99 protein-coding genes and 3 tRNA genes (2 of these 102 running past the window's edge) are annotated in these 115,343 nt (G+C 74.8%); 56 read left to right on the top strand and 46 right to left on the bottom strand.

The genetic code is table 11. From position 1 onward, the window contains the following. Window positions 1-2,035: the 5' portion of an acyl-CoA dehydrogenase family protein gene (locus tag BD833_RS12845; protein WP_166533519.1), read on the bottom strand. It extends 5 nt beyond the left edge of the window; 2,035 of the gene's 2,040 nt are visible here — the first part of the coding sequence; its start codon is at window positions 2,033-2,035; the stop codon falls past the left edge of the window. Further along, window positions 2,032-2,724, bottom strand: coding sequence for a TetR family transcriptional regulator (locus BD833_RS12840; protein ID WP_243737634.1), 693 nt, complete (start codon window positions 2,722-2,724; stop codon window positions 2,032-2,034). Before BD833_RS12840 ends, BD833_RS12845 begins: the two co-directional genes overlap by 4 nt. Window positions 2,725-2,784: 60 nt before the next feature. Here BD833_RS12840 and BD833_RS12835 point away from each other — a divergent pair, with 60 nt between their 5' ends. The 7 genes from BD833_RS12835 to BD833_RS12805 all read left to right on the top strand — a co-directional run bounded on the left by BD833_RS12835 (window position 2,785) and on the right by BD833_RS12805 (window position 11,644). Beyond that, entirely contained in the window at window positions 2,785-4,080 is a 1,296-nt protein-coding gene (locus BD833_RS12835) for an acetyl-CoA C-acetyltransferase (protein WP_166533518.1), read from the top strand. Between the two features lie 74 nt (window positions 4,081-4,154). Beyond that, on the top strand, window positions 4,155-5,510 hold the full coding sequence (locus BD833_RS12830) for a 3-oxoacyl-ACP reductase (RefSeq protein WP_166533517.1): 1,356 nt from the start codon (window positions 4,155-4,157) through the stop codon (window positions 5,508-5,510). Further along, window positions 5,510-6,364, top strand: coding sequence for a MaoC family dehydratase (locus BD833_RS12825; RefSeq protein WP_166533516.1), 855 nt, complete (start codon window positions 5,510-5,512; stop codon window positions 6,362-6,364). The genes BD833_RS12830 and BD833_RS12825 overlap by 1 nt, the downstream gene beginning before the upstream one ends. Window positions 6,365-6,645: 281 nt before the next feature. After that, entirely contained in the window at window positions 6,646-8,307 is a 1,662-nt protein-coding gene (locus tag BD833_RS12820) for a fibronectin type III domain-containing protein (protein WP_166533515.1), read from the top strand. Window positions 8,308-8,628: 321 nt separating this feature from the next. Beyond that, entirely contained in the window at window positions 8,629-9,594 is a 966-nt protein-coding gene (locus BD833_RS12815) for a class E sortase (protein WP_243737633.1), read from the top strand. Between the two features lie 21 nt (window positions 9,595-9,615). After that, window positions 9,616-9,774, top strand: a complete 159-nt coding sequence (locus BD833_RS12810; RefSeq protein ID WP_166533514.1) for a hypothetical protein — start codon at window positions 9,616-9,618, stop codon at window positions 9,772-9,774. 259 nt (window positions 9,775-10,033) lie between these two features. After that, on the top strand, window positions 10,034-11,644 hold the full coding sequence (locus BD833_RS12805) for a hypothetical protein (RefSeq protein ID WP_166533513.1): 1,611 nt from the start codon (window positions 10,034-10,036) through the stop codon (window positions 11,642-11,644). A 141-nt stretch (window positions 11,645-11,785) separates the two neighbouring features. Here the strand turns inward: BD833_RS12805 and BD833_RS12800 are convergent, their stop codons facing one another. Continuing rightward, window positions 11,786-12,973: a hydroxymethylglutaryl-CoA reductase gene (locus BD833_RS12800; RefSeq protein WP_166533512.1), complete on the bottom strand. Its 1,188-nt coding sequence runs from the start codon at window positions 12,971-12,973 to the stop codon at window positions 11,786-11,788. 244 nt (window positions 12,974-13,217) lie between these two features. Here BD833_RS12800 and BD833_RS12795 point away from each other — a divergent pair, with 244 nt between their 5' ends. Genes BD833_RS12795 through BD833_RS12775 form a run of 5 tightly spaced genes read left to right on the top strand, consistent with a single transcriptional unit; the run spans window position 13,218 to window position 18,879 of the window. Continuing rightward, entirely contained in the window at window positions 13,218-14,750 is a 1,533-nt protein-coding gene (locus tag BD833_RS12795; protein WP_166533511.1) for an ABC transporter substrate-binding protein, read from the top strand. Continuing rightward, on the top strand, window positions 14,747-15,688 hold the full coding sequence (locus BD833_RS12790) for an ABC transporter permease (protein WP_166533549.1): 942 nt from the start codon (window positions 14,747-14,749) through the stop codon (window positions 15,686-15,688). The genes BD833_RS12795 and BD833_RS12790 overlap by 4 nt, the downstream gene beginning before the upstream one ends. A gap of 52 nt (window positions 15,689-15,740) precedes the next feature. Next, the gene (locus BD833_RS12785) at window positions 15,741-16,784 is read left to right on the top strand and encodes an ABC transporter permease (RefSeq protein ID WP_243737631.1); all 1,044 of its coding nucleotides are present in this window, start codon (window positions 15,741-15,743) and stop codon (window positions 16,782-16,784) included. Then, the gene (locus BD833_RS12780; protein WP_166533510.1) at window positions 16,781-17,833 is read left to right on the top strand and encodes an ABC transporter ATP-binding protein; all 1,053 of its coding nucleotides are present in this window, start codon (window positions 16,781-16,783) and stop codon (window positions 17,831-17,833) included. Before BD833_RS12785 ends, BD833_RS12780 begins: the two co-directional genes overlap by 4 nt. Beyond that, window positions 17,830-18,879 carry an ABC transporter ATP-binding protein gene (locus BD833_RS12775; RefSeq protein ID WP_166533509.1) on the top strand — a complete coding sequence of 350 codons (1,050 nt, stop codon included), beginning with the start codon at window positions 17,830-17,832 and terminating at the stop codon, window positions 18,877-18,879. Before BD833_RS12780 ends, BD833_RS12775 begins: the two co-directional genes overlap by 4 nt. Before the next feature lie 96 nt (window positions 18,880-18,975). Here the strand turns inward: BD833_RS12775 and BD833_RS12770 are convergent, their stop codons facing one another. Further along, a complete protein-coding gene (locus BD833_RS12770; protein WP_243737630.1) occupies window positions 18,976-20,178 on the bottom strand; it encodes an MFS transporter in 1,203 nt (400 codons plus the stop codon). A 153-nt stretch (window positions 20,179-20,331) separates the two neighbouring features. Here BD833_RS12770 and BD833_RS12765 point away from each other — a divergent pair, with 153 nt between their 5' ends. The 4 genes from BD833_RS12765 (at window position 20,332) to BD833_RS12750 (ending at window position 25,981) form a co-directional block, all read left to right on the top strand. Further along, window positions 20,332-22,047: a bifunctional metallophosphatase/5'-nucleotidase gene (locus tag BD833_RS12765; protein WP_166533507.1), complete on the top strand. Its 1,716-nt coding sequence runs from the start codon at window positions 20,332-20,334 to the stop codon at window positions 22,045-22,047. Between the two features lie 150 nt (window positions 22,048-22,197). Then, window positions 22,198-22,285: transfer RNA gene (locus BD833_RS12760), tRNA-Ser, on the top strand. A 255-nt stretch (window positions 22,286-22,540) separates the two neighbouring features. After that, window positions 22,541-24,811 carry an immune inhibitor A domain-containing protein gene (locus tag BD833_RS12755; RefSeq protein WP_166533506.1) on the top strand — a complete coding sequence of 757 codons (2,271 nt, stop codon included), beginning with the start codon at window positions 22,541-22,543 and terminating at the stop codon, window positions 24,809-24,811. Between the two features lie 333 nt (window positions 24,812-25,144). Further along, window positions 25,145-25,981: a hypothetical protein gene (locus tag BD833_RS12750; RefSeq protein ID WP_243737629.1), complete on the top strand. Its 837-nt coding sequence runs from the start codon at window positions 25,145-25,147 to the stop codon at window positions 25,979-25,981. Window positions 25,982-25,985: 4 nt separating this feature from the next. Here the strand turns inward: BD833_RS12750 and BD833_RS12745 are convergent, their stop codons facing one another. Genes BD833_RS12745 through BD833_RS12730 form a run of 4 tightly spaced genes read right to left on the bottom strand, consistent with a single transcriptional unit; the run spans window position 25,986 to window position 29,169 of the window. Beyond that, window positions 25,986-27,113, bottom strand: coding sequence for a geranylgeranyl reductase family protein (locus BD833_RS12745; RefSeq protein ID WP_166533505.1), 1,128 nt, complete (start codon window positions 27,111-27,113; stop codon window positions 25,986-25,988). A 27-nt stretch (window positions 27,114-27,140) separates the two neighbouring features. Beyond that, window positions 27,141-28,076, bottom strand: a complete 936-nt coding sequence (locus tag BD833_RS12740) for an alpha/beta fold hydrolase (protein WP_166533504.1) — start codon at window positions 28,074-28,076, stop codon at window positions 27,141-27,143. 54 nt (window positions 28,077-28,130) lie between these two features. Then, window positions 28,131-28,703, bottom strand: a complete 573-nt coding sequence (locus BD833_RS12735) for an LOG family protein (RefSeq protein ID WP_166533503.1) — start codon at window positions 28,701-28,703, stop codon at window positions 28,131-28,133. 7 nt (window positions 28,704-28,710) lie between these two features. After that, window positions 28,711-29,169 carry a MaoC family dehydratase gene (locus BD833_RS12730; protein ID WP_243737628.1) on the bottom strand — a complete coding sequence of 153 codons (459 nt, stop codon included), beginning with the start codon at window positions 29,167-29,169 and terminating at the stop codon, window positions 28,711-28,713. A 142-nt stretch (window positions 29,170-29,311) separates the two neighbouring features. On the opposite strand from BD833_RS12730, the gene BD833_RS12725 reads away from it, so the two are divergent. The 4 genes from BD833_RS12725 (at window position 29,312) to BD833_RS12710 (ending at window position 31,814) form a co-directional block, all read left to right on the top strand. Beyond that, window positions 29,312-29,785 (top strand): NUDIX domain-containing protein, encoded by a 474-nt coding sequence (locus tag BD833_RS12725; protein WP_166533502.1) that lies wholly within the window; start codon window positions 29,312-29,314, stop codon window positions 29,783-29,785. A gap of 10 nt (window positions 29,786-29,795) precedes the next feature. Beyond that, entirely contained in the window at window positions 29,796-30,713 is a 918-nt protein-coding gene (locus tag BD833_RS12720; protein ID WP_166533501.1) for a 1,4-dihydroxy-2-naphthoyl-CoA synthase, read from the top strand. Between the two features lie 43 nt (window positions 30,714-30,756). Next, window positions 30,757-31,089 (top strand): hypothetical protein, encoded by a 333-nt coding sequence (locus BD833_RS12715; protein ID WP_166533500.1) that lies wholly within the window; start codon window positions 30,757-30,759, stop codon window positions 31,087-31,089. 131 nt (window positions 31,090-31,220) lie between these two features. Next, window positions 31,221-31,814 (top strand): TetR-like C-terminal domain-containing protein, encoded by a 594-nt coding sequence (locus BD833_RS12710; protein WP_166533499.1) that lies wholly within the window; start codon window positions 31,221-31,223, stop codon window positions 31,812-31,814. 9 nt (window positions 31,815-31,823) lie between these two features. On the opposite strand, the gene BD833_RS12705 is transcribed toward BD833_RS12710, so the two are convergent. After that, window positions 31,824-32,525, bottom strand: a complete 702-nt coding sequence (locus tag BD833_RS12705; protein WP_166533498.1) for a TetR/AcrR family transcriptional regulator — start codon at window positions 32,523-32,525, stop codon at window positions 31,824-31,826. A gap of 176 nt (window positions 32,526-32,701) precedes the next feature. On the opposite strand from BD833_RS12705, the gene BD833_RS12700 reads away from it, so the two are divergent. Both BD833_RS12700 and BD833_RS12695 read left to right on the top strand, forming a co-directional pair. After that, window positions 32,702-33,817: an NDMA-dependent alcohol dehydrogenase gene (locus tag BD833_RS12700; protein WP_166533497.1), complete on the top strand. Its 1,116-nt coding sequence runs from the start codon at window positions 32,702-32,704 to the stop codon at window positions 33,815-33,817. 55 nt (window positions 33,818-33,872) lie between these two features. Next, window positions 33,873-34,538: an HAD family hydrolase gene (locus tag BD833_RS12695; protein WP_166533496.1), complete on the top strand. Its 666-nt coding sequence runs from the start codon at window positions 33,873-33,875 to the stop codon at window positions 34,536-34,538. A 187-nt stretch (window positions 34,539-34,725) separates the two neighbouring features. Here the strand turns inward: BD833_RS12695 and BD833_RS12690 are convergent, their stop codons facing one another. The 4 genes from BD833_RS12690 to BD833_RS12675 all read right to left on the bottom strand — a co-directional run bounded on the left by BD833_RS12690 (window position 34,726) and on the right by BD833_RS12675 (window position 41,056). After that, on the bottom strand, window positions 34,726-35,565 hold the full coding sequence (locus tag BD833_RS12690) for a glycerophosphodiester phosphodiesterase (RefSeq protein ID WP_166533495.1): 840 nt from the start codon (window positions 35,563-35,565) through the stop codon (window positions 34,726-34,728). A gap of 100 nt (window positions 35,566-35,665) precedes the next feature. Further along, a complete protein-coding gene (locus BD833_RS12685) occupies window positions 35,666-36,631 on the bottom strand; it encodes a glucosyl-3-phosphoglycerate synthase (RefSeq protein ID WP_166533494.1) in 966 nt (321 codons plus the stop codon). 94 nt (window positions 36,632-36,725) lie between these two features. Next, window positions 36,726-39,311, bottom strand: a complete 2,586-nt coding sequence (locus BD833_RS12680) for a diguanylate cyclase domain-containing protein (RefSeq protein WP_166533493.1) — start codon at window positions 39,309-39,311, stop codon at window positions 36,726-36,728. Then, window positions 39,308-41,056 carry a putative bifunctional diguanylate cyclase/phosphodiesterase gene (locus BD833_RS12675; RefSeq protein ID WP_166533492.1) on the bottom strand — a complete coding sequence of 583 codons (1,749 nt, stop codon included), beginning with the start codon at window positions 41,054-41,056 and terminating at the stop codon, window positions 39,308-39,310. The genes BD833_RS12680 and BD833_RS12675 overlap by 4 nt, the downstream gene beginning before the upstream one ends. Before the next feature lie 125 nt (window positions 41,057-41,181). On the opposite strand from BD833_RS12675, the gene BD833_RS12670 reads away from it, so the two are divergent. From BD833_RS12670 to nrfD, 8 genes are all read left to right on the top strand, one after another. Further along, complete coding sequence (locus BD833_RS12670) at window positions 41,182-41,445, top strand: hypothetical protein (RefSeq protein WP_166533491.1); 264 nt, start codon at window positions 41,182-41,184, stop codon at window positions 41,443-41,445. Window positions 41,446-41,496: 51 nt separating this feature from the next. Further along, the gene (locus BD833_RS12665) at window positions 41,497-42,240 is read left to right on the top strand and encodes an SGNH/GDSL hydrolase family protein (protein ID WP_166533490.1); all 744 of its coding nucleotides are present in this window, start codon (window positions 41,497-41,499) and stop codon (window positions 42,238-42,240) included. Window positions 42,241-42,305: 65 nt separating this feature from the next. Next, window positions 42,306-42,569, top strand: coding sequence for a hypothetical protein (locus BD833_RS12660; RefSeq protein ID WP_166533489.1), 264 nt, complete (start codon window positions 42,306-42,308; stop codon window positions 42,567-42,569). 116 nt (window positions 42,570-42,685) lie between these two features. Further along, window positions 42,686-43,303 (top strand): hypothetical protein, encoded by a 618-nt coding sequence (locus BD833_RS12655; RefSeq protein WP_166533488.1) that lies wholly within the window; start codon window positions 42,686-42,688, stop codon window positions 43,301-43,303. Between the two features lie 147 nt (window positions 43,304-43,450). Continuing rightward, window positions 43,451-44,014 carry a dehydrogenase gene (locus BD833_RS23530; RefSeq protein WP_166533487.1) on the top strand — a complete coding sequence of 188 codons (564 nt, stop codon included), beginning with the start codon at window positions 43,451-43,453 and terminating at the stop codon, window positions 44,012-44,014. A 12-nt stretch (window positions 44,015-44,026) separates the two neighbouring features. After that, complete coding sequence (gene fdh, locus BD833_RS12645; protein ID WP_166533486.1) at window positions 44,027-46,744, top strand: formate dehydrogenase; 2,718 nt, start codon at window positions 44,027-44,029, stop codon at window positions 46,742-46,744. A 127-nt stretch (window positions 46,745-46,871) separates the two neighbouring features. Beyond that, window positions 46,872-47,933, top strand: coding sequence for a 4Fe-4S dicluster domain-containing protein (locus BD833_RS12640; protein WP_166533485.1), 1,062 nt, complete (start codon window positions 46,872-46,874; stop codon window positions 47,931-47,933). A gap of 19 nt (window positions 47,934-47,952) precedes the next feature. Beyond that, window positions 47,953-49,002 (top strand): NrfD/PsrC family molybdoenzyme membrane anchor subunit, encoded by a 1,050-nt coding sequence (gene nrfD / locus BD833_RS12635; RefSeq protein WP_166533484.1) that lies wholly within the window; start codon window positions 47,953-47,955, stop codon window positions 49,000-49,002. 265 nt (window positions 49,003-49,267) lie between these two features. Here the strand turns inward: nrfD and BD833_RS12630 are convergent, their stop codons facing one another. From BD833_RS12630 to BD833_RS12610, 5 genes are all read right to left on the bottom strand, one after another. Next, window positions 49,268-50,056: a hypothetical protein gene (locus BD833_RS12630; RefSeq protein WP_166533483.1), complete on the bottom strand. Its 789-nt coding sequence runs from the start codon at window positions 50,054-50,056 to the stop codon at window positions 49,268-49,270. After that, on the bottom strand, window positions 50,053-50,676 hold the full coding sequence (locus BD833_RS12625) for a hypothetical protein (protein ID WP_166533482.1): 624 nt from the start codon (window positions 50,674-50,676) through the stop codon (window positions 50,053-50,055). The genes BD833_RS12630 and BD833_RS12625 overlap by 4 nt, the downstream gene beginning before the upstream one ends. 395 nt (window positions 50,677-51,071) lie before the next feature. Continuing rightward, complete coding sequence (locus tag BD833_RS12620; protein WP_166533481.1) at window positions 51,072-51,866, bottom strand: hypothetical protein; 795 nt, start codon at window positions 51,864-51,866, stop codon at window positions 51,072-51,074. A gap of 1 nt (window position 51,867) precedes the next feature. After that, window positions 51,868-52,257: an S-adenosylmethionine decarboxylase gene (locus BD833_RS12615; RefSeq protein WP_166533480.1), complete on the bottom strand. Its 390-nt coding sequence runs from the start codon at window positions 52,255-52,257 to the stop codon at window positions 51,868-51,870. A 99-nt stretch (window positions 52,258-52,356) separates the two neighbouring features. Then, on the bottom strand, window positions 52,357-54,675 hold the full coding sequence (locus BD833_RS12610; protein WP_166533479.1) for a putative bifunctional diguanylate cyclase/phosphodiesterase: 2,319 nt from the start codon (window positions 54,673-54,675) through the stop codon (window positions 52,357-52,359). A gap of 138 nt (window positions 54,676-54,813) precedes the next feature. On the opposite strand from BD833_RS12610, the gene BD833_RS12605 reads away from it, so the two are divergent. Beyond that, window positions 54,814-55,122: a hypothetical protein gene (locus tag BD833_RS12605; RefSeq protein WP_166533478.1), complete on the top strand. Its 309-nt coding sequence runs from the start codon at window positions 54,814-54,816 to the stop codon at window positions 55,120-55,122. A 19-nt stretch (window positions 55,123-55,141) separates the two neighbouring features. On the opposite strand, the gene BD833_RS12600 is transcribed toward BD833_RS12605, so the two are convergent. The 3 genes from BD833_RS12600 to BD833_RS12590 form a co-directional block, all read right to left on the bottom strand. Beyond that, window positions 55,142-55,426 carry a hypothetical protein gene (locus tag BD833_RS12600; protein WP_166533477.1) on the bottom strand — a complete coding sequence of 95 codons (285 nt, stop codon included), beginning with the start codon at window positions 55,424-55,426 and terminating at the stop codon, window positions 55,142-55,144. Next, window positions 55,423-57,663, bottom strand: a complete 2,241-nt coding sequence (locus tag BD833_RS12595; protein ID WP_166533476.1) for a serine/threonine protein kinase — start codon at window positions 57,661-57,663, stop codon at window positions 55,423-55,425. The genes BD833_RS12600 and BD833_RS12595 overlap by 4 nt, the downstream gene beginning before the upstream one ends. A 225-nt stretch (window positions 57,664-57,888) precedes the next feature. Next, window positions 57,889-59,124 carry a glycoside hydrolase family protein gene (locus BD833_RS12590; RefSeq protein ID WP_166533475.1) on the bottom strand — a complete coding sequence of 412 codons (1,236 nt, stop codon included), beginning with the start codon at window positions 59,122-59,124 and terminating at the stop codon, window positions 57,889-57,891. Window positions 59,125-59,475: 351 nt separating this feature from the next. Here BD833_RS12590 and BD833_RS12585 point away from each other — a divergent pair, with 351 nt between their 5' ends. The 3 genes from BD833_RS12585 to BD833_RS12575 are packed head-to-tail and all read left to right on the top strand — an operon-like array spanning window position 59,476 to window position 62,473. Beyond that, window positions 59,476-60,336, top strand: a complete 861-nt coding sequence (locus BD833_RS12585; protein ID WP_166533474.1) for a nucleoside/nucleotide kinase family protein — start codon at window positions 59,476-59,478, stop codon at window positions 60,334-60,336. Further along, a complete protein-coding gene (locus BD833_RS12580) occupies window positions 60,333-61,397 on the top strand; it encodes a phosphotransferase (protein WP_166533473.1) in 1,065 nt (354 codons plus the stop codon). The genes BD833_RS12585 and BD833_RS12580 overlap by 4 nt, the downstream gene beginning before the upstream one ends. Beyond that, window positions 61,388-62,473, top strand: a complete 1,086-nt coding sequence (locus BD833_RS12575) for a GNAT family N-acetyltransferase (protein WP_166533472.1) — start codon at window positions 61,388-61,390, stop codon at window positions 62,471-62,473. The genes BD833_RS12580 and BD833_RS12575 overlap by 10 nt, the downstream gene beginning before the upstream one ends. On the opposite strand, the gene BD833_RS12570 is transcribed toward BD833_RS12575, so the two are convergent. Further along, window positions 62,424-63,770 (bottom strand): lipopolysaccharide biosynthesis protein, encoded by a 1,347-nt coding sequence (locus tag BD833_RS12570; protein WP_166533471.1) that lies wholly within the window; start codon window positions 63,768-63,770, stop codon window positions 62,424-62,426. The two genes, BD833_RS12575 and BD833_RS12570, sit on opposite strands and share 50 nt — an antisense overlap. Then, window positions 63,767-65,059 carry a glycosyltransferase family 2 protein gene (locus tag BD833_RS12565; RefSeq protein ID WP_166533470.1) on the bottom strand — a complete coding sequence of 431 codons (1,293 nt, stop codon included), beginning with the start codon at window positions 65,057-65,059 and terminating at the stop codon, window positions 63,767-63,769. Before BD833_RS12565 ends, BD833_RS12570 begins: the two co-directional genes overlap by 4 nt. 141 nt (window positions 65,060-65,200) lie before the next feature. On the opposite strand from BD833_RS12565, the gene BD833_RS12560 reads away from it, so the two are divergent. Then, on the top strand, window positions 65,201-66,016 hold the full coding sequence (locus BD833_RS12560) for a polysaccharide deacetylase family protein (protein ID WP_166533469.1): 816 nt from the start codon (window positions 65,201-65,203) through the stop codon (window positions 66,014-66,016). On the opposite strand, the gene BD833_RS12555 is transcribed toward BD833_RS12560, so the two are convergent. Beyond that, window positions 66,007-67,002 (bottom strand): nucleotidyltransferase family protein, encoded by a 996-nt coding sequence (locus tag BD833_RS12555; RefSeq protein ID WP_166533468.1) that lies wholly within the window; start codon window positions 67,000-67,002, stop codon window positions 66,007-66,009. The genes BD833_RS12560 and BD833_RS12555 overlap by 10 nt on opposite strands. Before the next feature lie 248 nt (window positions 67,003-67,250). Between BD833_RS12555 and BD833_RS22735 the strand changes: the two genes are divergently transcribed. After that, on the top strand, window positions 67,251-71,291 hold the full coding sequence (locus BD833_RS22735) for a PKD domain-containing protein (RefSeq protein WP_208092627.1): 4,041 nt from the start codon (window positions 67,251-67,253) through the stop codon (window positions 71,289-71,291). Between the two features lie 27 nt (window positions 71,292-71,318). Here the strand turns inward: BD833_RS22735 and BD833_RS12535 are convergent, their stop codons facing one another. The 3 genes from BD833_RS12535 to BD833_RS12525 all read right to left on the bottom strand — a co-directional run bounded on the left by BD833_RS12535 (window position 71,319) and on the right by BD833_RS12525 (window position 74,440). After that, window positions 71,319-72,308, bottom strand: a complete 990-nt coding sequence (locus tag BD833_RS12535; protein WP_166533467.1) for a glycosyltransferase family 2 protein — start codon at window positions 72,306-72,308, stop codon at window positions 71,319-71,321. A 431-nt stretch (window positions 72,309-72,739) separates the two neighbouring features. Then, on the bottom strand, window positions 72,740-73,318 hold the full coding sequence (locus BD833_RS12530) for a metal-dependent hydrolase (RefSeq protein WP_166533466.1): 579 nt from the start codon (window positions 73,316-73,318) through the stop codon (window positions 72,740-72,742). Continuing rightward, the gene (locus BD833_RS12525; protein ID WP_243737627.1) at window positions 73,319-74,440 is read right to left on the bottom strand and encodes a glycosyltransferase family 2 protein; all 1,122 of its coding nucleotides are present in this window, start codon (window positions 74,438-74,440) and stop codon (window positions 73,319-73,321) included. A 443-nt stretch (window positions 74,441-74,883) separates the two neighbouring features. Between BD833_RS12525 and BD833_RS12520 the strand changes: the two genes are divergently transcribed. After that, window positions 74,884-75,903, top strand: a complete 1,020-nt coding sequence (locus BD833_RS12520) for a discoidin domain-containing protein (protein WP_166533465.1) — start codon at window positions 74,884-74,886, stop codon at window positions 75,901-75,903. 130 nt (window positions 75,904-76,033) lie between these two features. Then, window positions 76,034-78,166 carry an acyltransferase family protein gene (locus BD833_RS12515; protein WP_166533464.1) on the top strand — a complete coding sequence of 711 codons (2,133 nt, stop codon included), beginning with the start codon at window positions 76,034-76,036 and terminating at the stop codon, window positions 78,164-78,166. A gap of 48 nt (window positions 78,167-78,214) precedes the next feature. On the opposite strand, the gene BD833_RS12510 is transcribed toward BD833_RS12515, so the two are convergent. Then, on the bottom strand, window positions 78,215-79,072 hold the full coding sequence (locus BD833_RS12510) for an N-acetylmuramoyl-L-alanine amidase (RefSeq protein ID WP_166533463.1): 858 nt from the start codon (window positions 79,070-79,072) through the stop codon (window positions 78,215-78,217). Window positions 79,073-79,305: 233 nt separating this feature from the next. Here BD833_RS12510 and BD833_RS22730 point away from each other — a divergent pair, with 233 nt between their 5' ends. Then, window positions 79,306-80,664: a hypothetical protein gene (locus BD833_RS22730; protein ID WP_208092626.1), complete on the top strand. Its 1,359-nt coding sequence runs from the start codon at window positions 79,306-79,308 to the stop codon at window positions 80,662-80,664. A gap of 311 nt (window positions 80,665-80,975) precedes the next feature. Here the strand turns inward: BD833_RS22730 and BD833_RS12500 are convergent, their stop codons facing one another. Further along, window positions 80,976-81,791: a hypothetical protein gene (locus tag BD833_RS12500; RefSeq protein ID WP_166533462.1), complete on the bottom strand. Its 816-nt coding sequence runs from the start codon at window positions 81,789-81,791 to the stop codon at window positions 80,976-80,978. 92 nt (window positions 81,792-81,883) lie between these two features. On the opposite strand from BD833_RS12500, the gene BD833_RS12495 reads away from it, so the two are divergent. Then, entirely contained in the window at window positions 81,884-82,456 is a 573-nt protein-coding gene (locus tag BD833_RS12495; protein ID WP_341770597.1) for a sugar transferase, read from the top strand. A gap of 22 nt (window positions 82,457-82,478) precedes the next feature. Here the strand turns inward: BD833_RS12495 and BD833_RS12490 are convergent, their stop codons facing one another. The 4 genes from BD833_RS12490 to BD833_RS12475 all read right to left on the bottom strand — a co-directional run bounded on the left by BD833_RS12490 (window position 82,479) and on the right by BD833_RS12475 (window position 85,764). Further along, window positions 82,479-82,661, bottom strand: coding sequence for a hypothetical protein (locus BD833_RS12490; protein ID WP_166533461.1), 183 nt, complete (start codon window positions 82,659-82,661; stop codon window positions 82,479-82,481). A gap of 145 nt (window positions 82,662-82,806) precedes the next feature. After that, window positions 82,807-83,943 (bottom strand): LCP family protein, encoded by a 1,137-nt coding sequence (locus BD833_RS12485; RefSeq protein WP_243737626.1) that lies wholly within the window; start codon window positions 83,941-83,943, stop codon window positions 82,807-82,809. Between the two features lie 87 nt (window positions 83,944-84,030). Continuing rightward, window positions 84,031-84,366 carry a hypothetical protein gene (locus BD833_RS12480; RefSeq protein WP_166533460.1) on the bottom strand — a complete coding sequence of 112 codons (336 nt, stop codon included), beginning with the start codon at window positions 84,364-84,366 and terminating at the stop codon, window positions 84,031-84,033. A 168-nt stretch (window positions 84,367-84,534) separates the two neighbouring features. Further along, complete coding sequence (locus BD833_RS12475) at window positions 84,535-85,764, bottom strand: acyltransferase family protein (RefSeq protein ID WP_166533459.1); 1,230 nt, start codon at window positions 85,762-85,764, stop codon at window positions 84,535-84,537. A 313-nt stretch (window positions 85,765-86,077) separates the two neighbouring features. Here BD833_RS12475 and BD833_RS12470 point away from each other — a divergent pair, with 313 nt between their 5' ends. Both BD833_RS12470 and BD833_RS12465 read left to right on the top strand, forming a co-directional pair. Then, window positions 86,078-87,049: a polysaccharide lyase family 20 protein gene (locus BD833_RS12470; protein WP_166533458.1), complete on the top strand. Its 972-nt coding sequence runs from the start codon at window positions 86,078-86,080 to the stop codon at window positions 87,047-87,049. A 639-nt stretch (window positions 87,050-87,688) separates the two neighbouring features. After that, window positions 87,689-88,915 (top strand): HNH endonuclease, encoded by a 1,227-nt coding sequence (locus BD833_RS12465; protein WP_166533457.1) that lies wholly within the window; start codon window positions 87,689-87,691, stop codon window positions 88,913-88,915. Window positions 88,916-88,934: 19 nt separating this feature from the next. Here BD833_RS12465 and BD833_RS12460 read toward each other — a convergent pair whose 3' ends face one another. Next, window positions 88,935-90,263 (bottom strand): MATE family efflux transporter, encoded by a 1,329-nt coding sequence (locus BD833_RS12460; RefSeq protein ID WP_166533456.1) that lies wholly within the window; start codon window positions 90,261-90,263, stop codon window positions 88,935-88,937. Window positions 90,264-90,307: 44 nt separating this feature from the next. Then, window positions 90,308-91,627: a UDP-glucose dehydrogenase family protein gene (locus tag BD833_RS12455; protein WP_166533455.1), complete on the bottom strand. Its 1,320-nt coding sequence runs from the start codon at window positions 91,625-91,627 to the stop codon at window positions 90,308-90,310. 282 nt (window positions 91,628-91,909) lie between these two features. On the opposite strand from BD833_RS12455, the gene BD833_RS12450 reads away from it, so the two are divergent. The 5 genes from BD833_RS12450 to BD833_RS12430 all read left to right on the top strand — a co-directional run bounded on the left by BD833_RS12450 (window position 91,910) and on the right by BD833_RS12430 (window position 99,012). Then, window positions 91,910-93,448, top strand: coding sequence for an O-antigen ligase family protein (locus BD833_RS12450; RefSeq protein WP_166533454.1), 1,539 nt, complete (start codon window positions 91,910-91,912; stop codon window positions 93,446-93,448). Between the two features lie 73 nt (window positions 93,449-93,521). Then, the gene (locus BD833_RS12445; RefSeq protein ID WP_166533453.1) at window positions 93,522-94,529 is read left to right on the top strand and encodes a glycosyltransferase; all 1,008 of its coding nucleotides are present in this window, start codon (window positions 93,522-93,524) and stop codon (window positions 94,527-94,529) included. Further along, complete coding sequence (locus tag BD833_RS12440) at window positions 94,526-95,596, top strand: glycosyltransferase family 4 protein (protein WP_166533452.1); 1,071 nt, start codon at window positions 94,526-94,528, stop codon at window positions 95,594-95,596. The genes BD833_RS12445 and BD833_RS12440 overlap by 4 nt, the downstream gene beginning before the upstream one ends. Window positions 95,597-95,707: 111 nt before the next feature. After that, window positions 95,708-97,279, top strand: a complete 1,572-nt coding sequence (locus BD833_RS12435) for a tyrosine-protein kinase domain-containing protein (protein ID WP_166533451.1) — start codon at window positions 95,708-95,710, stop codon at window positions 97,277-97,279. A 149-nt stretch (window positions 97,280-97,428) separates the two neighbouring features. After that, window positions 97,429-99,012, top strand: coding sequence for a sugar transferase (locus BD833_RS12430; protein WP_243737625.1), 1,584 nt, complete (start codon window positions 97,429-97,431; stop codon window positions 99,010-99,012). A gap of 31 nt (window positions 99,013-99,043) precedes the next feature. On the opposite strand, the gene BD833_RS12425 is transcribed toward BD833_RS12430, so the two are convergent. Next, window positions 99,044-100,105, bottom strand: a complete 1,062-nt coding sequence (locus tag BD833_RS12425) for a glycosyltransferase family 4 protein (RefSeq protein ID WP_166533450.1) — start codon at window positions 100,103-100,105, stop codon at window positions 99,044-99,046. Window positions 100,106-100,151: 46 nt separating this feature from the next. After that, the gene (locus BD833_RS22725) at window positions 100,152-101,060 is read right to left on the bottom strand and encodes an ATP-grasp fold amidoligase family protein (protein WP_208092625.1); all 909 of its coding nucleotides are present in this window, start codon (window positions 101,058-101,060) and stop codon (window positions 100,152-100,154) included. 178 nt (window positions 101,061-101,238) lie between these two features. On the opposite strand from BD833_RS22725, the gene BD833_RS12420 reads away from it, so the two are divergent. Both BD833_RS12420 and BD833_RS12415 read left to right on the top strand, forming a co-directional pair. Continuing rightward, window positions 101,239-102,030 (top strand): arsenate reductase/protein-tyrosine-phosphatase family protein, encoded by a 792-nt coding sequence (locus BD833_RS12420; protein WP_208092624.1) that lies wholly within the window; start codon window positions 101,239-101,241, stop codon window positions 102,028-102,030. Window positions 102,031-102,282: 252 nt separating this feature from the next. After that, complete coding sequence (locus BD833_RS12415) at window positions 102,283-103,587, top strand: hypothetical protein (protein ID WP_166533448.1); 1,305 nt, start codon at window positions 102,283-102,285, stop codon at window positions 103,585-103,587. 55 nt (window positions 103,588-103,642) lie between these two features. Here BD833_RS12415 and BD833_RS12410 read toward each other — a convergent pair whose 3' ends face one another. Beyond that, window positions 103,643-105,145, bottom strand: coding sequence for a sugar transferase (locus tag BD833_RS12410; RefSeq protein WP_166533447.1), 1,503 nt, complete (start codon window positions 105,143-105,145; stop codon window positions 103,643-103,645). Window positions 105,146-105,276: 131 nt separating this feature from the next. Further along, window positions 105,277-106,611, bottom strand: coding sequence for a hypothetical protein (locus tag BD833_RS22720; protein WP_208092623.1), 1,335 nt, complete (start codon window positions 106,609-106,611; stop codon window positions 105,277-105,279). A 343-nt stretch (window positions 106,612-106,954) separates the two neighbouring features. On the opposite strand from BD833_RS22720, the gene rfbB reads away from it, so the two are divergent. From rfbB to BD833_RS12390, 3 genes are all read left to right on the top strand, one after another. Further along, window positions 106,955-107,950 (top strand): dTDP-glucose 4,6-dehydratase, encoded by a 996-nt coding sequence (gene rfbB / locus BD833_RS12400; protein ID WP_166533446.1) that lies wholly within the window; start codon window positions 106,955-106,957, stop codon window positions 107,948-107,950. Continuing rightward, the gene (locus BD833_RS12395) at window positions 107,947-108,792 is read left to right on the top strand and encodes an SDR family oxidoreductase (protein ID WP_166533445.1); all 846 of its coding nucleotides are present in this window, start codon (window positions 107,947-107,949) and stop codon (window positions 108,790-108,792) included. The genes rfbB and BD833_RS12395 overlap by 4 nt, the downstream gene beginning before the upstream one ends. A 75-nt stretch (window positions 108,793-108,867) precedes the next feature. Next, window positions 108,868-109,761, top strand: a complete 894-nt coding sequence (locus BD833_RS12390; protein ID WP_166533444.1) for a hypothetical protein — start codon at window positions 108,868-108,870, stop codon at window positions 109,759-109,761. A gap of 9 nt (window positions 109,762-109,770) precedes the next feature. Here BD833_RS12390 and BD833_RS12385 read toward each other — a convergent pair whose 3' ends face one another. The 5 genes from BD833_RS12385 to BD833_RS12370 all read right to left on the bottom strand — a co-directional run bounded on the left by BD833_RS12385 (window position 109,771) and on the right by BD833_RS12370 (window position 112,276). Beyond that, window positions 109,771-109,950 (bottom strand): hypothetical protein, encoded by a 180-nt coding sequence (locus tag BD833_RS12385; RefSeq protein ID WP_166533354.1) that lies wholly within the window; start codon window positions 109,948-109,950, stop codon window positions 109,771-109,773. Window positions 109,951-110,137: 187 nt separating this feature from the next. Continuing rightward, window positions 110,138-111,193 (bottom strand): PHP domain-containing protein, encoded by a 1,056-nt coding sequence (locus tag BD833_RS12380; protein WP_166533541.1) that lies wholly within the window; start codon window positions 111,191-111,193, stop codon window positions 110,138-110,140. Further along, window positions 111,190-111,762, bottom strand: coding sequence for a DoxX family protein (locus BD833_RS12375; RefSeq protein ID WP_208092622.1), 573 nt, complete (start codon window positions 111,760-111,762; stop codon window positions 111,190-111,192). The genes BD833_RS12380 and BD833_RS12375 overlap by 4 nt, the downstream gene beginning before the upstream one ends. Before the next feature lie 123 nt (window positions 111,763-111,885). After that, on the bottom strand, window positions 111,886-112,014 hold the full coding sequence (locus BD833_RS23255) for a hypothetical protein (RefSeq protein ID WP_279536017.1): 129 nt from the start codon (window positions 112,012-112,014) through the stop codon (window positions 111,886-111,888). A 79-nt stretch (window positions 112,015-112,093) separates the two neighbouring features. Beyond that, a complete protein-coding gene (locus BD833_RS12370) occupies window positions 112,094-112,276 on the bottom strand; it encodes a glycine zipper domain-containing protein (protein ID WP_166533443.1) in 183 nt (60 codons plus the stop codon). A gap of 97 nt (window positions 112,277-112,373) precedes the next feature. On the opposite strand from BD833_RS12370, the gene BD833_RS12365 reads away from it, so the two are divergent. Continuing rightward, a complete protein-coding gene (locus BD833_RS12365) occupies window positions 112,374-113,069 on the top strand; it encodes an SGNH/GDSL hydrolase family protein (RefSeq protein ID WP_166533442.1) in 696 nt (231 codons plus the stop codon). Window positions 113,070-113,088: 19 nt separating this feature from the next. Here the strand turns inward: BD833_RS12365 and BD833_RS12360 are convergent, their stop codons facing one another. Continuing rightward, window positions 113,089-113,256 (bottom strand): hypothetical protein, encoded by a 168-nt coding sequence (locus BD833_RS12360; RefSeq protein WP_166533441.1) that lies wholly within the window; start codon window positions 113,254-113,256, stop codon window positions 113,089-113,091. 32 nt (window positions 113,257-113,288) lie between these two features. Further along, window positions 113,289-113,819 (bottom strand): CGNR zinc finger domain-containing protein, encoded by a 531-nt coding sequence (locus BD833_RS12355; protein WP_166533440.1) that lies wholly within the window; start codon window positions 113,817-113,819, stop codon window positions 113,289-113,291. Between the two features lie 103 nt (window positions 113,820-113,922). Here BD833_RS12355 and BD833_RS12350 point away from each other — a divergent pair, with 103 nt between their 5' ends. The 3 genes from BD833_RS12350 to BD833_RS12340 form a co-directional block, all read left to right on the top strand. Then, window positions 113,923-115,122, top strand: coding sequence for an MFS transporter (locus BD833_RS12350; protein ID WP_166533439.1), 1,200 nt, complete (start codon window positions 113,923-113,925; stop codon window positions 115,120-115,122). An 82-nt stretch (window positions 115,123-115,204) separates the two neighbouring features. Then, window positions 115,205-115,293: transfer RNA gene (locus BD833_RS12345), tRNA-Ser, on the top strand. Between the two features lie 20 nt (window positions 115,294-115,313). Beyond that, a tRNA-Arg gene (locus BD833_RS12340) sits at window positions 115,314-115,343 on the top strand; it runs 43 nt beyond the window's last position.

Raw genomic sequence — 115,343 nt, 5'->3', positions numbered from 1 at the left:
GGCCCGGGGGGACCTCCAGGTTGGTGGCGGTGCCCTGCGGGGTGGCGGTGCGCAGCTCGGCGTCGCGGGCGGCCATGGCCGCCTGCCGGGCCGGCTCCTCCTCGAGGATCGCCGCGGCCTTCCAGTCGGCGGGGATGGCGAAGCCGTCCACCAGCGTGGTGATGTGCGGCCGCAGCTCCTTGAGCAGGGCGTTCACCGTCGCGGTCAGGGTCTTGGCCCGGGCCGGGGTGAGCTGGCCGTGCTCCAGGAACCAGGCCTTGTCCTCCTCGATCGTCGAGAGCGCGTAGAGGTCGCACAGGGTGTCCAGCAGCGCTGTCGCGGCGGGGTCGGTGGCGCGGTCGACGCCCTCGACGAAGGCCTCGAGCACGATCCGGTCGATGTGCGTCCGCGCCGTCTTCAGCACGTGGTCCTGGACGTCGTTGAACATGTCGAACGGGGCCATGCCGGGGGTCGTGGAGTTCTTCCGCAGCCGGCGGATCGCCCCCTCCAGCGCGTGCTTCTCGCGGAACTCGAACATCTTCAGCTGCCAGCCGCGGTCGAGCATCGGCACCTCGTCGTCCCGCCCGGGGACGGCGTCGACCAGCCGCTGGATGAGCGCGCGGGCGGCGGTCCGCTCCAGCACGGTCTCGCGGACCATGTCGGCGACGAAGCCGACCCGGCCCCAGCCGTCGAGGGAGCCGAAGTTGTCGCGGTAGCCGGTGAGCAGCCCCTTGGCCACCAGCTGCAGCAGGACGGTGTTGTCGCCCTCGAACGTGGTGAAGACGTCGGTGTCGGCCTTGAGGTGCGGCAGCCGGTTCTCCTGCAGGTAGCCGGCCCCGCCGCAGGCCTCGCGGCACATCTGGATGGTCTGCGTGGCGTGCCAGGTCTGGGCCACCTTGAGCCCGGCGGCGCGGGACTCGAGCTCGCGCTGGGCGTGCTCGTCGATCTCCTCGCCGTGCTCGTGCACCGCCGTCTGGAGGTCGTGCATGGTGCTGACCAGCTCGCTCTGCGCGAAGTGCAGCGCGTAGGTCTTCGCCAGCGCCGGCAGCAGCTTGCGCTGGTGCACGAGGTAGTCGTTGATGACGATCTCGCGCTCCTCGCCGGGGGCGCTGAACTGGCGGCGGGCGTTGCCGTACCGGACGGCGATGTCCAGGGCCAGCTTCGTCGCCGAGGAGGCCGAGCCGCCCACACTGACCCGGCCGCGCACCAGCGTGCCCAGCATGGTGAAGAAGCGGCGGGTCTCGTTCTCGATGCTCGAGGTGTAGGTGCCGTCGGCGGCGACCTGGCCGTAGCGGTCGAGCAGCATGTCGCGCGGCACGGTCACGTGGTCGAAGGTCAGGCGCCCGTTGTCGACGCCCAGCAGCCCGGCCTTGGGGCCGTCGTCGCCGATGGTGACCCTGGGCATCGGGGCGCCGTCCTCGTCGCGGATGGGCACCAGCCAGGCGTGCACGCCGTGGTTCTTCCCCTGGGTGACCAGCTGGGCGAAGACGACCGCCATGCGCCCGTCCTTCGCCGCGTTGCCGATGTAGTCCTTGCGCGCGGCCTGGTGCGGGGTGTGCAGGTCGAAGGTCTGCGTCGCGGGGTCGTAGGTGCAGGTGGTGCGCAGCTGCTGGACGTCGGAGCCGTGCCCGGTCTCGGTCATGGCGAAGCAGCCGGGCAGGTCGAAGCTCATGATGTCGCGCAGGTAGGCCTCGTGGTGCCGGCGCGTGCCGAGCAGCTGGACGGCGCCGCCGAACAGCCCCCACTGGACGCCGGCCTTGACCATGAGCGAGAGGTCGGTGAACGCCAGCATCTCGATCGAGGTCACCGATCCGCCCGCGTCGGCCTCGCCGCCGAACTCCTTGGGGAAGCCGAGGGTGACCCGGCCGGACTCGGCGAGCGTGCGGGCCGTGCGGGTCACCCGCTCGCGGGCGTCGGCCATCGACTCGCCGTAGACCGGGAGCATCCCGGGGTCGTGCAGGTTCTCCCGGGCGTCGCGGCGCACGTGCGCCCACCGGCCGTCGAGCGTCTCCTGGAGGTGGGCGGGGTCGACCGTGGGGGGCAGGGTGCTGGTCACAGGTCCTCCGTGGCTTCGGTAGCGGGGCGGGGTTCGGTGGTCACGACGCCGGAGAGTCCGGCCCAGGCCAGTTCGGTGAGGTGTGCGGCCAGCTCGGCGCGGGGCATCGGCCGCTCGGCCCGCAGCCACCAGTCGGCGGCGGCGCGCACGAGACCGATCAACCCGTGGCCCCAGGGGCCCGCGGGCGCCGGATCGCGGCCGGCCTGCGTCAGCGCGCTGCGCAGCAGGGCGGCCGCCTGGTCGCCCACCAGGTCGGAGAGGCTGTCGATGGGATCGGCGTCCACGGGGCGGTCGGTCGGGTGCAGGTGGACGACGAACCGGTACAGCTCCGGGTCGGCCTCGCAGAAGGCGAGGTAGGCCTCGACCGCCGCGGTGGTCATCGCCCGGGGGGTGCCGCCGAGCTCCATCGCGGCCCGCAGCCGGGGCAGCAGCTGGTCGGCGACCCGGGCGCAGACGGCGACGTAGAGGTCCGTGCGGTCGGTGAAGTGCCGGTAGACGACGGTCTTGCTGGTGCCTGCGGCGGCGGCGATCTCGTCCATGCCGACGCCGGCGCCGTGCCGGCCGATCGCGGCCAGCGTGGCGTCGACCAGCTGCTCGCGGCGTGCGCGGCGGTGCTCGTCCCACCGGGAGTCGCGCCGGTCGCGGGACCTCGCCGGCGCTGCTGCGCCGTCCCTCACCTCGGCCTTCACGATACGGACAGTACCTGATACCGTGGGTACCTACCAGCCCACCCGACCACGGAGGTCACCATGGCGCAGAGCCAGCAGCCCGCGACCCGCAAGGCGGCGATCGTCGGCGGGAACCGGATCCCGTTCGCGCGGTCCAACTCGGCGTACGCCCAGGCGTCCAACCAGGACATGCTCACCGCGACCCTCGACGGGCTGGTCGCGCGCTTCGGCCTCCAGGGCGAGTCGGTGGGCGAGGTCGTCGCCGGCGCCGTCCTCAAGCACGCCCGCGACTTCAACCTGACCCGCGAGTCGGTGCTCGGGTCGAAGCTGGCCGCCACGACGCCGGCCTACGACGTCCAGCAGGCGTGCGGGACCGGGCTGGAGGCGGCCATCCTGGTCGCCAACAAGATCGCCCTGGGCCAGATCGAGTCCGGCATCGCCGGGGGTGTGGACACCACCTCCGACGCCCCGCTCGCCGTGAGCGAGGACCTGCGCCGCGTGCTCATCTCGCTGAACGGCGCGAAGACGGTGCAGGAGCGGCTCAAGGCCCTCGCCCGCATCCGGCCCGGCATGATCGCCCCGGAGATGCCGCGCAACGCCGAGCCGCGCACCGGCCTGGCGATGGGCGACCACGCGGCGATCACCGCCGCGGAGTGGGAGATCGGCCGCGAGGAGCAGGACGAGCTCGCCGCCCGGTCGCACCGGTCCATGGCCGCCGCCTACGACCGCGGCTTCTTCGACGACCTGGTGACGCCGTTCCTCGGCCTGACCCGCGACAACAACCTGCGCCCCGACTCGAGCGTGGAGAAGCTGGCGACGCTGAAGCCGGTGTTCGGCACGGGCGAGGGCGCCACGATGACGGCGGGCAACTCCACGCCGCTGACCGACGGCGCCTCGGCGGTGCTGCTGGCCTCCGACGAGTGGGCCGAGGCCAAGGGGCTGCCGGTGCTGGCCCACCTGGTCGACGCGCAGACCGCCGCCGTCGACTACGTGCACGGCGGCGAGGGCCTGCTCATGGCGCCGGTCTACGCCGTGCCGGTGCTGCTCGCCCGCAACGGCCTGACGCTGCAGGACTTCGACTTCTACGAGATCCACGAGGCGTTCGCCTCCACGGTGCTCGCCACGATGAAGGCCTGGGAGGACCCGGCGTTCTGCAAGGAGAAGCTGGGCCTGGACGCCCCGCTGGGCTCGATCGACCGGTCGAAGCTCAACGTGCACGGCTCGTCGCTGGCGGCCGGGCACCCGTTCGCCGCCACCGGTGGCCGGATCGTCGCGTCGCTGGCGAAGATGCTGCACGAGGCCGGCCCGGGCAAGCGCGGCCTGATCTCCATCTGCGCCGCCGGCGGCCAGGGCGTCGTCGCCATCCTCGAGTCCTGATCCACACACCTCCGGTGGGGAACCGGACGGCTCCGCCGCATTCCCCGCCACCCCGCACGGAAGAGAGATCCCTCGTGGCTGACTGGTACACGACCTTCGCCAACTCCGGCGTCGGCACCACGATCACCAAGCAGCTGGGCCTCCCGCGCCCGGTGGAGCTGCGCCGCTACGAGCCCGGGCAGCCGCTGCTGCCGGGGCCGGTGGTGGTCGGCTCGGCCGGCCAGGGCCGGCTGCGCGACACGGTCACCGCCGTCCTCCGGGACGCCGGGGTGACCGTGCAGTCCCCGGTGACGGCCGACGGCGGGACCGACGGCGAGAAGCTCGGCGCGGTCGTCCTGGACGCGACGGGGCTGACCGGCCCGGCCGACCTCGCCGGCGCGCACGACTTCCTGGCGCCGGCGCTCGAGCGGCTGCGCTCCTCGGGCCGCGTGCTGGTCCTCGCCGACCCGCCGGCGGCCGCCGGCTCCCCGGCCCGGGCGGCCGCGCGCCAGGCGGTGGACGGGCTGGTCCGCTCCATCGCCAAGGAGCTGCGCGGTGGCTCGACGGCGAACGCCGTCTTCGTGCCCGAGGGTGCGGAGGAGTCGCTGGCCGCCCCGCTGCGGTTCTTCCTGTCCGGCCGGTCGGCCTACGTCGACGGGCAGCTGCTGACGCTCTCGGCGGCCGACGTCCCGGCCAACCCCGACGAGGAGAAGCCGCTGGCCGGCAAGGTCGCCGTCGTCACCGGCGCCGCCCGCGGCATCGGCGCGGCGATCGCGGAGGTGCTCTCCCGGGACGGCGCGCACGTGGTCGCCGTCGACGTCCCGGCGGCGGGGGAGCAGCTGGCGCGGGTGGCGAACGCGATCGGCGGCACCGCCGTGGCGCTGGACATCACCGCCGAGGACGCCGGCCCGCGGCTGGTGCAGCAGCTCGTCGCCCGGCACGGCGGGGTGGACGTCGTCGTCCACAACGCCGGGATCACCCGCGACAAGCTGCTGGTCAACATGGACGCCGCCCGCTGGAACTCGGTCATGGCGGTGAACCTGCAGGCCCAGCTGGACATCACGCAGGCCCTGCTGGACGCCGAGGGCGCGCTGAAGCCCGGCGCCCGGATCGTCTGCGTCTCCTCGCAGTCGGGCATCGCGGGCAACCGCGGCCAGACCAACTACGCGGCGAGCAAGGCCGGCGTCATCGGCATGGTGCGCGCCTGGGCGCCGGAGTTCGCCGAGCGCGACGCCACGATCAACGCCGTCGCGCCGGGGTTCATCGTCACCGAGATGACGGCGAAGATGCCCTTCGGCACCCGGGAGATCGGGTCGCGGATCAACTCGCTGCAGCAGGGCGGGCTGCCGGTCGACGTCGCCGAGACGATCGCCTGGCTGTCGCAGCCGGCCAGCGCAGGTGTCAACGGCCAGACCGTCCGGGTCTGCGGCCAGTCGCTGCTGGGCGCCTGATGGCCACCACCGTGCTCGATGCGCCCCCGAACATGGCGGCGCTCTTCGCGCGGGCGGCGTTCACCGCGCGCGGCCGCGGCGGGGCGCTGCCCGACACCCGGGTGGCGCGGCACGGCGTGCGGGTGGACCCGGCGAACCTGGCCGACTACGCCCGGGTCTGCCGGTTCCCGCTGTCGGACGCGCTCCCGGCGACCTACCCGCATCTGCTCACCTTCCCGCTGCAGCTGGCGCTGATGAGCGACCGCGCCTTCCCGCTCGCGCTGCCGGGCCTGGTGCACCTGCGCAACCGCATCGACGTGCTGCGGCCGATCGCGGCGTCGGAGGAGCTCGACCTGGAGGTGTGGGCCGAGCGGTTCGCTGCCCACCGCAGCGGGGCGACCGTGGACCTCTGCGCGTCGGTGTCCGCCGGTGGCGCGGAGGTGTGGCGGGGGCGCTCGACGTACCTGGCCCGCGGCGCGACCGCGCCCCACGGCGCGCCGGATTCCGATGTGACGGTGTCGGTCGGGGGCCTCGACCGTGCGGCCGCCACCTGGCGGATCCCGGACGACGCCGGCCGCCGCTACGCGAAGGTCTCCGGCGACGTGAACCCGATCCACCTCTCCGGGCTCAGTGCCAAGGCGTTCGGCTTCAAGCGGGCGATCGCGCACGGCATGTGGGTGAAGGCCCGCGTGCTGGCGTCGGTGGCCAACCGGCTGCCCGACGCGTTCGGCGTCGACGTCGCGTTCCGCAAGCCGCTGTTCCTCCCCTCGACGGTCACCCTCTCGACCGCGCCGGCCGACGGCGGCTGGGACGCCGCCGTCCGGAACGCGCGCAGCGGCACCGAGCACCTGGTCGGCACGGTCCGCCCGCTCTGAGGAAGCACCGCCGGCCAGGACCTTCTCGAAGCGGATCGGTTCCGGACTGAACGGATGTCGACGAGACCGACCAGGCCGTCTCGTCGACATCCGGCACCTTTCCGCGTGTTCCTGACCTGCGCTTTCACGTGTCAGGTCACGGTCGGGTAACGGAACGCCTCAGCCGTTCCGCCGCGGGTGGCGCGCCGGGCCACGACCTCGCGGCGTGGTCCGGTCTCCCTCGTCCGGCACCCCCGGACCAAGCGACCCGGCGCGCATCCGGGCCAGTCCAGGGAGTCGACGTGCACCTCGCAGCACCGACCCGGCGAGCCCTCGGCCTCACGGCCGTCGGGGCGATCGCCATGTCCAGCACCATCCTGAGCCTCGGCGGCGTCGCCCTCGCCGCGCCGTCCTACACGGTCTCGGGCACCGGTCCCTCGGCTCCGGTGCCGGCCGGCATCTGCTCCGTCGAGTGGACGCTCTCCGGCGGCTCCGGCGGAGCGGCCAGCGACGGCGCCGCGGGAGCGCTGGCCGGGCACGTGAAGGTGACGCTCCCCGCCGCGGAGAACGACGTCTTCACGCTGAACCCCGGAAGCGTCGGGGAGGACGGCGTCGCCGACGCGAGTGGCGCAGCCGGCGGCACCAACGGCAGCGGTGCCGGGTCGACGCAGGGGGGCGCGGGTGGCCTCGACGCGACCGTCGGCGGCGGCGGTGGCGGCGCGGCGAGCGTCGTCCTGAAGAGCGGTTCGGTCTACCTGCTGGCCTTCGGTGGTGACGGGGCCGGCGCGAACGGCTCCGGCGGTGCCGGCGGTGGCAACGAGAACAACTACGGCGGGAACTGGTTGGTGGGCTCTCCGGAGGCCGCTGCCACGGCGTCCGTCCCCGGCCCGGGCTCCATCAGCGGTGTCGGGGTCGAGTGCCCGCCGCCGGCCCCCCTCGACGCCCCCGCCGCTCCGGAGGACCTGTGGGTCGTCGGACGCGACGGCGGGCTCGAGCTCTCCTTCGCTCCCGGCTGGTTCGACGAGGACGCGCAGTCACCCGTCACCGGGTGGCAGGTCAGCACCGACGACGGTGCGACCTACAAGCCGCTGACCGTCACCCAGGACGGCGACGAGCTCGTCGGCACGGTGTCGGGCCTGACCAACGGCACGACCTACAAGGTCCGGGTCCGCGCGACCAGCGCCGTCGGCCCCGGTGCGGCCACCGCCTCGATCGCCGCCATGGCGTACAAGCCGATCGGCGCCCCGACCAACGTCGTCGCCAAGGCGGGCCCGTCCTCGATCGTCTTCACCTGGGACGCACCCTCGACCGAGGGCACCTTCGACCTGGCCGGGTACATCGTCGGCGGTGAGGCCATGTCCGCGGACGGCACCGACGGGGCGAGCGGCATCGCCTGCGAGACGGCGGCCGACGTGCGCCGGTGCGTCATGGTGGCCACGCCGGGGTGGACCCACACGTTCGGTGTCACCCCCGTCGACAGCGCGGGCAACCCGGGCCTCCACTCAGAGGTCGTCACCATCTCCGACGTCCCTGCCTCGTCGGTCGCCAAGACCCTGCCCAAGGCCGACGGCACGCTGACCAGTGACGCCAAGGACGGCAAGGTCGTCGCCGGCCAGAAGGTGACCATCTCCGGCAAGGACTTCCTGCCCGGCTCCACCGTCGAGCTGGTCGTCTACTCCACCCCGGTCAAGCTCGGTGAGGTCACCGTCCTGTCCGACGGCACGTTCAGCGCCGAGGTCACCCTGCCCAAGGACATGGAGAACGGCGTCCACCACCTGGTGGCCACGGGTGTCGACGTGAACGGCAACGTCCGCAACCTGGTGGTCGAGGTGACCGTGTCCGGCGGCACGGCCGTGCTGGCCCTCACCGGCTTCTCGGCCCTGCCGTACCTCGGCGCCGGCGCCCTGGCCCTCCTGGCGGGTGGCGGCCTCCTCGTCGCCTCGCGCCGCCGCCAGGCCGCCTGACCCCCCAGCACCTCGGCACCACCCGCACACCGGCTCCGGCCCCGTCCCGCATCTGCGGGGCGGGGCCGGAGCGCTGAGCAGGGTCTGCGTCCGGCCGCCGCCGGGCATCCGGCGCCCCTCGCGCGTCGGATCACGCTGTGCGCATGGTCGGTCACCTAGCATCTGCCGGTGGTGCGCCGCGAGCGCGCACCGCAGGCCGACACCCGGGGGAACGGTATGGCGGACCCTCACCGGGGACGGCACGACGACGACACCCGTCCGACGCAGCGGTGGGACCGGGTCTCCGAGCCCGGCGCGCTGCCGGTGCGGGGTCTCCCGCCGGTGCCCGTGGGATCCGGCCGCGCGACCGCCGTGCGGCACGACGAGGCCCGGGCCGGGAAGGGCGCTGACCCGGCCGGGCGGCCGTGGGACGACGGGCCCTGGGACGAGCACTCCACGGATGCCGGTTCCCACGACGACGACATCTACGACGACACCTACGACGACATCTACGACGACACCCACGGCGCCGACGTCCCGTGGGACGACGAGGGCGACGAGCCCCCCGGTCCGCCGCCGTACCGGCCGGCGCGCTGGCAGACGGTCGCCCGCGGGGTCGGCGAGCTGCTGGTCACCGCCGGCCTGGTGCTGCTGCTGTTCGTCGTCTACGAGGTCTACGTGACCGACCTGCTCACCGAGCGCCGCCAGGACCAGCTCAGCGCCGAGCTGCAGGAGCAGTGGGCGGACGCCCCCGCCGGGGCGGGCCTGGTCCAGGTGGAGATCGGCGACGCCTTCGGGGTCCTGCGGATCCCGCGGCTGGGCGGTGACTACGCCCGCGTGGTCCTGGAGGGCACCACCGAGGGGGAGCTCTCGCAGGGACCCGGCCACTACGTCGGCACCGCGATGCCGGGGGAGCCGGGCAACGTCGCCCTGGCCGGCCACCGCGTCGGCAAGGGATCGCCCTTCCTCGAGCTCGACGCGCTGCGCCCCGGCGACCCGATCGTCGTGGAGACCGTCGACACCTGGTTCGTCTACCGCGTGCTCGGGGACCCGGCGACCGGGAACCTCGAGGCCGACCCCAGCGGCATCCCGGGCCAGCGGATCGTTCCCCCCTCCGACGTGTCGGTGATCGCCCCGACGCCGGGCGCCGACCCCTCGGGCGGGCCGACCGGCTCCTACCTGACGCTCACGACCTGCCACCCGCGGTTCTCCGCGCGGCAGCGGCTCATCGTCCACGCGCGGCTCGACGGCGCGGGCATCCCCAAGTCGGAGATGCCCGACGGCCCGCCGGCGCTGCGCGAGGGCTGATCCGGACACCGGAGGACGGCGATGTACGGCTGGATCTGGCGGCACCTGCCCGGCGGCAGGGGCCTGAAGGCGGCGCAGTCGCTCGTGCTGGCGCTCACCGTCTGCGCGCTGCTGCTCTTCGTCGTCTTCCCGTGGGTGGAGCCGCAGCTCCCGTGGAACGACGTCACCGTCGACGGCTGACCCGAGCCCGACGGGAGCGGCCGGACGAGGGAGCCTGACAGCCGCGGGGGGCCGCGTTGGTCACTGTTTCGGCTTCACCGGGGCTGTTCGCGCACCCGTGTCGACCGGCGTATATCACGGTCCGGTCACGTTCCGGCACTGAGAGTTTCCGGCGGCGTTGCGGGCCCGGAGTGGGGACCGCCGCGTGGTCAGGTGCCCCGTCGTCCGGGTGCCGGGCGTCCGCGCCCGGCGTCCCGGGCCGATCACCACGGGGGTCGGCGTGCGTTCCACGTCTCCGTCCCGTCGCGCCCTGGGCCTCGTGGCCGCCGGCGCGATGGGCCTCTCCACGGCCGTTCTCGGTGTCGGCGGCGTCGCGCACGCCGACATCGCCACCGACATCTACTGGGCCGACCCGGCCCACTCCGGCCCGGTCACCATCCCGGCCGGCGTCTGCGCGGTCGACTGGGTGCTGCACGGCGGCACCGGCGGGACCGGCGCCGGGAGCAGCGGCGGTGCCGGTGGCCACGTGGCCGCGCGGACCGCGGTGACGGCGGGTCAGCAGTTCACCCTCCTCGCCGGTGCCGGCGGAGCTGCTGCCGGCTCCACCGGGGCGGGCGGCCTCAGCGGGGGCGTGCACAGCGGCGGCGCCGCGACGGGCGGCACGCCCGGTGGTGGCGGTGGCGGTCGCACCGCGGTCGTGACCGGGGGCGCGCCGCTGCTGATCGCCGGAGGCGGTGGCGGTGGCGGCTACGGGGTCGCCGGGGGCGACGCCGGGCCGGGAGGTGCCGCGGGCGCGGGCAACGGCGAGAACTCCGGGGGTGGTGGCGGTACCGCCTCCGCGGCCGGTGCCGGTGGCGGCTCCGGCTACCTCGACGGTGACGGCCTCGGCGGGGCCGGTCCCGTGGGCGGCGACGCGCCGTCGGACGGCGCGGGTGGCGGCGGTGGCGGCGCCTTCGGCGGTGGCGGCGGTGGTGGCAACCCCACGTATGCCCCGGAGGGTGCCGGCGGCGGCGGTGGCTCCAACCTCGCGCCCGCGGGCGCCACGGCGAACAGCGCGCTGAACACGAGCGGCAACGGCTACGTCACCGGCAACCACGTGCCCTGCCCGCCGCCGGCAGCGCCGGACCTGACCGCGCTGACGGCAGGGAACGGCTCGGCCGGCGTCACCTTCACCCCCGGCGCCGACACGGGAGCGGTCATCAGCGGCTGGGAGTACAGCACCGACAGCGGGAGCCACTGGACGGCGCTCGCCACGACGTCCTCCGGCGGCGCGCGCACCGGCACGATCACCGGCCTGCCCAACGGCACGGCCGTGACCGTCGTCGTCCGCGCGGTCAGCAGCCCCGCGAACGGCGCCGCGAGCAACGCCCGGACGGTCACGCCGGCCGCCCCGGTGACCACCAGCCCGCCGGTCGCCCAGCCGGAGGTGGTGGAGGAGCAGCCCGCCCCGCGGGTGCCCGCCACGGTGCCCACGACGCCGCTGACCCTGACCACCGACAAGGGCGACATCACCCGCGCCGAGGCCGGCGAGCAGCTGGTCGTCATCGGCACGGGCTTCCAGCCGAACTCCCAGGTGGCGATCGTCGTCTACTCCGAGCCGCGGCTGCTCGGGACCGCGACGACCGACGCGAACGGCGACTTCCGCGCCACGGTGACCGTGCCGGCGGACCTCGCGGCCGGCCGGCACAGCCTGGTGGCCTCCGGCTTCGCGCCGGACGGCACCGAGCGCTTCCTGCGGCTGGACGTCACGGTGGCCGCCGCCTCGGCCCCGGGCGGCCCGACGCTGGCCTACACCGGCGCGGACATCGCCGTCCCCGTGGGCGCCGGCCTCGCCACCCTCACCGCCGGTGGTGCGCTGCTGCTGGTCGCCCGGCGGCGGTCCGCCGGCTGACCCCTCCCGGCCCGCCGACGTCGAGCCCCGCCCCCGAGGGGGCGGGGCTCGACCCGTCTTCGCCCGGGCCTGGGCGACTTCGGGGAACATGCGCCCCGGGCGGCGACGCAGGCGGCACGTTCCCCGAAGTCGCCGGGCGCGCTACCGGTTGCGCCCCAGGGAGTCGTGGCTGGTCACCCAGTCGCCGGCCAGGATCGCCGAGGTCAGCGAGATGTCGCCGGCCAGCACCACGCCGGCGCAGATCTCGGCGAACTTCTGCACCTTGTCCGCCCCGTAGCAGCCGAGCATCTCCAGGCACTCCCGCTGGGTGGGCAGCCCGGTGCCGCCGCCGTAGGTGGCGACGATCAGCGAGGTCAGCGTCGTCGACCAGTAGTAGTCACCGTTCTCCAGCAGCTGGGTGTAGGTGACGCCGGCGTGCGACTCGGCGACGTTCGCGGCGTCCTGCCCGGTGGCGATGAACATCGCGGTGAGCCCGTTGGCGGCGTGCGCGCCGTTGTAGGCCGCACCCGACATGAACGCCCCGGCCATGCCGACCTGCCGGTACTCGAACAGCGCCCGCGTGCTGACGCCGGTCAGCCGGCGCAGCACCTCGTCGGGGATGGTCACCTCGGCCACCACCCGCTTGCCGCGGGTCATGAGCATGTTGATCTGCGAGTGCTTCTTGTCGGTGTCGATGGCGCCGGAGAGCACGTAGCGCGGGTGGTCGGGGTGGTTCTCCCTGATCCACTCGCAGGCGGCGAGCGTGGCCTTGCCGGTCATGTTCTGGCCGGCGGCGTCGCCGGTCGTGTAGTTGACCCGCAGGTACCGCAGCGGGCCGATCTGGTGTTGCCCGATGTAGGTGAGCCGGCCCGAGCGGGTGGTCTCCTCGGCCGCCGCCCGGATGCCGTCGAGGTGCTCGTCCACCCAGCGGCCGAACTCCCGCGCCTCGAGGGCGTTGTCGAACATGAAGGCCGGCGCCCGCTGCATGTGGTCGTCGACGACGGTGGTCCGGACGCCGCCGCACTCGCCGATCACCCGCATGCCCCGGTTGTAGCTGGCGACCAGCGTGCCCTCCGTCGTCGCCATGGGCACGAAGAAGTCGCCGTGGGCGTGCTCGCCGCGCATGGTGAGCGGCCCGGCCACGCCGATCGGCACCTGGGCGACGCCGGTGAAGTTCTCGACGTTGCCCGGCAGGACGGCGGGGTCGATGGAGTAGCGGCCGACGTGGTCCAGCCCGGCACCGGTCTGCTCGGCCACGAACGCCTGCCGCTTGTGCGCCATCTCGTCGGTGTAGTCGTGCTCGCGGTCGCGGGGGATGCGCGCGCGGTGCGTGGGCTGGGTGTCGGTCATGGGCCACCTCGGCGGTGCGACGGTGCAGAGACGGCTCCAGTGTGATCTGGGCCACGCCGTCCGGCACCTCGTCGCCGAGCCCGCCGGTGCTCCCCGGCGACGGCGCCCCACCGCCCGGCCGGGTGCCGCGGCGAGGTCTCGACCAGGCAACGATCCTGCTCCAGGCCGTATTCGGGTGGCCCGAGCCCGGGGACGGGAGCAAGGTCGGAGGTGGACACCCTGCCCCGACCACGGAGGTTCTCCCGTGCGCAGCACCCGACTCGTGTCCCTGGTCGCCGCCGGAGCGCTGATTCTCACCGCCTGCGGCGGCGGTGGGGAGAGCGTCGACACCGGCGCGGGCGGCGGCGGCAGCGGTGGGGGCAGCACCCTCGTCGCCGCGGTCGGCGCGCAGCCCGACCAGTTCGACCCGCACGTCACCAGCGCCTACCCGAGCTTCCAGGTGCTGGAGAACGTCTACGACACCCTCGTCGTCCCGAACCCCGAGGACCTGACGATGGAGCCGAGCCTGGCCACCGACTGGGAGACCAGCGAGGACGGGCTCACCTGGACGTTCACCCTGCGCGAGGGCGTCACCTTCCACGACGGCTCGGAGTTCGACGCCGCCGACGTCGTCTACTCCTACAACCGGATCATCGACGAGCAGCTGCAGAACGCCTACCGGTTCGAGAACGTCACCGGCGTCGAGGCGGTGGACCCGCAGACGGTGGAGATCACCCTCTCCCAGCCCACCCCGAACCTGCCGGCCCTGATCGGCGGCTTCAAGGGAACGGCGATCATCCCCGAGGGCGCCGCCGAGGAGTACGACCTCACCACCGAGGCGGTGGGCACCGGGCCGTTCACGCTGGAGAGCTCCGACGCCAGCAGCACCGAGCTGGCCGCCTACGAGGAGTACTGGGGCGGCCCGCCGAGCATCGACGGCGTCGAGTTCCGCTACATCGCCGAGCCGGCCGCGGCGCTCACCGCGCTGGAGAACGGCGAGGTCGACTGGACCGACAACGTGCCGCCGCAGCAGATCGAGTCGCTGGAGGGCAACGACGAGGTCGAGCTGCAGAGCATCCCCAGCGTCGACTACTGGTACATGTCCATGAACTTCGCCCGGGAGCCGTTCGGCAACCCGCTGGTGCGCCAGGCGATCGCCACCGCGATCGACCGCGAGGCGGTCACCGAGGCCGCCCGCTTCGGCGCGGCGCAGGCCAACCAGACCGCGATCCCCGAGGGCAACTTCTTCGCCTCGGACTACGCGCCGTTCGAGGCCGACGCCGAGGCGGCCCGGCAGCTGCTGGAGGAGTCCGGCGTCCAGCTGCCCCTCGAGATGGGGCTGATGGTCACCGACGAGTTCCCCGAGACGGTCACCGCCGCCCAGGTGATCGCCAGCCAGCTGGAGCCGATCGGGATCAACGTCGACGTCCAGACGGTGGACTTCGCCACCTGGCTGGACCGGCAGGGTCAGGGCGACTTCGACGCCTTCATGCTGGGCTGGCTGGGCAACCTCGACCCGTTCGACTACTACCACTCCCAGCACATCACCGACGGGGTGAACAACTACCAGGGCTACAGCAACCCGGAGGTCGACCAGCTCCTGCAGCAGGCCTCCAGCGAGACCGACCGCGAGGCCCGCAAGGATCTCTACGACCAGGCGGTGCAGCTGATCGTCGACGACGTCTCGTACCTGTACCTCTACAACCCCAACGTGGTGCAGGCCTGGGCGCCCGGGCTGTCCGGCTACACCATCCGGCCGGACAAGGCGATCAACTTCGAGGACGTGGAGCTGCCCTGACCGGCTACCTGATCCGGCGGGTCGGCCAGTCCGCGGTCGTCCTCGCCGGGGTGAGCGTCATCGTGTTCGCCCTGGTGCACCTCGTACCGGGCGACCCGGTGCGGCTCGCCCTGGGCACGCGGTTCTCCCAGGAGACCTACGACGCCCTGCGCGAGCGGTCGGGGCTCGACCAGCCGCTGCTCGAGCAGTTCGTCACCTGGCTCGGCCGGGCCGTGACCGGCGACCTGGGGGTGAGCTTCCGCAGCGGGGAGACCGTCACCTCGCAGATCGCCGAGCGGCTGCCCGCCACGCTCACGCTGGCGTTCGCCTCGATCCTGGTCGCGCTGGTCATCGCGGTCCCGCTCGGCACGATCTCGGCGCTGCGGCCCCGGTCGGTCGTCGACCGCGTCGCCACCGTCATCAGCCAGTTCGGCATCTCGGTGCCCGACTTCTGGATGGGCATCGTGCTCATCCTCGTCTTCGCCGGGACGCTGGGCTGGCTGCCGTCGGGCGGGTACGTGCCGCTCACCGAGGACCCGGGCGGCTGGCTGCAGCGGCTGCTCATGCCCGCGCTCGTGACCGGCGTGGTCTCCGGCTCGGTCATCACCCGGTTCGTGCGGTCCAGCGTGCTCGAGGCGCTGGGCTCGGACCACGTGCGGACGGCGCAGGCCAAGGGTCTGGGCAGCCGCCAGGTGTTCACCTGGCACGTGCTGCGCAACGCGCTGCTCCCGCTCGTCACGGTCACCGGCGTGCAGCTGGCCTACCTGCTGTCCGGCGTCGTCGTCGTCGAGATCGTGTTCTCCTGGCCCGGCCTCGGGCAGCTGGCGCTGCAGGCCGTCGAGGCGCGCGACTACCCGGTGCTGCAGGGCGCGATCCTGCTCTTCGCGCTGGTGTTCCTGGTGATCAACCTGGTCGTCGACCTGCTGTACTCCGCCATCGACCCGCGGATCCGGCGATGATCCCCAGCCGGGTCCTGCTGGTGAAGATGACATACAGCCGAGGCCTGCTGCCATGACCGGCGCGCCCGTCCCCGAACCCGGCAACTCGCCGGACACCCCGGCCGGTGCCCCCGGGACGTCGCCGGCGGCCACGCTGCGGCCGGCCCGCCCGCAGTGGCGGGAGACGCTGAGCCTGCTGCTGCACAACCCCACGGCCGCCGTCGCCGGGGTGCTGCTGCTGCTCATCGTCGTCGTGGCGGTCCTCGACGACACGTTCGCGCCCGAGGGGGCCAACGACATCTCGGTCGCCGACCGGCTGCAGTCGCCCAGCTGGTCGCACCCCTTCGGCACCGACGACCTCGGCCGCGACATCCTCAGCCGGGTGATCCTCGGCGCCTCGGTGTCGCTGCGGGTCGGCTTCCTCGCCGTCGGTTTCGCGCTGGTCGCGGGCACGCTCATCGGCCTGCTCGCCGGCTACTACGGCAAGTGGGTCGACGACGTCCTCATGCGGTTCATGGACATGCTGTTCGCCTTCCCGGCGGTGCTGCTGGCGATCGCCGTCCTGGCCGTGCGGGGGCCGGGCTCGGGCAACACCGCGCTGGCCATCGGCATCGTCTACACGCCGATCTTCGCCCGGGTCACCCGCGCCAGCGTGCTCGGCGTGCGCGAGGAGGTCTACGTGCGGGCCTCCCGCTCGGTGGGCGCCTCGGACTGGCGGCTCCTCACCCGGCACATCCTCCCGAACGCCGCGCCGCCGATCATCGTGCAGACCTCGATCAGCCTGGCCTTCGCGGTGCTGGCGGAGGCGGCGCTGTCCTTCCTCGGGCTGGGGACCCAGCCGCCGAACCCGTCGTGGGGGCTGATGCTGGCCGAGGGGCGCGGCTACATCGAGCTGGCCTGGTGGCTGGCCTTCTTCCCGGGGATGGCGATCTTCCTGACGGTGCTCTGCTTCAACCTGCTCGGCGACGGGCTGCGCGACGCGCTCGACCCGCGGCAGCGCACGCTGATGGCCGGCAGCGGCAAGGCCGCCAGTGGCAGTGCCGCGGTCGGCGGCGCCGCGGTGGCCGGCGACGCCGCGGTGGCCGGCGACGCCGCGGGCAGCGGGGGCGACCGGTGAGCGGTGACCCGGTGCTGGAGGTCGAGGACCTGCGGGTGCGGCTGCGCACCCCGCGCGGCCCGGCCGAGGTGGTCAACGGGCTGAGCTACACCGTGGGGGCGGGGGAGACCGTCGCCGTCGTGGGGGAGTCCGGCAGCGGCAAGAGCGTCTCGGTGCTGGCGCTGCTGGGGCTGCTGCCGGCGCGGGTGGCGACGGTGACCGGCCGGGCGCTGCTCCAGGGCGAGGACCTGCTGACGATGCCACCCGAGCGGCTGCGCCAGGTGCGCGGCCCGGGGGCCGGCATGGTGTTCCAGGACCCGATGACCTCGCTGAACCCGGTGCTCACCATCGGCCGCCAGCTGGTCGAGGGCATCCGGGCGCACGGCGACGTCTCGAAGTCCGCCGCACGGACGCGGGCGGCGGAGCTGCTGCGCGAGGTCGGCCTGCCCGATCCCGAGAAGGCGCTGGACCGCTATCCGCACGAGCTGTCGGGCGGCATGCGGCAGCGGGTGGTCATCGCCATCGCGCTGAGCAACTCGCCGTCGCTGCTGATCGCCGACGAGGCGACGACGGCGCTGGACGTCACGGTGCAGGCGCAGATCATCGACCTGGTCGAGAAGCTGCAGGCCGAGCACGGCACCGGCGTCATCTGGATCACCCACGACCTCGGGGTGGTCGCCGGGATCGCCGACCGCGTGCTGGTCATGTACGGCGGGCGCTGCGTCGAGGACGGGACGGTCGACGACGTCCTCGAGCGGCCGGCGCACCCCTACACGCGCGGGCTGCTGGGCTCCCTGCCGGACCTCGCCGCGCCGGCGGGGCCCGACGGCGAGGTGCCCGAGCTGACCACCGTCCCCGGGCTGCCGCCGCCGCCCACCGACCTGCCGCCGGGCTGCGTGTTCTGGCCGCGCTGCCCGGTGCGGGCCGATCCGCGCTGCGAGACCGAGCAGCCCCCGCTGGCCGTGGTGTCCCGCGCGGCGGCGGGCGCGACCGCGTCCGGGGCGCTCGAGGAGGGGTCGCGGCTGCCGCACCGCGCGGCCACCTGGTGCACCGAGGGAGGGCAGGGATGAACGACCGGTCGGCGAGCGACGTCCTGGTCTCCGCCCGCGGGCTGGAGGTGCACTTCCCGGTCGGCGGCAGGGGTCTGCGCGGCAGGGGCGGCGGCGTGCTCCGGGCCGTGGACGGCGTGGACCTCGACATCCTGCGCGGCGAGACCCTGGGCCTGGTCGGGGAGTCCGGCTGCGGGAAGTCCACGCTGGGCAACGCGTTGCTGCGGCTCGTTCCGCCCACCGGCGGCACGGTCACCTTCGACGGCGCCGACGTCACCTCGCTGGACCGCCGGGGGCTCAAGGAGATGCGCCGCCGGGCCGGCATGGTGTTCCAGGACCCGTTCGCCTCGCTCGACCCCCGCCGCACTGTCGCGCAGACGGTGAGCGAGCCGCTGGAGGTGCACGGCCTGCGGTCGGGCAAGCGGGAACGCGCCGCCCGCGTGGGCGAGCTGCTGGAGCTGGTCGGCCTCGACCCTGCGGTGGCCGGCCGCTACCCGCACGAGTTCTCCGGCGGCCAGCGGCAGCGCGTCGGCATCGCGCGAGCGCTGGCGGGGGAGCCGGACTTCCTGGTGTGCGACGAGGCGATCGCGTCCCTCGACGTGAGCGTGCAGGCCCAGGTGCTGAACCTGCTGCGCCGGCTGCAGCGGCAGCTCGGGCTCACGCTGCTGTTCATCTCGCACGACCTGTCCGCCGTCCGGCACATCTCCGACCGGATCGCGGTCATGTACCTGGGCCGGGTGGTCGAGATCGGGCCGGCCGCCGCGGTGGGCAGAGATCCGCAGATGCCGTACACGCAGGCGCTGCTGTCCGCCGTGCCGGTGCCGCACCCGGCGCAGGAGCGGGCCCGGAAGCGGATCGTGCTCACCGGCGACGTGCCCTCACCCTCGGCCGTGCCGAGCGGCTGCCGCTTCCGCACCCGCTGCCCGTACGTGTTCGAGCCGTGCGACGACGTCGACCCCGCGCTGCACGCGGCCGGGGCGCCCGGTCAGCTGGCCGCCTGCCACCTGCACGGCGTCGTCGGCACCCCGGTCACCCGCACGCCGGAGGGCGTCACCGCCGACCCCTGACCGCTCGTCCCGCGCCGAGTGGGCAGTTGCCGTCGGCCGACACGCCGCGGCACGGCGTGTCCGTCGACATCAAGTGCGCACTCGGCACAAGCACGGTCAGACGCCCTCGCCGACGAGCCGGGGTCGCGCGGCCGCCAGCCCGACGGCGAGCTGGGCGGCGACGACCCCCAGCAGGAAGACCAGCCCGGGCTCCCAGCCGCCGGTCGCCTCGTGCAGCAGGCCGACGGCGAGCGGGCCGGTCGCGGCCACCAGGTACCCCAGGCTCTGCGCGGACGCCGAGAGCCGGCCGGTCTGGCCGACGTCGCGGGTGCGCTGCAGGACCAGCGTCATGGCCAGCGGGAACGAGATGCCGGTCCCGGCCCCGTACAGCAGCGCCCACAGCAGCGGAGCCGCGCCGGGGGCGATCAGCAGGCCGACGATGCCCACGAGGACGGGGACGGTGCCCAGCACCACCCAGCCGCCCTGGCCGGGCCGGCGCGCGGCGAGCGGCGGGACGAGGAGCGCGGCGGGCACGCCCAGAGCGGCGGCGAGCGCCACCAGGCCGCCGGCGGTGACGGGGGAGACCCCGGCGTCGTCCTCGAGGATCTCGGCCAGCCAGGTGAGCATGGCGTAGAAGGCCAGCGACTGGAGCCCGAAGAAGAGGGTGACGAGGAGCGCGACCCGGTCGCGCAGCAGGGCGGCGCGGGCGCCCCGGGGCGCCGCCGCCGGTCGCGGCGCGCGCCACCGCTCGCGGGCCAGGGCCGCGATGGCGGCCAGCGCCACGAGCACCGGGACGGCCCACAGCGCCAGGCCGAGCACCGCACTCCCGGCGACGTCGGCCAGGGGCTGCGCGAGACCGGCCCCGATGCTGGCCGAGGCCGCCATCGAGGCCACGATCATGCCGAGGACGAGGGCGCTGCGGGCCCCGTACTCCGCCCGCGCGGCGGCCGGCAGGAGCACGTTGGCCACGGCGATGCCGGCGGTGAGCAGCACCGTGCCCGCGTAGAGGCCCGGTGCGCCGGCCAGCCGGAGCAGGACGCCGGCCACGAGGGCGACGACGCCCAGGAGCACGGCGCGGTGCACGCCGAGGCGCGCCGCGAGCGAGGGCGCGAACGGGGAGACCAGGCCGAAGCACAGCAGCGGCAGCGCGGTGACGACGGCGAGCGCGCCGGTGGAGAGCGACAGCTCCCCGCCCAGCTCGCCCAGCAGCGGGCCCACGGCGGTGAACGGCGCCCGCAGGCACAGGGCCACGAGCACGAGGGCGGCGGCCGGCAGCACCAGCCGCCAGGCGGTGCGCCGCCCCGTGGCGGTGGTGGTCATCGCGGTCATTCTGCGCCCGCGGCGGGAGCTCCCCCGCAGCCGGTCGCGGCGGCCCGGCGCAGCCCCTGCGGCTTCCTCCACTGTTCACTTCCCGATCGCGCGGCGAGCGACCTACGGTGACCGGGAACCGCCCCCCTCCCGGAGGAGTACCGCATGAGGCCCCGTCCCCTGGCCACGCTCGCCGCGACCGCGTCCCTCGCCGTCCTGGCCGTCACCGCCGCCGCGCCCGCGGTGGCCGGTGACCGTCCGCAGGATCCCCCGGCCGGCAACAAGGCCGTCGAGGTCCAGCTGCTCGCCTTCAACGACTTCCACGGCGCCCTGGAGCCGCCCTCGGGCTCCGGCGGGCGGGTCACGCTGGCCGACGGCAGCGTCGTCGACGCCGGTGGCCTGACCTACTTCGCCACCCACCTCCGGCAGCTGGAGGCGCAGAACCGCCAGACGCTCACGATCAGCAACGGCGACCTGATCGGCGGCAGCCCGTTCCTGTCGGCCCTCTTCCGCGACGAGCCGACCATCGACGCGATGGACCGGCTCGGCCTGGACGTCGCCGCGGTCGGCAACCACGAGTTCGACGAGGGGGTCGACGAGCTCCAGCGCATCATCGACGGCCGCGCGTGCCACCCCGTGGACGGCTGCCTGGACGGCACCGGCTACAACGGCTCCGACGCCGACTGGCTGGCCGCCAACGTCGTGGACCGGGAGACCGACGCGCCGATCCTGCCGCCGTACGAGGTCTACCGCTTCAAGGGTGTGCCGCTGGGCGTCATCGGCCTCACCCTGGACGAGACCCCCTCCATCGTCTCGGCCGAGGGCATCGCCGACGTCCGCTTCGAGGACGAGGTGGAGACGATCAACCGCTACGTCGCCGAGCTGCGCGCCGACGGCGTCGAGGCGATCGTCGTCTCGCTGCACGAGGGCGGCGTGGCGGGCGGCGGCATCAACGCCTGCGAGGACCCGACCGGCCCGGCCTTCGACATCGCCAACGCGGTCGACGACGCCGTCGACGTCATCCTCACCGGGCACTACCACAACGGGTTCGTCTGCCAGGGCGAGGACGAGATCGACGGCAAGCTGGTCACCCAGGCGCTGTCCAACGGGCGGCTGATCACCGACATCGACCTGAGCCTCGACAAGCGCACCGGCGACGTCGTGGCCGCGAGCGCCGAGAACGTCGTGGTCACCCGGGACGTCCGGCCCGACCGCAAGGCGCAGGAGCTCGTCGAGCGCTACTCCCGGCTCGCCGAGCCGATCGCGAACGTGCCGGTCGGTGAGATCACCGAGGACGTCGTGCGCGCGCAGGAGCCCCTCGTCGGGTCGCTGCTGGGCGAGTCGCCGCTGGGCAACCTGATCGCCGACGCGCAGCTGGCGGCCACCGACGACGAGGCCGGTGCGGTCGCGGCGTTCATGAACCCCGGCGGGGTGCGCGCCGACCTGCTCTACGCCTCCTCCGAGGCCGGCGAGGGCGACGGGGTCGTGACCTACGGCGAGGCCTTCGAGGTGCAGCCGTTCAACAACCTGCTCACCACGCTCGACCTGACCGGTGAGCAGCTGTACGCGCTGCTGAACCAGCAGTTCGAGGTGGGCCGGGTGCTCGCCCCCTCGGACTCGGTGCGCTACGCGGTGGCGGCGGACGGCAGCAGCGTGGTCCCCGGGTCGCTCTCCATCGGCGGCGAGGCCGTCGCGCCGGGGGAGACCTACCGCATCACGGTGAACAACTTCCTGGCCGGCGGCGGGGACGGGTTCACCGTGCTCACCGAGGGGACGGACGTGGTGAACCAGCCCGGGTTCGACGTCGACGCGCTCCAGGCCTACCTGTCCGAGGACCCGGTGTCCGCACCGGAGACCGACCGGATCACCGTGACCGGCTGATCCCCGGCTGAGCACAGGCGGGCGCCACCGGCTCTCCGGAGCCGGTGGCGCCCGCTCGTTCGTTCGCACCGCCGGCCGGTCGGTCGGCCGGGACGGCACTCCGTAGCATGGCCGGCGCGGCGAGGTGGCGCCGCGGCGCACCACCTGCCAGGAGGGCTCGCATAGCGGCCTAGTGCGGCGGTCTTGAAAACCGCTAAGAGGTGACCCCTCTTCGTGGGTTCGAATCCCACGCCCTCCGCAGTGCTCCATCTCACACAGTGGGACGACAGGAACTCTTCGACATACCGACCGGCATCGTTTCGCACGGGTAAACATCCAGGTAACCGCAGGAGTTCCCGACCCGGAGCCGGGTTCGTTCCGTGACCGGCTGGTGTCGACTTGTAGACAACGATGCGGGGCTCACCTAACGTCCCCGGCGACCGCCCGTGAGGGCCTCCGGTGGCTCCCCACCGGTCGGCCGGTCGGTCTCCCTCCGAACGCAGGAGAACCACCCTTGAAGAGAGCTCTGGCTGTCGTCGCCGGTGCTGCCGTGGTCCTGGCCATCCCGGCGACCGCGTCCGCCGCGCCTCCGGTGCAGGACACCCCCAGCACCCCCAGCCCCGAACGATCCCACGACCTGTCCAGCCCGCTGGTCGACAAGCAGCGCGAGCTGCGCGCCGAGGCCCTCCAGCAGGTGCTCAGCGGTGAGGCCACGCCGCAGGGCAACAACAAGGTCGTCGAGGTGTCCCCGGGCCGCTACGTCGAGCTGGCCCAGGAGGACAGCGACGCGATCTGGACCGTCCTCGGCGAGTTCAGCGACCTGCCGCACAACTCCATCCCGCAGCCGGACCGTTCGGTGGACAACACCACCATCTGGACGTCGGACTTCTCGCAGAGCTACTTCGACACCCTGCTGTACAGCTCCGCTCCCGGGGTGAACTCGGTGGCGAACTTCTACGAGCAGCTCTCCTCGGGCCGGTACACCGTCACCGGTGAGGTCGAGGACTGGGTGCAGGTCCCCGGCACCGGCGCCTCGTACGGCGACAACGACCTCGGTGACGCCGTCACCTGGAAGTTCGTTAACGACTCGGTGAACGCCTGGTACGAGGGTCAGCTCGCGGCCGGGAAGACCGCGGAGCAGATCGACGAGTACCTCTCGCAGTTCGACGTCTGGGACCGCTACGACTCCGACGCCGACGGCAACTTCGACGAGGCCGACGGCTACATCGACCACTTCCAGGCCGTGCACTCGGGCATGGGCGAGGAGGTCGGCGGCGGGGTCCTCGGCGACGACGCCATCTGGTCGCACCGCTGGTACAACCAGACGACCCGCATCGGCACCGGCGGCCCCACGGTCGACGGCCGGGTGAACCCGCTCGGCGGCACGCAGGTCGGTGGCTCGAAGTACTGGATCGGTGACTACACCGTCGAGCCGGAGAACGGCGGCGTCGGTGTCTTCGCCCACGAGTTCGGCCACGACCTGGGCCTGCCGGACCTGTACGACACCTCCGGCAACAGCGGCGGCGCCGAGAACAGCACCGCCTTCTGGACGCTGATGAGCTCCGGCTCGTACGGCAACTCGGGTCGCCCCGAGGACGGCATCGGCACCCAGCCGATCCACATGGGCGCCTGGGAGAAGCTGCAGCTGGGCTGGCTGAACTACGAGACGGTCCAGGCCGGCGACAGCGCCAGCCTGCGTCTCGGCCCGTCGGCGTACAACACCAAGGAGAAGCAGGCCGCCGTCGTCGTCCTCCCGGAGAAGGAGGTCACCACCACGATCGGCACGCCGTTCGAGGGTGAGGACTTCTGGTACTCCGGCTCCGGTGACGACCTCGACCACACCATGCTGGCGCCCAAGCCGGCCGGTGCCGGTGAACTGACCGCCAAGGTCAACTACCAGATCGAGGAGGACTGGGACTACGCCTACGTGGCGTACACCACGGACGGCGGTGCCACCTTCACCTCGGTGCCGACGAACCTCTCCACCTCCGACGACCCCAACGGCCAGAACTTCGGCAACGGCATCACCGGCAGCACCGGTGGCGAGTGGGTCGACCTGACGGCGGACATCAGCTCCGTGCCCGACGGCGCGCTCGTCGGCTTCCGGTACTGGACCGACGGTGCGGCCACCGAGCCGGGCCTGCAGGTCGACGCCGTGAGCATCGGCGGCACCCCGGTCACCGACTGGACGCTGGACGGGTTCGAGGTGACCACCGGTACGACCACCGAGTCGTTCTTCAACGCCTACATCCTCGAGAACCGGGCCTACACGGGCTACGACACGGGGCTGAAGACGGGGCCGTACAACTTCGGTGACCCGAACCGGCCGGACTGGGTCGAGCACTTCCCGTACCAGGACGGTCTGCTGATCAGCTACTGGAACACCCAGTACAGCGACAACAACGTCGGCGCCCACCCCGGCGCGGGCCTGGTCCTGCCGGTCGACGCCCACCCGGGCCTGCTCTACGAGCCGACCGACGACGAGGGCGAGGACCGGACCAACGGCGAGAGCTGGCGGCCGCGGGTCCAGTCCTACGACTCGACCTTCGGGCTCCAGCCGACGGACAAGCTGACGCTGCACGACCCGGACACCGGCGTGGCCGGCCGGGTGGGTGGCCTCCCGGCCGTCCGGACCTTCGACGACACGAAGGACTGGTGGGTGGCTCCGGGCGAGCAGCCCGACGCCAACGGCTGGACCGGCGTCGACGTCCCGAAGACCGGCACGACCATCACCGTCACGGGGATGAGCGCCGCCGGTCAGCTCATGCGGGTGCAGGTCAACTGACCCGGTAACGCAGCACGCGAACGGCCCGTCGGCACCAGCCGGCGGGCCGTTCCGCGTCCCGGGGAAAGGGGGCGCGACATGCCGGGCCGCCGAGCGCCGACGGCCTGATCGCACGCCTCCCGAGTGCGTTTGCGCAGGTCGGCGCGCTGGATGTCGACAAGACGGTGCCGTGGAGGACCGGTCACCGGGCGCTGTCCGGGGTCGGCGCAACGGTTCGGTGACGGGCGGTCAGAACGGCGTCCGCGGCTGCCGAGGAAGACCGTGGAGGGCCCTAGCGTCTGACCTGTCCGCGGCACTTCCCCCGCCGCGGCGTAGCCGCTGAGGAGTGGTCCCGTGACCCTGGGTTCGATGCTGGTCTGGCCGGCCGCCACGCTGCTGGGCTTCCTCGTCTGCACCGCCGTCGTGGTCGTCCTCGGCGCCAGCTCGACGGCGCGGTACGAGTTCGCCCGCAACGCCGCCCGCGAGCCCCAGCAGGCGCCCGCGCCGCGCACCGACAACCACCCCGCGGGGCGCCGCACCGCCGGGCAGGCCGGGGCGGCGGCCGCGGCCGGGGGCCGGACCCAGCCGCAGCAGCAGGCCGTCGCCCTCGCCGTCCGCCCGGCGCCCGCGCCCGCCGCCGCTCCCACCTGGTGGCTGGTGGACGACGGGGCGCAGGCGGTGGCCGGCCCGTTCGACGACCGGGTCGACGCCGACTGGGCGGCGCTGTCGGGGGAGCTCGCCGCCATCGCCGTGCACGGCGTCCGCCGCCCCGACGGCACGGTCGCGCCGCGCCCCTCGCCGGTCGACCGCGCCTGGCTGGCCGAGCTCGGTGACCAGCTGGACCGCCTGCCGGAGGACTGGGACGAGCTGCTGAGCGACACCGACCCGCTGACCACGCTGGTCGTCGAGGTCGCCGCCGCGCTGGTCGAGGCGGGCCTGCCGCTCTACGACGGCGCCGGGGAGCGCGCGGCCGGCGGGGTCTGCCTGATGCCCGACACCGCCGCCGGTGGGGTCCTGGTCAGCTGGCGCACCCACGACCGGATGAGCGTGCAGGGCGTGCGCGGCCCCGCCGCCGACGGCGCCGTGCAGCAGCTCATGGGCGAGGCGGTCGCCGTCACGCTGGCCGAGCTCGGGTTCGTCGTGCTGACCTCGGAGGAGTCGTCGGCGGCGCTGGTGACGGCGCTGCGCTGACCGGCTACGGAGCCGGCCGCCGGAGGGAGCCGGCCGCGCCGACGAGCGTGGGCACGGTGAGCCGGCCGTCCGCCAGGCCGAGGTGGACCACGTCGTCGAACACCCGCTGCGAGACCGCCGCGGCCCGCAGGGCGGCATCCATCAGCACCGGCCACCGGCTCAGCCGGGACGCCGCCGAGGAGTGCCGCAGGTGCCGGCCGAGCCGGCGGGCCAGCGCCCGCCGGTAGGCCGCGCCGGCGCCCGCCCCCGCGCCGGCCGCCGCGCCGGCCAGGGCTCCGGAGAGGACGGCGTAGAAGATGCCCTCCCCGGTCAGCGGGTTGATCAGGGAGGCCGCGTCGCCGGCCAGCAGCACCCGCCCGTCGGGCTGGCGCGGCCGCCCGGTGCTCAGCGGCAGCCGGTGGGCCTTCAGCTCCTCGGCCCGCACGCCGGGCAGCAGCCGGTCGAGCCCCTCCAGCAGGCCGGCCCGGGTGGCCCCGCCGGAGGTCAGCTCGCCGTAGCCCACGTTGGCCCGGCCGTCGCCGATCGGGAACGACCAGGCGTAGGCCGGCCACCGCTGCTCGGTGGTGAGGATGACCTGGACGTCGCGCTGCCCGGCCGGGACCGGCGCATAGCCGCGGAGGGCGACGGCGAGCTGGTCGGGGCGGTTCCGCGGCACGCCCACGGCCCGGCGGACCACCGACTCCGCCCCGTCGGCGCCGATCAGCACGCCGGCCGTGACGGCCCCGTCCACCTCGACCCCGTCCGGGCCGACGGTGATCCGCCGGACCAGGTGCCGCCGCAGCTCCGCCCCGGCCTCCCGGGCCGCCGCGACCAGCCGGGCGTCGAGCACCGCGCGGGGGATGACGTGCGAGGGGCGGCGGGTGGCGCGCTCGACGGTCGTGCCATCGGGGGAGCGCAGCCGCAGCCGGGGCACCGCCGGGTACCCGGCCGTCACCGCGGCCGGATCCAGCCCGAGCCCGCCCAGCACGTCGAGCGCCTCCGGCGCGATGCCGTCGCCGCACACCTTGTCGCGCGGGAAGCCGGCCCGGTCGAGCACCAGCACCCGCGCCTCCGGCCGGGCCCGCCGGGCGGCCAGTGCGGCGGCGGCCCCGGCCGGACCGGCTCCCACGACGACGACGTCCCAGTGCTCCACCGGCACGACGCTAGGCAGGCCGCGCGGTCAGCGCGCGACGGCCCTCGGCACGCCGTCCCAGTTCTGGGCCAGGAGGGCCCGCCAGCTGTCCAGGTCGTGCTCGGCCGGCTCGGTGGTGGCCACGAAGTCGAGGAGGGCGTCGCAGAAGCGGTCGGGCTGGTCCAGGTGCGGCCAGTGGCCCGCGCCGGCGAACATCTCCACGCGGGCGCTGGGCACCAGCGTGCGCACGGTGTCGGCGTGCACCGACGGCACGATCGGGTCGAGGTCGCCCCAGATCACCAGCATCGGGATGGCGTCGGCCAGGTAGAGCCGGTCCAGCGCGGTCACCGCCTGGCCGCGGGCGTCGACGACGCCGCGCAGGGTGCGGAGGAAGGCACGGCGGGCCTCGATGTCCCTGAGGCCGAGCAGCGCGTCACCGGCCTCCGCGAGGTCGCGCACCTGCCGCCAGCCGGCGAGGCTGCCGATCCAGTCGACGGTGCGCAGGCCGGTGCGCAGCGGCCCGGAGACCCCGGCCAGTGCGGTGAGCACCAGCTCCGCCCCCGGCAGGGTGGCCGCGCGGAGCCCGGCGGACAGCTCCGGGCCCAGGCCGCCGCTGCCCACCAGGGCCAGCCGGTTGCAGCGCTCGGGGAACTGGTAGGCGAACTGCAGGGCGATCCCGCCGCCCAGCGAGTGCCCGACCACGGTGGCCCGCTCCACGTCGAGCACGGTGAGCAGGTCGCGCATGCCGTTGGCGTAGGCGGCGATGGAGTAGTCGCCGCGGGGCTTGTCCGAGTCGCCGTGCCCGAGCAGGTCGGGGGCGATGACGGTGTGCTGCTCCGCCAGCCGGCCGATCACCCCGGCCCAGGTGGAGCAGTTGTTCCCGATGCCGTGCAGGAGCAGCAGCGGCGGCCCGTCCCCGGCCCGGAGGAAGGCGCGCTTGTGACCGTGGACGATCCGCGTCTCGCGGACCGGGGCCGATGCCATCCGCACAGTCCACCACCGAGCTGTTGCCGGTGGGTTACCCCGGCCCCCGCCGGGTCACGAGGACGGCGGGGCGGCCCACTTCCGCGGTGGGTGCACGTAGCCCGCGGTGAACCGCAGCAGCTCCTCGGCGTCGGCGACCACGCCGAGGGCGTCGAGCCGGGCGCGGTCGAGGTACCCGTCGTCGACCATGCGGCGCAGCTGGTCCAGCAGCGGCTGCCAGAAGCCGTCGACGTCGAGCAGCGCCGCCGGCTTGGCGTGCAGCCCGAGCATCCCCCAGGTCCAGGCCTCGAACAGCTCCTCGAGGGTGCCGGCGGCGCCGGGCAGCGCGACGAAGGCGTCGGCCAGCTCGGCCATCCGCGCCTTGCGCTCGTGCATCGAGTCGACGACGTCCAGCCGCGGCAGCCCGGGGTGCGCCACCTCGTCGTCGACCAGGTGCCCGGGGATGACCCCGATGACCTCGCCGCCGGCGGCCAGCGCGGCGTCGGCGACGGTGCCCATCATCCCGACGCGCCCGCCGCCGTAGACGATCCCGATCCCCGCGCCGGCCAGCGCGGTGGCGAACGCCGCGGCGGCCGCGGTGTGCGACGGCGGGCCGGCGTGCGACCCGGTGAAGACGGCGATGCGCACCGGTCGATCAGCCGCCGTAGTAGCGGTAGACCGGCTCGGCGATGCAGACCGGCTTGTCCCCGCCCTCGCGCTCGATCACGCAGGAGAAGGTGAGCTGCTTGCCGCCGGCGATGTCCTGGACGTCGGCGAGGGTGGCGGTCATCCGCACCCGGGACCCCACCGGCACCGGCGCGGGGAACCGCACCTTGTTCAGGCCGTAGTTCACGCCCATCACGGTGTCGGTGACGGTCAGCACCTGGGTGAACAGCGGCACGAGCAGCGACAGCGTCAGGTAGCCGTGCGCGATCGGCCCGCCGAAGGGGCTCTCCTTCGTCGCCCGCGCCACGTCGACGTGGATCCACTGGTGGTCACCGGTCGCGTCGGCGAAGAGGTTCACGTGCTCCTGGGTGACCTCGTACCAGTCGCTGGTGCCGAGCTCGGTGCCGGTGAGCCCGTCCAGCTCGGCCATGGTCGTCGTGGTGCTCACGTCGTCGTGTTCCTTCCCGGGGGTTGGCAGGGTGTTCCGCGCACAGTCGGACTCTGCTTCCGTGGCGAAGCAGAGTCCGACTCTCCGCAGCACACCTTGCCGGGCTGGCCGGGCGGGCGCGCGACCGGGTTGACTGGGCGGCGTGCTCGCCTCGACCGACGGCTGGACCGTCTGCGCCCAGGGCCACCGGCACTGGGGGCGGGCCGGCGCGGCGGGCCTGCTGATCCACCGCGACGGCACCGGCGGCCCCGAGCTGCTGCTCCAGCACCGGGCCCTGTGGTCGCACCACGGCGGCACGTGGGGGACGCCGGGCGGCGCGCTGCACGTCGGGGAGTCGGCGGCGGCCGGAGCGCTGCGGGAGGTGGGGGAGGAGCTCGGCCTCGGCGCGGCGGACGTCGTCCTCGGCGCCTCCTCGGTCGACGACCACGGCGGCTGGGCCTACACGACCGTCCTGGCCCGGCCCGCGCGGCCGTTCGAGGCGGGCGACCTGCGGCTGGACGGCGAGAGCGACGGCGTCGCGTGGGTGGCGCTGGCGGTGCTGCACGAGGTGCCGCTGCACCCCGGGCTGGCCGCCTCGCTCGACCGGCTGCGGCCGCTGCTCCGAGCCGCGGGCTAGGTTCGGGAGCATGAGCGCCCGCGACGACGTCTCCGAGATCTTCGACAGCTCCGCGTGGCGGCCGGTGGAGGGCTTCGACTTCGGCGACATCACCTACCACCGGGCCGTGGACGCGGGCGTGGTGCGCATCGCCTTCGACCGGCCCGAGGTGCGCAACGCGTTCCGGCCGCAGACGGTCGACGAGCTGATCACCGCGCTGGAGCACGCGCGGCTGTCCACCGACGTCGGCTGCGTGGTGCTCACCGGCAACGGGCCCAGCCCCAAGGACGGCGGCTGGGCGTTCTGCTCCGGGGGGGACCAGCGGGTGCGCGGGAAGTACGGCTACGAGCACGACAAGGGCACGGCGGCAGGGGGCGGTGCGGGCGGGGGAGGACTGGGCCGGCTGCACGTCCTCGAGGCGCAGCGGCTGATCCGCTTCATGCCCAAGGTCGTGCTGTGCGTCGTCCCCGGGTGGGCGGCCGGCGGCGGGCACAGCCTGCACGTCGTCTCCGACCTGACCCTGGCCAGCGCCGAGCACGCCCGCTTCAAGCAGACCGACGCCGACGTCGGCAGCTTCGACGGCGGGTTCGGCTCGGCGTACCTGGCGCGGCAGGTCGGGCAGAAGTTCGCCCGCGAGATCTTCTTCCTGGGCGAGGAGTACACCGCCGCCGACGCCCACACGATGGGCATGGTCAACCGGGTGGTCCCGCACGCCGAGCTGGAGGCCACCGCGCTGGAGTGGGGGAAGAAGATCGTGGCCAAGAGCCCGACCGCCCAGCGGATGCTCAAGTACTCGTTCAACCTGATCGACGACGGGCTGGTCGGCCAGCAGATCTTCGCCGGCGAGACCACCCGGCTGGCCTACATGGCCGAGGAGGCCGTCGAGGGCCGGGATGCCTTCCTCGAGAAGCGCGATCCGGACTTCACGCGGTTTCCTTGGCACGTGTGAGAGAAGCGCACCCGAGAGTCCTGACTGTCCGGAGGGATGAAGAATGATCGTCGAGGTGGTGACCGGCGCCGACGAGCGTCCGGAGACGCGGGTGGTCGATGTCGACGACCTGGGGCGGCTGCACCTGGCCCTGGGCGTGGTCACCGACGAGGAGGCCGCCGACGCGCTGGAGCGCTCCGGGCTGGGCCGGCTGCAGGACGCCGGAACGGCGTTCCTCGACGTCGCCTCCCTGCGGGCCGCCGCCGAGCCGCGGGCGCGGGCGGCCGACTGGGCGGCCCAGTGGGACCGGATGGTCGCGCACGCCCGCAGCCAGGGCTGGCTCTCCGAGGACGGCGCCAGCCTCCAGGTGCACGTCGAGAGCGCCGCGGGCGCCTGACCGGGCGATCCCCACCCGGCCGGTGACCTGCGGAAAGTAGTTTCCCGATCACGGTCTCATATCGTTGTGGTCGTTCCATCGAGGCGCCAGGATGGGCGCGTGCATACGACCAGCCGGATCGGAACGGCGCGATGACGGGCACCCCGGGGCGCCCGCTCAGCACCGAGTTGTCCGAGCAGTTGCTCGCCGTCGCCGTCGACATCCTGGCCGACGAGGGGTGGGGGCGGCTCAACAGCGACCGCGTCGCCGCCCGCGCCCGGGCCGGCAAGGCCGGGATCTACCGGCGGTGGCCGACGATGTCCGCGCTCGCGCGGGCGGCCGTCGGCCGCTTCCACCTGGTGGTGCTGCCCGCCGAGGGCGGCTCCGTGCGGGAGGACCTGCTGGGGCTGCTCACCCCGCGGTGGACCCAGCCGCTGAGCCGCGAGGAGCGCGCGGTCGCGAGCCTCGTCGGGGCCGCGCGGCACGACGCGGAGCTGCGGGCGGGCCTCGACGAGGCGCTGGTGCGCCCGCTCGCGGCGGCGGTCGAGGAGGTCTGCGCCCGGGCCGAGCGGCGGGGCGAGCCGGTCCGCGTCGAGCGGGTGCGGCTGCTCAGCTCGGTGCTCGAGGCCTTCTGGTGGCAGCGCTACCGGATGCCCGAGCCGCTCACCGTCGACCAGGTCGTGCTGGTCGTCGACGAGGTGCTGATGCCGCTGGTCCGGCCGCTGGCCGAGACCGTCGCCGCCTGAGCCCTCCGCTCACCCGGCGCGGCGCGCCAGCTTCGCCACGTTCGCCGGCGGCTGCAGGCCCAGCTGGGCGTACAGGCCGGTCATCAGGCTCTCGGTCAGCGTCCGGACCTCCGCCGCGGCGCCCTCCGGGTCGTCGCTGTGGTCCACGACCTGCCGCTGCTCGACGACGACCACCCGGGACACGGTGAGCCACAGGGCGGCGGCCAGCGGGGCGGCCAGCCGCGGGCAGAACAGCACCGGCGAGGTGGCCATCCCGGGCTCGGGGTCGGTCGTCCACGCGGCGGCCAGCGCCGCGGTCAGCTCCCGCTCGGCCTCGAACAGGACCCGCTGCTCGTAGGCGGCCAGCGCCGGGCTGCTGTGGACGACCTGCGTGAAGGCGCGCCCCTGCGGGCTGACGTGCAGGCGCACGAAGTAGGCGGCGCCCTCCGCGAGGTGGTCGGCCAGCGCGGTCAGCGGAGTGACCCCGGCCGGCCGGTTCCGGACCGCGTCGGCCGGGGCGTGCGACCACGGGATGCGACCGTCGAAGAAGAGCTCCTCCTTCGTCGCGAAGTGGTTGAACACCGTCTGCACCGCGACGTCGGCCTGGCGGGCGATGTCGGCGATCGTGACCGCGTCGAACCCGTTCTCGGCGAACAGTCGGTGCGCCACGGTGCGTACGTGCTCCCGCGTCTGCGCCTTCTTCCGCGCCCGGCGGTCGCTCGGTTGGCTCACGCTCCGAAGCTTAGGCAACGATCGGCCATGATCGCTCCCGTTACCAACCGGTCGGTATGTCGTGTCGCGGATCCTGGGGTCGGCGCGGGACGGCGGAGCCCACCAGGCACGATGACCGGCGGGTGCGCGGTCGCGAGGCCGGCCGAGCCACCACGACTGCGAGAGGAGCCGCCCCGGTGCGGACGACAGCTGCGGTACTGCGCGAGCCGGAGACCGAGTACGAGATCGTCGACCTCGAGGTGCTCGACCCGGGCCCGGGCGAGGTGCTGGTCGAGATGGCCTACGCCGGGCTCTGCCACTCCGACGAGCACCTGCGGCACGCCAACCCCGGCGGGCGCTACCCGATCGTCGGCGGGCACGAGGGCTCCGGCGTCGTCCAGGCGGTGGGCGCCGGCGTCACCGGCGTGGCCCCGGGCGACCACGTCGTCACCAGCTTCCTGCCCGCCTGCGGGCACTGCCGGTACTGCGCCTCGGGCCGGTCGAACCTCTGCGACAAGGGGGCGACGATCGCCACCGGGCAGCTGCCCACCGGCACCTTCCCCTACCGGCTCGACGGTGCGCCGCTGGGCGGTTTCTGCATGATCGGTGCCTTCTCCCGGCACACCCTGCTCAGCGAGTTCTCGTGCGTCCGCATCGACCCGTGGCTGCCGCTGGACACCGCCGCGCTGGTCGCGTGCAGCGTGCCCACCGGCTGGGGATCGGCGGTCTACTCCGGCGGTGTGCGGCCCGGTGACACGGTGGTCGTCGTCGGGCTCGGCGGCGTCGGCGTCAACGCCGTCCAGGGCGCCGTGCACGCCGGCGCCATGCACGTGATCGGCGTCGACCCGGTGGCCATGAAGCGGGAGTTCGCCGAGTCGCTGGGCGCCACCCGCACGGTGGCCGACGCCGGGGAGGCGGCGGGGCTGGCCCGGGAGCTGTCCCGCGGGACCGGCGCCGACGTCGTCGTCGTGACGGTCGGGAAGATGTCCGGCGAGGTGTACAAGGCGGCGTCGGCGTGCCTGGGCAAGGGCGGCACGCTGGTGCTCACCGCACTGGCCGACCGGCCGGAGGACGGCCGGGCCGGCCTCAACGGGCAGGTGACCACGGTGTTCGAGCACCGGGTGCAGGGCGCGATGTTCGGCTCGTGCAACCCGTTCACCGACATCCCGCGGCTGCTGCGCATGCACGAGGAGGGCCGGCTCGAGCTCGACCGCCTGATCACCCGCCGGTACGGCCTCGAGGAGGTCAACGAGGGCTACCGGGACCAGGCCGCCGGGCAGACCGTCCGCGGGCTCCTCGACCTGAGCCGCTGACCCCGCTCCCGTGCCGCCGTGGTTGGCCCGGACGGGCGGTGGGCAGGCCGGGGGCGTGAGTGAACCCTGCATCGCCGTCCTCGACGTCGACGGCACCCTCGTCGACAGCAACTACCAGCACGCCCTGGCCTGGTACCGCGCGCTGCGCGGGCTCGGCGAGGTGCACCCGGTGTGGCGGATCCACCGGTTGATCGGCATGGGCGGTGACCGGCTCCCGGCCGCGCTGGCCGGCGACGACGTCGAGGCGCGGATCGGCGACCGCGCCCGGGAGCGCTGGAGCGAGGAGTTCGACCGGGTGATCGACGAGGTGGCGCCGCTGCCGGGTGCCCGCGAGCTCGTCCAGGCCATCCACGACCGCGGTCACCGGGTCGTCCTGGCCAGCTCCGGCAAGGCGAAGCACGTCGACCACTCCCTGGACCTGCTCGGGATCCGCGACCTCGCCGACGCCTGGACCACCAGCGACGACGTCGAGTCGAGCAAGCCCGCTCCCGACCTGCTCCAGGTGGCACTCGCGAAGCTCGGTGCGCCCGAGGGGACGCCGAGCGTGCTGATCGGCGACTCGGTGTTCGACGTCGAGGCCGCGAAGAACGCCGGGATGCCGGCGTTCGTCGTGCGCTCGGGGGGCTTCGGAGACGACGAGCTGCGCGGCGCCGGCGCGGTGGACGTGTTCGACACGCCCGGCGACCTCGCCGCGGCGCTCGACCGCACACCGCTGGCCTGACCGGATCCGATCCGGCCGCACCCGATCGGCGCCCGACCCGCTCCATCCCGGACCGCCCCAGGGTCCGAGGGTCCCCCCACGGGAAGTCGGACTCTGCTCACACCTGTAGGCAGAGTCCGACTTTCCGGAGATGTACCCGCCGGCCCGGCGCCGTCACGCTGAGTGACGGCTGTGGAGCGGACCGCCGTCAGGCGGCAGGGGTCGTGCCGCGGCCCAGCCGGCGGAGCGCCTCGTCGGGGTGGTCGGTGATGAGCGCGTCGACGCCCAGGGAGACCAGGAAGTCGATGTCGGCGGCGGTGTTCGGGGTCCACACGTGCACCTCCTTGCCGGCGGCGTGGGCCTGCGCGACGAACGCGGGGTCCGACCGCAGCAGCGCCAGGCCCGGGCCGACCGCGGTCATCGAGCCCGACAGCAGCTCGCCGCGCACCGGGCGCAGCCGCTTGCCGATCAGCTGGACCGTCGGCACGCCCGGCGCCAGCGCGGCGATCCGGCGGACGGCCAGCTGCGAGAAGCTCATCACCCGGAACGCCGGCTTGCCCGCCCACTCGACCGGCCGGTCGCCCTGGAGGAGGCCGTAGCGGCGCAGCGAACGCACGAGCTCGTGCTCCACGCGGGAGGTGTGCCGGGTCGGGTGCTTGGTCTCGATCGCCAGCCGGACGACGCCCGGGGTGCTCGTCACGTGCTCGAGCAGCCGGTCGAGGGTCAGCACGCGGCCGTTCTCGACGTCGGGCTCGTCGGTGACGGCGATGATCTCGTCGTCCTTCCACCGGTCCAGCCGGCCGCGCCGGGCGCCGAAGCGGAACTGCTCGAGCTCGGCGAGGCGTAGGGCGGAGACGACACCACGGCCGTTGGAGGTGCGCCGGATCCTCCGGTCGTGGACGCAGACCAGCACGCCGTCGCGGGTCATGCGGACGTCGCACTCGACGGCGTCGGCGCCGACCACCGCCGCGTTCCGGTAGGCGGCGAGGGTGTGCTCGGGCGCCTCCGCGGTGGCGCCGCGGTGGGCGACGACCTCGGGCGCGTTCACCTCCGCGGCCGGCGGGGGAGCGGGGCGCGGACGGGAAGAGCAACCGGCACGCGGAGATCCTCCCCGTCCCGTCCGTGGCGCGCGACCGAGGGTGGCGCCGCTAGCCGGCCAGCTGCTCGCGGTACTCGGGGACGTCGGCCATGGGCGGCCGCTCGTCGACGGCGACGGCGCTGGTCCGGGGCACGAAGGCCGCCCCGTCGTGGCGGAACTGGGTGAGCAGCCCGCTGGGCTCGCGGTCCGACGCCGCCCGCGCGAGCACGGTGGCGACCACCTGCCCGGCCATCTCCCCGAGCGCCTCGACGCTCTGCGAGGTGTGCCGGCGCTCGCCGAGGTCGACCTGGGCCAGCGAGCCCAGCCCGCCCAGGCGGAGCAGGTCGATCAGCAGCCCCACCTCCACGCCGTAGGCGGAGACGAACGGCACCTGCTCCAGCGCGGTCCGGCGCCCGGCGTACTCTCCGCCCAGCGGCTGGACGAAGCCGGCGAGCTCGGGCCACAGGGCGTTGAGCAGCGGGCGGGCGGTCAGCTCGGTCACCCGGCCACCGCCGGCGGGCACCACGGAGTCCCCGACCTCCAGCGGCCGCGTGTAGCAGCCCTTCACGTAGTCGACCTGCGGGTCGGTGAGCAGCGGGCCGAGCAGGCCGGGCACGTAGTGGGAGACGTCGCCGAGGAGGTCGGCGTCGAGGAAGACGACGAGGTCGCCGGTGGTGGCGGCGAGGGACTTCCACAGCGCCTCGCCCTTACCGCGGCGGGTGCCGTGGCCGGGCAGCACGTCGGTGGTGGCGACGACGTCGGCCCCGGCTGCCCGGGCGACGGCGGCGGTGCGGTCGGTGCTGTCGGAGTCGACGACCACCAGCTCGTCGACCAGCGGGACCTCGCGCACCCAGCGGGCGTGCAGGTCGGCGACCAGCCGGCCGACGGTCGCCTCCTCGTTGCGGGCGGGGAGGACCACGCTGATCCGGTCGCCGCTGCGCCGCTTGGCCTGCAGGAGGGCGGCGGCGTCGATGGCGGCGAGGGAGGTCGCGGACGTGGTGCGGTCGGCGAACCAGGCGCGGGCATCGGGTCTCACCCGCCCACTGTCGACCAGCCGGGTGCCGGGCACCAGGGAGGGTGCGGGCTGTTCACCGCCGCGTCACGGGATCTTTCCGCGCCGCGAGTGCGGATCAGGCGGCGGGGACGGGGCCCCCGGCGGCGACGAGCAGCGCGGCCATCTCCTCGGCCGGCAGGTCGACCGGGAAGGCGCGGCCGTGCAGCAGATGGATCCCGGCAGCGACGGCGCCGTCGCGGTGGGCGGCGGTGGAGATGCCGCCGGCGATCGCGGTGAGGCCGAACCCGGCGGTGGTGCGGGCGATCGCGCCGAGCACCTGAAGCGCGCGGTCGGTGTCGTCGCGGCCGGCCAGCGCGGTGAGGTCGACCCGCACCAGGTCCAGTGCGAGGCGGGCGAGCAGGGCGAAGAGGCTGTGCCCCATGCCGTAGTTGTCCAGGCACAGCCGCACGCCGGTGCGCCGCACGGCCTCGAGCTCGGGGATCAGCGCCGCGGACGAGGTCAGCAGGGTCTCCTCGGTGAAGGAGAGCACCAGCCGCTCGGCCGGCAGCCCCGAGTCGGCCAGGGCGCCGGCGACGGTGGCCGCCAGATCCTCGGCGGTGGTGAACCCGGCGGGCAGGCTGACCGCGACGGCGACCGTCTCGTCGGGGAGCTCCGCGCCCACCCGGCAGGCCTCGCGCAGCAGCCACTGCTGCAGCTCGCGCGACCGGCCCTGGCGCTCGGCGAAGCCCCACAGCTCCAGCCCGCGGACGGTGTCGTGCTCGGGATGGGACCAGCTCGGCACCGCGTGCACCAGCTCGATCCGGCCGTCGGGCCGGCAGGCGGCGTCCAGCCGCACGGCGAACAGCCCCTCGGCGACGACGTCGTGGAAGTCGTCCTCGGCCTCGACGCCGGTCCGGTCGTCGTCGCCGGCCAGCCGGACGCAGCCCTTGCCGGCCTGCTTGGCCGCGCGCAGGGCGGCGTCGGCCTCGCGGAAGGCGGCCTGCCCGCCGGCGGCGGTGAGCCGCGCGACCCCGACGCTCGCCCCGGTCGCGAAGGTGCTGTCCCCGGACCGGAACGGCATGGCCATCGCGTCGACGATCCGCAGCGCGACGTCCTCGCCGTCGGCGGGCCCGCCGGTGACCACGACGGCGAACTCGTCGCCGCCGAGCCGGGCCACCAGGTCGTCCTCGCGGACGACGGTGTGCAGCCGCCGGGCGACGTCGACGAGCAGCTGGTCGCCCGCCTCGTGGCCGGCGACGTCGTTCACCGCCTTGAACCCGTCGAGGTCGACGACCAGCAGGGTGCGCGGCCCGGGCGCGGTGGTGCCCAGCTCCCGGAACAGCATGGCGCGGTTGGGCAGGCCGGTGAGGTGGTCGGTGTAGGCCATGCGCTCGAGCTCCCGCTCGCGCCGGCGGCGGGCGGTCACGTCCCGGAGGTGCAGCACCCGCCGGGTGCTGCCGGGCCGCTCGGAGGAGGTGACCTCCAGCTCGCGCGGCGGACCGTCGGCGACCGGCACCCGGAAGTGCATCGCCGGGCCCTCGCCGGCGGGGGCGGCCAGCGCGGCCCGGCGCAACGGCTCGCGGTCCTCGGGGACGACGAGGTCCAGCAGCACGACGTCGGGGTCGTCGTCGCCGATGCCGAGCAGGCTGCGCGCGGCGGGGGAGGCGAAGGGCAGCCGGAACTGCGCGTCCAGGATGGCGATGCCGTCGGAGCTCGCCTCGACCAGCCCGCGGAAGTCCTCCTCGCTGCGCACCAGGTCCTCGGTGATCCGCCCGTCCTCGCGGATGCGCAGCACCAGGCGGACGGCCATGAGCCCGAACACGACCGAGCAGCCCAGCTCGGCGCCGCGGCCCAGGGTGGCGCCGCCGAGCACCGTGGCGGCGATGGCCGCCGGCGGGCCGAGGACGGCCGAGACGGTGAGCGACAACCCGAGGGCGCTCACCCGCGGCGCGGCGGCCCGGGCCCCGCGGTCGGGGAGCCGCAGCGGCGCGCGGTGGACGGCGAGGGCGGTGGACAGGAGCGAGACGGCGACGGCGAGGGCGCAGGCCGACGTCCACGCCGAGGACGAGGTGGCGATGGCCATCGCCTCGCTGCCCGCGGCCACGCCCTGGGCGGCGATGCCGACCAGCAGCACGCTGACCGACCGGCGCAGGGCGGCGGTGGAGACGGTGCACAGGGCGCCGGCGCCGCCGAGCATCACGGCGGCGTAGGAGCCGTAGGTGAGCACCAGCCCGCGCAGGTCCGCCGACGCCGGGTCCGGGCCGCGCAGCGGCGCCCGCAGCACCTCGGTGACGACCAGGACCGCGCTGGCCACCATGAGGCCGTCGACGACCAGCGTGCTCCAGCGGGTCCGGATGACCTGCCGGGCCAGCAGCGCGGCGGTGATCAGCGGGGTGCAGGCGCCGGTGAAGAGGAGGACGTCGTCGACGCCGAACCCGTCGAACGCCGGCCCCGGGAAGGAGCCGGCCAGCAGGGTGGCGACGGCGAAGCACACCGCACCGGCGACCACCGGCCACCAGGGGCGCGCGGCCGCCGGCTCCACGCCGCGCAGCCGGCGCACCACGAGCACCGCGCAGCTGGTGGCGAGGGCGGACATGACCAGTTCGTCCCACTGCATGCCGGTGCCGTCGGGCGCGCTGGCCGGCGCGGTGAGGACCAGGCCGACGAGGCCGAGCGCCGCCGTCCACAGGAGTTGCCGCGGCAGCTCGCGCAGGGCGGTCACGGAGTCACGGCCAGGGGCCGCTCGACGGCGTCCCGCCAGTCGGTGTCGCTGAGCCGGCCCGCCTCGAGCGGCCGGGAGAACGCGTAGCCCTGGAGGAAGCGGTGGCCCATGTCACGCAGCAGCGCGAGCTGGCCGGGGGTGGTGACGCCCTCGACGACGACGGGCAGCCCCAGGCTGGTCCCCAGCTGCAGGACCGCCCGGCACAGCGCGCGGCGCTGCGGGTCCCGCTCCACGCCGGCGAGGAAGTGCTGGTCCATCTTGAGCAGGTCGGCGGGCAGGCCGGCCAGGTAGGCCAGCGACGACCAGCCGGTGCCGAAGTCGTCGACGGCGATCCGCACGCCGAGCCGGCGCAGCGTCTCCAGCTCGTCGGCGACGTGCGCGTCGAGCAGCATCGACTCGGTGATCTCGACGACCAGCCGGGACGCGGGCAGGCCGCCGGCCTCCAGCGCGGCGACGACGTCGGAGACCAGCTCGCCGCTGCGTACCTGGCGCGCCGAGACGTTGACCGCCACCGACAGCGGATCGCCGGGCAGCGCGGCCACGGTGGCACACGCCTCGCGCAGCACCCACCGGCCGAGCTCGGTGATCAGGGACGACTCCTCCGCCAGCGGCACGAACTCCTGGGGGGAGATCTCGCCGAGGACCGGGTGCCGCCAGCGCAGCAGCGCCTCGAGGGAGACGGTGCGCTGCAGCACGACGTCCACGACCGGCTGGAACGCCAGCCGCAGCTCACCGCGGGCCAGCGCGCCGGCGAGGTCGGTGCCCAGCGTGCTGCGCCGGTCCTCGGCCTCGCGCAGCGCGTCGTCGAACCGGTGCACCGACCCGGCGCCGGCGGCCCGCGCGCTCCGCAGCGCCAGGTCGGCGCGGCGCAGCGCATCGCCGGGGTCGACGTCGGCCCCCAGGCCGGTGACGCCGGCGACGGCGGTCAGGGGCCCGGTGGGCGTGGCCAGCCAGCCGGCGGTGGCGACGAGGCGGGCGGCGACGACCTCGGCGTCGGAGACGGTGCCGTCGACGAGCACGACCAGGTCGCCGTCCGAGCCGCGGGCCAGCCAGTCCTCCCCGCGCAGCTCGCGGGCCAGCCGGGAGGTGAGCACCCGCAGGACGGTGGTGTCGGCGCCGGGGTGCGGATCGTCGGGGAGGCCGCCGACGGAGACGACCGCGAGCGCGACGGGGGCGCCGGGGAGGGACCGCTGCACCGCGGCCAGGCGGCGGACCAGCGCCGTGGAGTTGGGCAGCCCGGTCACCGGGTCGGTAAGGGCCAGCTCGAGCAGTTCGGGGTCCGGGCCGCGGCCGCGGACGGTCGCGTCCCGGCAGAACAGCACGAGCGCGCCGACGTCGGGGTCGGCGCGCAGGTCGCGGGCGGTCACCTGGATCAGTCGCCACTGCCCGTCGCCGGTGCGGACGCGGGCGGTGCGGACGGCGAGCTCGCCGTTCTCACCGGCCGGTGCGCCGAGCCCGCCGAACAGGGCGGTCCGGTCGTCGGGGTGGACGGCGGACGCCAGCTCCAGCCCGGGGAGCTCGGCGGGCTCGCGGCCGAGCAGCGCGGCGACGGCGGGTGAGGCGAACGTGATGCGCAGCCGCGCGTCGAGCAGGACGACGGGGTCGGGGCTGCTGCGGACGAGCGCGGTGAACCCCGCACGGCAGCGCCGCAGGCCGGCGACCAGCCGGCGCTGGCGCCAGCACAGCCCGCCCAGGACGCCCGCGAGCACGGCACAGCCCAGGAGGGCGGCGGTCGCGGAGGTCACCTGACCCTTCTCGGACCGCGGCGCCGGTTGCTGCAGGGAACGTGATCGGCCCGTCACCCGTTGGGGCGACCGGCCGCGCGGCGGCCGAGTCGCGGCGTGTGCGGGCAGCCTCCACGATGTGCGGCATGAGCACAGGGCAGCTGACCCCGGGCGTGCCGGGACCGCGCCAGGCGACCGATCAGCGGCGGCGTGTCGCCCTGCTGCTCGAGACCGCCGACGTCCTGGCCGAACGGGCCCGCCGCACCGACGACGCGGTGCTGGCCCAGGTGCTCCTGCGCCGGTCGGCGCAGCGTCGGGCGCAGGCGGCGCGGCTGGCCGGGCACCCGGTGCCGCGCCCCGCGCCCCGGCAGGCCGGCTCGCCCGAGCCGGGGGCGCCCGGCGGCGCGTGACCGGCGGCGGCTCCCCACCCGGACGGCCGGCCGCCCGCGTACCGTCGCGCCATGGTCGGCGGACTGCCACCGACGCCCCGGTGGGCGTGGGTGGTCATGGCACTGAGCGTCGTCGTCGTCGGCGCGCTGGCGTACCTCATCGTGAACCGGCCCCCGCCGCCCGGTTTCACCGCCTCCGCGTCGGCCGGGACGACGGCCGGCGGAGCGGAGGCGACGGCCGAGCCGGAGAACCTGCGGGTGCTGGTGGTCGGCGACGGGACCACCGCCGCCCCCGAGGGCACCGCGGGCTGGCCGCAGCTGGTCGGCGAGGCCATCGCCGCCAGCGGCGAGCGGACGGTGGAGGTGCAGGTGGCGGCGGCCGACGGCAGCGGTTACCTGGTGGCGCCGCCGGACGGGTCCACCTTCGCGCAGCTGGCCGAGGGCGCGGGCGGGAACTGGGACGTGGTCGTGTTCGCCGGTTCCCGGAACGACAACGCGGCCGCCCCAGATGTGCAGGCCGCGGCGCAGGCGGCGTTCGATGCGGCCCGCGCGGCGTCCCCCGAGGCCGACCTGCTGGCCGTGGGGCCGGCGTGGCCGACCATCCCGGCGCCGGGCTACGTGCAGACCAACCGGGACGCGGTCTCGGCCGCCGCCGAGGCGGCCGGCGTCCCGTTCGTCGATCCGATCGCGGGCGCCTGGCTGACCGATCCGGCGCGGATCGGGCCGGACGGGGAGACCCCCACCCAGGACGGGCAGCAGTTCCTGGCCGACCAGCTCCTGCCGCGGATCGAGGAGCTCGCGCCGGCCGGCGGGTGAGCCGGGGAGCGCGGGTCCCGGGCGCCGAGGGGGTCCGCCGGAGCGGGCGCGGCTACGGTGTCCGGATGCTCCGCTGGCTCTGCGCCCTGGTCTGCGGCGGGGTGCTGTCCGGGTTCGCCTTCCTCCTGGTCACCGGCGAGTACGCGAACGAGGGCCCGATCCTGCTGACGGTGAGCCGGAACCACGGGCTGCACGCCGGTGACCTGTTCGTCCTGGCCGGCTGGGCGGTCGCCGTCCTCGCCGTCCTGGCGCTGGCCGCCCTGCCGCCGCGGCGGCCGGTCCCGGAACGGCTGCCGGAGCGGGCGCCGGAGCGGCTGCCCGAGCACTGACCCGCAATCCTTGCGGATTCCTTGCGGATCGCTGCGGCCGACCCTGCGGTCGACCGCGCAGGGTCGTCCCTGCCGCCGGGTGGAACAGCCACCCGGGCAGCGAGGGAGGCCGCACCGTGAACAGCCGTATCAGCTCCGCCGTCGTCCCCCGGAGCACCGCCGCCAAGGTCGTGGGCATGCTCGGCGTGGTCGCCGCCGCGGGCGCGGTCGCGGGGCTGGGGACCTTCGGCGGCTTCAGCACCAGCGACGCCGTGGACACCGAGGTGCGCAGCGGCGTGCTCTCGATCGACCTGGACGCCGCCGCGGGGATGACCACCGTGCCGTTCTCCAGCGGGGCGATGCTCCCCGGCGACGTGGAGCAGGTGCCCTTCGACCTGGTCAACGACGGTGACGTCGCGCTGTCCTCGGTCCGCTTCGGCTCGGTGGCGCGGGAGTCCAGCCTGCTCGACAGCGACCTCGTGCACGGGCTGCAGATGGACGTCCAGTCGTGCTCGGTGCCGTGGACGGCGTCGGGCTCCACGTTCAGCTGCGCCGGCGCCCTCACCGACTTCTACGCCGGCCCGATCGTCATGGACACCGCCCTGACCGGGGCGAAGAGCCTGAACCCGGGGGGCGTCGACCACCTGGTGGCCACGGTGTCCTTCCCCGCGGACGCCGGCGACCGGATGCGGCTGCAGACCAGCCGGCTGACCTTCACCTTCACCGCCGCGCAGCGGGACGGCGCCGCGCGCTGAGGCCGCGCCGGCAGCGGGCGGGGACCGGGCCCACGGGGGGCCCGGTATCCGCCCGCCGTCGTCGTCCGGGGGTATCCGGACGATCGTGATCCACCCGGCGGGCCCGTCGACGCGCCACCGGCGGAACCGGGTGGCAGAGTGACGCAGGTGAAGACCTGGCTCGAGAGCTGGCCGGTGTACCGGCAGCTCACCGGTTCGGACCCGTTCGGGCGCGGCTCGGCCGCGCGCAGCAAGGCGACCGAGGCGACGGTGGCGCGCACCGCGACCGCCGACCGCGTCGTCAAGAGCGTCTGCCCGTACTGCGCCGTCGGCTGCGCGCAGAACGTCTACGTGAAGGACGAGAAGGTCGTCCAGATCGAGGGCGACCCGAACTCGCCGATCAGCCGCGGCCGGCTCTGCCCGAAGGGCTCGGCCAGCAAGCAGCTGGTCACCAGCCCGAGCCGGGTCACCACGGTCAAGTACCGCCGCCCCTACGGGACGGAGTGGGAGGACCTCGAGCTCGACACGGCGATGGAGATGATCGCCGACCGCGTCCTGGAGGCCCGCCGCAAGGGCTGGCAGGACAGCGACGAGGACGGCCGGCACCTCGGCCGCACCATGGGGATAGCGAGCCTCGGAGGGGCGACCCTCGACAACGAGGAGAACTACCTCATGAAGAAGCTCTACAGCGCCATGGGCGCGATCCAGATCGAGAACCAGGCGCGCATATAGCACTCCGCGACGGTGCCCGGTCTGGGTGCCTCGTTCGGTCGTGGTGGCGCCACGAACTTCCTGGAAGACCTCTCGAACGCCGACTGCATCGTCATCGAGGGCTCGAACATGGCCGAGTGCCACCCGGTGGGCTTCCAGTGGGTCGGTGAGGCCAAGGCGCGCGGCGCGAAGATCATCCACATCGACCCGCGCTTCACCCGCACCAGCGCGATCGCCGACCTGCACGTCCCGCTGCGGATCGGCACGGACATCGCGTTCCTCGGCGGCCTGATCAACCACGTGCTGAGCAACGACCTGTACTTCGAGGAGTACGTGGTCGCCTACACCAACGCCGCGGCGATCGTCAGCCAGGACTTCATCGACTCCGAGGACGCCGACGGCCTGTTCTCCGGCTTCGACCCGGAGAGCCGGGTCTACGACGAGGACAGCTGGCAGTACGAGACCGAGGAGCCGGCGCAGTCCGACGCCGAGAACCCGGCCGAGGCGGCGCAGCAGGAGCAGCTCGACGACCAGCCCGCCGTCCGGGCGTCCGACCAGGCCCAGGCGGCCGGCAGCGGCGGCCCGCCGATCCCCGGCAAGCCCAAGCGCGACGAGACGCTGCAGCACCCGCGCTCGGTCTTCCAGATCCTCAAGCGGCACTACGCCCGGTACACCCCGGAGATGGTGTCCGAGGTCTGCGGCATCGAGCCGGAGGTGTTCGCCCAGGTCGCCGAGTGGGTGACGAGCAACAGCAACCGCGACCGGACGACGGCGTGGGTGTACTCGGTGGGCTGGACGCAGCACAGCGTCGGCGCGCAGTACATCCGCACCTGCTCGATCCTGCAGACGCTGCTGGGCAACATCGGCCGCCCCGGCGGCGGGATCATGGCGCTGCGCGGGCACGCCAGCATCCAGGGCTCCACCGACATCCCGACGCTGTTCAACATCCTCCCGGGCTATCTGCCGATGCCGCACGCGCTGCAGCACGACTCGCTCGAGGAGTACGTCGCCGACGCCGCCGGCAAGGCCGGGTTCTGGGGCAACAAGCGGGCGTACATGACCAGCCTGCTCAAGGCCTGGTGGGGTGACGCGGCGACGGCGGAGAACGACTTCGCCTTCGGCTACCTGCCGCGGATCAACGGCGACCACAGCTCCTACCGGACGATCGCGGACATGATCGAGGGCAAGGTCTCCGGCTACTTCCTGGTGGGGGAGAACCCGGTCGTCGGGCACCCGAACGGCCGGATGAACCGGTTCGGCCTGGCCAACCTCGACTGGCTGGTCGTCCGCGACCTGCAGATGATCGAGTCGGCGACGTTCTGGAACCAGTCGCCGGAGATCGAGACCGGGGAGCTGGCCCCGGAGACGATCGCCACCGAGGTCTTCTTCATGCCGGCGGCCACGCACGTGGAGAAGGAAGGCACCTTCACCCAGACCCAGCGGCTGCTGCAGTGGCGGGACAAGGCGGTGGAGCCGCCGAACGACGCGCGCAGCGACCTGTGGTTCTTCTACCACCTCGGCCGGATCCTCCGGGAACGGCTGGCGGACTCCGACGACCCGCGTGACCGCCCGCTGCTGGACCTCACCTGGGACTACCCGACCCACGGCGAGACCCAGGACCCCAGCGCCGAGGCGGTGCTGCGGGAGATCAACGGCGTCGGCCCCGACGGCAAGGCGCTGTCGTCCTACATGCAGATGAAGGACGACGGCTCCACCAGCGGTGGCTGCTGGATCTACACCGGCGTCTACGCCGACGAGGTGAACCAGGCCGCGCGGCGCAAGCCGGCGAGCGAGCAGGGCGCGGTGGCCTCCGAGTGGGGCTGGGCCTGGCCGCTGAACCGCCGGATGCTCTACAACCGCGCCTCGGCCGACCCCGCGGGCAAGCCGTGGAGCGAGCGGAAGAAGTACGTGTACTGGGACGAGGCCGCCGGCGAGTGGACCGGCGCCGACGTCCCCGACTTCGAGAAGAACAAGCGGCCGGACTACGTGCCGGCCCACGGCGCCAAGGCGCAGGACGCGCTGTCGGGCACCGACCCGTTCGTCATGCAGGGTGACGGAAAGGCGTGGCTGTACGCGCCGTCCGGGGTGGTCGACGGCCCGCTGCCGACGCACTACGAGCCGGTCGAGTCGGTGGTCGAGAACGCCCTCTACAAGCAGCAGGCGAACCCGACCGTCGAGCGGATCGACGGCCCGTGGAACCGGGAGAACCCGTCGCGCAGCGAGGTCTTCCCGTTCCAGGTGACCACCTACCGGCTGACCGAGCACCACACGGCCGGCGCGATGAGCCGCACGCTGCCCTACCTCGCCGAGCTCCAGCCGGAGTTCTTCGTGGAGGTCAGCCCCGAGCTCGCGGCGCTGCGCGGGCTGACCCACGGCGACTACGCCACGCTGGTCAGCGCCCGCACCGCGATCGAGGCCAAGGTGCTGGTGACCGAGCGGGTGCGGCCGATCAAGCTGCGCGACGGGCAGGTCGTGCACCAGATCGGCATGCCGTACCACTGGTCCTACAGCGGCATCTCCACCGGCGACTCCGCGAACGACCTGCTGGGCATCGTGCTCGACCCGAACACGCACATCCAGGAGGACAAGGTCAGCACCGCGGACATCGTCCCGGGGCGGCGCCCGCGCGGCCCCGCCCTGCTGGAGTTCGTCGAGGACTACCGCCGGCGGGCCGGCGTGGCGTCCGGCCGGGTCGGGGTCAACGGGCGCGACCCGGTGGCCGCCGACGCGGGCGAGGGGTCCAGCCTGTGACCGTCGGCGCACTGACCATCGGCGCATTGATGATCAGGTCACCTGATCGTTCCGGGTCCTGGCTCAGCACCGGTCGTGAGCCAGGACCCCTCATGGTGAGCCAGGACGACGTGCGGGAGGGAGTGCGATGACGATCAGCTCGGCGAGCGCGGCCTTCACCGGGAACGACCCCGGCAACCGGCTCTACGGCCCGGTGCCCGACGTCACCGGTCAGTCCGGGTACGACGACGACCACCCCAAGCGGGTCGGCTTCTTCACCGACACCTCGGTGTGCATCGGCTGCAAGGCCTGTGAGGTGGCCTGCAAGGAGTGGAACACGCTCCCGATGGACGACTCGCACGGCACCAAGGACGTCATCGGCATGTCCGGGATGTCCTACGACAACACCGGTCAGCTGGGGGCGAACTCCTGGCGGCACGTGGCCTTCATCGAGCAGAGCCGCGCCGTCGACCTGCCGATGCCCACCTTCGGCCGGCCCGGCGACGACCGGCACGACCACGGTCCGTCGGTCGCCGGCTCCGGCGACCACGACAGCACCGCCAAGGCCCAGGCCAGCGTGCTCAACGCCGAGGCGCTGAGCGAGTTCGACCCGCAGACCGGGCAGAGCGGCGCGGACAAGCAGGTCCGCTGGCTGATGAGCTCCGACGTGTGCAAGCACTGCACGCACGCCGGCTGCCTCGACGTCTGCCCGACCGGGGCGCTGTTCCGCACCGAGTACGGCACCGTGGTCGTCCAGGGCGACATCTGCAACGGCTGCGGCTACTGCGTGGCGGCCTGCCCCTACGGCGTCATCGACCAGCGCAAGGACGACGGCCGGGTCTTCAAGTGCACGATGTGCTACGACCGGCTGACCGACGGGTTGCAGCCGGCGTGCGCCACCGCCTGCCCGACGCAGTCGATCCAGTTCGGTGACCTCGACGAGCTGCAGGCCCGGGCGGACGCGCGGCTGGCCACGCTCAAGGAGCAGGGCGTGGAGACCGCGCGGCTCTACGGGCGGGACGAGAACGACGGCGTCGGCGGTGACGGCGCGTTCTTCCTGCTGCTCGACGAGCCGGAGGTCTACGGCCTGCCGCCGGACCCGATCGTGACGACGCGGGACCTGCCGGCGATGTGGAAGGCGGCCGGAAAGGCCGCGGCGATGATGGTCGCGGTCGCCGTCACGGCGATCCTCGGCTCGCGGCAGCGATGACTGCCGGGGAAGGGCGCTCATGACCGGCGGGATCACCAGCCCCGGCTCGGGGTGGCGGCAGGCCGACCAGGGCCCGGCGACGCAGCGCAGCACCGGCAGGAAGAAGCGCCGCGGCGGCGGATGGCGCGGCCGCGGCGAGGTCGCGATGGTCGACGACGTCGAGTTCACGTCGTACTACGGCCGCCAGATCGTCAAGACGCCGGTGTGGAAGAGCCCCGACGTGCCGCTCTACCTGTTCCTGGGCGGGGCGGCCGGATCCTCGGCGATCCTCGGCGCGCTGGCCGACGTCACCGACCGGCCGACGCTGACCAAGGTCTCCCGGCTGACCGCCGGCGGTGGGTCGCTCCTGTCCGTGGTCTTCCTGATCCACGACCTCGGCCGCCCGGAGCGGTTCCTGCACATGCTGCGGGTGTTCAAGGTGACCTCCCCGCTGTCGGTGGGCTCCTACATCCTGGCGCCGTTCAGCGCGGCGGCCGGGGCGACGGCGGCCGTGGAGCTGCTGGGCTGGTTCCCCCGGCTCAAGCGGTTCGGCGGGGTGGTGGCGGCGGTGTTCGGCGGGCCGCTGGCCACCTACACCGGGGTGCTGCTGGCCAACACCGCGGTGCCGTCGTGGCACGCGGCGCACACGCAGCTGCCCTACGTGTTCGGTGGCTCGGCGATGGCCGCCGGCGGGGGCATCACGATGATGTTCACGCCGGTGGAGGAGGCCGGGCCGGCGCGGAAGATGGCGATCGCGGGCGCGGCGATCGAGCTGGCCGTGGTGCACAAGGTCGAGAACGACCACGGCATCGTCAGCGAGCCGTTCCACGAGGGCCGGCCCGGGAAGTTCATGCGCGCGGCCCGCACGTGCACCGCCGCGGGGGCCGGGCTGACCGCCGTCGCCGGGCGCACCCGGGTGGGCGCGATTGCGTCAGGGACGTTGCTCGCCGCGGGGTCGCTGCTCACCCGGTTCGGCGTCTTCGAGGCCGGCATCGCCAGCACCAAGGACCCGAAGTACGTCGTGATCCCGCAGCGGGAGCGGCTGGCGGCCCGCGAGGCCGCCGACCTCGCGTCGACGACGACCAGCTGATCCGGCGGCGGCTGCTGCCGCCGGGTCAGCTGTCCGCACGCCGCCCGTGCCGGGATGACGGGGTGGCCGGTGCGTCACCGAGAGCCCACCTGGGATGCGGAGCCACGCGGTCGAGCGACCTCGGTAACGCGCCGGGGTCACGCTCGTGTCGATCTCCTGGCCTGCTCAGACGCGTGCCGCACTGCGCCCCGGCCGCCCGGCGGTCGGCCGCGCTTCCGCGCATCCAGGGGACTGCGTGACCGCGGCCCCGGGTGAGCGGCTGAGATCAGCTCGGTGCCGCCTGGAGGGGCAGGCTCTGCGAGCCCAGCCGGCGGAGCGAGCCGGTCAGGATGTTGTCCCCGCGGACGGCGAGGAGGCAGCGCTGCTCGTCCTGCAGCACCCGGAGATCGGCCGACTTCGTGGCGAAGGGGGTGCCGAGGTAGTCGTCGGCCCGGCGCGCGCAGTCGAGAGGATCGGCGGTGTCCCGGCGATCGAAGACGACTTCGGCGACGTGGGGTTGGGCGCAGCCGACCTCCCGCTCCACGTGGTCGACGCACCGTCGCCACGCGTCGCCCGCGTCACTGAGCAGAACGTCCCGGTGGCTGCCGCCGGCGAGGGCACCTTCGGGCGCGGTCACCGTGCACACCACCGTGTCGCCGGTCGGCAGGCTGGCCGTGGAGAGCTCCCGCAGCACGTCTTGCCCCGACTGACCGCCAAGATAGGTCAGGAGCGCTGTCTCCGAGCAGTCGCCGGTAGCGAAGACCTCGGCGGCATGAGGTCCGTCGCACGGAGCCGGGGCATCGCCGGAATCGAGGCAGCTGCCCACGGCCGGTGCGGTGTCGTGGACAGGCTCACTCGCGTGCGCTTCGGCTGGAGGGGGCGAAAGGATGGACGAGGGCGCGGGCGACCCAGTGCCGCCGCTTGCCTCGTCGGAGTTGCCGACGTAGGTCAGGACTGTGGCCACCGCGGCTGCGAACACGACCACGCCCATCACCGCCTTGGCGAGCGGACTGTGCTGCCAGGCATGCAGCCACCCCAATCGGCCCGGCCGCTGGGCACGCTTCCGGTGGGTCAACTCAGGACGGGATCCACGAGAACACCGATCACCGAACCGCCGCAGTCGGCCACCTTGTCGTCGAGGAGTAGGCGGATCTTCAGCGCGTTGACCCCTTCTACGGGGATGTCGAACTCGGTGATCTCGTTGAACGGGACGCTAAGGATCTCCCGCTGGGCCTCGTTGCCCAGTACTTCGACGGTGATGCTCTGGTCAGAGCTCAACGAGTCGTTGGCCTGGCCTACAGAGAACGTCAGCTGGGAGAAGTTGTTGCCCAGGCGCAACTCGAGTTCGTCAGCCGATGACGCGTAGCAGCTGTCGACCGTGGTGGCGATACCGGGCACGTCCTTGCGGTCGGCGATGTCGTAGCGGTCCTCTTCCCAGTACTGGCCCGGATTGAAGAAGTCGGCAAGTGTGAGCTCGCGCCCCTCATCCCCAGCCGTCAACACGCCACCGCCCCCTGTGGTTGAGCCGACCGTGGAGGAACTGGTCGTCGTGCTGGGCGCCGTCGACGTCGTCGGGTCCACCGGTTCGGTCACGACTGGCGCGACGGACGTCGTCGCGGTGGCCGTGGCGGGCGCAGCGGGCGCGTCACCGCCGCAGCTGGTGAGCAGCAGCGCGGCGCTCGTTGCGAGTGTCAACCCGGTGGTCGTGCGCCTCGCGGACCCATCGACCGTTAGTGCCGTGCCTTGCCGGCGATGCACTCGATGGCTGGTCTCAGTTGGCATCGCGAACCCCCGTTGGTTAACGCTCCGAAGACGTATCGCAAAGCTAAGGGACCGGAACTTCGGGCGGGAAGGCGTCGGGGCCCCGACCGGGGCGGGGCGCGGCGTGCCGCGCGCGCCACGCCGTGCGGCGCCTCCTCGTGCCCGCGGCGGCGCCGCATCGCGCGTCCGTCGGTTCAGCTCCGGAAGCGGCATCACGGGGCCTGGACTCCGGATGATGATCTCGCCCGGGAGTGTCGGCGCGGTCGGCCAGCCTAGGTGGACCGCGCTGACCGGCTCCGGCGCCCGTGGGCGCCGGAGCCGCCCGGGGGCTAGACGCCCGGCGGGGTCGCGACCTCTTCGGTGCGGCGGGCGGTCGGCGGCCGCCACCCGGTGGTGTCGCGGCGCGGCGGCAGCGGGGCCTCCGGCTCGGCGGGCGCCTCGGCGAGGGTGCCGCGGTGCGGTGCGAGGTCGGCCGGGTCGACGGTGATCGAGGCGAGCCGGCCGTGGTCCAGCGCCGGCGCGAGGTCGGGGCGGGAGCCGTACACCTCCGCCTCCGCCGTCGCGACGACGAAGACGCACGGGGTGCTGGCGGGGGAGCCCAGGTAGGGCTGCGAGGTCGCCCCGGCCATCGGGTGCCAGGGCAGCCCCATCGCGCGCACCAGGCGGCGCACCCGGTCGTCGAGGATGGTGACCATGCCCGGGACGCCGCAGTTGCGGGCGAACCGCCAGATGCCGTGGCACAGCGCGACGCTGACCTCGGCACCGGCCGCGCCGGCGCGGTAGCGGGGGTCCACGGCGAGGGTCGCGACGTCCCACACCTCGGCAGCGGCGAGCCCCACGGTGCCCAGGCTCTCGGCCACGGGCAGCTGCCACGGGTCGCCCGCGACGTCGAGCAGCGTCTTCACCGGGTCGGCGCCCGAGGTGATCAGCCGGGCGGTGCCGAGGGCCTCGCCGCTCGCGTCGTCGATCACCGCGATGAACCGGGACCGCTCCTCGTAGGCGCCGTACTCCTGCTCGAGCAGCTCGGGGGTGTTGCCGAACGCCTGCAGGAACACGCGGGCCTCGACCTGCCGGGCGGCCTCCCGCTCGGCGGGGGAGGAGGCGACGAGCAACCGCAGCGCCACGTCAGAACGACTTCGCGACGACGGTGCGGGCGGCGAAGAAGTCGGCGGTGAACGCCACCGCGACCTCCGGGTCGAACGCCTTGCAGGTGTAGATGTCGACCGAGAAGAACAGCCGCGGCTGCTCCCAGGCGTAGAAGTGCGCCCCGGAGGTCTCCCAGTGGATCCAGCCGGCCCAGCCGTAGAGGTCCGAGCGGTGCGTCACCGGCTCGAGGAGCTGCACCATGTCCACCTCGCGGGACAGGGCCGAGAGGTAGGCGCGGATCTGCGCGTCGTCCACCGGCTGGGCGGGGATGCCCTCGATGACGAGTCGCTGCCGGTGGATCTCCGGAGCGAGCTCGCGCCACTCGGTGGAGCGGGGCAGCAGGTCAGGGGCGGAGGAAGGCGGTGTCACCCGCTCATAGTCCACAGGCGACTGCGCACGGTGGCGATCATGGACGGCGTGTCGCTCGGTCGTGCGTCACCCCCTCGGTGCCCTCCTCACCCTGCGGAGTCAGTCCTGGGCCGGACCCCGGCCGAGCTCCGGGAGCAGCGCGACGTCGACCAGCCCCGAGTCAGAGGCGGCGAGCCACGGCAGGAACTCGTCGACCGGCATGGGGTGGGCGATGGCGTACCCCTGGGCGACGTCGCAGCCGAGCCGGGCCAGCGTCGCGCTGGTCGCCAGGGTCTCGACCCCTTCGGCGACCAGGCTCAGGCCCAGCGCGTGCGCGAGCGCCACCGTGCTCTGCACGATCGCCGCGGCCCGGGGGTCGCGGTCGACGTCGGCGGTCAGGCTGCGGTCCAGCTTGAGCTCGTCGGCCGGCAGGTGCCGCAGGTAGGCCAGCGAGCTGTAGCCGGTGCCGTAGTCGTCGATCGAGGTGCGGACGCCGGAGCGGCGCAGGTCGGCGAGCACCGTGCGGCCCCGCTCGGGATCGGCCATGAGGGTGTCCTCGACCAGCTCCAGGGTGAGCGCGCGCGCCGGCAGGCCGTACCGGTCCAGCGTGGCGGCGACCTTGCCGGCCAGGTCGAGGTCGGTGACGTTGGCCGCCGACAGGTTGACCGACACCGGCAGCTCGCGGCCGGGCCACCAGCGGCAGGCGGCCTCGAGCGCGAGGTCGAGCACCCGGTCGGTCAGTGGGCGCAGCAGCCCCGCCTGCTCGGCCGCCGGCAGCAGGTGGGCCGGCGAGAGCAGCCCCCGGGTCGGGTGCTGCCACCGGACCAGGGCCTCGACGCCCACGATCCGGCCGTCGCGCAGGTCCATCTGCGGCTGCAGGAAGACGCAGATCTCGTCGCCGTCCAGGGCGGTCCGCAGCTCCTCCATGGTGCGCAGCCGGTCGCTGCCGGCGGTGCCGGTGACGGGGTCGGGCACGTAGACGTGCACGCCCTCGCGGGCGCGCTTGGCGCTGTACATGGCGACGTCGGCGCAGTGCAGCAGCTCCTCGACGGTCGCGGCCGGCGCCGGCGTGGTCGCGACGCCGATGCTCACGCCGACGTGCAGCCGCACCTCGGCCACCGTGAACGGCGCCAGCAGCCGCTCGCGCAGCCGCTCGGCGAGCACGCGGGCCTCGGCCGGCTCCGCGGCCGGCATGAGCACGGCGAACTCGTCACCGCCGAGCCGGGCGAGGACGTCGCCGGCGCGCAGGGAGCCGAGCAGCCGCGGGCCGATCTGGCGCAGCAGGTCGTCGCCGGCGGAGTGGCCGAGGCTGTCGTTGATCTCCTTGAACCCGTCGAGGTCGAGCAGCAGGAGGGCGCCGGGTTCCCCGGGGGTGGCCGCGGCGACGACGCGCTGGGCCTGCTCGATCAGCGCGCGGCGGTTGGGGAGGGCGGTGAGCTCGTCGGTGCGCGACTCGAGCTTGACCTGGTTGTACCCGCGGACCTCGCGGAAGGTGACGGCGATGCGCAGGACGCCGGCGAGCACGCACCCGATGGCCAGCCAGCCGGCGACGTCGGGGACGGGCTGCGACCAGGGGCTGAGCACGACGAGGCTGGCGAGCAGGCAGGCGAAGGGCACGGCGAGCAGCCGCCAGCCGGTGCGGGAGCCGCCGCTGCGCAGGCGCTGGGGCGGCTCGACCGCGTGCTCGGCGGCGGCGGCGCACAGCACGACGGAGATCAGCCAGCCGAGCTCCAGCGGCCCCCCGTCGACGTAGGTGCCGCGCACCTTGATGCCGAACAGGATGAGGTCGGACAGGCAGATGAGGCTCAGCGCGGCGCCGAGCAGCACGAAGGTGCGGTCCAGGCGCACGCCGAGGATGCCGCCGACGGCCATGACCACGCCGATGAGCAGGACGGTCGTGATCGGGGCCGCGAGGTCGACCGCCGCCACCGGCCGCTCGCCGGGGATGGTGAGCAGGTAGGGGCCCAGCAGGAAGGCGACGCCGGCGGCCAGGCTGCCGAGCGCGGCCACCACGCCGTCGAGCCACATGCTGGGGTGGAACCGCGGCACCCGGGTCCGGATCAGGACGACGACCGGCACGTACATGGCCAGGTAGGCCACCATCATGACCGCGTTGGAGAGGGCGGACGACGGTTCGTCGCCCTCCAGGCCGGAGGAGAGCACGCGCAGCACGTTGCCGAGCGCGCCGAGCACCAGGGCGACGGCGAGCGTGACCCAGGCGATCCGTTCCGTGCGCACCCGCCGGGCCGCGAGAACGCAGACGGCGGCGGCGGCGAGGTAGGGCAGGTTGTAGAGGACGACGTCGTACGCCCGGTCCCACGCCGCGCCGGCCGGACGCGGGCCGGTGCCGGTGGCGAACAGCGCGACCAGCGCGGCGGTCAGGTACAGAGCACGGCCGGGGCGTCGGCTCGTGACCGCGTCCTGGTCTGGCTGGTCCACGTGAGGGGAGATCGGCCGCGCAGCGGGCGCGCTGCAGCGCGGCACGGCCGGTATGACCCCGATGGGGGAGGTCGCCGGCGCCGGCACCGGCGGGGCCGGACGGTGCCGGGGAGCCTCCCGGCCGCCGATGAGGAAGGCGTGGAGCATTCGCACCTGCCCTCGGGGCCGCCGCCGGGAACGGGCCCGGTCACCGCACCGTGGCGCCCGGTGGCCGCCGAGACCATCGTCGTCCGCGACCCGGGAGCGGCGGGATACGGCCGCCACGCCGCGCCGGCGTCGGCCTACGGGCCGGCCGACGTCCACCGCCTGCTGCCCGTGCCGCCGTCCGCCCCCCGGGCGGCCGTCCGCCCGGCCGGCAGCGGTACCGGTCCGCGGCCGTCGGAGGCGGTGCCGGCCCGGACCACCGGCCTGCTGGCGCGCCTGCGCCTGCTGCCCGGGGCGGCGTAGCGGGCTCCCGGCGGCGCGCTCAGCTGCCGAGGACGGGGAGCACGCGGGCGGCCGTGGCCGCCAGCGCGGCCAGCACCAGGACGACGAGCGAGACGCGGAGCGCGAGCCAGGCGGTCCGGTGGGAGCGCGGGGCGGCATGCCGGTGACGGCGCGGAACGGCGGCGTCGTGCGCCGTCCGGGCGTCGGCGCGCTCGTCCAGCACCTCGAGGACGGCGGCGACCAGCACGGCGGCGGCCAGGAGGACCAGCCCCAGGGGCCCGGCGAGCTCGGTCAGGGCCGCCCACCCGGTCTCCCCGGCGGTCATCGGGGCCCGTCCAGCACGAGTAGCTGCGCGTCGGCGCCCCGGTAGACGACCTCGTAGCGGCCGCTGCGCAGCAGGGCGTCGGCCAGCTCCCGCGAGGCCCCCGGCGCGCTGCCCTCGACGAGGGTGAGGGCGGCGTCCTGGGTGCGGCCGAGGAGGACGAACCGCGGCAGCTGGGTCAGCGCGCACGCCTCCGGCGGGAGCTCGCAGCGCTCCTCGCGCAGCCAGACCGTCGACCACTCGCCGTAGCGGTCGCCCGGATAGGCGCCGGCCGGGTAGAGCAGGCCGACGGTGTCCCCCTCGCGCAGGTTCGCCCACAGCACGCGGGCGGCCCGCACGTCGTCGGCGCTGACCCGTTCGAACGAGACGTTGACCCCGCGCGTGGCGGTGCCCGCCGCCCCGTAGCCGGTGAGGACGACGGCCAGGGCGGCGAGGGCGAGCCACTGCCGCCGGCGGGCCGGCAGGCCCCGCGGTGCCCAGGTGAGCAGCCGGTGCAGGGCGATCGCCGCGAGCGGGGCCAGCAGGGGTGCTGCGAAGACGAACACCCGCAGCACCACCTCCCCGCCGTAGCTCTGCAGCAGCACCAGGCTGCCCGCGCTGGCCGCCAGCAGTGCGATCAGCCGGGCGTCCGGCCGCCGGAGGATCAGCCCGAGCCCGGTCACGGCGAGCAGGACGTGGACCAGCGACCACCCCAGCCGCACCTGCTGCATGAACTGGTAGGTCGGATCGCCGACGACCCGGGACGTGACGGCCTGGTCGAGGTTGGCGCCCACCTGGCCGACGTCGCCGACGACCGCCGAGAGGTGACCGGTCCAGAAGTCACTGGCGCCGTAGCTGAACCACCCGACGAAGAGCAGGGCGACGACCAGCCACAGCCGCCGGAACCGGGTGTACCCGGTGACGACGAAGACCAGCAGGGTCAGCACGAGGGTCACCGGGGTGAGCTGGTGCGTCACGACGACGGCGGTTGCGAGCAGGAGGAGCACGCCCTCCAGGGCGACCGACCGTCCGGCGTCCAGCCCGGCGGGCAGCGGCGGGCGCCGGCCGAGCGGGGCCAGCAGCGACCGGAGCCGCCGGCGCTCCGGCCGGGGACCGCCGGGCCGGTCCGCCGCGCGGCTGCGCCAGGCGGCCGCGGCGCTCCACAGCAGGGTCGCCAGCACGGTCAGGTAGAGCAGGAACGCCGTCGCCTGCGGGGCGAAGTAGTCCTGCTGGTACCAGTTCGCGCCCAGGTAGACGAAGACCGACAGCCAGGCGATCCGTCCGGACCCGGTGACGCACCGGGCGACGACGAGCAGCGGCACCAGCGCCGCCGCGTTGTAGAAGAACGGGGCCAGCTGCAGGAACGCGCTCGCGTCGGCGACGCCGGCCAGGTGCACCAGCTGCGCGGCGGCGGCGAAGAACGCCGGCCAGCTGGCGCGCGCGTCGAGGCCGTAGAACGAGGCCTCGTTCGCGCTGATGAACCGCTGGAAGCCGACGTGCCGCCAGCCGGTGGGCACACCCGCCGCGCCGTCGGCGACGTTGGCGAACGCGAACAGGACCAGCGCCAGCACCAGGGCCGCCGCCGCCAGCACGACGCCGTCCGGCGCGCGGCGCACCAGTTGGGCGGCCGCGACGCCCGCGACCAGGACCAGCGCGGCGAGGTAGGGCCAGCCCACCACCCCGATGAGCCCGCTCGCGCCGGCGGCGTCGAGGTCGACCCGGCCGGCGGCCAGCCACCAGAGGCCGACGGCCGCGACCAGTGCCGCGGCGCAGACCGCGCGGATCCGCAGCTCCCGGGCGGCGGGGCGGCCCGGCGCCCGGGCGCCGGGGCCGGCGGTGCGCGGCCCCCGCCGGAGCACCCACGCCGTGGCCGCCAGGTGCACCAGGGCGAGCGCCCAGGCCCAGCGCACCGGGTCCCAGGTGCCGGTGAGCAGGGCGGCGGTGGCCGTGAGCAGCGCGGTCGCGATGCTCAGGGCGCCGGCGAGGGAGCAGGCCAGCAGCGGGTCGGGCAGCCGCAACCCCGCGACCAGCGGCACGCCCGGCACGGTGAGCACGAACGCCAGCGCCAGGAGGGCCCGCCCCGGAACGGCGAGGTCGAGGGCGGCGACCGCGGGGACGGCCACGGCGAGCGCCGCCGTCGCCAGCAGGGGAATCCGCTCGGCCCGCAGCCGGCCGGGCCGGAGCCCGGGATCCGCTCCCGGTCGCCCGGGCCGCTCGGGCGCCGCCCCGGGAACGTCCTCGAGCACGCCGAGGTCAGCCATCCGCGGCCCGGGGGAGAGCGGTGGGCACGCGCGGCCGCGCCCGGCGGAGCGGGCGCGCGCCCGAGGGGAGCCCCTGGTCCGCCATCACACCTCCGTCGCGAGTGGGCCTGCGCCGCGCCGGTGGCGCGACCCCGTACCGGCCGCGTGCGCAGTCTGCGGTGCGGGGAGGCCGCGGGTCCATACCGTCGGGCCCGGCAGGGCGGACGGGGTGCCCGCGGGCGCCGGTCACCAGACCGCCGTCGGGAAGGGGCCGCGCACGCCGCCGTCGGGGGTCCACACCGCCGACCACTCCGGGGTGCGCACCGTCCACATCGGTCCCGACGGGTGCCACCGCGTCTCGACCCGGCGGGGGTCGCGGCGCAGCTCCTCGCCGATCACCTCCAGCAGGGCGACCAGCGGAAGGGGCCGGCCGCCGGCGGCCTCGGCCGTGGGGGTGAACAGCGCCGCCGTCCGCACCTCCTCGCTGGCCTCGGGCTGCCAGAGCAGCGCACCGGAGGCGCCGGCCTGCGCGACGGTCACCAGCGCCTGCGCCATCACGGCGGCCCGCCGGGCGTCGGAGGACGGCCGCTCGCCGTCGACCGTCGCGTAGAGCTCGGCCCACCACACCGGGAGGTCGGTGCGCGACCGGACCCAGCGGGTGACCTCGCCCAGCGCCTCCGTGGCCTCGAAGTCGGTCGTGAGGAGGCCGTCGTCGCGGGTGCCGCTGCTCGCGTCCACCGCGACGAAGTCGGCGCCCTCGGCGTGCGCCAGCCAGTACTCGACGACGTCGAGCGCCCGCTGGTCCAGCACGCCCCACCGGCCCTCCACCGCCGACGGGTGGCTGGCCTCCTCGCGGGAGGACCAGATGTCGAACACCACGTAGGGGCCGCCGACGAGCGCGTCGGGGCGGACCTCCTTCACGGCGCGGTAGACCTCGTTGTAGAGGTCGGTGTAGGCGGCCACGTCCCAGTTGTTGCGCTCCTCGTCGTAGAAGCCCTTGAACTCGTTCCAGACGATGAACCGCCGCACCTCCGGGTAGCGGATCGCGGCCGCCGCGGCCAGCCGGGCGAAGTCGTCGTAGTGGTCGGGGTCCGGCGCGGTGGTGAGCCGGTCCCAGTCGGTGGTCCCCGGCTCCCCGCCCTTCATCCAGTCCGGCGCGCAGCAGAGCGTCAGCACCGGCTCCGCGCCGGTGCCGGTGATCGCCTCGATGCGGCGGTCGAGGCTGGCGAACTCCATGTCGCCGGGGCGCGGCTCGGGGTTCAGCGCCCCCCACCCCATGAGGTGCTGGTTCTGGACGGGCGCCACCGACGCCAGGACGTCGCGGGCCCGGGAGACGGCGCCGGGCTCCCCCCACCCGTCGGCGGACTGCTGCGCGTGGGTGACGCCGATCGTCATCCCGGGCACCGGGGGGCCGGCCGTGGCCGGGTGCGTGGCGGTCCAGGCGGCGACCACCCCGGACAGCGCCAGGGCGATGCCCCCCACCCATCCCGGACGGCGGCGCTCGCCGGCCCGGGCCCCCCGTCGCACGTCGGCCTACCGGGCCCGCCCGGCGGCACGCGCCGCTCCGTGCGTCTCCGGGAACATCGGCGACCCTGCCTCCCTCGGCGCCCGGCTGACGACGGCCCCCAGCTGGTCCGGAGCGCCACGGTAGATGCCGGGAGCGGCCGGTGGTCGGGTTCGCCGCGCGGCCGGGCACCCGGTCGCGGAGCGGGGCGCGCGAACCTCCTGCGGAGGCGGTCCGCCTGGCACACTCCGACGCCCGAGCCCCGGCGGCCGGCGCCGCGCGCGACCACCGGAGGCGGACGTTCCTGCTCCCGGACCGGAGGGCGGCCCGTGCACCAGCCGATGGATGCGTTCACCGCCGCGCTGCGGAGCGCGGGGATCGAGCGGAGACCGGTGGCCGGCGCGGCCCCGGGGCACCTGGTGCTGGCGGTGCCGCCGGACCGGCTCTCCACGGTCGACCGCTGCGCCCGGGCCGCCGGCTTCGTCGCCCTGCCCGGCGCACCGGACCCGGCGGCCCGGCGGTACGCGGCGCTGGACCCCGCCGCGGGCCGGTTCGTGGTCGTGGAGGTGCCGGGCCCGCCGGCCCCCGGACGGCCCGCCCGGCGCCGCGGGCTCGGCGTCGCGGTGCTCGGGCCCGACGGCGCCGGGAAGTCGACCCTCGCCCAGGGCATCGCCGAGGCGTTCCCGCTGCCGGTGGCCACGGTCTACATGGGCCTGTGGCAGAGCGGGGACGCCGGGCCGTCGGCCGGCATCTCGGTGCGGGACGCCGCCGCCCGCCCGTTCCGCGCCTGGGCGAGGCTGCTGGAGGCCCGGTCGCACCAGCGCCGCGGGCGGCTGGTGGTCTTCGACCGGTACGTGTACGACGCCCGGCTGCCGGCCGAGCCACCGTGGGCGACCGCGAAGCGGCTCTACTTCTGGTTCCTGTCCCGGACCTGCCCGGCGCCGGACGTGACGCTCCTGCTCGACCTGCCCGGGGAGGTCGCGTTCGCGCGCAAGGGGGAGAACGGCGTCGAGGCGAGCGAGGCGGCCCGCCGGAACTTCCGGGCGCTGGAGCAGGAGCTCGGCCTGCACGTCATCGACGCGACGCGCTCTCCCGAGGAGGTGCGGGGTGCGGCGCTGGCGGTGATCTGGGCGGCGTGCCTGGCCCGGTGGCGGGTGGAGCCGGTGGGCGCGCCGGTGCCGGCCCGGTGAACCGGCAGGTGTGGGGAACCGCCCGGGCCACCGCGGTGCGCCCCGTCCGGCACCCGGCCCTGCGCCGTCCCGGTCGCACCCCGCTGGCCCGGGCTGCCGGGCTGGTGCCCGCCGTCCTGGGGGAGGCGGCGCGGCTGTCCGGGCTGGACGGCGTGGCCGGCTGGCGGCCGGAGAGCGGCACCTGGACGAGCACCGGGACCGCCACCTTCCCGGTCGGGCCGGCCGGCGCCCCGGCCGCGGCGGTGCTCCGGCTGACCACCACCGGGGCCGACCGGCTGCGGTCGGAGTCCCGCGCGCTCGCCGCCCTGGCGTCCGCGCCGGCGTTGCGCGGGCTGCTCCCGGTCCGGCACGCCGAGGGGCCGGCCGCGGGGTGGTGGTACGTGCTTGACAGCCACGTGGGCGGGGTGGACGCGACCGCGGCGCTGGCCGCGGCCCCCGGGCTGCGCCCCGCGGTGCTCGGGGCCGCCACCGCGGTGATCACTGGCCTGCACCGGGCGACCGCCGTGCCGCTGCGGGTGGACGACGTCGTCCTCGACCGCTGGGTGGACGAGCCGATCCGCCGGCTGGTCCGCTCGGGGAGCTTTCCGCTGCGCACCCGGCCGGCGCAGCTGGACCGCCTCCGCCGGCGGCTCCGCGACGGGCTGCACGGCCGTCGTGTGCAGGCCACCCGCATCCACGGCGACTTCTGGCTGGGCAACGTGCGGGTCGACCCGGGCACCGGAGCCGTCGCCGGGGTGATCGACTGGGACACCGCCGGGGAGGCCGACCTGCCGGCGCACGACCTGCTGCACCTGGCCCTGTACGGCGCGGCCCTGGAGCAGGGCGTGGACCTCGGCGCCGTGGTGGCCGGCGCGCTCGTGGCCGGGACGCTGCCGCCGGCCGCCGAGGAGAGCGCCGCCGCGGGCCGCTGGGCGTGGGAGGGGGTGGACGACGACGTCGTCGTCCTCCTCTACTGGCTGCGGCACGTCGCCGCGATGGCCGCGCAGCACCGCGGCTACGCCGAGCACACCCTGCTGGGCTGGCACCTGCGCAACGTGCGGACGGTGCTGCGGTGCCTGTGACCCGGGCCCGGCTGCTGGCCGCGCCCGCGCCGCGGGCGGAGTGGCGCGCGCTGCTGGCCGCGGACCCCGAGGCGCTGCCGTACCAGACCCCCGGCTGGACCGACGCCGTCGTCGCCACGTCCGGGGGCCGCGACGCCAGCCGGCTGTACGAGCTGCCCAGCGGGCTGCGGGCGGTGCTGCCGGCGGTGGCCCGGCCCGGGGCGCCGCTCGCCCGGCGGGTGGGGGTGCTGTCGTCCCAGCCGTACGGGTGGGGGATGGGCGGGCTGGTCGTGCCGGCGCGGGACCTCGATCCGGCGGACGTCGCGGCCGTCTTCGCCGACCTGGCGGCCTCCGGCGGGGTGCTCACCGCGCTGCGCCCCGCTCCGCGGCGGGCGGCGTCCTACCGCGCCGCGGCCCTCCCCGGGGTGCTGCGGGTTGCGCACACCGCCCACGTGCTCGACCTGGCCGGTGGGTTCGACGCCGTCTGGCGGGACCGGGCCACCGGCAAGGCCCGCCGCGCGGTGCGCAAGGCCGAGGCGGCCGGGGTGACCGTGGAGGTGGACGCGACCGGCCGGCTGGTGCCGGTCTTCGACGCGCTCTACCGGCAGTCGGTGCGGCGCTGGGCCGAGCAGTCGCACGAGCCGCTCTGGCTGGCCCGGCTGCGGTCGCAGCGCAGCGATCCCGAGCGCAAGTTCGCGGCGGTGGCCACGGCGCTCGGAGCGGCCTGCCGGGTGCGGGTGGCCTGCCTGGCGGGCCGGCCGGTGGCGGCGATCATCACGCTGCACTCCCCGGGGCACGTGGCGTACTGGCGCGGCGCCATGGACAAGGAGGCGGCCGGGCCGGTGCGGGCCAACGACCTGCTGCACCGCACGGTCATCGAGGCGGCGGCGGCCGAGGGGGCCGGCCACTACCACCTGGGCGAGAGCGCGCCGGGCAGCGGGCTGGCCCGGTTCAAGGAGTCCCTGGGCGCGGAGCCGGTGGCCTACGAGGGATACCGGCTCGAGCGGCTCCCCCTGACGCGGGCCGACGCGGCGGTGCGCGGGCTGGTCAAGCGGGCTCTCCGCTCCGGGGACCGACCGGCTCCGGCGCCGGGCTGAGCGGCGCGGCGGGCGCGCCGGTGCCCGCCCGCACCAGCCGGGCGAGCGCGGGCAGGAGCACCAGCGCCAGCACGGTCTGCGTCGCCAGCCAGGCGAAGGTCACCCCGGTGAGCCCCCACGGCCCGGCGAGGACGGCGGCGAGGCCCAGCACGCCCGCGCCGGTGACCGCCTGGATCGCGAGGATCCGCCGGGTCCGCCGGCGGACCCGGAGCACCGCGATGGTGACGACGACGACCGCCCGCGGGAGGACGGCGAGCGCCAGGAGGCGCAGCGGTGTGGTGGCCTCCGCCTCGTACCCCGGGCCGTAGAGCGAGAGGACCAGGGGCGCGCCCAGCAGCAGCACGGTGACGGCGCCGGCCTGCAGCAGCACCAGCCGCGGCAGCAGCCGCCGCAGCAGGTCGGGGAGCCGGGCGGGCCGCAGCGCGGCCTCGACGGTGAGCGACTGGGTGAGCGTGACCGACAGCAGGTCGAGGGAGACGGCGATGGTCCAGGCGATGTAGAAGTGCGCGTTGCTGGCCGCGCCGAGCAGCGCGACCACCAGGAGCGGCAGCGCGGAGGTGGCGGCCATGAAGCAGACCTGCCCGGCGTAGTCGAAGGTGATGAAGCGCAGCAGGTCGCGCAGCCGGTGCACCGGCTGCTGGTCGGTGTCCGCCGTCGCGGCGTGCCGGGGCAGCCACCGGCGGAAGAGGGCGGCGTTGACCGGCCCGAGCAGGACGACGGCGGCGAGCACCCAGGCCACGAACACCCCGACGCCGGGGACGAGGACGGCCAGCGGGAGCAGCAGCGCCAGCTTGAGCAGGCCGTAGCCGCTGTTCTCGACCGGGATCCAGACGGCGCGCCGCAGGCCGATGATCGCCGCGTCCTGCAGCGCGAAGACCGACCAGACGACGACGGCGGAGGCGAAGGCGAGCACCGGCACCGGGCCGGCCCCGAGGAAGGCCAGCTCGGGGGAGAGCGCCGGGGCGAGCAGCGCGAACCCGGCGCCCAGGCAGGCCGAGGCCAGCGCGCTGAACGCGTACCCGCGGCGCAGCAGCCCGGCGCCGTGGGCCCCGGCGGCCGGGAGGAAGCGGACCAGGCCGTTGGCCAGGCCCAGCTGCCCGATGTTGGACAGCAGCAGGAGCGCGGCGACCAGCGCCGATCCCCGCCCGACGTCCTCGGCGGTGTACTGGCGGGCGGCCACCACCCAGAACGCCACCCCGAGCAGCGTGGTCAGCCCCACGTTGAGCACCAGCGCGAAGCCGTTGCGGAAGAGCGGGTCGTGCAGCGCCAGCCGCCGGAGGGGCCCGCCCCCGGTCATCCGGCCGGGCCCGGCTGCCGGGAACGGTCGGCCCGGCGGCGGTTCCGGCCGGCCCAGGCGTAGGCCGGGGGACCGGTGAGCACGCCGGTCAGCTCGCGGAGCGTGAGCGCGAGGGGATAGCCCTGCTTGCCGGAGTTCTTGCCGCTGCGCGGGTCGAGCAGGAAGCGCAGCCCGGCCGGCACCCGGCGGGCGAGGTCGGCGGCGACGGCGCGGTCGGACAGGGCCGCCTTCAGCAGGACGGCGGCCAGCCCGCGGCCGTAGATGACCATCTGCCGCTGCAGCGACCGGTAGTCGCGGTAGGGCTGGAACCACAGCAGCGCCTGCGGCTCGTAGACCAGCACGCCGCCGGCGAGCACGGTGCGCAGCAGCACGTCGATGTCCTCACCGCCCACCACCGGACGGCGCATGCCGAGGGTCGGGTCGAAGCCGCCCAGCTCGCGCAGGAAGGCGGTGCGGAACGCCTGGTTGGCGCCGGTGCCGTACTGGCCGGGCAGGTAGGGGTAGAGCACTGAGTCGCCGCGCTGCCCGGTCAGGTCGTAGGCCCGGCGGCGGAAGCCCTTGTCGAAGCCGCCGTACTGCACGAACCAGCCCTGCTCGGCGGTCTCCACCTCCCACGGCAGCACCAGCCCGGTCACACAGGTGACGCCGGGCACGGCGTCGAAGGCGGCCACCGTGGCGCGCAGCCAGCGCCGGTCGACCAGGACGTCGTCGTCGACGAAGGCGACCAGCGGGCCGTCGGCCGCGGCGAGGCCGCGGTTGCGGGCGTAGGAGATGCCCGGGATCGGTTCCACCACCCGCCGCACCCGGTGTGCCGGGTCCTCGACCGAGGCCAGCACCCGGTCCAGCAGCGCCCGGCGCTCGGGACCCGGCGCGTTGTCGACGACGACGACCTCGAAGTCGGCGTACTCCTGGGCCAGCAGCGAGCGCAGGCAGCCGGCCAGGTCCTCCCGGCCCACCGTGGGCACCACGACGGTGACCCGCGGGGCCGGATCGGGCAGCGGCAGCCAGGCCGCGCACCCCTCGCCGGCCGCAGCGTCGGCCGCCTCGTGGGCGGCCACCTCCGCGGCGACCCGGGGCCGCACCAGCTCCAGCAGCGCGGCGTGGTCGGGCCGCGCCGGCAGCTCGACGTCGGTCTGGGCCAGCGGGCTGCCGTGCAGCCGCGCCAGGACCGTCGCCGCCCCGCCGGTCACGGGCGCGCCGGCCACGGTGCACAGCGGCGCCCCGTCGGCGGCTGGCTCGGCCAGCTCCACCTCCAGGACCTGCCTGCGACCGGCGAACTCCCCGTCCATGCCGCACCTCGCCCCGTCCGCCGGTCCTGGCGCGGGAGGCTAGCCGCGCCGGACGCGCTGGTCACCCACCTGGCGCGCCGTCCGGCCGCCGGAGCGCGGGAGCTGGCCGCCGGGCCGGGGTGGTGGCTACAGTCCCGCGCCGTGGGAGCCCCCGGAGCCGGCGGAACGGTGCCGGTGCTGCTGTACCACGCGGTCACCGACTCGCCGGGCCGGCACGTGGCGCCGTTCTCCGTCTCCCCGGCGGAGTTCGCGCGGCAGCTGGACCTCGTGCTCGACGCCGGCTACCGGTGCGTGACCGCCGGCGAGCTGGTGCGGTTGCGCGCGGAGCGGGCCGCCCCGGGGCGCCTGGCGGTGATCACCTTCGACGACGGCTACGCCGACTTCGCCACCGCGGCGCTGCCCGCGCTGCGCGCCCGGTCGCTGGTCAGCACCCTGTACGTCACCACCGGCTGGCTGGCCGGCGGCGGCGCCCGCGAGCCGGGGCCGTCGGACCCGATGCTGGCGTGGTCGCAGCTCCCGGAGCTCGAGGCCGCGGGCGTCGAGCTGGGCGCGCACAGCCACAGCCATCCGCAGCTGGACACGCTGGGCCGGGCGGCCCTGGACGAGGAGCTGCGGCGGCCCAAGCAGCTGCTCGAGGACGCGCTGGGGCACGAGGTGCCGGGCATGGCCTATCCGCACGGCTACTCCGGCCCGCGGGTGCGCCGGGCCACCCGGGCGGCCGGCTACGGCTCGGGCGCGGCCGTGCGCAACGCGTTGCACCGCCCGGACGACGACCCGTTCGCGGTCTCCCGGCTGATGCTGATGCGGGGGACGACGACGGAGCAGTTCGGCGCGTGGCTGGCCGGCGTGGACGGCCGGTCCGGCTCCCCGCTCGCGGGCTGGGCGACGGTGGGCTGGCGCGCCTACCGCAGGGGGCGCGCGCTCGTGCGGCGGCGGCCGGGCTCGGCCTACCGCTGACCCGGGGCCAGCTGCGCCCAGATCGCCGCCATGGCCTCGGCCACGACGTCGTCGACCGGCCGGGTGCCGTCCACGGCGAGGACGACGTCGGCTCCCGGTACCGGCCGGCGGCGGGCATCGGGCAGGACGACGAGCCGGCCCACCCGGCGGTGCAGCCGGACGGCGGCCGCGCGGCCGGGCCGGGCGCCGACGACCCGCCGGGGCCCGGGGAACCGCGCGCGCAGCGCCCGCGCGACCGGTGCGGCCCCGGGCCCGGTCACGGCGACGGTCAGCCCGGGCGGCGACCCCGGCACGGGCAGGTCGGTGCCCCGGGCGGTGAGCGTCCGGAGCCACGCCGTCCCGACGCCGAGGGGCGCCCGCCGGGTCCAGCGGCGGATCAGCGCCGCCGCGAGGCGGGCGAACTCGGCGTCCTGCGCCCGCGCGCAGACCTCCAGCGCCCGCCGGGGCCAGTGCCCGCCGAGGAGAGCGGCGAGGAAGACGGCGGTCGGGTCGGGAAGCCGGGCCCGGCCGGCGGCGGCGCGGACGCCGTCCCGCCGGGACGGCGCCAGCCGGCGCTTGTCCAGCAGCACGTGCAGCAGGAGGAACCACGCCTCGTCGCCGGGGTCGGGCCGCCACAGGCCGTCGACCCGTCGACGGCGGGCCAGGTAGCCGTCGGCCAGCGGGGTGCGCAGGTGCTGGAGGCGGCCGAAGTCCACGTCGGTGACCACGTCGAGGGTGATCCACAGCCCGGAGGCGGCGTCCCAGCGGAAGTAGAAGCGGTGCCGGCCGTGCCCGCGCACGCCCATCCGGCGCAGCCCGGCTCCGGTCAGGGCCGCGTCGAGCCGGTCGAGGCCGTCCCGCTGCACGAGCACGTCGACGTCGCCGGCGGGGTGGGCGAGCTCGTCCGCCCCGCGCAGCAGCACCCAGGTCAGCCCGGCCCGGTCCAGCGCCCGGAAGGCGCCGTCGACGACGGGGTGCACCCCGGTCGCCGGTGGGCCGTCGGCCATGCGTCTCCCTCCTCGCCGTGACGGACCGTAGGCGGGCCGGGACCGGAGCCCCGCAAATCTGGGCCGACCTGCGCGCGGAGGCCGAACCTTATTGACCCCGTGTTCCGGCGACCACTAGGAACCTCGCACGCGGCGCGGTCAGGGCGGTTCGAGCGGAACCGCCGGTTCGTGCTCGCGCGGAGCGGGGCGAGCCCGCGGTCGCGGGTCGCCCGACCGGCGCACGGCACGACCGACGGGGGGAACTCCCGGTGCGACCGACCCGAGCCCTCTCCCGCGCCGTGGGCCTGCTCCTGGCCGCGGTGGTCGTCCTCACCGGCTTCGTCCTGGGTGCCGGCGCGGCCGCGGCGGCCGACGGCGACGTCGGCTACCAGGGCCCCTCGTTCTCCGGCACGTCGGGCGCGCCGACCTCGGACAAGCCGCAGAGCAAGCTCTGGCACGTCCAGGGCATCTGGTTCGCGACGATGTTCGACACCGGATCCCAGGACTGGCACATCTTCCGGCTGGACCGCGGCACGCAGACCTGGGTGGACACCGGGGTGCCGGTCGACGACCGGGCGAACACGCTGTCCGACGCCCTCTGGGACGGTTCGCACCTGTACATCGCGTCCAACGTGGTCACCGTCTCGACGCTGTCCAACGCGGTGCCGTCGAAGCCGGACAGCCCGGCCCGGCTCTACCGCTACAGCTACGACAGCGCGGCGCAGACCTTCGCGCCCGACGCCGGCTTCCCCACGGTCATCACCACCTGGTCCAGCGAGTCGCTGACCATCGACAAGGACTCGACCGGCACGCTGTGGGCCACCTGGACGCAGGTCAGCGGCAGCTCCTCGGCGGGGTTCACCAACGCCGTGCACGTCAACTCCGCCACCGGCGAGGGGAGCACGTGGGGCGCGCCGTTCGTGCTCCCGGTGGCCGGCGCGGCGCCCTCGCCCGACGACATCTCCAGCATCGTCGCGTTCGGCGGGAACCGGATCGGCGTGCTCTGGAGCAACCAGCTGGACGAGACCGTCTACTGGGCGGTGCACGTCGACGGGCAGCCGGTGAGCTCCTGGCGCGGCAGCCCGGGCATCCGGGGCAACAGCGCGGCCGACGACCACCTGAACATCAAGTCGCTGGTGTCGGACCAGGCGGGGCGGGTCTACGCCGTCGTCAAGACCGCCGCCGACGAGGCCCCGGGCAGCCCCGGCTCGGCCGGGCAGATCCTGCTGCTGGTGTTCAAGCCGGGCACCGGGTCGTGGTCGGTGACGACGTTCGGCACCATCGACGACTGCCACACCCGCCCGCAGATCCTGCTCGACGAGGAGCACCAGCTCGTCTACGTGCTGGCCACCGCGCCGCTGTCGGGCTGCCCGTTCTCCGGGGCCGCGGGCAGCATCGTCATGAAGGCCGCGCCGATGGCCGCCCCGGTCTTCCCGGCCGGCCGCGGCGTGCCGATCATCACCGACGCGGGCAGCCCGAACGTCAACGACGTCACCACCACGAAGCAGGCGCTCACCAGCACCACCGGGCTGGTCGCCCTGGCCAGCAACACCGTCACCAAGCGGTACTGGCACGCCTTCGTCCCGCTGGACGGGCAGGTGCCGGCCGCGCCGACGGCGGCGTTCACCGCGTCGGCGGAGACCGGCCCGGCCCCGCTCGAGGTGCAGTTCACCGACACCTCCACCGGAGGCCCCTCGTCGTGGGCCTGGGACTTCGGGAACGGGCAGACGTCGGCCGAGCAGAACCCGACGCACGTGTTCGCCCTCCCGGGCACCTATCCGGTGACGCTGCGGGCCACGAACTCGGTGGGGGAGAGCGCGCCGGCGACGCGGACGGTGACGGTGACCGTCGCACCGACGACCGGGCCGACCGTGAGCGCCGGCCCGTCGGCGACCGCGGTGGCGGCGGACCCGGCGGCGGCGGTGCCCGTGCCGGTGCCGGCCGGGGTGCAGACCGGTGACCTGCTGGTGGCCCAGGTGACGGCGGACAACGCGCCGACGATGAGCGAGGTGCCGCCCGGCTGGACCCCGGTGCTTCCCCAGCTCAGCGTGGCCTCGGGCGCCCGGGTGTTCGTCTACTCCCACCTGGTGGGCGACGCCACGGCCGAGCCCGCCGCGTACCCGTTCACCCTCTCCGCCGCCCAGCGGTGGGGGGCCGTGGTGGGCTCGTTCCGGGGCGTGGACCCGGCGAACCCCTTCGACACGGCGGCGACCACGAAGACCGACGCCACCTACCGGGCGACCAGCCTGGCGGTGCCCGGCGTCTCGACGCTGAGCGACGGCGCCATGCTCGTCGGCGGGGTCGGCTTCGACAGCCGGACGGTCGCGGTGACGCCGCCGGCCGGGTGGGCGGAGATCGGGGAGAGCAGCACCGGTCAGGTCGCCGAGATGGCGGTGCAGGCCCGCCCGACGGCCGGGGCGACCGGCGTCGCGACCTGGTCGTTCGGCGCGGCCGCCGCCGGTGGCTGGCTGCGGGCGCTGCGCCCGGCGGGGGCCGGCCCGGCGCCGGTGGTGCCGACGGCGGCGTTCACCGCGTCGGCGGAGACCGGCCCGGCGCCGCTGGAGGTGCAGTTCACCGACACCTCGACCGGCGAGCCCACCGCCTGGGCGTGGGACTTCGGCGACGGCCAGACGTCGACCGAGCGGAACCCGGTGCACGTGTTCGGGCTGCCGGGCAGCTACCCGGTGACGCTGCGGGCGGCGAACGAGGTGGGCGACAGCGCACCGGTGACGCGGACCGTCACGGTCACTCCCGCGCCGACCACCGGGCCGACGGTCAGTGCGGGGCCGGCGGCGACGGCGGTCGCCGCCGTCGCGGCGGCGGGGGTGACCGTGCCGGTGCCCGCCGGGGTGCAGACCGGTGACCTGCTGGTCGCGCAGGTGACGGCGGACAACGCGCCGACCATGGCCGAGGTGCCCGCGGGCTGGACCCCGGTGCTCACCCAGCTGAACGTGACCTCCGGTGCGCGGGTCTTCGTCTACTCCCGCCCCGTGCCGGACGCCGCGGCCGAGCCGGCGTCGCACGCCTTCACCCTGTCCGCGGCCCAGCGGTGGGGCGTGGTGGTGGGCTCCTTCCGCGGCGTCGACCTCGCGAACCCCTTCGACACCGCCGCGACGACCAGGACCGACACCACCTACCGGGCCACGAGCCTGACGGTGCCGGGGGTCACGACCGTCGCCGGCGGGGCGATGCTGGTCGGCGGCGTCGGCTTCGACGCCAGGTCGGTGGCGGTCACCCCGCCGGCCGGATGGGCCGAGATCGGCGAGAGCACGAACGGTCAGGTCGCCGAGCTGGCGGTCCAGGCCCGCCCGACCGCCGGCCCGACCGGCGACGCCACCTGGTCGTTCGGCGCCGCCGCCGCGGGTGGCTGGCTGCGGGCGCTGCGCCCGGCCGGGGCCGGCCCGGCGCCGATGGCCCCGACGGCGGCGTTCACGGCGTCGGCGGAGACGGGGACGGCGCCGCTGGAGGTGCGGTTCACCGACACCTCGACCGGTGAGCCGACCGCGTGGGCGTGGGACTTCGGCGACGGCCGGACCTCGACCGACCAGAACCCGGTGCAGACCTTCGCCGCACCCGGTACCTACGCGGTGGCGCTGCGGGCCGCGAACGCGGTGGGGCAGAGCGCGCCGGCGACGCGGACGATCACGGTGACCGCGGCGCCCACCAGCGGCCCCACCGTCACGGCGGGGCCGGCGGCCACGGCGGTCGCGGCCGTCGCGGCGGCGGAGGTGACCGTGCCGGTGCCGGCGGGCGTGCAGACCGGTGACCTGCTGGTGGCCCAGGTGACGGCGGACAACGCGCCGACGATGAGCGCCGTCCCGCCGGGCTGGACGCCGGTGCTGACCCCGCTCGCCGTGACCTCGGGCGCCCGGGTGTTCGTCTACTCCTACGTGGTGGCCGACGCGGCCGCCGAGCCGGCGTCGCACGTCTTCACGCTGTCCGCCGCCCAGCGGTGGGGTGCGGTGGTGGGCTCCTTCCGCGGCGTCGATCCGGCGAACCCCTTCGACACCGCGGCGACCACGCGGACCGACACGACCTACCGGGCCACCGGCCTGACGGTGCCGGGGGTCACCACCGCCACCGCCGGGGCGATGCTGGTGGGCGGGGTCGGCTTCGACCACCGGACGGTGGCGGTGACCCCGCCGGCCGGATGGGCGGAGCTCGGCGAGAGCACGAACGGTCAGGTCGCCGAGCTGGCGGTGCAGGCCCGGCCCACGGCCGGGGCGACCGGAGACGCCACCTGGTCGTTCGGCACCGCCGCCGCCGCGGGCGGCTGGCTCCGGGCGCTCCGCCCGGCACCGGCGCCGTGAGGGGGCGTGGGGGAGGTGGGCCGCAGGTCACCTCCGGCCGGTGGAGCCCACCCTCCGCTGACGCAGCCGGCCGAGCAGGTACCCGGAGGCGGTGAGCGCGGTGCCCTCGACGATCGCCCACGCCCGCGCCGCCCCGGCCGGGTCCCCGCGGAGCACGTCGCGCAGGCCGCGGGCCACCCCGACCGGCAGCGTGCGGGTGACGTAGCGGCGCTCGGCCGCGAGCGCCGCGTCGGCGCCGGCGAGCTCGCTGACCGCGGCCTTGGACAGCCCCTCGGCGCGGCAGCGGAGCCGGAAGTAGCGGCGGGTCACCCGCTCGGGCGTGACGGTGTGCCGGCAGAGCGCCTGCGGCTCGACGAGGACGCGCCCGCCGGGGTGGAGCCGGCGGGCGCGGATGGCGAACTCGGTCTCCTCGCAGCCGGCGGCGTCCGAGCCGAGCCGGCCGATGCTGACCGTGAAGCCCCCGGCCGCCTCGAACACCTCCCGGCGGAAGCTCATGTTCGCCCCGATCGGGTTGCGCACCTCGGCCCGCTCGCGCGGCAGCCCCCGGTAGCTGCACCCCACCACCCAGAGGAACTCGTCGGGGAACCAGGCCGGCCGGGGCGCCCGCCACGCCGGCAGCACCCCGCCACCGACGCCCAGCACCGCCGCGTCGGTGTAGGCGGCGAGGAGGCGCTGCGCCCAGTGCTCGTCGGCGGAGGCGTCGTCGTCCAGGAAGGCCACGACGTCGCCCGTCGCGCGCTGCACGCCGGTGTTGCGGGCGCCGGAGAGGCCCTGCGGGCCGTCGCTGGCCACGCAGAGGACCTCGGGGAACGCCGCCCGGGCGCGCTCGAGCAGCTCGTCGTTGTGGTCGCTGACGAGCACCACCTGGTCGGGCCGGGAGGTCTGGCGGCGCAGGCTGTCGACGGCCGCGGTGATGTCGTCCCACCGGTCGAGGGTGTAGGCGCAGACGAGCACGGTGAGGGTGGGTGCGGGCCGGTCGACCGCGGGCCCGACCGCGGCGGCGCGCGGGGCGCTCATGCCGAGGGGCCCGGCGCGCGGCGGATACTGTGCTCGGGTCTGGTCGCACCCGGGCGGAGGCTCATCGCTGCGGTGGGCGGCCCCCCGTCGGAGATGCGGGGGTGAGCATGGCAGCCGCGGAGCCGAGGTCGCCGCGGGCCGGCGTGCGCCGGGCCCGCCGGGGGTGGGCTGGTCGGCATGACGGGGACGGTATCCACTGCGGTGGCCCCTCGGGGAAGCTCGGAACGCGGGAAAGGGCAGGGGGATGACGGACCGTCCGGAGCCGGCCGGCCGGCCGGAGGTGAGCCCGGAGCCGGCTGCCCCGGAGGAGCCGGTGGCCACCGGCAGCCGCTGCGCCTGCGGCCACGGCCGCCAGGCGCACGAGCACTACCGCCGCGGCTCGGACTGCGCGTTGTGCGACTGCCCTCGCTTCCGGTCGGGGAGGTCGTGGTTCAGGTGGCTCCGCTCCTGAGCCGGGTTCCCCGGGCACGGCTGCGGACGGCCGCGGCGGCGGCGAGGAGCAGGACGGCGACCAGGTAGGCGTCGTGCGGCACGCGGGCCGCGGTGTCGGCGACCGGCCACAGCAGCGGCACGCCGGGCCCGGTGGCCAGGTCGCGCACGAAGTGCAGCAGCACGCCGAGCGCCGCGCCCAGCAGGAGACGGCGCCGGTGGGGCACGGCCGCGGCCGCCGCTGCCAGCGCGGCGGCCAGCGCGAGGCTGTGCGTGGGTGGCCGGCCGCCGTCGACGGCGAACCCGGAGTCGGTCAGGTACAGCGGGACGTGGTCCACGTCGATCAGGACGGCGGCGACGAGGGCGGCGCGACCGGTGGACGTCGCCAGCAGGTCCCCCGGCAGCGCGGCCAGGGCGAGCCAGGCGGTGAGCAGGTGGGCCGGCTCGTCGAGCGCGCCCTCGACCACCAGCGGCCACGGGCCGCTCTGGTGGATGCGGTCGAGGACGAGCAGGACGGCGACCGCGACGAGCGGCACCGCCCAGTGCGGCCGGGCGAGCAGGCGGCGCAGCCTCGCGGTCACTCACGCAGTCTGCACGTCCGTGACGCTCAGTGACGGAACCGGGCCCACCGTGCCGACGTCCTCCAGTGCCGGCCGGGGCGCCGGAAGCGCCACCTCGGACACCGTGTTGCCGGAGAAGACGATGCGGCCGGCCGTTCCGACCCGGTTGACCCGCTCGATCACCAATGCGCGGAGAACGCGAAATCCGTCCCGCCAGGTGTTGAGGTTGCTCGTGCCGAAGATGCGGTTGTACTCGAAGCTCGGCACCTCGGCGATACGGAATCCCGCCTTGGCGACGCGGGTGTTGATGATCGTCTCGATCTCGAATCCGTCGCCCCAGAGCTTCACGTCGGACGATTCGCCGCCCGTCGTCAGTTCCAGGGCCGGCAGGCAGTGCACCCAGAATGCGTTGTAGCCGTAGCAGAGATCGGTGTAGCGGGTGCCGAAGAGCAGGTTCGCCGACCGGTTGAGCCAGCGGTTCCCCCACGCGCGGGTGCGGGTGATGTCGTCGCTGCCGCCGCCGGGGACGAAGCGCGATCCCTTGGCGTAGTCGGCGCCGGCCACCAGGGCGCTGACGAACCGCGAGATCTCGCGCGGGTCCGCCGACCCGTCGGCGTCGAGCATCACGACGACGTCGCCGGTGACGGCCGCGAAGCCGCAGGCCATGGCGTTGCCCTTGCCTCGCCGGTTCTGCAGGACGACGCGCACGTCGGGGCGCAGCTGCCGGGCGACCTCGACCGTGCCGTCGACGCTGCGGCCGTCGACCACGATGACCTCGTGCAGGCCCTCGGGCAGCAGGCCGAAGACGTGCGGCAGGTTCTTGGCCTCGTTGTAGGTGGGCACGACGACGCTCACCCGCGGCGTGCCGGGCGTCGCGGGGGAGCGGAGGGGCTGGCGCAGCGGCGTCAGGTGGGTCCGCGAGGTGTCGTCCATGGAATCCCTTTCGACGCCGCAGCCCGGGTCGGGCCATTCCTGCACATCTCCGAGCGGATGTGGCGATCGGCCGCGGATCCGGATCCGGCCGGCATTCAGCACGGCGCGGAAAATCGATTTCGCGCGCGACATCGGGGCGGCGGCGGACGCGATCCTCCCGTTCGCGGGACGAGTTCGTCGTAGCACCGTCGGCCTCTCGATCGAGTCCAAGCTCCGCTGGGTCCTGCTCCACGCACGTGGCATCGACCGGGTGAATTGCCGATTCCCCGCAGCCGAACGAGGGCTTCCTACCCGAGGTGAACACAGCGTGTCCACAGGTCGGAGTACGGGTTACATGCACATTGACGGCTGCGTGCGCCGGGGTGGAGCGGGATGAGAGTGTCGTCACCATGAGTGATCGGTTCGGGTGCTCCGGGCGGTCCCCGCAGCCGGATGCCCGGAGCGCTGACCTGCGCCTCGGCCGGTCGGCCGGCACCTCCGGGATGAGCGGCGCGCATCGTCGGCGTGGCGCTCCGTGGCCGGCGACACCCCTCGGCGCGGGTCGGTCGCCCGCCCCGGCGGAGCGCCTATCGTGGCCGGACCGCGCCGCGGCGCGGATGCTCAGGAGGCAGGAGGCGATCGCGACGGCGGCCGTCGGACGGGGGTGGCAGGACATGGTGCGCGAGGACGGCGGGCGCCCGGCGGGCGAGGACCGCGCGGCCGGCGCGGCACCGTGGCACCCCGCTGCCGGGCAGCCGCCGGGCGGGACGGTGCCCCCGCCCCTCTCGGGCACCGCGCCGGTCACCCCGCTGCCGAGCGTCGGCCCGCAGGCGTGGCTGGCGGAGGCCGTCCGGAGCACGCCGGACGCGGCGGAGGCCGGTGCGCAGCCCGCTGCGCCGCCGCCGGCGAGCCCACCGCCCTGGCCGACGCGGCAGCAGCCCGCCGCCGGGGCGCACCCGTGGCAGGAGCCCGCCGCCGGTGCGCACCCGTGGCAGCAACCCGCCGCGGAGCACCCGTGGCGCGCCCCGGCGGCGGCGCCGCCGGACATCGAGGGCGGGCGGAGGCGGCCGCTCGGCCTGGCCCTCGCCGGCGCGCTCGTCCTCGCCCTGGTGGTGATCGGCGGCCTCGCCCTGGCCGGCCAGTTGAGCTCGTCCACCGAGACCGCGACCGGGACCGGCACGCCGGCGGAGGTCGCGGCCGGCGATTCTGCCGACACCGCCGGCGCCGCCGGGCCCGTCCAGCCGGTGGCGGTGCGGGCGACCTGCCAGGCGCCACCGAGCGCCGACTCGACCGGCGCTCCGGTCACCTACGAGCCCGAGCTCACCCTGGACGGCGTCCCCGCCACCGCCTGGCGCTGCCCGGGCGCCGCCGTGGGGCAGCAGCTGGTCTACGACTTCGGTGCGCCGGTCACCCTGACGTCGGTCGGCCTGGTGCCGGGCTACGCGAAGGTGGACCCCGCCGACGGCTCGGACCGGTTCCTGGAGAACCGCACGGTCACGGAGGTCACCTGGCGGTTCGACGACGGTTCCATGCAGCGTCAGTCGATCCCGTCGCCGACGCCGGCGGCGGCGCAGCTGCAGCTCCCCGGAGGCGTGACCACCCAGCAGGTGGTCCTGGAGATCGCCGGCACCGGCAACGACGCCGCGATCCGCAACTTCACCGCCGTCAGCGACGTGCAGTTCACCGGGGACTGAGCCGGTGCCCTGCCGGGGCGGAGCGCATCGGCGTCCGCGGCAGCTGCAGACGTCGCCCGATCGGGTCGGCGGGAGCCGATGGGGGTCCGATCCGGGAGTGGAACCCATCCGTCCCAGTACCGTCATGCCCATGACGGGGACAGACCAGGCGGCGAACCGGACCACGCCCCGGCCGCCTGGTCGTCCGCTGCGCTACCGCGCCGACATCCAGGGGCTGCGCGCCGTCGCGGTGGGCCTGGTGGTCGCCGACCACATCCTCGGCTGGCCGCACGGCGGCTTCGTCGGCGTCGACGTCTTCTTCGTCATCTCCGGCTACCTGATCACCTCGCTGCTGCTCCGCGAGCTGCGGACGACGGGCACCGTCTCCTTCCGCGACTTCTACGTCCGGCGGGCCAAGCGGATCCTGCCCGCGGCGATGGTCGTGCTGGTGGTGACCGTGGCCATCGGGTACGTCGTCTGGTTCCTGCCGCGGGCGAACCAGAGCGCGCTCGACGCGCTGGCCGCGGCGCTGTTCGTGGAGAACTGGCACCTGGTGGCCGTCGGGAGCGACTACCTGCAGGCGTCGGGGCCGGTGTCGCCGGTGCAGCACTACTGGTCGCTGTCGATCGAGGAGCAGTTCTACGCGGTCTGGCCGCTGCTGCTGTTCGCCGCGTTCGGGCTGTTCGACCTGCGCCGCCGGCCGGGGCGGCTGCGGTGGCTGATCACCGCGGGGATCGTCCTGTCGCTGGCGTGGGCGGCGTACCGGACGAGCACCGCCCCCACCGCCGCCTACTTCGACACGTTCGCGCGGGCCGCCGAGCTGCTGTCCGGGGCGCTCGTCGCCGTCGTCGCCGGCCAGGTGGCCCTGGCCGACCGGTTCCGCGCCGGGCTCAGCGTCGCGGGGCTCGTGGTCGTCCTCGGCTCCGCCGTGGTCATCTCACCGACGTCGCCGTTCCCGTTCCCGTGGGTGCTGGCGCCGGTTCTCGGGACGGCGATGGTGCTGCTGGCCGATCCGCCCGCGTCGCCGGCCACCGTGCTGCTCACCAACCCGGTGGCGCAGCGCCTGGGCCAGTGGTCGTACTCGATCTACCTGTGGCACTTCCCGGTGGTCGTGTTCGGCGTCGTCCTCCTCGGGGGCTCCATCGGGGTCGAGCTGGGGCTGGTGGCCCTCACGCTGCTGCTGGCCGCCGCGTCGTACCGGTGGGTGGAGCGTCCGGTCCTGGCTCTCCGCTCCCGCCCGCGCTACACCTCGGGGTGGGAGCGACGCCGCGGCACGGGGGTCCTGCTGCCGGTCTCCCTGGCCGCGGTGCTGCTCGTGCTGGGCACCGCCCAGTTCTGGGCGCCGGCCTCGCTGCGGGGCGCCGGCACGCTCAGCGCGGATCCGGCGAGCTCGGGGGACCGCCCGCCCGCGGCGGTGCTCTCCGAGCGGGTGCAGGACGCCTTGGCGGCCGACTCCTGGCCGGCCGACCTCCGGCCCTCCTTCGACGAGCTGGGGCCCGAGCAGCAGGCGGTCGCGATGGGCACCGCCGCGCCGGGGTGCCGGAACATCGTGGGCGCCAGCGACGAGCCGCTGGTCTGCCAGAGCGGGCCGGAGGACGCGAGCAGGACGGCGCTCCTGGTCGGTGACTCGGTGGCGATGAGCTGGGCGCCCACGGTGAACGCGACGTTCGAGGGCGACGACTGGCAGGTGCTCGCGCTCGGCTACGCCAACTGCCCGTTCATCGACGTCGCCGTGGCCCCCGAGATCGAGGCACCCGGCTTCCCCGAGGAGTGCGCGGCCGCCCGCGACGGCACCCTGGAGTTCATCGAGGAGACCTCGCCGGAGGTGCTGGTCGTGTCGGCCGGGCAGGGCTACCTCGGCGACCTCGTCAGCGGTGCCGAGGGGGAGGACGTGCTCGACGAGTGGCAGCGCGGCCTCGAGTCGACCCTCGAGGCGGTGCAGCCCTACGTCGGCTCGGTGGTGGTGCTGAGCAATCCGCCGCTGGGTGCCGACCCCCGCGAGTGCGGCGTGCGCCTGGGCAGCCCGGACGACTGCGTCCGGGAGATGACCCGCGGCTACGTGGACAAGTCGGCGGCCGAGCGGGCCGCGGTCGAGGAGCTGCAGGCGGCCGGCGCGGACGTCACCTACGTGGACACCCGGGACCTGTTCTGCGCCGACGACCGCTGCCCCGCCTTCATCGGCTCCGTGCTGCTGCGCACCGACGAGACGCACCTGACGGCGGCGGCAGCCGAGCTGGTCACGGCCGCCATCCGGGACATGGTGCCGGCCCGCCTCACGTCGTGACCGCGACGACCCGGGACCGGTCGGCCGGCCCCCGCTGCCGGGCGGCGCTCAGCCGGCCAGGAAGTCGCGGACGGCGCCGGCGAGCGCGTCGGCCAACTCCCCGCGCCTCTCCTCGCCGGTGAGCAGCGCCGCGTCGTCGGCGTTGCGCAGGTTGCCCGCCTCGAGCAGCACCGCCGGCACGTCGGCCTGGTTCAGCGTGCCGAGGTCGTCCCGCTCGTCCAGTCCCGCCTGCCCGAGGTAGGTGGCCGGGGTCAGCCCGGCGGCGACCAGCGCGTCGCGAACCGTGGTCGCGGCCCGGGCGCTGTCGGCGGCGATGTCGTCGGTCCAGCCGGGCCTGCTCGCGGGGTGGATGACGTGGAAGCCGTGCGCGTCCGCCGCCGCGCCGTCGGCGTGCAGGGACAGCAGCAGGTGGGCGCCGGCGCGGTTGGCGATGCGGGCCCGTTCGTCGATGCAGGGCCCCCAGCCGGCGTCCTGGTCGCGGGTGAGGACGACGGTGGCGCCGAGGGCCTCCAGCCGCTCGCGGACATCGAGGGCCAGCTCCCAGTTGAGCGTCGCCTCCGGCACGCCGGCGTCGGTGGCGGTGCCGGTGGTGTTGCACTGCTTGGCGAAGCCGCCGGCGTCGACGGGGCGGCCGATCTCGTCGGGGTACCGGCCGTTGTCCCGGTTGTGGCCGGGATCGAGCGCGACGGTGCGGCCGGCCAGGGGCGGCGGCCCGGGTTCCGCGGCCGGCTCCGCGTCCGCTGCCGGCGCGCTCCGCTGCGGGCGGGGCGCGGACTCGGTGGCGGTGGGATCCCGCCCCGGCGCGGTCAGCGCCACGGCGACGGCGACGGCCAGTGCGGCGCAGACCGCGACCGCCACCAGCACTCGGCGCCGTCGTCCCCAGGTGCGACGAACCGCCGGCGCCATGAGGTCTCCTGGGAAGCGGCGGATCCGGACGAGCCGACCGGAGGGGGCCGGCACCAGTCTGCACGCCGTCCGGTCCGGGCCGCGCGGCCGGCGTCCAGGGGTGCGCTCGGGGGCCGGGACGACCCCTTCCGTCACACCGGGAACAGCGCGCACGGCAGCCCCGCGCGGCGGCGAGGGCCCCCCTACAGTCACAGGCGCTCGTCCGGCGACCACGGGGGTCATCTATGCGTCAGGTGCTGCGCACCGCTCTGGTCCTGCTCGCCCTGGTGGCGTTGGTGGGGCCGGGGCTGCCGGCGTCGGCGGCGACCGCGGACACCCTGTCGGCCGGCCAGCAGCTGACCGCCGGGCAGGGGCTGCGCTCGGCCTCGGGGGCGTACTCGCTGACGGTGCAGGGGGACGGGAACGCCGTCCTCTACGCATCCGGCGGGCGGCCGGTGTGGAACAGCGACACCTGGCGCTCGCCGGGGTCGCGGCTGGTGATGCAGACCGACGGCAACCTGGTGCTCTACAACCGCGCCGGCGCCTCGATCTGGCACAGCGCCACCTGGGGCCACGCGGGGGCGCGCGTGGTGCTGCACGACGACGGGAACCTGGTGCTCTACCGGTCCGACGGCCGGGTGCTGTGGAGCACCGGCCCCGACGTGGCGCCGGGCAGCGGCTCGCTGGGCTACACGCTGGGCAGCGGCCGGGTGCTCGTGGCCGGGCAGTCGCTGCGCTCGGGGGCGGCCTCCTACACGCTGGCGATGCAGTCCGATGGCAACCTGGTCACCTACGCCTCGGACATGCGGCCGGCCTGGAACACCGGCACCTGGTGGTCACCCGGCGCCAAGCTGGTGATGCAGACCGACGGCAACCTGGTGCTCTACTCCGCCTCGGGGGCGCCGCTGTGGCACAGCGGCACGTGGGGCAACCCGTACGCGCGGGCGGTGCTGTACGAGGACGGCCAGGTGGTGCTGCAGCGCCCCGACGGGCGGGCCTTCTGGAGCACCGGCGCCGACCGGGCCGGGCTGCCGATGGCGGTGAGCACCGGCAACGCCCGCCAGCTGGTGACGGTGACCGTGCCGCACGCCGGAGCGACCAGCGGCCGCCTGACCGCCTGGGAGAAGCGCGGCACGGGCTGGGTGGCGGTGCTCGGGCCGGTGACGGCGCAGGTGGGCGCCAGCGGCATCGGCACCGCCCGGGAGGGGGTCAGCCGCACCCCGGCGGGCACCTTCTCGCTCACCGAGAGCTTCGGCCGGCTGGCGAACCCGGGGACGGCGCTGCCGTACCGGGTGATCGACGGCTCGGACTGGTGGGTGTCGGACGTGAACAGCTCGCTGTACAACCAGTACGCGCGCTGCGCCCCCCGCACCTGCCCGTTCAACGAGGCGGCGGGGGAGCACCTCTACGCCCAGGGCTGGGCCTACAACCACGCGGTGGTCATCGACTACAACCGCGGCGGCACGCGGGGCGCGGGCTCGGCGTTCTTCCTGCACATGTCCAACGGGCAGCCCACCGCCGGGTGCGTGGCGATCGAGGGCGACCCGCTGGCCGCGCTGATGCGCTGGCTCGACCCGGCGGCCGCGCCGCTCATCTCCATCGGCGTCGGATAGCGCCACCGACGCCGCCCCGGGCTTTCTGGGTTGTGCGGCCGCCCCTCGGGGGGCACGCTCAGCAACCCAGGGGGTGCGGAGTGTCGTGGTGGTGGCTGCTGATCGCGTGGCTGCTCGTCGCCCCGGTAGGGGCCATCTGGCTCGGCTCCACGGCCGCGCGCGCCCGCCGGCGGGAACGCGCAGCGGAGGAGGAGCTCAGCACTGCCGACCCGGACCTCGACCGGCCCGGTAGAGCCGGCCCCGCAGCGGGCGCCTAGGCGGAGGTTCCGTCTCGCCTCGGCTGTGGCGTGCCCTATCGGCTGCTGAGCCAGTCAGAGCAGGCCGCTGGTGACCGTCTGCTGCCAGGACAGCTCGTCGATGACGGCGCGCTTCTCCACGTCGTCGAAGCGCACCTTCTTCCAGCGCTGGGCCTCGCCGCCGGAGGTCCCGTAGGTGCCGCTGCGGTGCCACTCGCCCTTGCGGGTCAGGAACCACGAGCGGCCGTGGAAGTCGGGGCCCTCGAACGCCCAGCCGGAGAGCCGGGTGAGGCCGGTGCGCCGGGTCTCGGGCCCGCCGGCGTAGGGGAGGAGGTAGAGGCAGGCGTCGGTGAACTGGGCCGGGTTCAGGCCGCGCAGCACGTGTACGGCCGAGCGGATCTCCTGCTCGGTGCGCGGCTCGGTGCGGACATAGAGCAGCCAGACGGCGTCCTCGTCGGCGAGCTCGAGCAGCGTGGTGCGCTGCCGGTGGCGCTCGGCCTCCGCGGCGGCGGCCTCTTCGGCGCGCCGCTTCTCCTCGGCGAGCGCGGCCGTACGGGCGCGCAGGCGCGCGTTGGCGAGGTCGCGGTCGCAGACCCGCCAGCCCTGCCAGAGGGCGGAGTGATCGGCGCAGACCATGCGGGTGCACTCGGTGCACTCACCGATCGCGGGATCACCGCAGCGGCACAGGGCCGGCCCGTTTTCGTCACGGGTCTGGATGTAGACGGTGCCGCAGCGGGCCGGTACCTCCGGTGCGGCGCTGATGGGCATGGCGGCGCCGACGCCGACGGGATCGGCGACCAGGGACGAAGCACGGACGACGGCGTCGCACCGCCAGTACCCGGGGAGGATCTGGGTGCGTGCGTCGGTCGCCCCACAGGAGGGACACGGCATGGCGGCAGCGTAAGAGCGAGGCGCAGCACCGAGGCCCCAGATCGCTCACGTGTCGGACACGCTAGGAATCGCACGCCACAGTCGCCACGGGGGTGTTGCGGGGGGCCATGGTGGGCGGCGCGTCGGGTCGGTCGATCGGGCTCGCGCTGGCGGTCAAGCTGACCAGCCGCGGCGGGCCGGTCTTCTACAAGCACGAGCGGATCGGCCTGGGCGGCAAGCCCTTCGAGGTCTACAGGTTCCGCAGCATGGTGCTCAACGCCGACAAGCTGGTCGACGCCCTCTTCGAGCAGAGCAATGAGGGCAACGACGTCCAGTTCAAGAGGAAGCGTGACCCGTGCGTCACCCGGGTCGGCGTGGTCATGCGCCGGTTCTCCCTCGACGAGCTGCCGCAGCTGTTCAACGTGCTCGACGGCAGCATGAGCCTGGTCGGCCCCCGGCCGCACGTCACCCGCGAGGTCGAGCAGTACGGCTTCGACATGCGTCGCCGCCTGCTCGTGAAGCCGGGCATCACCGGCCTGTGGCAGGTCAGCGGCCGCTCGGACCTCTCCTGGGACGACTCCGTGCGCATCGACGTCCGGTACGTCGAGAACTGGACGCTGACGTTCGACCTGATGATCCTCTGGAAGACCTTCGGCGCCGTGCTCCGCGGCTCCGGCGCCTACTGACCTCGGCGAGGGCTCTACGGCGTCAGCCGCGAGGGTGCTGCCCGGCGGCCACCGACGCCACGACCTCGGCGGGGATGAAGTCGGGCACCGGGCTCCCCGCCACCTGCTCGCGCTGGTCGGCGGTCCGGATCCCGCGGCCGAGGAGCACGCCGACGGGGAGTGCCAGAGCCACCCAGGCGGAGGCGACGAGCGCCAGCGTTGTCATGGCGCTAGTTCTACCGAGGGCTATCGGTTCGTGACGCTCCGGCGCGCAGACAGAACCTGCTGAAGGGAACATCCCGTCACTGGTCATCGTGGGCGGATCATGCCGGTCGGCGGCTGATCTGCACTCCGGTGGCTGCCGGCACAGTTCAGCGGGGGACCTCGGGCAGTGCGTCGTCGCCGAACTCGTCGGCGTTCTGGGCCAGCGAATCCGAGCGCAGGTAGCTCCACATCCGGTCGGCGGCCGTGTGGTCGAGGTAGACCACGCTCGCCGGGCCCTCCATGCCGGTGCCCAGCACGGGGGCGGTGAAGAACTCGATGTCGCTCGGCGTCACGTTGCGCAGCGAGTACGCCAGGCCCGCCAGATCGGCGTTGCTCAGCTCCTGGTCGACGCTCACGGCGCTGGTGACCGCCAGCATGGCGTCGTCGAGCTTCGCCGGGTTGGTGAAGGTCTCCGAGCTGAACAGCTTGCCGAACATGGCGCGCAGGTACTGCTGCTGGCGCTTCACCCGGTCGAAGTCGCCCCCGGTGAGGCCGTACCGCTGACCGAGGTACCAGCGGGCCTCGTCGCCGTCGAGGTGGTTCACCCCGGCCTCGAACGTGTAGGGCCCGTTGCTGGTGGTCTCCGCGACCGTCACGTCCACCCCGCCCAGGTCGTCGGTCACCTGGATCAGGCCCTCGAAGTCGATGGCCACGTAGTGGTCGATGCGCACGTCGGTCAGCTGCTCGACGGTCGCGATGAGCAGCGCCGGCCCGCCGTAGGCGTACGCGGCGTTGATCTTGTTCATGCCGTAGCCGGGGATGTCCACCCACGAGTCGCGGGGGATGGAGATCAGCTGGGCGTGCTGCCGGTCGGCGGCGAAGCGGGCGAGCATGATCGCGTCGGAGCGGCCGCCGGGGTCGACGCCCTGGGCGCCTTCGCTGCGGGTGTCGGAGCCGACCAGCAGGAAGGTGACCGGCTCCTCCGCCGCCTCCTGCACCGGCGTGGCCGGGGCCGGCCGGGCCTCCTGCGGCAGGTCGGCGAAGACGTCGGAGACGCGGGCGATGTTGCCGCCCCAGCGGTCGGTCAGGAACCACAGGCCGCCACCGACCACCGCCGCGAGCAGGGCCACGAGCACGCCGAGAACGATCAGCACCCGCCGCAGCCGGCGGCGGCGCGGTGGTGCGCCCTGGCCGCCGCGGTCTGCCGGCGCGTCATCGGTCCGGTCGAAGAAGGACGCGGTTCCGTCGGAGCCCACGGAGTTGCGCGCGTCCTCCGTGGACGCCGCTCGTCCGTCGCTGCTCATCCCGAGACCCCCGTCTGCCGCCGAATCCGACCGAGCGTACGGCGGCGCCCCGTCGGGGGGAGGCGGGTCTGCCTCGCCGGGGTGACGTCAGACGGCCCCGCGGCCGCGGTGCATGGCCGCCCGCCCGGTCGCCGCGATGCAGCCCCGGAAGGTCGGCCGCCGGCGAGCCGGCCTCGCGTGCCGGGCGGCGTCGCCCGCCGCCGGTCGCGCGGCGGACGGCGGTACTCCACCACGGTGCCCGGTGGCCACGGGGGGAGCGAAGCCCGCCGCGCCGTCGCGCTGCTCCCGCGCGTCCGGGGCGCCGTGTCCGGCCCGGGCCGCCTCGGCCTCGGCCTCGGCGAAGCAGACGCTGCGGCCGATCACGACCGCGGCCACGACCGCGACGAGCACCCACACCGTGAGGAGGATCAGCACCCAGCTCATGGGCTCTTCCTTGGGTATCGCCGGCCCGGGGGCCGGATCCTGTGTCGGGGGTTCGCGGCGCTGTTCCGGCCCCGTGACCGGCTCACTTCCCTCAAGTGTCCCCCGGCATGCGCCGGAGTCCGTGACGGAACCGCATCGGTTGCGTTGCGGTTCGCCGGCGGGAGAGGGCTACCGCTTCTGGACGTGCCCCGAGCCGCCGTGGCTCACCGGCAGCGTGCCGCCCCGCAGCCGCCGTTCGAGCGGCTTCTCGACCACCGTGTAGAGCACGTAGGCGCTCGCGACGGAGCCGACCAGGGCCAGCAGCGAAGCGCCGATCGCGCCGGCGACCGTGCTCGGCTCCAGCAGGTAGTCCACCACCCGGATCACCAGCTGGTGGGTCAGGTAGAAGGCGAACGACCACTCGCCGAGCTTGACCAGCACCGGGTGGCGGAACACCGACGGGCGGCCGTCGAGATCGGCCTGGGCGGCGGTCGCGATCACCAGGGCGAAGGGGATGAAGGGGATCGCGACCCAGATCAGGTAGGCCGGGGCCGGGATGGCGATGGCGTAGGCGACGGCGACCAGCGCGAGCGCGACCGGGAGCCCGAGCCGGATCCGGCCGCCCTGCTTGATCCACAGCGCGATCAGGATGCCGAGGCAGAACTCCCACAGCCGCTGCACCGGGAAGATGAAGATCGCCCAGTCGGCCACCGTCGCGCCGTGGGTGAGCGGCGCCAGCACCACCGGCGGCACGATCACCAGGGCGGCGAGCACCCCGGCGGCCCACCACCGGGCCCGGCCCGACAGCCGCAGCGCCCCCACGATGAGCAGCGGGAACAGGGCGTAGAAGAACATCTCGCACGAGATCGACCACGTGACGCCGTTGCCGGCCCAGTAGTACTCGCTGTCCGGGAACCACGCGTGCAGGCCGAGGAACTGCGGCGCCATGTGCCGCAGCAGCGACCCGGTTTCCTCCGGGTTGGCGATCGCGTTCAGCGGGATGAACGCGAGCACCGCCACCCAGTACGCCGGCGCGATGCGGGCGAACCGCCGGCGGTAGAACGGGCCCACCCTGTCACCCGCGCGGTGCGTCCAGGTGAGCACGAAGCCGCTGAGGATGAAGAAGAAGCTCACCCCGGCTGCGCCCGGCTCGAGGTAGGGCTCCATCTGCCGGTAGTACGGCGTGAACTCGAACGTGGCCAGCGTGTGCGAGACGAACACCAGCAGCGCCGCCACGAAGCGCAGCCCGGTCAAGGAGTCCAGCCGCGGCACCCGTCCCGCCCGCGGCTGGTCCGAGGGGGAGGCGCCCGAGGCGGAAGACGGGCCGCGGCGGGCGGGGTTCGCCGCGGCGCGCCGGTCCGGCTGGCCCCCGCCGCTCTGCCGGGTTCCCGACGTCGCGCCGGAGCGTGGCGTCGCCATCCTCACTGCCCTCCACGCACGGAAAGCGTCCGGCGCTGCTGGGCGAGGCTGCACCGGGTAAAGATCATCCACTCGAATATAGGGGCGCGACGCCATCGGCGCTGGTCGGCGAGGGCAGCATCACGTGAACGCTGCGTTACCCCGATCGTGGGCAGCGGTCCCAGCGGTCCCAGCGGGCACGCGGCATCGATGGGTACGCTCGGGTGTCCGCTCGTTCGGGTGGCCGGAGCCGGCCACCGCAGTGCCGGGCCCGGATGTGCTCGGGGCGCCGCATCGCCCACTGCCCCGCGAACCCGTGCCAAGAGGAAGTGCTGTGACGCGAGGCCGCCGCCGGATCCCGCTCGCCCTGGCGGTGTCGGTCTCGCTGACGCTCGCGGCCTGCGGTTCCGACGACCCCCGCCCGTCCGGCAGCGACCCCACCGTCGCCACCGCGGAGCCGCCGTCCACGCCGATCGAGACCACCGAGGTCCCGCGGTCGGAGCTGGACCCGGTAGCGACCGACCAGTTCTCCACGTCGCGCAGCACCTCCTCGGCGCCCACGACGTCGCCGACCCTGGACGACCCCCGGCGGCCCGACCAGGTGTGGAGCTACGACGACGGCACCCTCTCGGCGTGGAGCGAGGTGCACGCCGCCCGTCCCGAGCAGGTGCGCGTCGTCGACGAGCCGGTCCGCCCGGGGTACGAGCACTCCGGGGCCTTCAGCGCCCGGCCGGGCGACTTCACCTTCGGCGTCGACACGACCATCCGCGGTGAGGTGCGCTCGACAATCGAGGAGGCCGGCTCGCCCGAGGAGGGCGACGTGCAGTGGTACTCGTGGTCGACGTACTTCCCCGAGGACTTCCGGTGGGACGGCCGCGACGAGTTCCTGATCTACACCCAGTGGCACCAGACGGCGAACACCGGCTCACCGAACATCGACCTGTGGGTCACCGACGGCGACCAGCCTGAGCTGCGGATGTCGGTGCGCGGCGGGGTGCTCGGCGAGGAGCGGGTGGAGCACACCGCCGTGTACGACCTGGGCCCGCTGGAGCGGGGCGAGTGGCTCGACCACACCGTGCGCATCAAGTGGTCCACGGACCCCGACGAGGGCAGCACCCGGGTGTGGATCGACGGCGAGCAGGTGGTGGACGCCGCGGCGGCCAACCTCTACGAGGGGCAGAGCGCCTACCTGAAGCAGGGCATCTACGCGGCCAACAACACCCGCCGCGAGCACACCGTGTACTTCTCCGACGCCCTGCGCGGCGATACCCGCGAGGCCGTGGCCCTCGAGCCGGCGGCGGACTGAGCGGCCCGTTCCACCGTCGAACAGGCGTGTGACTGCGCGTCGGAAGCGTGAATGCCCTTCCGGCCAGGAGCGACGCGGCTCGTCGAAGATCGCACGGGTCCACCCCGGACGGGCGTCCGGCGGCCGGGCGAGGCCGGGTGCCGCAGGTGACTGCATCCGCCTCGGGCAAAGGAGGCGCTGACCAGCAGGTTCGAGTTGTCGATGCAGGACGTTCGCGGTACCTTTCGAACACACGTTCGAGTAGCGAGTCGACCCAGAGGAGGGCGTCATGGGTCTGGACGACGGCTTCCTCCCCGTCCCGGATGCTGGCACCTTCCGGCTCGGCTGCCCGACTCCGACTCCGACTCCGACTCCAGCGCCTGCTCCGCCCGCGGCGGCCGGCCGGGACGCGGCCTCGGCTCTGGCCGCGGAGGCGACGGCCGCACGAGCGGCCGAGCGCGAAGCAGCCCGGCAGACGTCGTTGGAACTGCCCGACGACGTCGCTGCCGTCCTGGCCGGCGCCCTCGAGCTGGCCGGGGTGAATCCTCTCGACGGCTCACCTGCCACCCAGGCGCCGGTGTTGCTGGCCCGGATCCGCGGGCTGAGCCAGCTGCAGAACGTCATCGAGGCCGCTGTGGCCCAGACCGTCCGGGCCGCCGAGTGCGCCAGGCCGCGGAGTTCGACGGGCACAAGACGATCAAAAGGTGGATGTCGGGGCACCTGAACGTCGCCGCCGCCGCCGCCCGGCTGACGAGAGCCGGACGGACGTTGGAGCAACTGCCGCGGTGGTCCGAGGCCGCCCGTGCCGGCCGGGTCACCCCCGATCAGACCGCGGTCGTGGCCAAGGTCGCCACCCCGGTCCGGCTGGCCGCCGCGGCCGAGCTCGGCGTGGACCTGTACGGAGCGGACGGCGTCGACGCGACGCTCCTGGCCTGCGCGACCGGCGACCATCCCGAGACGCTGCCTGCCGTGGTCGGGCGCATGCTGGACTGGATCGACCCCGACGGGCCCGAACCCGACCCCACCCGACGCCGGGAACTGCACCTCACCCCCTCGGCCGGCGCCGAGGGTGGCGGAACCTTCCACGGCCACCTCGACGCCGCCGGCTACGAGAAGGTCGCTACCGCGCTCACCGCCTACCAGCAGGCCGGCCGGGTCGCCGACGACGACCGCAGCCACGCCCAGGAGATGGCCGACGCCCTCGTCCAGCTCGCCGACAACGCGTTGGCCGCCGCCGACACCCCGATGCTGCGCAAGCACCACGCGCAGGTCGCGGCCACCATCTCCGCTGAGGACCTGCTCGACCCGGACGTGATCGCGGGCGCCGCTCGGCTGGGATCAGGTCAGCGGGTGTCCAACGAGGTGGCCCGCCAACTGGCCTGCGACTCGATCATCACCCGGGTGCTCTTCGGCCCCGACGGCATGCCGCTGAACATCAGCCGTACGCAACGGCTCGTGCCCGCACCCATCCGCAAGGCGGCCGACGCCCGCGACGGCGGCTGCGTGTTCGCCGGCTGCTCCGCTCCGACCTGGTGGTGCGACGCCCATCATGTCCAGGAGTGGATCGCCGACCACGGCGAGACATCGGTGGCCAACACAGCGTTGCTCTGCGAACGCCACTCGCACCTTGTGTCCACCACGGCTTCTCCATCGCCTGGGACCCGGTCGCGAAACGCTGGCGCACCTACCGCGAAGACGGCACCGAGATCATCGTCGGCTACCCACGCGGAGAACCGGTCCCACGCGAATAGCCGGGCGGATCAGATGCCCTCAGAACGCAGTCGCGTGAAGCGGATCCCGAGCAGACCCGACCGACTCGTACGCTCTGCCATCGCCCGCTCCAGTCCGGAGATCGGCGCGCCTGCTGAGCCTCGGGCCACCGTCTGATCGGCTGGCAGCCCCGGTGCTACTGCGCCGCGGACGCCGGGGAGCCCAGCGGGTTCTTACCGGTCGGGGCGTCGTCGGGCAGGTCGGCCTCCGGTACGTCGTCGGCACCGGGCGGCGGCGGCTGCGGCACCACCCGGACGGCGACCAGCCAGCTCACCAGCGACATGGCCGAGGCGGCGATGATCAGCCCGGCCATCAGCCCCGCCCGGCCCCACACGGCGGTGAGCGCCACCGGCAGGAACACCGCCACCGGCGCCACCGCCAGCCGGACCCGGAGCGCCACCTTGGTGTTGCGCGAGCCGCGCAGCGCCAGCAGCGCCCCGTGGGTGATGCCGAACAGCACCATCTGCAGGCTCACCGCGGCCACCAGCCAGCCCGAGCCCCACGACTGGCCGAACAGCGCCTCGCCCACGCCCTGCGGGAGCAGCAGGAGGACGGCGCCGTAGACGACCGCCACCCCGGCCAGCGCCAGCGAGGCGAACCGACCGATGCGCAGCGCGGCCGCCCGGCCGCCGCCGGAGTCCACCGCGTTCGCCACCATCGGCAGGCAGATGACGCTCGCGGCGGCCACGGTGATGTTGAGCGGGCCGTTGGCCACCTGGGCCGCCTTGAGCGAGCCGAGCAGCGCGGTGCTCGCCACCAGCGGCAGCACGAACACGGTCAGCTGCCCGGAGCCCGAGGAGAGCGCGAAGTCGCCGAGCAGCGGCCCGGAGACCGGCCACATCGCCCGCAGCCGGGCCCGCAGCCGCAGCGGTTCGCGGCGGAGGCGGAAGGCGGCGAGACCGATCACGTCGGCCAGCAGCGCGCCGAGCACCCACAGGGCCAGCACCGCCGCCGTCCCCGAGATGGCCCCGGTCATGGCGAGCACCGTGGCCACCACCATGACCACCAGCCAGACGCCGTCCAGCAGCACCGCCCGGCCCGGCCGCTGCTCCAGGAACCCGATGTAGCGCAGCGCGTCCTGCAGCAGCAGCACCGGCAGCCCGAGGAAGAAGACGACCCAGGCGGTGTCCAGCGGCGTGGCCAGCAGGAGCAGGCCCACCGGGATGCCGAGGGCGCCGACCAGCGTCGCCGACGCCGCGGCGACCAGGTGGACCGGCGCGCCCTTCAGCACGTTCGTCCGGGTGATCAGCAGCGGGTCCAGGACGGCGGCGCGGGTGCCGCCCAGCAGCAGCCAGTAGATGCTGTAGATGATCGCGAACTCACCGAAGACGCTGGCGCTCACGTTCGAGGCGATCGACACCGACAGCAGCATGTTGCTGGCGCTGGAGATCGCCTGGTCGGCGAAGGTCGCCGCCTTGCTGGCGAGCTTGCCGCCGCGCAGCGCCCGGCCCACCCGGCTCAGCATCGGCCGGGCGCCCGGGACGGCGGGAGGGGGTCGGGCATCCGCGCTCAGCCGGCGCGGCGGCCGAGTGCCCGGTAGGTCCAGCCGGCCGAGGTCCAGGCCGTCCGGCTCAGGGCGTTGCGGCCGTCGAGCACCCGCTTCTGCCGCACCACCCGGCCGAAGGCGACCGGGTCGAGCTCGCGGTACTGCTTCCACTCGGTGAGCACCAGGACGGCGTCGGCGCCCTCGGCGGCCTCCTCGGGGGTGGCCGCGTAGTCCAGCTGCGGCCACAGCCGGCGGCTGTTCTCCACCGCGGCCGGGTCGGTCACCCGCACCACCGCGCCCTGCAGCTGCAGCTGGGCGGCGACGTTGAGCGCGGGGGAGTCGCGGATGTCGTCGCTGTCGGGCTTGAAGGCCGCACCCAGGACGGCGACCCGCTTGCCCAGCAGCGAGCCGTCGAGCACCTCGCGGGCCAACTCCACCATGCGGATGCGCCGGCGCATGTTGATGTTGTCGACCTCGCGCAGGAACGTCAGCGCCTGGTCGGCGCCCAGCTCCCCGGCGCGGGCCATGAACGCGCGGATGTCCTTGGGCAGGCAGCCGCCGCCGAAGCCGAGCCCGGCGTTGAGGAACTTGCGGCCGATCCGGTCGTCGTAGCCGATCGCGTCGGCCAGCAGCTTCACGTCGGCGCCGGTGGCCTCGCACAGCTCGGCCATGGCGTTGATGAAGGAGATCTTGGTGGCGAGGAAGGAGTTCGCCGCGGTCTTCACCATCTCGGCGGTGGCGTAGTCGCTCTCCACCTTCGGGGTGCCGCGCTCGACGATCGTGGCGTACACCTCGTCGAGCAGCGCCCGCGCGGTGTCGCCGTCCGCGCCGGCCGGCAGGCCGTAGACCAGCCGGTCGGGGTGCAGGGTGTCCTGGACGGCGAAGCCCTCGCGCAGGAACTCGGGATTCCAGGCGAGCAGCGCGCCGGGCACCTTCGCCGCGACCAGCTCGGCCAGGACGGCCGCCGTCCCCACCGGCACGGTGGACTTGCCGACCACCAGCTCGCCGGGGGCGAGGACGTCGAGCAGCGACTCGACCGCGCCCTGCACGTAGCGCATGTCGGCGGCGTACTCGCCGCGCTTCTGCGGGGTGCCGACGCAGACGAAGTGCACCGCCGCACCGGCGGCGTCGGCGAAGTCGGTGGTGAAGCGCAGCCGCCCGGTGGCCAGGGTGCGCTCCAGCAGCTCCTCGAAGCCCGGCTCGTAGAACGGGGCCCGGGCCTGCGACAGCGACTCGATCTTCGGGGCGTCGACGTCGATGCCGACGACGTCATGACCCAGCTCGGCCATCGAGGCGGCGTGCACGGCCCCCAGGTATCCGCAGCCGATGACCGAGATCTTCACGCAGTGCTCCAGGGTTCGATCGGGGTGTAGAGGCAGGTCGTCGGCCCGCGCGTCGTGCCGCGGGCCCCCGCCATGGTCGTGCACGCACCGCCCGCCTGGCCAGCCGGGAGGCGCGGAGAAGCCGAGAAGTGGTCCGAGCGGGGGCCGGACCACCCGTCCGGGTGTGTCCTGCGTCATGTGGGGGACGTCGTCCGGCCGGGCGGTGGCGGGTGCGTGGCATTGTCGGTGGCCCGGCCGCGTGTCACGCTGCGCCGGACCGAGCGGGAGTCGTACAGCCGTGCCGTGCGGCTGCGGGGCGTGGAGGGGGCCGTGGTGGGCGATGCGCTGACCAGGACCATGCCGCGCACCGTGGCCCTGTGCGTGCTGGCCGTCGCCGTCCTCACCGCCGGGGCGGCCTACCAGCCGGTGCCGGTGCTGCTGCTCGTCGTCGGCGTCCCGGTGCTGGTGTGGGGCGTCCAGCACCCCAAGCGGTTCGTGGCGCTGGCGATCCTGGGGTGCCTGTTCAGCAAGTCGCTGGCCCAGGTCAGCGGCATCCCCCCGGTCGACTACCTCGACGAGGCGTCGATCGCCGCGTCGCTGCTGGTCTGCCTCGGGCCGCGGATCCTCCGGGGCCAGCCGATCCGGACGTTCCCCGGCTTCGGCTGGTTCACCCTGTTCGGGGTGCTCGGCATCGTCAGCGGCCTGGTCGCGAACGTGCCGCTGGTCGTCCTCGCGTCCGGCTCGGCGCTCGCCCTCAAGGGCATCCTGCTCGCCCTGGCCGTGGCCCAGGTGCAGTGGAGCGCCGCGGACGTGCGCCGGCTGGCCAAGGGCGGCGTCGCCGTCATGCTCTTCATCATCGCCTGCTCCCTGGTGAACCTGGCCATCCCGCAGACCTGGCAGGGCCTGGTCGGCAACATCCCGCAGGTCAGCTACCGGGCGGCCATCCCGTCGCTCATCGGCCCGTTCGTGGAGCCCGGGACGCTCGGCATCATGTCCGCGCTGGGCTTCCTCGCGCTGGTCGCCTGGAACACCACCATGGGTGGCACCCGCTTCACCTGGCTGATGTCGGCCGGCATGGCGCTGGTCGCGGTCTTCTCCTTCCGGCGCAAGACCTGGCTCGGGATGATCGGCAGCTTCCTGTGGCTCAGCTCGCGGGCCGGCCGGTCGGGCGTCTTCGCCACGGCGGTGGCCACCGTCGCCGGCATCCTGGTCGTGTTCTGGTCCACGCTGCTCACCGCGCTGCAGGGCATCGTGGCCACCTACTTCGACCAGTCCGAGGGCACCGCGGCGCGCACGCTCATGACCAAGGACTCCTTCTTCGTCGCCCTCGACCACTTCCCGCTGGGCGCAGGATTCGGCCGGTTCGGCTCGGACACGGCCTCGGAGTTCTACAGCCCGCTGTACCTGGAGCGCGGCTACCAGAACGTCTGGGGCCTCTCCGAGCGCACCGGCAACGCGCTGTTCCTCACCGACACCATGTGGCCGGCGATCCTCGGCGAGACCGGCATCCTCGGGCTCCTGGTGTTCGTCGCCGCGCTCGTCGCGGTCTTCCGCCGGCTGCGCCGGCTGTCGCGGGACGAGGCCCCCATCGCGCGCTGGCTCGGCCTCACCGGGATCGCCTGGATCTTCCAGTACCTGCTCGAGTCGACCGGCAACCCGGTATTCGTCTCCCCGCCGTCCTACGTCCCGCTGTTCCTCCTGATGGGGCTGCTGGGATCGTTCGGTGGAAAGACACCCGGGGGCCAGGCGGACCGGACGGACGACGGTCAGCCGGCCGCCGAGCCGGCTCCGGACGGCGGTGCCGACGTGGCGCAGGTCACCAGAACCGCGGCCGTTCGCTGACGAAGCTGACACCAACCGGCGAAATGTGGCCCACGACGACGGCTGCGGCGCCGACTCCCCTTACGCTTCGGGGGTGTCGTCAGAAGGGGAGCTCACCGAACCGGCAGGTGGGACGGCGGAACTCGCCGCCGCGCTGCGAGGCAGGCGGGCACTCCTCGTCGCCTCGACGGGAGGGCACCTCGCGCAGATCGTCCGGTGGGCCGAGCGGTTCGAGCTCCGGTCGGATTCGGTCTTCGCCACCTTCGAGTCCGAGCAGAGCCGCTCGCTGCTGAGCGGCCGGCCGGTCGTCACCCTCGACTACGTGCCGCCCCGCGGCCTGCGCCCGGCGATCAGCGCCGCCGTCCGGCTGCACCGGGAGACCCGCCGCGAGCGCTTCGACGTCGTCCTGAGCACCGGTGCCGCGGTCGGCATCTCCGCCTACGCCATCGCGCAGCTGCGGCGCCTGCCGATGGTCTACATCGAGAGCGTCTCCCGCTTCGACGGGCCGTCGGCCACCGGCCGCATCCTCGAGAAGCTCCCGCGGATCCAGCGCTACAGCCAGCACGCCGCCTGGGCCGACCGCCCCGGCTGGCGGCAGGGCCCCTCGCTCCTCGACGACTACACCGTCGTCCCCGCGGCCGGGCCCGCCGCCCGGAACGGGGAGGGGCGCAGCATCTTCGTCAGCCTCGGCACCATCAAGCCGTTCCGCTTCGACGCGCTCGTCGACGCCGTGCGGGACCGGATGCGCCCGGGCGACACCGTCACCTGGCAGCTGGGCGTGACCACCCGCGACGACCTGCCGGGAACGGTGGCCGGGGAGCTGCGCTCCGAGGACTTCGACCGGCTCGTGGCCGGCAGCGACGTGTTCGTCACCCACTCCGGGGTCGGCACCCTGCTGCGGGCGCTGGAGCTGGGGGTGCGGCCGGTCGTGGTGCCGCGGCTGGCCGAGCGCGGCGAGCACGTCGACGACCACCAGGTGCAGGTGGCCCGCGAGCTCGACCGGCGCGGGCTGGTCCTGCTGCGCAGCCCCGGCGAGCTGACCTCGGCGGACCTCGACCCCTCCGGCGTGGCGATCCGCCGATCCGGGGACGCGCCGGCGTGACCGGCTCGCCACGCCCCGCCCTGCGCGTGACGCAGATCGGCAACGCGTCGGGGGGTCCCGGCGGTGTCTCCTCCGTGGTCCGCACGACGAGCACGTGGGCCGACGACGACCTCGTGGTCCGGGAGTGGCCCTCCTACTGGCACGGCTCCCGTCGCCGCACCGTCGCCGCCCTCGCCCGGACGACGGCGAAGGCGCTGTTCAGCAAGGTCGGGCCCACCGACGTCTGGCACTTCCACCTGACCCAGGAGGGCTCCTTCCTCCGGGAGGGGCTGCTGCTGTGGATCGGCCGCCGGCGCGGCGTCTGCTGCACCGCCCTGGTGCACGGCTCGCACTTCGTGGCCTTCGCCGAGGCGAACCGCCGGCTGGCCGGCCGGGTGCTGCGCCGGCCCGCGGTGGTCTTCGTGCTGACCGAGCCGGCGTCGGAGATGGTGCGCTCGCTCGGCGTCCCCGCGGTGCGGGTGGCCAACGCGGTGCCGATCGCCGACGAGCCGGTCACGGCGGGCCGCTCCGGCTTCGTGTTCGCCGGTGAGATCGGGGAGCGCAAGGGCGCCGACGTCCTCCTCGAGGCCTGGGCCGCCGCCGGCGTCGAGGGCCACGAGCTCGTGCTCCTCGGCGACCTGGCCCGCCGCTTCCGGCTGCCCGACCCGCTCCCCGACGGGGTGGTGGTCCAGGGCCCGGTCGGGCCCGACGAGGTGCTCGCCCGGCTGCGGACGGCGGTGGCGCTGGTGCTGCCCAGCCGGGCCGAGGCGATGCCGATGATCATCCTGGAGTCGATGAGCCTGGGCACGCCGGTCATCGCCACCGACGTCGGCCAGATCGCCGAGGTGGTCGACTCCACCGGCCTGGTCGTCCCCCCGGCCGACGCCGCGGCGCTCGGGACGGCGATCCGCCGGCTGGCCGACTCACCGGAGCTCGCCCGCCGGCTGGGGCAGAGCGCGTGGGACCGGGTGCGGACCCGGCATTCGAACGATGTGGTCAAGGGGACGTTCGTGGCGCACTGGGCCGCCTGCGTCTCCGCAGCCCGACCGGGTGACAAGCCCCTGCCGGATCCGCCGGACAGTACCTAGCCTGACTGAACTGGGAACTGCTCGGTCCGCCCGGACCGCGGCCGTTCCCGCACGGCACGACCACCCGCAGCCCCGCGCTGTGCACGTCGGAACACGGGAGACGAGGACGTAGTGGACTTCAGAGACACCATGGCGGCATTCCGGGCCGGGTGGTTCCTGCCCGTCATCGGGCTCCTGCTGGGTGGGGCGGTCGGCGCCGCCACCGCGCTGGCGATGACGCCCACCTACACGTCCTCGACGCAGCTGTTCGTGACGTCGACCGACGCGACGTCCACGACCGCCGCCTTCCAGGGCAGCCAGTTCTCCCAGAACCGGGTGGCCTCCTACGTCCAGCTGATCACCAGCGAGCGGCTCGCCGTGCAGGTCATCGACGCCGGCGGATTCGATCTCGACGCCGACGAGGTGCAGCAGCGCATCGACGCCTCGGTGGTCCCGGACACGACCGTCCTGGACATCGTCGTCACCGACACCTCGCCGGAGCGGGCGCAGCAGCTGGCCGAGGCCGTCGCCGCCGAGTTCGCCGACCTGGTCGACGAGGTCGAGGCCACCACCACCACCCCGGTCGAGCCCGACGTCGAGCCGGTGACGACCGTCCCGGTCAAGGTCACCGTCCTCGACAGCCCGGAGATCCCGGAGGACCCGGCCGCGCCGAACCTGTACGTGAACATCGCCGTCGGCGTCCTGATCGGGCTGGTCATCGGCCTCCTGCTCGCCTACGCCCGGGTCCGGATGGACCGGTCGGTCCGCGACGCCTCGGTGGCGGCCGCCGCGGCGGGGGCGCCGGTGATCGGGACCATCACTCGCGACCGGTCCCTCGAGGACGAGCACGTGCTCGGCCGGCGCAGCCGGTCGCGGAACGCCGAGAGCTTCCGGCAGCTGCGCACCAACCTGCAGTTCCTCGACGTCGACACCCCGCCGCGGGTGATCATGGTGTCCAGCGCGGTCGCGGCGGAGGGCAAGAGCACGCTCGCCGCCAACCTCGCCGTCGCCCTGGCCGAGGCGGGCCACCGGGTCACGCTGGTGGAGGCCGACCTGCGCCACCCCCGGGTGGCCACGTACCTCGGCCTGGTCGACGGCACCGGGGTCACCAGCGTCCTGTCCGGGGCCGCGGACCTCGACGACGTCCTGCAGAGCTACCGGGACGGCACGCTCTCGGTGCTGCCCGCCGGCAAGGTGCCGCCCAACCCCAGCGAGCTGCTGGCGTCGGCCCGGCTGCGCACCCTGGTCGACCGGCTCCGTGCGGCCAACGACTTCGTCATCGTCGACACCCCACCGCTGCTCCTGGTCGCCGACGGCGCCGCCGTCGCGCCCGCCATGGACGGCGTGCTGCTGTCGGTGCGCACCGGCCGGACGCGGCGCGACGAGCTCGAGCAGGCCGTCGCGCTGCTCCGCCGCGTCGGGGCCCGGACGCTGGGCGTCGTCCTCAACCTCGCGCCGGGGTCGGCCCTCCCGGGCCGGGGCTACGGCTACCAGGGGGACGAGCCGACCGGCCCGGGCGCCGACGCCGAGCCCGCCCCGGTGCCCCAGCGGATGCGCCCGGCGGTGCCCCGGGGCGCGGTGGCGGCCGACGGCCGGTCGGCCGACGGCGCAGCTCACGGTGCCGCGGCCGACGGCGGAGCGGACCCCGCGGGCACGACGCGGGTCGGGCCGGCGGTCGCCGACCGGCCCGGGCGCACGTTGTGAGCTATCTCGCTCACGGTGCGTGAGCACCAGCTCCCGTTACGTACGGTTACGGATTGAGCCTGCCATTTGGGCGCGGAGCGGCTAACGTCGTGGGCTGACGGCTCGAGCGACCGGTGCGCCCGACTCGATTGTGCACACGTGATCACTCTGTGTGTTCGCGGGTGGGCGGCGTCCTGCGCGGGTCGTTCCAGACGACCAGACGCACCCAGGAGTTCGGCATCACTCTCCAGATCGCCCCCGGCGACACCACTCGGCACGCCCCCCCGACAGGGCGGGGGCGCCCCCGGTTCTCCCGGGTCCGCCGCCTGCGCGGCGAGGGCACCGAGGCGCGTCGTGCGTGGCGCTCGGCGTACGTCCGCAGCATCGTCCTCGGCGACGCCGTCTGCGCGGCTCTCGCGGCGGTCATCGGCTACTTCGTTCGCTTCGGGACCGACGTGGACGGGCAGCAGTACTCGCTCACGGCCGCGGTGCTCATGCCCGTGCTGTGGCTCGCGGCGATGCACATCGGGCGCACCTACGAGGAGCGCTACCTCTGGGTGGGCGCCGACGAGTTCCGCCGTGTGCTCGACGCCGCCGCCCTGCTGCTGGCCGCCGTCGCCGTGGTGGCCTGGGGGCTGGACCTCGCCGTGGCCCGCGGCTTCGTCGTCGTCGCCCTGCCGGTGGCCACGGTGCTGACGCTGCTGCTGCGCTACGTGCGCCGGCAGCGGCTGCACCGGGCCCGCATCGGCGGCGCCTTCCAGCAGACCACGGTCATCGTGGGGCACCGCGGCGCGGTGGCCTCGCTGCACGCCCAGCTCGACCGCGCGGCCTACCACGGCTACCGGGTGATCGGCTGCTGCCTGCCCGACGGCCGGCTGGCCGACGGCCCCACCGACTTCGACGGGCTGCCCGTCCTCGGCGGCCTCACCGAGGTGCTCGACGTGGTGCGCCGGTACGAGGTCGACACCGTCGCCGTCATGCCGTGCCCGGAGCTGGACGGGCCGGAGCTGCGCCGGCTCGGGTGGGCGCTGGAGCAGACCGAGGCGGAGCTGCTGCTCGCCCCGGCCGTCACCGAGGTCGTCGGCCCGCGGGTGGCCATCCGCCCCGTCTGCGGCCTGCCGCTGCTGCACGTCGAGCGGCCCGAGCTGCGCGGCGTGCGCCGGCTGGGCAAGTCGGCGGTCGACGCCGGCCTGGCCGTCGGTGCGCTGCTGGTGACGCTCCCGCTGTTCCTCGGGATCGCGCTGGCCGTGAAGACGACCAGCCGCGGCCCGGTCTTCTTCAAGCAGACCAGGGTCGGCCGGGACGGGCAGACCTTCTCCATGCTGAAGTTCCGCAGCATGGTCACCGGCGCCGACCGCATGGTCGAGGTGCTCGAGAACGACAACGACGGGAACGGCGTCCTGTACAAGCGCAAGGCCGATCCCCGCGTGACGCGGATCGGGCGGGTGCTGCGCCGCTACTCCCTCGACGAGCTGCCCCAGCTGCTGAACGTGCTGCGCGGTGACATGAGCCTCGTCGGCCCGCGGCCGCCGCTGCCGAGCGAGACCGAGCGGTACGGGTTCGACATGCGCCGGCGCTTCCTGGTCAAGCCGGGCATCACCGGGCTCTGGCAGATCAGCGGCCGCTCCGACCTCTCCTGGGACGACTCGGTGCGCATCGACGTCCGCTACGTGGAGAACTGGTCGCTCAGCTTCGACATGATGATCCTGTGGAAGACCCTCGGGGCCGTCATCCGAGGCCGCGGCGCCTACTGACGAACCCCGGCGTCCGGCGGGACGCCCCGGCTCAGCCGGCGGCGTCCTGCCACAGCGCGCGGATGTCGGCGTACATGGACCGGGCGTCGAACCCGGCCTGCCACGTGGCGTAGGCCGCCGCGGCCATGGCGTCGCGCAGCTCCTCGCCGCCCAGCAGCAGCCGCAGGTGCTCGGTCAGGGCGTCGACGTCGCCGGGCGGCACGAGGTAGCCGTTCGCGCCGGAGGTGACCAGCTCGGCCATGGCGCCCACCGGCGTCGTGACGGCCGGGATGCCCCGGCTCATCGCCTCGATGACCACCATCGGCAGGCCCTCGGCGTGGCTCGGCAGGGCCAGCAGGTAGGCGTCCCGCAGCAGCTCCTGCGCCGCCGCCCGGGGGAGCGACCCCGCGTAGCGGACGCGGCCGGGGCGGGCCCGGACGGCCTCCTCGACCTGCGTGACGACGTCGGCTTCGGCCGGCGGACCGGCGAGCACGAGCTCGGCGTCAGGGACGTCGTCGAGCCGCTCGAACGCCCGCAGCAGCTCGGGGACGCCCTTGCCCGCGTCCATCCGGCCCAGCAGGAGCACCCGCTTGGTGCGGCCGGCCGGCCACGGGGTCACCGGCGGCGCGCCGTCGGCCACGCCGTTGTGCACGACGTGCACCCGCTCCTCGGGGACGCCGAGCTCCTCGATCACCAGGCGGGCCCAGGGCTTCCCCAGCACCACGACGTAGGCCGCGCGGCCGAAGAACTGCTCGACCCGCCGCATGGCGGCCGGCGAGAGCGTCTCCAGGAAGCCGCGGTAGCCGGCGCCGTGGAGGTGGATGCCGTAGGGCAGCCCGCGGCGCGCGCAGACCGCGGCGACCGCCAGCTTCCGCCAGGTGCTGCCGCGGGAGGCGACGTGCAGGTGGGCGACGTCGGCGCGGGCCCGGCCGGCGGTCAGCAGCGAGCGGGCGAAGGCGCCGGCCCGCTGGGGGGCCGACCCGAGGCCGCCGGAGTCGACGACCCGAAGGTCGACCGGGGCCTCGCTGAGCCGGTTCTGCGCCTCCAGCTCGGCGACGACCGAGGCCATGCCGCCGGGCTGGGCGCCGGTGGGGCCGACGCTCAGGACGCGCATGGCGCCGTCGTGGTCGTGGTGGGCAGGGGCCGGCGGGCTGCGGAGCTCATCGGCCGGCGACCTCGTCGAGGGCGGGCAGCGTCCACTGCTCCCCGAGCCAGGCGTCGAAGTCGCGCGGCTCGAAGGGGAGCACACCGCCGCCCGGGTACGGCGTGTACTCGCTGAACCAGATCGTGCCGTCGATGCTGTAGAGGTCGACCCGCATGAAGTCGAAGGGGCGGCCGAGCACCTCCGCGGCGTGGTTCAGCGCGGCCAGGTTCTCCGGCGGCGGGCCCGGCTCCCCGCTGCCCAGGGCGGTCGCCACGTGCAGCGGCTTCCAGTCGGCGCTGTAGAAGGTCCGCGAGTGGTCCTTGGTGAACCGGCCGGTATCGACCGACACCGCGGCGATCTTCCCGTCGAAGACCAGGTACTTGTAGTCGTCGGGCGGCGTGACGCCGTCGCCGATCGCCTCCTCGATCACGAAGAGCGGCCGAGCCTCGCTGTAGGCCCATTCGCCGAGCAGGACGCTCTGGTCGTCGCGCAGCCAGGTGCGCGTCGCCGCGATCATCGCGTCGTCCACCGTGTCCGAGGCGCGGCCGAACTTCACCAGGCCGCTGCGGTGGTTGGGCTTGAGCACCCAGGGGCGGTCGAAGGTCCGGCCGGCCACCTCGCGGAGGTCGTCCCCGGACCAGAACGTCTCCGGCACGGAGATGCCGGCCTCCTCCTGGACCAGTGCCGCGTGGTCCTTCATGGCCAGCTTGTCGCAGGTCCACTCCAGCAGCGGCCGACGGTCGTGCAGGATGCGCCAGTTGATCTTCTCGCCGAAGGTCTGCGGATCGCGCAGCCGCGGGAGCCGGCCGTGCCCGGCCAGGTACAGGTACCGGCGCCGGGTCGGGAGGGGGAGCAGTCCGGCGATCCTGCGGTGGGCCGGCTGGAAAACGTGTCGGAGGCTCTCGTTGAGGCCGCTCCGGGGCATCCTGACCCCTTCTGGTGTGCGACGCGGGCACGCCGGCTGGTGTCTGCTCTCGGGCGCGGAATCCGGCGCCCGGTGTCCCGGCGAGCGTAGTACCCGGCGGTCGGCCCGGCGTTTCGTCGTCCGAGGACCACTCAATCGGAGGTGTCCGACGACGAGCGGCAGCGCCCACACTGGGACCGTGCCCGACCAGGAGAGCGTTCCGACGCCCGTCGCCGTGCTGCTGGTCTGCACCGGGAACATCTGCCGGTCGGCCGTCGGGGAGCGGCTGGGCCGCGCCTACCTGGGCGAGGTGCTCGGCCCGGCGGGAGCCGACGTGGACCTGGTCAGCGCGGGCACGCGGGCGGTCGTCGGTTCGCGGATGCACCCGGACAGCGCGCTGGTGCTCTCCGGGCTCGGCGGCGACGCCGAGGGATTCGTGGCCCGGCAGCTCGAGCCCTGGATGGTCGAGCAGGCCGACCTCGTCCTCACCCTGACCCGCGACCACCGCCGCGACGTGCTGGGCCTGGTGCCCCGGGCGCTGGCCCGCACGTTCACCCTGCGCGAGGCGGCGGACCTGCTGCGCGCGCTGGGGGACCGGCGACCGGGTGACGACGGCGACTTCGCCGAGCCGGCGCGGGCGCTGGTCGCCGCCCTGGCCGCGGCGCGCCCCGGCCGCAGCGGGGGCGACGGCGACGACATCGCCGACCCGATCGGCCGCCCACTCGAGCACCACCAGGAGGTCGGGCAGGCCGTCGCCGAGGCGCTGCTGCCCGTGCTGGCGGCCGTGGTGGCCCTGCACCCCGACGCGGCCGTCCCCGACGCCTCCGACCGGGCTGCCGCGCACGTCGACCGCGGCGCCTCCGGGACCGGCGCACGCCCCGACGCCCCGCAGGCCGGTCCGGCTCACGCGGCCGGCCGGTCCGCGCAGCCGGACGCCCGCCGGCACCTGGGTGTGCTCGGCCGCCGGCGGCGGGTCGGCTCGGGCTCCTAGCCGACGCCGGCGGCGCGCCGCCGGCCGCGCTCACTCGTCGCGACGGGCGGCGCCCGGTCGAGCGGGCTGCCAGACCGGTGCAACCGGGCGCCTGGGCACGACACGGGCAGAACGTGCCGAAAAGTTTCGCGGCGGCCTGTCGGGCGTTCTCGCAGGTCGGCCCGGAGAGGCGGCCGATCACTCGGACGGGTGACGCAGAAATTCACTCGAACGGGCTTGGCGTTATGTAACCGTGACGCTACCGTCTGTGCCGTGTCACGAAACGGTCACCGACAGTGGCGAAGCATCCGGTCCGCTCGCAGGCGCTACTCCCGCCGCCGGCTGACCCAGGTGCTGCTCGCGCTCATCGGGCTTCTTCCCATCACCTATCCGCTCACCCAGGGCTCGGAGACGGACGTCGTCGCCAGCCAGGGGTCCCAGACGGCCGCCGCCCCCGCCGCGCAGCGGCCGGCCAGCGCCACCCCGCCGGCTGAGGAGCCGCCGACCGGCACCGCCCAGGAGGAGCAGGCGGCCGGCGGCGCCCAGTCCCAGGCCAAGGCCGAGGCGCGGGCGCAGGACATCGCCCCGGTGGCGGGCTCCCGCTCCGGCACGAGCCCGAGCCCGACCGCCACGAAGACCCCCCAGCCGCCGGCGCCGGCGCCGGTGCCGGCGGCGCCTGCGCCGAAGCCGACGACCGCCCCGGCGCCCGCCCGCCCGGCCGCCGTGGCCCCCACCTCCGGCCCTCTGAGCTGGGCCCCGCCGGCCGGCTGGGAGAACTACCCGGTCACCAAGATCACCTCGACGACCTCCGTCACCACGGTGGGCGCCAAGGGCGGGGACGTCCGCATCGAGCTCGACCCGTCCCGCCCCGTCGGGCCGATCACCATCGCCAACTGCCGGAACGCCGTCATCATGGGCGGGCAGATCAACGTCCTGCCGACCGCGCGGATCGGCACCGACGACCAGCGCGCCATCTACGTGCACAAGTGCACCGGCACGGTGCACATCGAGGGCGTGCTCATCAACGGCAACGTCGCCGGCTCGCAGGCCGACGGCATCGCGGTGAACGCCCCCGAGGCGACCGTGCAGATCCAGAACGTCCGGATGGACGCCCTGCGCGGCACCTACACGGTGAACCACGCCGACGTCTTCCAGCCCTGGGGTGGGGTGAAGGAGTACCGGATCGACCGGCTCACCGGATCCACCAACTACCAGGGCATCCAGGTCCGGAAGGACCTCGGCGCCATCGGCAGGGGCACCATCCGGAACGCCAACGTCGGCAGCTCCGAGGTGAACCCGATCGAGCGCGGCGGGCAGTTCATCCGCATCGACTGCAACACCTACCCGCTGAGCCTCGAGGGCGTGTACATCAACCCGCGCTCCGGGCGTCCCATGGGCTACAGCGTGTGGCCGCAGACCGATGACAAGACCTGCCCCGCGACGATCACCAACGGCGTGGTCGACTGGCCGAAGATCGCGAACCTGACCGGCACCATCACCCAGGGCAAGCCCGCCAACGGTGACTTCGTCCCGGCCGGAACGGTCGGCATCGGGTACAGCTCTCCCGGCTACCGCTGAGCCGACGGGACGGGCGCCGCGCGGATGCGCGCGGCGCCCGTTCCCGCGTCCGGCGTCAGTAGGCGCCCCGGCCCCTGACGACGGCCCCGAGCGTCCGCCACAGGATCATCACGTCGAGCATCAGCGACCAGTTGTCCACGTAGTGGATGTCCAGCCGCACCGAGTCGTCCCACGACAGGTCCGACCGGCCGCTCACCTGCCACAGCCCGGTGAGACCCGGCTTCACCACCAGCCGGCGGTTCATCTCCACGCCGTACCGCTCCACCTCCGTCGGTAGGGGCGGGCGCGGACCGACCAGCGACATCTCCCCGCGCAGCACGTTGAGCAGCTGCGGCAGCTCGTCGACGGAGTACCGCCGCAGCACCCGCCCCACCCGGGTCACCCGCGGGTCCCGGCGCAGCTTGAACAGGACGCCGTTCCCGTCGTTCACTGCGGCGAGCCGGGGCACGAGCTGCTCGGCGTCGGGGTGCATGCTGCGGAACTTGAGCATCGGGAAGGTGCGGCCCTCGCGGCCCACCCGCTCCTGGCGGAACAGCACCGGCCCCGAGCTGTCGGCCTTCACGGCCACGGCGACGGCGACGAGCACCGGCAGCAGGAGCAGCAGGAGCAGGAACGCGCAGGTCCGGTCGAACGACTCCTTGGCCAGCAGGCGGAGGCCGCGCAGCTCCGGCCGCTCCATCTGCAGCAGGGACAGGCCGCACACCGGGCGCACCCGCACGCGCGGCCCGGCGACCTCCGAGACCGACGGCGCGAGCAGCAGGTCCGCGCGCGTCTTCTCCAGGTCCCAGCCCAGCCGGCGCAGCGCCGCGCCGTCCAGCTCCGGGCACGGCAGCACGGCCACCGTGTCCACCTCGTGCCGCGCGACCACGTCGACGACCTCGTCGAGCCCGCCGAGCACCGGCAGCCCGCCGGGGCCCTCGACGCCGCGGGAGCGCGTGGGCAGGCAGCAGCCGATCACCCGGTAGCCGTGGCTCACGTCGCGGTGCAGCTGCTCCTGCAGCGCCGCGACGCCGCCGCGGTGGCCGACCAGCAGCGCGGTCTGCTGGAACCGGCCGTGCACCCGCTGCCGGCGCAGCCACGTCCGGTGCGCCTGCCGGTGCGCCAGCGTGAGCACGGTCGCCAGCGGGATGGCGACGACGACGAAGCCGCGGGCCACCTCGAGCTTCAGCCCCCACGAGATCGTGCCCACCAGGGCCAGGAGCAGCGCCGCGGCGAAGAACACCCGGCGGAACTCCTCCGGCCCCTCCCAGAGGTACCGGCTCTCGTAGCTGCGGGCGAGCACCATCGCGAACAGCCAGATGGCGGGCAGCGCGACGGCGATGACCAGCGACGCGGTCGCGACCCCGGTGCCGGACGGCGAGTATCGGACCAGCAGGCCGCTGCCCGCGGCGACGGTCGCGCAGACGGCGTCCCACAGGACCAGCCGGCGGATGTAGGGGCCGCGCCACGCGCGTCGCGCGACGGTGCCCGCGCCGCGCAGCCGGTCGAGGCGCTGGCGGCGATCGGGGATCGCGGCTGCGGGGTGGGCGTGCTGGGACGGTATGGCTTCACTGGTCATCTGGCGGTTCCCTGTGTTTCCGACGGGGCGCCGCGCCGGTGGAGAGGGCGCGCGCCGCTCGTGGGGATGTCACGGACGATCCGGCGTGCCGATCCGGGGATCGGAGAGGTACGGGTGCGGAACGGCGCCCGTCAGGTGGGGCGGGCGCCCGGGTCGTCGGCACCGCCGACGACGGCACCGGCGACCCCGTGGACCCGGAGGGCCGACCCGGTCAGGGAGAGCGGGAGGGCCGGGTCGAGGACCGCGAGCCCGAAGTCGTGGTGGTCGGAGTGGCCGGCGGCGCAGCTCGTGCCGCCGGAGGCGGACGCCGAGGCGGGGCCGGCCGGCGCGGCCGGGGCCGGGGGCGGCATCGGCGCCACCGGGGGCGGCGGCGGGGCCGGGATGCCCGGGGTGGCCGTCCCCGTCGGAGCGGCGACCTGGGTGGCGGTGCCCGGGGCGACGGCGGGCGGGCTGCTGCGGGTGGCGGGCACCTCGGCCGCGGACCGGGTCAGCCCGACCCGCTGAGCGGTCGCCGGCGACGTGCCCGGTGCGGACTCGAGGACCGGCGTCGCAGCCGTCGCCGCCTCCGGATCCGTGGCGGCGGGCTCGGTGTCGGACGGCCCGGTGTCGGACGGCCCGGTGTCGGGATCGGTGGCGTCGGCGGGCTCGGCGTCGGCCGGCCCGGTGGCGGGATCGGTGGTCACGGGCGTGCCGGTGGCCGGCTCGGGCTCGGCGTCCTCGACCGGCGTGACCGGCTCGAGCTCGGCCGTGGCGGGCGCCGGGTCCGCGGCTCCGTCGGGCTGCCCCTCCGGGGCTCCGTCGGGCTGCCCCTCCGGGGCTCCGTCGGGCTGCCCCTCCGGGGCCACGACCGGCGGCGCGTCCACGTCGGGGCCCGGGTCGACGGGGTCGACCGGCGCCGGCTCGGCGGGGGATGCGTCCGGCTGCTCCGCGGGTGGTGCGCCCGGGTCGTGCGAAGGCGGTGCGCCCGGGTCGTGCGGAGGCGGTGCGCCCGGGTCGTGCGGAGGCGGTGCGCCCGGGTCGTGCGGAGGCGGCGGGTCGCCGTCGGCCGGGCCGGGCGGAACCCCGTCCGCGGGCGGGGGGAGGACCGGGTCCCCTCTCTGGGGGGCGCCGGGCTCCGCGGCCGGCCCCGCCGGGGGGTGCACGGCGGGCTCCGCCGGGGAGTCGACAGCGGGGCCGGGAGCCGGCTCGGCGCCGGACACCGCCTCGGGCGGCCGGGCCGGCGTCGCCACGGGGAGACCGTCGGGCGGGACCGGCACGGCCGCGTGCTCCTGGCCCTGAGCCGCCGCGGCGGACTGCGGGCTGTCGGCGTGCGCCACGGCGTCCGGCGCGGCGAGCCAGGCGCCGAGCAGCAGGGCGGCGGTGACGAGGGCGCGCAGCAGCCAGACCGACGGCGGGGAAGCGGCGTCGCCGGGCACGCCGGAGCCACGCGGCTCCGACGACGATCCCGTGCTCCGGCCGATGGACACCCAGCTCCTCCCTGCGGCGTTCCCCTGGTAGGCACTCGTTCCCTGGAGGCACCATGGGCGGGAGTCGCTACGGGGGCAACGGGCAGCCGGTACCTCATCGGTAAACTCTCGCGACCTGCGGCTTGGCCTCACTCTTCGTGTTCGGTGTGGTCGGATGGGTACCGGATCCGGCGGCCACCGGCCGGCGCCGGCGCGGCCCGCGGGGCTCACCCCGTCGAGGGGCAGGGTGCGGGCGGTACGGCCTTCTCCCGACTACCGTCCAAGCCGGCACGACGACCCGCCAGCGGGCGGCGTCCGGACGGGCACCCGCTCCGGCGGGATCGACGCGGAGGTTCGACAGGCGATGCGCATGCTCGTCACCGGCGGCGCAGGATTCATCGGCGCCAACTTCGTGCACCAGACGCTGCGCGAGCACCCCGAGTTCTCGGTCGTCGTCCTGGACGCGCTGACCTACGCGGGGAACGAGGCGTCGCTGGCCCCGGTCCGCGACGACATCGAGTTCGTGCACGGCTCGGTGGCCGACGCCGAGCTGGTCGACCGCCTGGTGGGCCGCAGCGACGTCGTCGTCCACTTCGCCGCCGAGAGCCACAACGACAACTCGCTGCGCGACCCGTCGCCGTTCCTGCAGACCAACATCGTCGGCACGTTCACGCTGCTGGAGGCGGTGCGCAAGCACGGCGTCCGCTACCACCACATCTCCACCGACGAGGTGTACGGCGACCTCGAGCTCGACGACCCGGCGAAGTTCACCCCGGAGACGCCGTACAACCCGAGCAGCCCGTACTCCTCGACGAAGGCCGGCTCGGACCTGCTGGTGCGCGCGTGGGTGCGGTCCTTCGGCATCCACGCCACGATCTCCAACTGCTCCAACAACTACGGGCCCTACCAGCACGTGGAGAAGTTCATCCCGCGGCAGGTCACCAACGTGCTCTCCGGCCTGCGGCCCAAGCTGTACGGCGCGGGGGAGAACGTCCGCGACTGGATCCACGTCGACGACCACAACTCCGCGGTGCACGCGATCCTCGACCGCGGCCGGTCGGGGGAGACCTACCTGATCGGCGCCGAGGGGGAGAAGAACAACCGCGAGGTGCTCGGCCTGATCCTCGAGCTCACCGGACAGCCGGCCGACGCCTTCGACTCGGTCACCGACCGCGTGGGCCACGACCTCCGCTACGCCATCGACGCCACCAAGCTGCGCACCGAGCTGGGGTGGACCCCCCGCTACACGGACTTCCGCGACGGGCTGGCCGCCACCATCGACTGGTACCGCGCGAACGAGGCATGGTGGCGCCCGCTCAAGGACGGCGTCGAGGCCACCTACGCGGCCCAGGGGCAGTGAACGCGGTCATCGTCGGGGCCGGGGGGCAGCTCGGCCGGGCGCTGCGCCGGGAGTTCCCCGACGCCCTCGCCCTGGACCGGGCCGGGCTCGACCTCGCCGACGCCGACGCCGTGCGGGCGTTCGACTGGACCGGGGTGGACGTCGTCCTCAACGCCGCCGGCTGGACCGCCGTGGACGCCGCCGAGGACCCGGCCAACGCCGGCGCCGTGCGCGCCGCGAACGTCGACGGCGTGGGCCGCCTGGCCGCCGCCGCGCAGGCGCACGGGTTCGCCCTCGTGCACCTCTCCAGCGAGTACGTCTTCGACGGCACCCACCCGGGGCCGATCCCCGAGGACCTGCCGCCGTCGCCGCTGAGCGCGTACGGGCGGAGCAAGGCCGACGGCGACGCGCTGGCCACCGCGATCGAGCGGCACTGGCTGGTGCGCACCACCTGGGTGGTGGGGGACGGCGGGAACTTCGTGCGCACGATGGCCGCCCTCGCCGACCGCGGGGTCTGCCCGGCCGTGGTCGACGACCAGATCGGCCGGCTCACCTCCACCGCCGACCTCGCCGCCGGCATCCGCCACCTGGTGGACAGCGGCGCGCCGCACGGCACCTACAACCTCACCGGCAGCGGCGAGCCGGGGTGCTGGGCCGACGTCGCCGCGGCGGTCTTCACCGCGCGCGGCCGCAGCGCCGACGACGTGAGCCGGGTCAGCACCGCCGAGTACTTCGCCGGCCGGACGGGCCTCGCGCCGCGTCCGCTCAACAGCGTGCTCGACCTGGCGAGGATCGAGGCGACGGGGTACCGCCCCCGCGACTGGCGCGAGGCGCTGCGGCGCTACCTCACCCACCTCAGCTGACCCGTGCGCCCGGAGCGCACCGACACGTGAGACGGACCGGTCAAGTTCCGCCGCGCGGGTGCCGATGATCTGCGCGTGTGGTGGGTCTGGGTCGTCGGCGGGTTGGTCGTCTGGGTGGTCGTCGCCGCCGTCTTCGGGGTGCTCCTCGGCCGGTCGATCCGCGAGGCCGACCGCCGCGCGGCGGCCACGGGCGACCTCGGGCGGCTGCTGCCCGAGGAGGCCCCTGCGCCGGTGCTCGCGCCCGCGCGCGCCCGCCGCCGCGCCGTCCCGCTGCCCCCGGTGGGCGTCGGCCTCGCGGCCGCCGCGGTGGCGCTCATGGCCACCGGCTTCCTGCTCCGCCTGAACGGGGCCACCGGCACCGCCGCCCAGGTCTTCTCCATGGACGCACCGCTCTCGCTGCCCCGCCTGTTCGTGGCCGGGCTGTTCGCGGTCGCGGCGCTGGCCGCCGTCGCCGGCGCCGCGCTCAACCCCGGCCGCCGCACCTGGTGGCTCGCCGTCGGGCTGGTCGCGGCGGCCATCGCCTCGGTCAAGGCGGGGGGCACCGTGCACGCCGATGCGATGGCGGCCCTGGTCTCCGCGGCCGGTCGGCCCGCGGCCATCGCGATCAGCGCGGTCGCCGCCGTAGCCGTCGTCGGCGCCCTGTTCTTCCTCAGCCGCACCGAGCGCCGCGACCGGCGCCGGGTCCTCGGCAGCCTGGCCGGCTACGCCGTCGCCTCCGTCGGGCTGGGGGCGCTGACCTCCGTCGTCCCCGGGTCGCTCGCCGTGACCGCGACGTTCGTCGAGGAGGCGGGCGAGGCGCTGGGCGGCGTCGCCTTCCTCATGGCGGCGCTCATCGGGGTGGCGCCGCGCCTGGTGCTGCCGGCGGACTGGGCGCTGCGTCGATCGGACGATGCGCACTCCCTCGAGCTGGCGCACCCCCTCGACCGGGCGCAGCCCGGCGTCCGGCCGGCCGGCGACCCGACCCCCTGACGCCCCGGTTCAGAACCCGGCGCGCACCACGCCGCACCGGCAGCGGTACAGCGTCGCGCTGCTGAACGGGTCCTCGCCCACCCGGCGGAACCAGTGCACGTGCGGCCCCCGCCCGCGGTCCGATCCGGCCGCGTGGGGCCGCCCCGGGCGCGCGTGGTCGGCCGTCTCGGTCAGCAACGGGCCCAGCACGACCTCTCTCCGATCCGGGCGCGACGCCCACCCTGACGCACGCCCGGAGCGGCGCCGTCGAGGCCAGCGCAGTACCCCGCGCGAGCCGGGGCAAGGCGCGACGCCGGTGGTTTCCCCTCGTCCCCGCAGGTGCGGGCGTGTCGCTCACCGGGGGTGTGCGGGGCAGCGCCCGTGGTCGCCGCTGGAGTCAGCTCCCGGCGCCGGTCCAGGCGAGCAGCTCCTCCGCGGTGCGCGTGTTGATCACCCGCTCCAGCGGCACGCCGCACTCGACCGCGCGCTCGCAGCCGTTGTACTGCCAGTCGAGCTGGCCGGGCGCGTGCGCATCGGTGTCGATGGCGAACTCGCAGCCGAGCTCGACGGCCAGGCCGAGCAGCCGCCGGGGCGGGTCGAGCCGCTCGGGACGGGAGTTGATCTCCACGGCGGTGCCGTGCTCGACGCAGGCGCCGAACACCGCCTCGGCGTCGAAGTCGCTCTCCGGCCGCGGCCGCTGGGTGCCGTTGCGCTGCTTCCGGCCGATGACCAGCCGACCGGTGCAGTGCCCGAGCACGTCGGTGTGCGGGTTCGCGACGGCGGCGAGCATGCGGTCGGTCATCGCGCGCCGGTCGGCCCGCAGGTCGGAGTGCACGCTGGCGACGACGACGTCGAGCCGGCCGAGCAGCTCGTCGGTCTGGTCGAGGCTGCCGTCGACGTTGATGTCGCACTCGATGCCGGTGAGGATCCGGAACGGCGCGAGCTCCTCGTTCAGCTCCGCCACGACGTCGAGCTGCTGCTCGAGGCGCTGCGGGGAGAGTCCGTTGGCCACCGTGAGCCGGGGGGAGTGGTCGGTGAGCGCCAGGTACTCGTGGCCCAGCGCCCTCGCCGCCTCGGCCATCTCCCGGATGGGGCTGCCGCCGTCGGACCAGTCGGAGTGCGCGTGCAGGTCGCCGCGCAGCGCGGCCCGGAAGGCGGCGACGTCGTCGGCGGCCGGCTGCTGGTCGGCGTAGGCCTGCTCGAGCGTCGCCAGGTACTCGGGCACCTCGCCGCCGTGCGCCTGGGCTATGGCCGTCGCCGTCTTCGGGCCGATGCCCTTGAGGTCCTTCAGGGTGCCGGTGCGGATCCGGCGGTCCAGCTCGGCCCCGTCGAGGCCGTCGACCACCGCCGCGGCGGTGCGGTAGGCGCCGACGCGGTAGCTGGCCTCGCGGGCGCGCTCCAGGAGGAAGGCGATCCTCCGGAGCGCGGCCGCGGGCGGGAGCGGGGTGCTCAGCTGAGCACCTTGAGGGCTCCCTTGCCGGTCTTCTTGCCGGTCTTGCGGGAGGCCTTCTTCTGCGCCTTGATCGCGCGCTTCGACGCCTTCTCGTAGTTCTTCTCGGTGACGTCGGCGGCCCGCTTGGCGGCCCGCCTGGCGCGGTAGCCCACCGACGGCCTGCCCTCGGTGTCGACGGCGGCGAGCAGCAGCCCGCCCAGGATCCCGGTGTTCTTGAGGAAGTTCGAGATCTGGCCGAACTGCTCCGTCGGGTCGTCGTGCTCCCAGAAGCGGTGGCCGGCCAGCGTGGTCGGCACGATGGAGGCCGACAGCACCAGAGCGGTGACGCGCGGGAACTTGTTGAGGGCGAACAGCGAGCCGGCGGCGACCTTGATGGCGGCGTCGGCCTTCACCCACTGCTCGACGTCCCTGGGCACCTGGACGGGCAGCTGCTTGTCGGCGGTCTCGGCGAGCTTCTCCACCACGGGGGTGGCGCCCGGCACGCGGTCCTGCGGCTTGCGCAGCGTGCTGATCCCCCCGTAGATGAAGGGCGCGGCGAGCAGGGGCCGGGCGATCCGGCGTACGAGCATGGTGACCTCTTTCCTCGATGCCACTGGGCAGTCGCAGCGTGCACTGCCCGGAAGATCCACCGGGCAATCACCGGCCGCAACTCGGGCGGCCGGCGCCCCTCGGCACCGTCGGTCGGAAGAGGCTCAGAGACCGGGGCGTACGTCCCCGCACCGGCAGGCGTAGACGGTGCCGTACGGGCTGTCGCCGGCCCACCGGAACAGGTGGACGTGCCGCCGCATCGCCCGCCGCACCGGCGTGGTCAGGAGAGTCATGCCGCATGCGTAGCAGGCGGGAGTGACGCGCTCGTGAACGCGTGGGGACGGTCCGGCCTCCGGTCGGTGCGGACCGGGGTCAGCCCGTCGACCGCTCGCGCTGCCAGGCGTCGACGGCCGCGCCGATCGCGACGCCCAGCCCCAGGCCCACGCCGACGTTCTCGAAGAGCAGCTGCCCGAGGCCGGCGCCCAGGGCCAGGCCCATCGCCAGCCCGCTGCCCTCCTGCCAGTGCCGCTTCCGGGGCTCAGGGGTTTCTGCCATGGCCGGGACCGTATCGGTTCCCCGGCGGCCCGGCCGCTGTTCGCCGCCGGGCCTCTCCGGGAGGGGCTGACCCGCGGCTCCACTAGCGTGTGCCGCCATGACGCGGGGGCGGATCGTCCTGCTGGTCGGCGGGCTGCTCGTGGCCGCGCTGGTCGCCTCGCTCGCCTTTCCGCACGGTCCGACGCGACGCCTGCTGTCGGCGGTGGCGCACTACGAGTGCGTGCTCTCCCCGGCCGATGCCGGCGCAGCGGGTGGCGCGGTCGCCCTGGGCGACTCCATCACCGCCGGGGACCACTTCGAAGCGCTCGACATCGGCGCGGACACCTCCTGGTTCGACGTGCTCGCCTGCCGCGACGACTCGCCGGTCACCTACCTCGGCAACCACGGCGTGCCGGGGGAGGAGAGCGGCGAGATCCTCGCCCGGGTCGACGCGGCGCTCGCCCGGGAGCCGGGACGGGTGTTCGTCCTGGCCGGGACCAACGACGTGCGGGAGGGGCGCACCTCCGGCTCGCTGGACGACCTGACCGCGATCGCGACGGCGATCCGCGCCGCCGGCGCCGAGCCGCTGTTCGCGACGCTGCCGCCCAGCGACGCCTTCCCCGCCGAGACGGCGGCCTTCAACGAGGAGCTCCTGGCCTGGGCCGGCCGGGAGGAGGTGGAGCTGCTGGACTTCTGGACGCCGCTCGCCGACGAGGACGGCACCTTCGCCGAGGGCATGAGCACCGACGGCACGCACCCGTCCGCGGAGGGCGCGGCCGTCCTGGCCGACGTCGCCGCGGCCGCCCTCGGCTGACCGCCTGGCGGGCAGCCGGTCAGCGGCGGCCGATCCGGGCCAGCGCCCACAGCGCGCAACGCCGGCAGATGAAGACCCCGGGCGTCGCGCCCAGCTCGTGGACGGAGGAGCGGGGTAGGTCCCGCGCGCAGCAGCCGCACCGCGCGCCGGCGGCCGCGTCGGCGGACCAGCTCCGGGGCGGTGCCACCCGGCGACCGTAGCGCTGCCCGTTCCCCGCGGTCAGACCTTCCGGCGGGCGCGGTAGGCGGCGACGGTCGACCGGCTGGCGCAGGTGTTGGAGCAGTACCGGCGGCTGGCGTTGCGGGAGGTGTCGACGTAGACGTCGTCGCAGCCCTCGGCCGAGCAGGCGCCCAGGCGCTGCCACCCGTGCTGCACGACCACCTGCGACAGGCCCATGGCGACCGTCGTCGTCAGCTGCTCCAGCGCGGGGGAGTCGGGGCGGGCGTAGTGCAGGTGCAGCTCGCCGTCGTGGTCGGTCGCGTAGGGGCGCGGCCGGGCCAGCGCCAGCAGCTCGTTGAGCCGGGTGAGGACGTCGGGCTGCGACTCCGCCAGTGCGACCTCGCGCACCAGCCGCCCCGTCGCCGCCGCCTTCTGGGCATCGGCGGGGGAGAGCTCGAGCGAGGTGCCCGGCGTGAACCACTCGTCGTGGGCGGCCAGGAAGCGCGCCACGCCGTCGTCGGGCTCCAGGTCGGCGTTGGCCAGGGCGATGGCCAGCTCGACCGCGGTCGACCCGTAGGTGTCGTAGTCCAATTGACTCCCTACCGTTGCGTCCCTACTCTCGGGACTGCGTAGGCGGTCAACGGTCTTTGACCGCCTACTGTTCCTTCCCCTGCAGTGCGAAACGAGTGCAAGCGTGCGTGCCTACCTCACCGTCTGGCGGCTCCCCTCCGCCAAGGTGCTCCTCCTCGCCGGCTTCGCCGGCCGGCTCCCGTCGTCCATGGTGCCGCTGGCGCTGCTGCTCATGGTGCAGCAGCAGACCGGTTCCTACGCGATCGCCGGCCTCGCGGCGGCCACGCTCGGCATCGCGTCGGCCGTCATGGCGCCGGTGCTGGGCCGGCTCGCCGACCGGCGTGGGCCGCGGCCGATCCTCCTGACCCAGGCGGCGCTCTACCCGCTGCTGCTCGGGCTGCTGGTGGCGGTGACCCTCGGTGGCGCGCCCCACCTTGCCGTCGTGGCCGCCTCGGCGCTGGCCGGCGCGAGCACGCCGCTGGTCTCGGGCACCGTCCGCGCCCTCTGGTCGCGCACCGACCCGCGCAACCGGCCCACCGCCTACGCCCTGGACGCCACCGCCACGGAGCTGGTCTTCGTGGTGGGCCCCGCGCTGGTCGCGGCGCTCGCCGTCCTCGCCGCGCCGGCCTGGGCGGTCGGGGTGGCCGGGGTCCTCGCCGTCGCCGGGGCGGTCGGTGTCGCGGGAGCGGCCCGGTCGTGGGTGCCCCAGGCGGCGCCGTCGGCGACCCTCTTCTCCACGGTGCTCGCTCCGGGCATGCCCCGCGTGCTGGTCAGCGGTTCGGGCCTGATGCTCGGCTTCGGCGCGCTCGAGGTCGCCATCCCCGCCTTCGCCGACTCCATCGGCACGCCGGGGATGTCCGGCGTGCTGCTCGCCGTCTGGGCGCTCGGCTCGGTCGCCGGCGGCCTCTGGTTCGGCGCGCGGGTGCTGAGCGCCTCGCTGCCCCGGCAGTACCGCTGGCTGCTCTTCGGCGTCACCATCGGGCTCGCCCCGCTGGCCTGGGTGTCGAGCCCCTGGGCGCTCGGCGTGCTGCTCTTCCTGGGCGGGACGGCGATCGCCCCCACGCTCACGGTGCAGAACTCGCTGGTCGGCTCGCTGGCCCCGGTGCACGCCACCACCGAGGCGTTCACCTGGCTGTCGACCATCACGGTGGGGGCCTCGGCCATCGGTGCCGCCCTCGGCGGCGCACTGATCGAGACGAGGGCGGGCATCCCGGGGGCGCTGGTGCTCGCCTGCGCCGGGGCCGCGGCCGCGGTCGTCGTCACCCTGGTGCCCGGCCGCGGTCCGCTGGCGCCCAGCCGGTCGCGGGAGACCGTCGCGGCCTGAGTGGCCGCGCACCCCCGGGAGATGCCGGTGCGGGGCGCTGGTAGTCTCTCTCCTCGGTGGTTACGAGGTGACTCGAGCCCCGGGAGGCTTCGCCTAGTCCGGTCTATGGCGCCGCACTGCTAATGCGGTTTGGGTTAATCCCCATCCCGGGTTCAAATCCCGGAGCCTCCGCGCACGACAACTGAACACAGGCACCCGTAGCTCAACGGATAGAGCATCTG

Source organism: Blastococcus xanthinilyticus, assembly GCF_008124835.1.
Taxonomy (GTDB): Bacteria; Actinomycetota; Actinomycetes; order Mycobacteriales; family Geodermatophilaceae; genus Blastococcus; species Blastococcus xanthinilyticus.
This window is presented reverse-complemented; position numbering and strand designations above follow the sequence as displayed.

Coding starts and splice junctions, on each gene's coding strand:
- BD833_RS12835 (WP_166533518.1), top strand. CDS start 2,785: ATGGCGCAGAGCCAGCAGCCCGCGACCCGCAAGGCGGCGATCGTCGGC.
- BD833_RS12825 (WP_166533516.1), top strand. CDS start 5,510: ATGGCCACCACCGTGCTCGATGCGCCCCCGAACATGGCGGCGCTCTTC.
- BD833_RS12810 (WP_166533514.1), top strand. CDS start 9,616: ATGTACGGCTGGATCTGGCGGCACCTGCCCGGCGGCAGGGGCCTGAAG.
- BD833_RS12800 (WP_166533512.1), bottom strand. CDS start 12,973: ATGACCGACACCCAGCCCACGCACCGCGCGCGCATCCCCCGCGACCGC.
- BD833_RS12785 (WP_243737631.1), top strand. CDS start 15,741: ATGACCGGCGCGCCCGTCCCCGAACCCGGCAACTCGCCGGACACCCCG.
- BD833_RS12775 (WP_166533509.1), top strand. CDS start 17,830: ATGAACGACCGGTCGGCGAGCGACGTCCTGGTCTCCGCCCGCGGGCTG.
- BD833_RS12770 (WP_243737630.1), bottom strand. CDS start 20,178: ATGACCACCACCGCCACGGGGCGGCGCACCGCCTGGCGGCTGGTGCTG.
- BD833_RS12765 (WP_166533507.1), top strand. CDS start 20,332: ATGAGGCCCCGTCCCCTGGCCACGCTCGCCGCGACCGCGTCCCTCGCC.
- BD833_RS12740 (WP_166533504.1), bottom strand. CDS start 28,076: ATGGCATCGGCCCCGGTCCGCGAGACGCGGATCGTCCACGGTCACAAG.
- BD833_RS12720 (WP_166533501.1), top strand. CDS start 29,796: ATGAGCGCCCGCGACGACGTCTCCGAGATCTTCGACAGCTCCGCGTGG.
- BD833_RS12715 (WP_166533500.1), top strand. CDS start 30,757: ATGATCGTCGAGGTGGTGACCGGCGCCGACGAGCGTCCGGAGACGCGG.
- BD833_RS12710 (WP_166533499.1), top strand. CDS start 31,221: ATGACGGGCACCCCGGGGCGCCCGCTCAGCACCGAGTTGTCCGAGCAG.
- BD833_RS12670 (WP_166533491.1), top strand. CDS start 41,182: ATGAGCACAGGGCAGCTGACCCCGGGCGTGCCGGGACCGCGCCAGGCG.
- BD833_RS12665 (WP_166533490.1), top strand. CDS start 41,497: ATGGTCGGCGGACTGCCACCGACGCCCCGGTGGGCGTGGGTGGTCATG.
- BD833_RS12660 (WP_166533489.1), top strand. CDS start 42,306: ATGCTCCGCTGGCTCTGCGCCCTGGTCTGCGGCGGGGTGCTGTCCGGG.
- BD833_RS12640 (WP_166533485.1), top strand. CDS start 46,872: ATGACGATCAGCTCGGCGAGCGCGGCCTTCACCGGGAACGACCCCGGC.
- nrfD (WP_166533484.1), top strand. CDS start 47,953: ATGACCGGCGGGATCACCAGCCCCGGCTCGGGGTGGCGGCAGGCCGAC.
- BD833_RS12600 (WP_166533477.1), bottom strand. CDS start 55,426: ATGACCGCCGGGGAGACCGGGTGGGCGGCCCTGACCGAGCTCGCCGGG.
- BD833_RS12595 (WP_166533476.1), bottom strand. CDS start 57,663: ATGGCTGACCTCGGCGTGCTCGAGGACGTTCCCGGGGCGGCGCCCGAG.
- BD833_RS12570 (WP_166533471.1), bottom strand. CDS start 63,770: ATGACCGGGGGCGGGCCCCTCCGGCGGCTGGCGCTGCACGACCCGCTC.
- BD833_RS12565 (WP_166533470.1), bottom strand. CDS start 65,059: ATGGACGGGGAGTTCGCCGGTCGCAGGCAGGTCCTGGAGGTGGAGCTG.
- BD833_RS12555 (WP_166533468.1), bottom strand. CDS start 67,002: ATGGCCGACGGCCCACCGGCGACCGGGGTGCACCCCGTCGTCGACGGC.
- BD833_RS12535 (WP_166533467.1), bottom strand. CDS start 72,308: ATGAGCGCCCCGCGCGCCGCCGCGGTCGGGCCCGCGGTCGACCGGCCC.
- BD833_RS12520 (WP_166533465.1), top strand. CDS start 74,884: ATGGTGCGCGAGGACGGCGGGCGCCCGGCGGGCGAGGACCGCGCGGCC.
- BD833_RS12515 (WP_166533464.1), top strand. CDS start 76,034: ATGACGGGGACAGACCAGGCGGCGAACCGGACCACGCCCCGGCCGCCT.
- BD833_RS12510 (WP_166533463.1), bottom strand. CDS start 79,072: ATGGCGCCGGCGGTTCGTCGCACCTGGGGACGACGGCGCCGAGTGCTG.
- BD833_RS12500 (WP_166533462.1), bottom strand. CDS start 81,791: ATGCCGTGTCCCTCCTGTGGGGCGACCGACGCACGCACCCAGATCCTC.
- BD833_RS12490 (WP_166533461.1), bottom strand. CDS start 82,661: ATGACAACGCTGGCGCTCGTCGCCTCCGCCTGGGTGGCTCTGGCACTC.
- BD833_RS12485 (WP_243737626.1), bottom strand. CDS start 83,943: ATGAGCAGCGACGGACGAGCGGCGTCCACGGAGGACGCGCGCAACTCC.
- BD833_RS12480 (WP_166533460.1), bottom strand. CDS start 84,366: ATGAGCTGGGTGCTGATCCTCCTCACGGTGTGGGTGCTCGTCGCGGTC.
- BD833_RS12475 (WP_166533459.1), bottom strand. CDS start 85,764: ATGGCGACGCCACGCTCCGGCGCGACGTCGGGAACCCGGCAGAGCGGC.
- BD833_RS12460 (WP_166533456.1), bottom strand. CDS start 90,263: ATGCTGAGCCGGGTGGGCCGGGCGCTGCGCGGCGGCAAGCTCGCCAGC.
- BD833_RS12425 (WP_166533450.1), bottom strand. CDS start 100,105: ATGCGCGTCCTGAGCGTCGGCCCCACCGGCGCCCAGCCCGGCGGCATG.
- BD833_RS22725 (WP_208092625.1), bottom strand. CDS start 101,060: ATGCCCCGGAGCGGCCTCAACGAGAGCCTCCGACACGTTTTCCAGCCG.
- BD833_RS12410 (WP_166533447.1), bottom strand. CDS start 105,145: ATGACCAGTGAAGCCATACCGTCCCAGCACGCCCACCCCGCAGCCGCG.
- rfbB (WP_166533446.1), top strand. CDS start 106,955: ATGCGCATGCTCGTCACCGGCGGCGCAGGATTCATCGGCGCCAACTTC.
- BD833_RS12375 (WP_208092622.1), bottom strand. CDS start 111,762: ATGCTCGTACGCCGGATCGCCCGGCCCCTGCTCGCCGCGCCCTTCATC.
- BD833_RS23255 (WP_279536017.1), bottom strand. CDS start 112,014: ATGACTCTCCTGACCACGCCGGTGCGGCGGGCGATGCGGCGGCACGTC.
- BD833_RS12370 (WP_166533443.1), bottom strand. CDS start 112,276: ATGGCAGAAACCCCTGAGCCCCGGAAGCGGCACTGGCAGGAGGGCAGC.
- BD833_RS12365 (WP_166533442.1), top strand. CDS start 112,374: ATGACGCGGGGGCGGATCGTCCTGCTGGTCGGCGGGCTGCTCGTGGCC.